The sequence below is a fragment of the Pseudomonas sp. VS40 genome, assembly GCF_018587885.1.
Taxonomy (GTDB): Bacteria; Pseudomonadota; Gammaproteobacteria; order Pseudomonadales; family Pseudomonadaceae; genus Aquipseudomonas; species Aquipseudomonas pergaminensis.
In genome coordinates, this window is the sequence record NZ_JAGYWD010000001.1 from 172094 (window position 1) to 285258 (window position 113165).

The 113165-nt window shown below is 59.8% G+C and carries 111 protein-coding genes, 2 tRNA genes and 1 pseudogene (1 of these 114 cut by a window edge); 55 read left to right on the top strand and 59 right to left on the bottom strand.

Features of this window, described 5'->3' with window-relative positions; genetic code table 11:
- Together KHP07_RS00745 and KHP07_RS00750 are read left to right on the top strand one after the other, a co-directional pair.
- Positions 1–311 carry the final stretch of a S9 family peptidase gene (locus tag KHP07_RS00745; RefSeq protein WP_214496426.1) on the top strand. 1732 nt of this gene lie to the left of the window's left edge, so only the last 311 of its 2043 coding nucleotides appear in the window; its start codon lies off the left edge, out of view; it ends in the stop codon at positions 309–311.
- A gap of 70 nt (positions 312–381) precedes the next feature.
- Positions 382–855: a cyclic nucleotide-binding domain-containing protein gene (locus KHP07_RS00750; protein WP_214496427.1), complete on the top strand. Its 474-nt coding sequence runs from the start codon at positions 382–384 to the stop codon at positions 853–855.
- On the opposite strand, the gene KHP07_RS00755 is transcribed toward KHP07_RS00750, so the two are convergent.
- Positions 852–1130, bottom strand: a complete 279-nt coding sequence (locus tag KHP07_RS00755; protein ID WP_034102519.1) for a hypothetical protein — start codon at positions 1128–1130, stop codon at positions 852–854. The two genes, KHP07_RS00750 and KHP07_RS00755, sit on opposite strands and share 4 nt — an antisense overlap.
- A 78-nt stretch (positions 1131–1208) precedes the next feature.
- On the opposite strand from KHP07_RS00755, the gene KHP07_RS00760 reads away from it, so the two are divergent.
- Complete coding sequence (locus KHP07_RS00760) at positions 1209–1889, top strand: spermidine synthase (RefSeq protein ID WP_078047403.1); 681 nt, start codon at positions 1209–1211, stop codon at positions 1887–1889.
- A 4-nt stretch (positions 1890–1893) separates the two neighbouring features.
- Here the strand turns inward: KHP07_RS00760 and KHP07_RS00765 are convergent, their stop codons facing one another.
- On the bottom strand, positions 1894–2814 hold the full coding sequence (locus tag KHP07_RS00765; protein WP_214496428.1) for a ParB/Srx family N-terminal domain-containing protein: 921 nt from the start codon (positions 2812–2814) through the stop codon (positions 1894–1896).
- A gap of 98 nt (positions 2815–2912) precedes the next feature.
- Between KHP07_RS00765 and KHP07_RS00770 the strand changes: the two genes are divergently transcribed.
- The 3 genes from KHP07_RS00770 to KHP07_RS00780 all read left to right on the top strand — a co-directional run bounded on the left by KHP07_RS00770 (position 2913) and on the right by KHP07_RS00780 (position 4340).
- A complete protein-coding gene (locus KHP07_RS00770) occupies positions 2913–3287 on the top strand; it encodes a YajD family HNH nuclease (RefSeq protein ID WP_025858458.1) in 375 nt (124 codons plus the stop codon).
- Positions 3288–3453: 166 nt separating this feature from the next.
- Positions 3454–3921 (top strand): RNA methyltransferase, encoded by a 468-nt coding sequence (locus KHP07_RS00775; RefSeq protein ID WP_003189607.1) that lies wholly within the window; start codon positions 3454–3456, stop codon positions 3919–3921.
- A 68-nt stretch (positions 3922–3989) separates the two neighbouring features.
- Entirely contained in the window at positions 3990–4340 is a 351-nt protein-coding gene (locus KHP07_RS00780; RefSeq protein WP_078047401.1) for a YgaP family membrane protein, read from the top strand.
- Between the two features lie 107 nt (positions 4341–4447).
- Here KHP07_RS00780 and KHP07_RS00785 read toward each other — a convergent pair whose 3' ends face one another.
- Both KHP07_RS00785 and KHP07_RS00790 read right to left on the bottom strand, forming a co-directional pair.
- The gene (locus KHP07_RS00785) at positions 4448–5668 is read right to left on the bottom strand and encodes a hypothetical protein (RefSeq protein WP_214496429.1); all 1221 of its coding nucleotides are present in this window, start codon (positions 5666–5668) and stop codon (positions 4448–4450) included.
- A 13-nt stretch (positions 5669–5681) separates the two neighbouring features.
- The gene (locus KHP07_RS00790; RefSeq protein WP_060753112.1) at positions 5682–6131 is read right to left on the bottom strand and encodes a YcgN family cysteine cluster protein; all 450 of its coding nucleotides are present in this window, start codon (positions 6129–6131) and stop codon (positions 5682–5684) included.
- 153 nt (positions 6132–6284) lie between these two features.
- Between KHP07_RS00790 and KHP07_RS00795 the strand changes: the two genes are divergently transcribed.
- The gene (locus KHP07_RS00795; RefSeq protein WP_078047400.1) at positions 6285–6869 is read left to right on the top strand and encodes a nitroreductase family protein; all 585 of its coding nucleotides are present in this window, start codon (positions 6285–6287) and stop codon (positions 6867–6869) included.
- Between the two features lie 40 nt (positions 6870–6909).
- Here KHP07_RS00795 and KHP07_RS00800 read toward each other — a convergent pair whose 3' ends face one another.
- The 6 genes from KHP07_RS00800 to KHP07_RS00825 all read right to left on the bottom strand — a co-directional run bounded on the left by KHP07_RS00800 (position 6910) and on the right by KHP07_RS00825 (position 14736).
- Positions 6910–9900: an OspG family effector kinase gene (locus KHP07_RS00800; RefSeq protein WP_214496430.1), complete on the bottom strand. Its 2991-nt coding sequence runs from the start codon at positions 9898–9900 to the stop codon at positions 6910–6912.
- 178 nt (positions 9901–10078) lie between these two features.
- Positions 10079–11011 carry a D-2-hydroxyacid dehydrogenase gene (locus KHP07_RS00805; protein ID WP_078047397.1) on the bottom strand — a complete coding sequence of 311 codons (933 nt, stop codon included), beginning with the start codon at positions 11009–11011 and terminating at the stop codon, positions 10079–10081.
- Positions 11012–11118: 107 nt separating this feature from the next.
- Positions 11119–11412, bottom strand: a complete 294-nt coding sequence (locus KHP07_RS00810) for a YcgL domain-containing protein (protein WP_003189597.1) — start codon at positions 11410–11412, stop codon at positions 11119–11121.
- On the bottom strand, positions 11409–12542 hold the full coding sequence (gene rnd, locus KHP07_RS00815; protein ID WP_078047396.1) for a ribonuclease D: 1134 nt from the start codon (positions 12540–12542) through the stop codon (positions 11409–11411). Before rnd ends, KHP07_RS00810 begins: the two co-directional genes overlap by 4 nt.
- Before the next feature lie 122 nt (positions 12543–12664).
- Positions 12665–13264, bottom strand: coding sequence for a class I SAM-dependent methyltransferase (locus KHP07_RS00820; protein WP_078047395.1), 600 nt, complete (start codon positions 13262–13264; stop codon positions 12665–12667).
- A 101-nt stretch (positions 13265–13365) separates the two neighbouring features.
- On the bottom strand, positions 13366–14736 hold the full coding sequence (locus KHP07_RS00825) for a glutamine synthetase family protein (RefSeq protein WP_078047394.1): 1371 nt from the start codon (positions 14734–14736) through the stop codon (positions 13366–13368).
- 343 nt (positions 14737–15079) lie between these two features.
- On the opposite strand from KHP07_RS00825, the gene KHP07_RS00830 reads away from it, so the two are divergent.
- On the top strand, positions 15080–15850 hold the full coding sequence (locus tag KHP07_RS00830; protein ID WP_099494380.1) for a transporter substrate-binding domain-containing protein: 771 nt from the start codon (positions 15080–15082) through the stop codon (positions 15848–15850).
- A gap of 50 nt (positions 15851–15900) precedes the next feature.
- Complete coding sequence (locus KHP07_RS00835) at positions 15901–16740, top strand: cache domain-containing protein (RefSeq protein WP_214496431.1); 840 nt, start codon at positions 15901–15903, stop codon at positions 16738–16740.
- Between the two features lie 998 nt (positions 16741–17738).
- Here KHP07_RS00835 and KHP07_RS00840 read toward each other — a convergent pair.
- Complete coding sequence (locus KHP07_RS00840; RefSeq protein WP_214496432.1) at positions 17739–19256, bottom strand: MDR family MFS transporter; 1518 nt, start codon at positions 19254–19256, stop codon at positions 17739–17741.
- A 66-nt stretch (positions 19257–19322) separates the two neighbouring features.
- On the bottom strand, positions 19323–20507 hold the full coding sequence (pobA, locus tag KHP07_RS00845; protein ID WP_177409522.1) for a 4-hydroxybenzoate 3-monooxygenase: 1185 nt from the start codon (positions 20505–20507) through the stop codon (positions 19323–19325).
- A 189-nt stretch (positions 20508–20696) separates the two neighbouring features.
- Here pobA and KHP07_RS00850 point away from each other — a divergent pair, with 189 nt between their 5' ends.
- A complete protein-coding gene (locus tag KHP07_RS00850) occupies positions 20697–21575 on the top strand; it encodes a helix-turn-helix domain-containing protein (protein WP_099494378.1) in 879 nt (292 codons plus the stop codon).
- Between the two features lie 44 nt (positions 21576–21619).
- Here the strand turns inward: KHP07_RS00850 and KHP07_RS00855 are convergent, their stop codons facing one another.
- Both KHP07_RS00855 and KHP07_RS00860 read right to left on the bottom strand, forming a co-directional pair.
- Positions 21620–21796 (bottom strand): hypothetical protein, encoded by a 177-nt coding sequence (locus KHP07_RS00855; protein ID WP_177409469.1) that lies wholly within the window; start codon positions 21794–21796, stop codon positions 21620–21622.
- Positions 21797–21896: 100 nt separating this feature from the next.
- On the bottom strand, positions 21897–22802 hold the full coding sequence (locus tag KHP07_RS00860) for a LysR family transcriptional regulator (protein WP_078047388.1): 906 nt from the start codon (positions 22800–22802) through the stop codon (positions 21897–21899).
- Between the two features lie 104 nt (positions 22803–22906).
- Here KHP07_RS00860 and KHP07_RS00865 point away from each other — a divergent pair, with 104 nt between their 5' ends.
- A complete protein-coding gene (locus KHP07_RS00865; RefSeq protein WP_078047387.1) occupies positions 22907–23773 on the top strand; it encodes an MBL fold metallo-hydrolase in 867 nt (288 codons plus the stop codon).
- Between the two features lie 33 nt (positions 23774–23806).
- Positions 23807–24421: an NAD(P)-dependent oxidoreductase gene (locus tag KHP07_RS00870; RefSeq protein WP_099494377.1), complete on the top strand. Its 615-nt coding sequence runs from the start codon at positions 23807–23809 to the stop codon at positions 24419–24421.
- Between the two features lie 75 nt (positions 24422–24496).
- Here KHP07_RS00870 and KHP07_RS00875 read toward each other — a convergent pair whose 3' ends face one another.
- Positions 24497–25372 (bottom strand): LysR substrate-binding domain-containing protein, encoded by an 876-nt coding sequence (locus KHP07_RS00875; protein WP_214496433.1) that lies wholly within the window; start codon positions 25370–25372, stop codon positions 24497–24499.
- A 111-nt stretch (positions 25373–25483) separates the two neighbouring features.
- Here KHP07_RS00875 and KHP07_RS00880 point away from each other — a divergent pair, with 111 nt between their 5' ends.
- The 4 genes from KHP07_RS00880 (at position 25484) to KHP07_RS00895 (ending at position 31892) form a co-directional block, all read left to right on the top strand.
- Positions 25484–27109 carry a 5-guanidino-2-oxopentanoate decarboxylase gene (locus KHP07_RS00880; RefSeq protein WP_214496434.1) on the top strand — a complete coding sequence of 542 codons (1626 nt, stop codon included), beginning with the start codon at positions 25484–25486 and terminating at the stop codon, positions 27107–27109.
- On the top strand, positions 27106–28548 hold the full coding sequence (locus tag KHP07_RS00885; protein ID WP_214496435.1) for an aldehyde dehydrogenase family protein: 1443 nt from the start codon (positions 27106–27108) through the stop codon (positions 28546–28548). The genes KHP07_RS00880 and KHP07_RS00885 overlap by 4 nt, the downstream gene beginning before the upstream one ends.
- 1082 nt (positions 28549–29630) lie before the next feature.
- On the top strand, positions 29631–30818 hold the full coding sequence (locus KHP07_RS00890) for a cyanate transporter (RefSeq protein WP_214496436.1): 1188 nt from the start codon (positions 29631–29633) through the stop codon (positions 30816–30818).
- Positions 30819–30956: 138 nt separating this feature from the next.
- On the top strand, positions 30957–31892 hold the full coding sequence (locus tag KHP07_RS00895) for a LysR family transcriptional regulator (RefSeq protein WP_214496437.1): 936 nt from the start codon (positions 30957–30959) through the stop codon (positions 31890–31892).
- 3 nt (positions 31893–31895) lie between these two features.
- Here the strand turns inward: KHP07_RS00895 and KHP07_RS00900 are convergent, their stop codons facing one another.
- Positions 31896–32258 carry a 5-carboxymethyl-2-hydroxymuconate Delta-isomerase gene (locus KHP07_RS00900; protein WP_078047380.1) on the bottom strand — a complete coding sequence of 121 codons (363 nt, stop codon included), beginning with the start codon at positions 32256–32258 and terminating at the stop codon, positions 31896–31898.
- A 79-nt stretch (positions 32259–32337) separates the two neighbouring features.
- Positions 32338–33261 carry a LysR substrate-binding domain-containing protein gene (locus KHP07_RS00905; protein WP_078047379.1) on the bottom strand — a complete coding sequence of 308 codons (924 nt, stop codon included), beginning with the start codon at positions 33259–33261 and terminating at the stop codon, positions 32338–32340.
- A 129-nt stretch (positions 33262–33390) separates the two neighbouring features.
- Between KHP07_RS00905 and KHP07_RS00910 the strand changes: the two genes are divergently transcribed.
- Positions 33391–33567, top strand: coding sequence for a hypothetical protein (locus tag KHP07_RS00910; RefSeq protein WP_177326536.1), 177 nt, complete (start codon positions 33391–33393; stop codon positions 33565–33567).
- Here the strand turns inward: KHP07_RS00910 and KHP07_RS00915 are convergent.
- From KHP07_RS00915 to KHP07_RS00945, 7 genes are all read right to left on the bottom strand, one after another.
- The gene (locus KHP07_RS00915) at positions 33522–34847 is read right to left on the bottom strand and encodes an MFS transporter (protein ID WP_214496438.1); all 1326 of its coding nucleotides are present in this window, start codon (positions 34845–34847) and stop codon (positions 33522–33524) included. The two genes, KHP07_RS00910 and KHP07_RS00915, sit on opposite strands and share 46 nt — an antisense overlap.
- 55 nt (positions 34848–34902) lie before the next feature.
- Complete coding sequence (locus KHP07_RS00920; protein WP_078047378.1) at positions 34903–36225, bottom strand: MFS transporter; 1323 nt, start codon at positions 36223–36225, stop codon at positions 34903–34905.
- Between the two features lie 73 nt (positions 36226–36298).
- Positions 36299–37177, bottom strand: a complete 879-nt coding sequence (locus KHP07_RS00925; RefSeq protein WP_078047377.1) for an SMP-30/gluconolactonase/LRE family protein — start codon at positions 37175–37177, stop codon at positions 36299–36301.
- Positions 37178–37242: 65 nt separating this feature from the next.
- Positions 37243–38175 (bottom strand): 3,5-dioxohexanoate:acetyl-CoA acetone transferase, encoded by a 933-nt coding sequence (kce, locus tag KHP07_RS00930; protein ID WP_099492551.1) that lies wholly within the window; start codon positions 38173–38175, stop codon positions 37243–37245.
- A gap of 67 nt (positions 38176–38242) precedes the next feature.
- Positions 38243–39031: an SDR family oxidoreductase gene (locus tag KHP07_RS00935; RefSeq protein WP_078047375.1), complete on the bottom strand. Its 789-nt coding sequence runs from the start codon at positions 39029–39031 to the stop codon at positions 38243–38245.
- Entirely contained in the window at positions 39028–39750 is a 723-nt protein-coding gene (locus KHP07_RS00940; protein ID WP_078047374.1) for a GntR family transcriptional regulator, read from the bottom strand. The genes KHP07_RS00935 and KHP07_RS00940 overlap by 4 nt, the downstream gene beginning before the upstream one ends.
- 210 nt (positions 39751–39960) lie before the next feature.
- Complete coding sequence (locus tag KHP07_RS00945) at positions 39961–40104, bottom strand: hypothetical protein (protein WP_164403684.1); 144 nt, start codon at positions 40102–40104, stop codon at positions 39961–39963.
- Between the two features lie 196 nt (positions 40105–40300).
- On the opposite strand from KHP07_RS00945, the gene KHP07_RS00950 reads away from it, so the two are divergent.
- Positions 40301–41608: an MFS transporter gene (locus KHP07_RS00950; RefSeq protein ID WP_078047372.1), complete on the top strand. Its 1308-nt coding sequence runs from the start codon at positions 40301–40303 to the stop codon at positions 41606–41608.
- Positions 41605–42363, top strand: coding sequence for a substrate-binding domain-containing protein (locus tag KHP07_RS00955; protein WP_099492550.1), 759 nt, complete (start codon positions 41605–41607; stop codon positions 42361–42363). Before KHP07_RS00950 ends, KHP07_RS00955 begins: the two co-directional genes overlap by 4 nt.
- Here the strand turns inward: KHP07_RS00955 and KHP07_RS00960 are convergent.
- Positions 42355–43257: a LysR family transcriptional regulator gene (locus KHP07_RS00960; protein WP_214496439.1), complete on the bottom strand. Its 903-nt coding sequence runs from the start codon at positions 43255–43257 to the stop codon at positions 42355–42357. The two genes, KHP07_RS00955 and KHP07_RS00960, sit on opposite strands and share 9 nt — an antisense overlap.
- Before the next feature lie 212 nt (positions 43258–43469).
- Here KHP07_RS00960 and KHP07_RS00965 point away from each other — a divergent pair, with 212 nt between their 5' ends.
- The 7 genes from KHP07_RS00965 (at position 43470) to KHP07_RS00995 (ending at position 49832) form a co-directional block, all read left to right on the top strand.
- Entirely contained in the window at positions 43470–44321 is an 852-nt protein-coding gene (locus KHP07_RS00965; protein WP_078047369.1) for an STAS domain-containing protein, read from the top strand.
- 2 nt (positions 44322–44323) lie between these two features.
- Positions 44324–44686, top strand: a complete 363-nt coding sequence (locus tag KHP07_RS00970; protein WP_017254285.1) for an STAS domain-containing protein — start codon at positions 44324–44326, stop codon at positions 44684–44686.
- Entirely contained in the window at positions 44683–45087 is a 405-nt protein-coding gene (locus KHP07_RS00975) for an ATP-binding protein (protein ID WP_078047368.1), read from the top strand. The genes KHP07_RS00970 and KHP07_RS00975 overlap by 4 nt, the downstream gene beginning before the upstream one ends.
- On the top strand, positions 45078–46085 hold the full coding sequence (locus tag KHP07_RS00980) for an ATP-binding protein (RefSeq protein WP_214496440.1): 1008 nt from the start codon (positions 45078–45080) through the stop codon (positions 46083–46085). Before KHP07_RS00975 ends, KHP07_RS00980 begins: the two co-directional genes overlap by 10 nt.
- Positions 46078–46941 carry a sensor histidine kinase gene (locus KHP07_RS00985; RefSeq protein WP_078047367.1) on the top strand — a complete coding sequence of 288 codons (864 nt, stop codon included), beginning with the start codon at positions 46078–46080 and terminating at the stop codon, positions 46939–46941. Before KHP07_RS00980 ends, KHP07_RS00985 begins: the two co-directional genes overlap by 8 nt.
- Positions 46931–48856 (top strand): PAS domain-containing hybrid sensor histidine kinase/response regulator, encoded by a 1926-nt coding sequence (locus KHP07_RS00990; protein WP_100491306.1) that lies wholly within the window; start codon positions 46931–46933, stop codon positions 48854–48856. The genes KHP07_RS00985 and KHP07_RS00990 overlap by 11 nt, the downstream gene beginning before the upstream one ends.
- Positions 48857–48953: 97 nt before the next feature.
- Positions 48954–49832, top strand: a complete 879-nt coding sequence (locus tag KHP07_RS00995; protein WP_250883410.1) for a hypothetical protein — start codon at positions 48954–48956, stop codon at positions 49830–49832.
- A gap of 69 nt (positions 49833–49901) precedes the next feature.
- Here the strand turns inward: KHP07_RS00995 and KHP07_RS01000 are convergent, their stop codons facing one another.
- From KHP07_RS01000 to KHP07_RS01010, 3 genes are read right to left on the bottom strand one after another with little or no spacing between them, the layout of a single operon-like run.
- Complete coding sequence (locus KHP07_RS01000) at positions 49902–50924, bottom strand: histone deacetylase family protein (RefSeq protein WP_100491308.1); 1023 nt, start codon at positions 50922–50924, stop codon at positions 49902–49904.
- A gap of 12 nt (positions 50925–50936) precedes the next feature.
- Positions 50937–52166: a Zn-dependent hydrolase gene (locus tag KHP07_RS01005; protein WP_214496441.1), complete on the bottom strand. Its 1230-nt coding sequence runs from the start codon at positions 52164–52166 to the stop codon at positions 50937–50939.
- A 13-nt stretch (positions 52167–52179) separates the two neighbouring features.
- On the bottom strand, positions 52180–53499 hold the full coding sequence (locus KHP07_RS01010) for an MFS transporter (RefSeq protein ID WP_214496442.1): 1320 nt from the start codon (positions 53497–53499) through the stop codon (positions 52180–52182).
- 158 nt (positions 53500–53657) lie between these two features.
- Here KHP07_RS01010 and KHP07_RS01015 point away from each other — a divergent pair, with 158 nt between their 5' ends.
- Positions 53658–54596 (top strand): LysR family transcriptional regulator, encoded by a 939-nt coding sequence (locus KHP07_RS01015; protein ID WP_078047361.1) that lies wholly within the window; start codon positions 53658–53660, stop codon positions 54594–54596.
- Positions 54597–54670: 74 nt separating this feature from the next.
- Here KHP07_RS01015 and KHP07_RS01020 read toward each other — a convergent pair whose 3' ends face one another.
- Positions 54671–54925, bottom strand: coding sequence for a hypothetical protein (locus KHP07_RS01020; RefSeq protein WP_214496443.1), 255 nt, complete (start codon positions 54923–54925; stop codon positions 54671–54673).
- A gap of 282 nt (positions 54926–55207) precedes the next feature.
- On the opposite strand from KHP07_RS01020, the gene KHP07_RS01025 reads away from it, so the two are divergent.
- Positions 55208–56434: an MFS transporter gene (locus tag KHP07_RS01025; RefSeq protein ID WP_078047359.1), complete on the top strand. Its 1227-nt coding sequence runs from the start codon at positions 55208–55210 to the stop codon at positions 56432–56434.
- Between the two features lie 265 nt (positions 56435–56699).
- On the opposite strand, the gene deoC is transcribed toward KHP07_RS01025, so the two are convergent.
- Positions 56700–57383, bottom strand: a complete 684-nt coding sequence (gene deoC / locus KHP07_RS01030) for a deoxyribose-phosphate aldolase (protein WP_078047357.1) — start codon at positions 57381–57383, stop codon at positions 56700–56702.
- 120 nt (positions 57384–57503) lie between these two features.
- Between deoC and deoR the strand changes: the two genes are divergently transcribed.
- Positions 57504–58268: a DNA-binding transcriptional repressor DeoR gene (gene deoR / locus KHP07_RS01035; RefSeq protein WP_214496444.1), complete on the top strand. Its 765-nt coding sequence runs from the start codon at positions 57504–57506 to the stop codon at positions 58266–58268.
- Positions 58269–58287: 19 nt separating this feature from the next.
- Here the strand turns inward: deoR and KHP07_RS01040 are convergent, their stop codons facing one another.
- From KHP07_RS01040 to rbsK, 3 genes are all read right to left on the bottom strand, one after another.
- Positions 58288–59361 carry an aldose 1-epimerase family protein gene (locus tag KHP07_RS01040; RefSeq protein ID WP_214496445.1) on the bottom strand — a complete coding sequence of 358 codons (1074 nt, stop codon included), beginning with the start codon at positions 59359–59361 and terminating at the stop codon, positions 58288–58290.
- Complete coding sequence (fucP, locus tag KHP07_RS01045) at positions 59358–60689, bottom strand: L-fucose:H+ symporter permease (RefSeq protein ID WP_099492541.1); 1332 nt, start codon at positions 60687–60689, stop codon at positions 59358–59360. The genes KHP07_RS01040 and fucP overlap by 4 nt, the downstream gene beginning before the upstream one ends.
- 67 nt (positions 60690–60756) lie before the next feature.
- Positions 60757–61677 carry a ribokinase gene (rbsK, locus tag KHP07_RS01050; RefSeq protein WP_214496446.1) on the bottom strand — a complete coding sequence of 307 codons (921 nt, stop codon included), beginning with the start codon at positions 61675–61677 and terminating at the stop codon, positions 60757–60759.
- Positions 61678–62170: 493 nt separating this feature from the next.
- Here rbsK and KHP07_RS01055 point away from each other — a divergent pair, with 493 nt between their 5' ends.
- Positions 62171–63670 carry a tyrosine-type recombinase/integrase gene (locus KHP07_RS01055; RefSeq protein WP_214496447.1) on the top strand — a complete coding sequence of 500 codons (1500 nt, stop codon included), beginning with the start codon at positions 62171–62173 and terminating at the stop codon, positions 63668–63670.
- Between the two features lie 1644 nt (positions 63671–65314).
- Here the strand turns inward: KHP07_RS01055 and KHP07_RS01060 are convergent.
- Both KHP07_RS01060 and KHP07_RS01065 read right to left on the bottom strand, forming a co-directional pair.
- A complete protein-coding gene (locus tag KHP07_RS01060) occupies positions 65315–66259 on the bottom strand; it encodes a GTP pyrophosphokinase (RefSeq protein ID WP_214496448.1) in 945 nt (314 codons plus the stop codon).
- A 41-nt stretch (positions 66260–66300) separates the two neighbouring features.
- Positions 66301–67386 carry a nucleoid-associated protein gene (locus KHP07_RS01065; protein WP_214496449.1) on the bottom strand — a complete coding sequence of 362 codons (1086 nt, stop codon included), beginning with the start codon at positions 67384–67386 and terminating at the stop codon, positions 66301–66303.
- A 228-nt stretch (positions 67387–67614) separates the two neighbouring features.
- Between KHP07_RS01065 and KHP07_RS01070 the strand changes: the two genes are divergently transcribed.
- The gene (locus KHP07_RS01070) at positions 67615–68184 is read left to right on the top strand and encodes a recombinase family protein (RefSeq protein ID WP_214496450.1); all 570 of its coding nucleotides are present in this window, start codon (positions 67615–67617) and stop codon (positions 68182–68184) included.
- A 56-nt stretch (positions 68185–68240) separates the two neighbouring features.
- On the opposite strand, the gene KHP07_RS29770 is transcribed toward KHP07_RS01070, so the two are convergent.
- From KHP07_RS29770 to KHP07_RS01100, 7 genes are all read right to left on the bottom strand, one after another.
- Positions 68241–68471 carry a cellulose biosynthesis cyclic di-GMP-binding regulatory protein BcsB gene (locus KHP07_RS29770; protein ID WP_502937526.1) on the bottom strand — a complete coding sequence of 77 codons (231 nt, stop codon included), beginning with the start codon at positions 68469–68471 and terminating at the stop codon, positions 68241–68243.
- A gap of 414 nt (positions 68472–68885) precedes the next feature.
- The gene (locus KHP07_RS01075) at positions 68886–70967 is read right to left on the bottom strand and encodes an AIPR family protein (RefSeq protein ID WP_214496451.1); all 2082 of its coding nucleotides are present in this window, start codon (positions 70965–70967) and stop codon (positions 68886–68888) included.
- Positions 70964–71938, bottom strand: a complete 975-nt coding sequence (locus KHP07_RS01080) for a PD-(D/E)XK motif protein (protein ID WP_214496452.1) — start codon at positions 71936–71938, stop codon at positions 70964–70966. The genes KHP07_RS01075 and KHP07_RS01080 overlap by 4 nt, the downstream gene beginning before the upstream one ends.
- The gene (locus tag KHP07_RS01085) at positions 71935–74712 is read right to left on the bottom strand and encodes a Z1 domain-containing protein (RefSeq protein ID WP_214496453.1); all 2778 of its coding nucleotides are present in this window, start codon (positions 74710–74712) and stop codon (positions 71935–71937) included. The genes KHP07_RS01080 and KHP07_RS01085 overlap by 4 nt, the downstream gene beginning before the upstream one ends.
- Positions 74705–76201 (bottom strand): ATP-binding protein, encoded by a 1497-nt coding sequence (locus KHP07_RS01090; protein WP_214496454.1) that lies wholly within the window; start codon positions 76199–76201, stop codon positions 74705–74707. The genes KHP07_RS01085 and KHP07_RS01090 overlap by 8 nt, the downstream gene beginning before the upstream one ends.
- A 1-nt stretch (position 76202) precedes the next feature.
- Entirely contained in the window at positions 76203–76529 is a 327-nt protein-coding gene (locus KHP07_RS01095) for an ATP-binding protein (protein ID WP_186605984.1), read from the bottom strand.
- Positions 76530–76664: 135 nt separating this feature from the next.
- A complete protein-coding gene (locus KHP07_RS01100; protein ID WP_214496455.1) occupies positions 76665–77618 on the bottom strand; it encodes a DNA cytosine methyltransferase in 954 nt (317 codons plus the stop codon).
- Positions 77619–77701: 83 nt separating this feature from the next.
- Between KHP07_RS01100 and KHP07_RS01105 the strand changes: the two genes are divergently transcribed.
- The 3 genes from KHP07_RS01105 to KHP07_RS01115 all read left to right on the top strand — a co-directional run bounded on the left by KHP07_RS01105 (position 77702) and on the right by KHP07_RS01115 (position 79591).
- Positions 77702–78895, top strand: coding sequence for a restriction endonuclease (locus KHP07_RS01105; RefSeq protein WP_214496456.1), 1194 nt, complete (start codon positions 77702–77704; stop codon positions 78893–78895).
- Positions 78896–79312, top strand: coding sequence for a very short patch repair endonuclease (locus tag KHP07_RS01110; protein WP_214496457.1), 417 nt, complete (start codon positions 78896–78898; stop codon positions 79310–79312). It begins immediately after the preceding gene.
- A gap of 87 nt (positions 79313–79399) precedes the next feature.
- Entirely contained in the window at positions 79400–79591 is a 192-nt protein-coding gene (locus tag KHP07_RS01115) for a hypothetical protein (RefSeq protein ID WP_186605977.1), read from the top strand.
- 746 nt (positions 79592–80337) lie between these two features.
- Here KHP07_RS01115 and KHP07_RS01120 read toward each other — a convergent pair.
- From KHP07_RS01120 to dapA, 5 genes are all read right to left on the bottom strand, one after another.
- A tRNA-Ser gene (locus tag KHP07_RS01120) sits at positions 80338–80427 on the bottom strand.
- An 83-nt stretch (positions 80428–80510) separates the two neighbouring features.
- Complete coding sequence (gene purC, locus KHP07_RS01125; protein WP_010212191.1) at positions 80511–81224, bottom strand: phosphoribosylaminoimidazolesuccinocarboxamide synthase; 714 nt, start codon at positions 81222–81224, stop codon at positions 80511–80513.
- A 27-nt stretch (positions 81225–81251) separates the two neighbouring features.
- The gene (locus tag KHP07_RS01130; RefSeq protein ID WP_078047352.1) at positions 81252–82010 is read right to left on the bottom strand and encodes an MBL fold metallo-hydrolase; all 759 of its coding nucleotides are present in this window, start codon (positions 82008–82010) and stop codon (positions 81252–81254) included.
- 4 nt (positions 82011–82014) lie between these two features.
- Entirely contained in the window at positions 82015–83130 is a 1116-nt protein-coding gene (gene bamC / locus KHP07_RS01135; RefSeq protein WP_214496458.1) for an NlpB/DapX family lipoprotein, read from the bottom strand.
- Between the two features lie 17 nt (positions 83131–83147).
- The gene (gene dapA / locus KHP07_RS01140; protein ID WP_078047350.1) at positions 83148–84026 is read right to left on the bottom strand and encodes a 4-hydroxy-tetrahydrodipicolinate synthase; all 879 of its coding nucleotides are present in this window, start codon (positions 84024–84026) and stop codon (positions 83148–83150) included.
- 273 nt (positions 84027–84299) lie between these two features.
- Between dapA and KHP07_RS01145 the strand changes: the two genes are divergently transcribed.
- Complete coding sequence (locus KHP07_RS01145) at positions 84300–84860, top strand: glycine cleavage system transcriptional repressor (protein WP_003172487.1); 561 nt, start codon at positions 84300–84302, stop codon at positions 84858–84860.
- 10 nt (positions 84861–84870) lie between these two features.
- Positions 84871–85344, top strand: coding sequence for a peroxiredoxin (locus KHP07_RS01150; protein WP_025855402.1), 474 nt, complete (start codon positions 84871–84873; stop codon positions 85342–85344).
- 115 nt (positions 85345–85459) lie between these two features.
- Here the strand turns inward: KHP07_RS01150 and KHP07_RS01155 are convergent, their stop codons facing one another.
- Entirely contained in the window at positions 85460–86530 is a 1071-nt protein-coding gene (locus KHP07_RS01155; RefSeq protein WP_012722771.1) for an AI-2E family transporter, read from the bottom strand.
- 30 nt (positions 86531–86560) lie between these two features.
- On the bottom strand, positions 86561–86800 hold the full coding sequence (locus tag KHP07_RS01160; protein ID WP_010212198.1) for a sulfurtransferase TusA family protein: 240 nt from the start codon (positions 86798–86800) through the stop codon (positions 86561–86563).
- A gap of 95 nt (positions 86801–86895) precedes the next feature.
- Here KHP07_RS01160 and KHP07_RS01165 point away from each other — a divergent pair, with 95 nt between their 5' ends.
- Complete coding sequence (locus KHP07_RS01165; RefSeq protein WP_078047349.1) at positions 86896–88329, top strand: M48 family metalloprotease; 1434 nt, start codon at positions 86896–86898, stop codon at positions 88327–88329.
- 65 nt (positions 88330–88394) lie between these two features.
- Here KHP07_RS01165 and KHP07_RS01170 read toward each other — a convergent pair whose 3' ends face one another.
- The 4 genes from KHP07_RS01170 to rpoE form a co-directional block, all read right to left on the bottom strand.
- Positions 88395–89834 (bottom strand): DegQ family serine endoprotease, encoded by a 1440-nt coding sequence (locus tag KHP07_RS01170; protein ID WP_214496459.1) that lies wholly within the window; start codon positions 89832–89834, stop codon positions 88395–88397.
- Positions 89835–90068: 234 nt separating this feature from the next.
- Positions 90069–91031, bottom strand: coding sequence for a MucB/RseB C-terminal domain-containing protein (locus KHP07_RS01175; RefSeq protein WP_214496460.1), 963 nt, complete (start codon positions 91029–91031; stop codon positions 90069–90071).
- Positions 91032–91046: 15 nt separating this feature from the next.
- Positions 91047–91634, bottom strand: a complete 588-nt coding sequence (locus KHP07_RS01180) for a sigma-E factor negative regulatory protein (protein ID WP_003172479.1) — start codon at positions 91632–91634, stop codon at positions 91047–91049.
- A 32-nt stretch (positions 91635–91666) separates the two neighbouring features.
- Positions 91667–92248 (bottom strand): RNA polymerase sigma factor RpoE/AlgU, encoded by a 582-nt coding sequence (gene rpoE / locus KHP07_RS01185; RefSeq protein ID WP_003172477.1) that lies wholly within the window; start codon positions 92246–92248, stop codon positions 91667–91669.
- Positions 92249–92711: 463 nt separating this feature from the next.
- Here rpoE and nadB point away from each other — a divergent pair, with 463 nt between their 5' ends.
- Entirely contained in the window at positions 92712–94328 is a 1617-nt protein-coding gene (gene nadB / locus KHP07_RS01190) for an L-aspartate oxidase (RefSeq protein ID WP_078047346.1), read from the top strand.
- Here nadB and KHP07_RS01195 read toward each other — a convergent pair.
- Together KHP07_RS01195 and KHP07_RS01200 are read right to left on the bottom strand one after the other, a co-directional pair.
- Positions 94297–94743 (bottom strand): protein YgfX, encoded by a 447-nt coding sequence (locus KHP07_RS01195; RefSeq protein ID WP_214496461.1) that lies wholly within the window; start codon positions 94741–94743, stop codon positions 94297–94299. The genes nadB and KHP07_RS01195 overlap by 32 nt on opposite strands.
- Complete coding sequence (locus KHP07_RS01200; protein WP_012722757.1) at positions 94727–94981, bottom strand: FAD assembly factor SdhE; 255 nt, start codon at positions 94979–94981, stop codon at positions 94727–94729. Before KHP07_RS01200 ends, KHP07_RS01195 begins: the two co-directional genes overlap by 17 nt.
- A gap of 140 nt (positions 94982–95121) precedes the next feature.
- Here KHP07_RS01200 and ygfZ point away from each other — a divergent pair, with 140 nt between their 5' ends.
- Positions 95122–96063: a CAF17-like 4Fe-4S cluster assembly/insertion protein YgfZ gene (gene ygfZ / locus KHP07_RS01205; protein WP_099492534.1), complete on the top strand. Its 942-nt coding sequence runs from the start codon at positions 95122–95124 to the stop codon at positions 96061–96063.
- Between the two features lie 36 nt (positions 96064–96099).
- Positions 96100–96921, top strand: coding sequence for an HDOD domain-containing protein (locus KHP07_RS01210; RefSeq protein ID WP_078047343.1), 822 nt, complete (start codon positions 96100–96102; stop codon positions 96919–96921).
- On the opposite strand, the gene tctE is transcribed toward KHP07_RS01210, so the two are convergent.
- Positions 96922–98307, bottom strand: coding sequence for a two-component system sensor histidine kinase TctE (tctE, locus tag KHP07_RS01215; RefSeq protein WP_099492533.1), 1386 nt, complete (start codon positions 98305–98307; stop codon positions 96922–96924).
- Entirely contained in the window at positions 98300–98971 is a 672-nt protein-coding gene (gene tctD, locus KHP07_RS01220; protein ID WP_017736361.1) for a two-component system response regulator TctD, read from the bottom strand. The genes tctE and tctD overlap by 8 nt, the downstream gene beginning before the upstream one ends.
- 235 nt (positions 98972–99206) lie before the next feature.
- Here tctD and KHP07_RS01225 point away from each other — a divergent pair, with 235 nt between their 5' ends.
- From KHP07_RS01225 to KHP07_RS01245, 5 genes are read left to right on the top strand one after another with little or no spacing between them, the layout of a single operon-like run.
- Positions 99207–100499 (top strand): OprD family porin, encoded by a 1293-nt coding sequence (locus tag KHP07_RS01225; protein ID WP_214496462.1) that lies wholly within the window; start codon positions 99207–99209, stop codon positions 100497–100499.
- Between the two features lie 27 nt (positions 100500–100526).
- A complete protein-coding gene (locus KHP07_RS01230; protein ID WP_170856104.1) occupies positions 100527–101516 on the top strand; it encodes a Bug family tripartite tricarboxylate transporter substrate binding protein in 990 nt (329 codons plus the stop codon).
- Positions 101517–101575: 59 nt separating this feature from the next.
- Positions 101576–102034 carry a tripartite tricarboxylate transporter TctB family protein gene (locus KHP07_RS01235; protein WP_099492531.1) on the top strand — a complete coding sequence of 153 codons (459 nt, stop codon included), beginning with the start codon at positions 101576–101578 and terminating at the stop codon, positions 102032–102034.
- Between the two features lies 1 nt (position 102035).
- Positions 102036–103550, top strand: a complete 1515-nt coding sequence (locus tag KHP07_RS01240; RefSeq protein ID WP_012722750.1) for a tripartite tricarboxylate transporter permease — start codon at positions 102036–102038, stop codon at positions 103548–103550.
- Positions 103543–104565, top strand: a complete 1023-nt coding sequence (locus tag KHP07_RS01245; protein WP_100491318.1) for an AbrB family transcriptional regulator — start codon at positions 103543–103545, stop codon at positions 104563–104565. Before KHP07_RS01240 ends, KHP07_RS01245 begins: the two co-directional genes overlap by 8 nt.
- An 18-nt stretch (positions 104566–104583) precedes the next feature.
- On the opposite strand, the gene ung is transcribed toward KHP07_RS01245, so the two are convergent.
- A complete protein-coding gene (gene ung, locus KHP07_RS01250; protein ID WP_099492529.1) occupies positions 104584–105276 on the bottom strand; it encodes a uracil-DNA glycosylase in 693 nt (230 codons plus the stop codon).
- A gap of 134 nt (positions 105277–105410) precedes the next feature.
- Between ung and dspII the strand changes: the two genes are divergently transcribed.
- Positions 105411–106523, top strand: coding sequence for an enoyl-CoA hydratase/isomerase DspII (gene dspII / locus KHP07_RS01255; RefSeq protein WP_214496463.1), 1113 nt, complete (start codon positions 105411–105413; stop codon positions 106521–106523).
- A gap of 53 nt (positions 106524–106576) precedes the next feature.
- Here the strand turns inward: dspII and KHP07_RS01260 are convergent, their stop codons facing one another.
- Positions 106577–106942 (bottom strand): hypothetical protein, encoded by a 366-nt coding sequence (locus KHP07_RS01260; RefSeq protein ID WP_078047330.1) that lies wholly within the window; start codon positions 106940–106942, stop codon positions 106577–106579.
- 262 nt (positions 106943–107204) lie between these two features.
- Here KHP07_RS01260 and KHP07_RS01265 point away from each other — a divergent pair, with 262 nt between their 5' ends.
- From KHP07_RS01265 to KHP07_RS01305, 9 genes and pseudogenes are all read left to right on the top strand, one after another.
- Positions 107205–108827 (top strand): methyl-accepting chemotaxis protein, encoded by a 1623-nt coding sequence (locus KHP07_RS01265; protein WP_100491320.1) that lies wholly within the window; start codon positions 107205–107207, stop codon positions 108825–108827.
- 85 nt (positions 108828–108912) lie between these two features.
- Positions 108913–109125 (top strand): cysteine-rich CWC family protein, encoded by a 213-nt coding sequence (locus KHP07_RS01270; protein WP_214496464.1) that lies wholly within the window; start codon positions 108913–108915, stop codon positions 109123–109125.
- Positions 109125–109817 (top strand): pseudouridine synthase, encoded by a 693-nt coding sequence (locus KHP07_RS01275; RefSeq protein WP_214496465.1) that lies wholly within the window; start codon positions 109125–109127, stop codon positions 109815–109817. Before KHP07_RS01270 ends, KHP07_RS01275 begins: the two co-directional genes overlap by 1 nt.
- Before the next feature lie 304 nt (positions 109818–110121).
- Positions 110122–111006 carry an alpha/beta fold hydrolase gene (locus tag KHP07_RS01280; protein ID WP_099492525.1) on the top strand — a complete coding sequence of 295 codons (885 nt, stop codon included), beginning with the start codon at positions 110122–110124 and terminating at the stop codon, positions 111004–111006.
- Positions 111007–111159: 153 nt separating this feature from the next.
- A tRNA-Gly gene (locus tag KHP07_RS01285) sits at positions 111160–111233 on the top strand.
- A gap of 188 nt (positions 111234–111421) precedes the next feature.
- Positions 111422–111946: a DUF3833 domain-containing protein gene (locus KHP07_RS01290; protein ID WP_078047325.1), complete on the top strand. Its 525-nt coding sequence runs from the start codon at positions 111422–111424 to the stop codon at positions 111944–111946.
- A 23-nt stretch (positions 111947–111969) separates the two neighbouring features.
- Complete coding sequence (locus tag KHP07_RS01295; RefSeq protein WP_078047324.1) at positions 111970–112275, top strand: DUF6482 family protein; 306 nt, start codon at positions 111970–111972, stop codon at positions 112273–112275.
- A 358-nt stretch (positions 112276–112633) separates the two neighbouring features.
- Positions 112634–112879: a type II toxin-antitoxin system ParD family antitoxin gene (locus KHP07_RS01300; RefSeq protein WP_099492524.1), complete on the top strand. Its 246-nt coding sequence runs from the start codon at positions 112634–112636 to the stop codon at positions 112877–112879.
- Between the two features lie 88 nt (positions 112880–112967).
- Positions 112968–113162 (top strand): annotated as a pseudogene (locus KHP07_RS01305) (type II toxin-antitoxin system RelE/ParE family toxin); the annotation flags it as partial.
- Between the last annotated feature and the right edge of the window lie 3 nt (positions 113163–113165).

Here is a 113165-nt window from a genome sequence, read left to right on the forward strand (position 1 = left end):
ACGACGAGTGGGGCAACCCGCAGGAGCCCGAGGTGTACGAGCGCATCAAGGCCTACGCACCGTACGAGAACGTCAGCGCCCAGGCCTACCCGCACATGCTGGTGATCGCCGGCTACAACGACAGCCGCGTGCAGTACTGGGAAGCCGCCAAGTGGGTGGCCAAGTTGCGTGACACCAAGACCGACGACAACCTGCTGCTGCTCAAGACCGAACTGGGCGCCGGCCACGGCGGCATGAGCGGTCGTTACCAGGGATTACGTGACGTAGCGCTCGAATATGCATTTGTGTTCAAGGCGCTGGGGTTGGTTTAAGGAACTTAGCCGGGCGCTCCTGTCTGAACACAGGACCGCCCAACCTGATTGATGGACCAAGATTGCAGCCATGTCACAACCGACGCTTCTCAATAACGAAATCCGCGACATGCTCATGGACTGCGGCCTGTTCGACCCGCTGTTGCCGGAAGATTTTCACGTGGCCGCCGGCTACTTCAATATCAGCAGCATTGCCCGTGACGAAGTGATTTTCCTGGAGGGCGATGCCGGCACCTTCATGTGCATCATCCACAGCGGCCAGGTGGCAGTGCAGAAAACCAACCATGAAGGCCAGCGCCTGACCATCGCCACCCTGCGCAGTGGCCGGGCTTTTGGCGAAATGGCCGTACTGGACGGCGAGCGGCGCTCGGCCAGCTGCGTGGCGGCCAGCGACTGCGTGCTGCTGAACCTGGGCAAGGATGCCCTGGAAAAGATGCTCAACGAGGCTCCCAGGGTGGCCGCCAAGATCATCCGCGCAATCGCGATTGCCCTGTCCAAGCGCCTGCGCATGGCCGACGGGCAACTGCTGTCCCAACAGTTCTAACCGCCCGGCGTCTTCGGCTTGCTGTCGTTTTGCAGCAGGCCAGGCACGGTTTGGTCCTTTGGCGGCGTGGGCAACACGATGGGCACCAGGGGTGGCGAGCCATTGGTCTTGGGCACCGCGGGCGGGGTGATTTGCGGGTACAAGGTCGGCGTCGGGGTGCCCGGCGCGCCTGGCGTTGGAGCGGGCGCGACCGGTACGGTTTGCAACTCCTGAGCCTGCGCCGCACCCAATGCGAGCGCGCTCAACACAATGACCGTTAGAATGCTGCACTTCATCGATGGCTCCATGGCCTGACCGGAATGTCACAAGGCTACTCCCAACCGCGCAAGAATGCCCTTCCCAATGAGATTTCCATGAAACGTTTCGTTCTGCTCGACACCACCCCGATCCCCGATAACGGCGGTGCCTTGTGCCTGTTCGAGTACGGTGAAGATTTTGTCATCAAGATCCAGGGCGGTGACGGCGGCCAGTTGATGAACACGCGCATGCACGGCTCCGAAGACGCACTGGCGGAGATCCCCTGCCGCAAAGTCGCCGGCCGCCCCGGTTCGCGGGTGTTGATTGGCGGCTTGGGCATGGGCTTTACCCTGGCCTCGGCGCTCAAGCATCTGGGCAAGACTGCCGAAGTGGTCGTCGCCGAGCTGGTGCCCGGCGTCGTGGAATGGAACCGTGGCCCGCTAGGCGAAAAATCCGGCCGCCCCTTACTGGACCCGCGTACCGTGATCCGCCAGGAAGACGTGGCCAAGGTGCTACAGGCCGAGCCTCAAGGCTTTGACGCAATCATGCTGGACGTGGACAACGGCCCCGAAGGCCTGACGCAACGGGCCAACAGCTGGCTCTACTCCGCCGGTGGCCTGGCCGCCTGCGCCAAGGCCCTGCGCCCTAAAGGCGTGCTGGCCGTGTGGTCGGCCAGCGCGGACAAGCTGTTCAGCGACAAACTACGCAAGGCCGGTTTCAAGGCCGAGGAAGTGCAGGTGTTTGCCCATGGCAACAAGGGCACCCGACACACCATCTGGATTGCGCAGAAGGTGTGATCGGTTAGCGCAGGGAATTGCGGTAATCGATCACATACGGGACTTTTTTGTCGAAGGTCTTTTCCAGCTCATTGCGGTCGAGCTCGGTCATGCCGCCCAGTTGATGGGCGGTAAAACCGCTATCGCCGACCTGTGAGCCCGGCGCCAGGCTGACCATGCGCTTGGCCACGGCCTCAATGGCGTCCTTGTAGCCACCTTTCTTGTTCAGGTTGTACTTGCCCAGATCAATTTGAGTGCGCAGCCAGTTGCCCCAGTAGAACTCCAGGAACTCTGGCGCGATCTCCCCGGCCTCAGGCTTGCCATACGCAGCCTTGCGGGTGAAATACACCAGGCTGCGGAAAGAGTCGTCCTGCAGGTTCTTGAAGCCCAGGTGCGCCGGCAGTTGCTCGGGCGGCAGGGTCTGGCCTTGATTGTCCTTGAGCCAGACCTTGCGCGCGGCCTCCATGCGCTGCCAGAAGTTGGCCATGGTCGGGCTGTTGCTGAAGTCATCGGTGACCTTGACCCACATGTTCAGGCGAGGCCCACCGCCGGGCACTTCCCACAAGGTGGTGAAGCTGTGGTGACCGTCGGTCAGGTACAACTGGCCGCCGGGGCCGACGACCACGGTTTTCATGTCGTCGGGATGGGTACCCACCGGGTCCTTGCAGGTGAAGCTCGCCGGCTTGTGCAGGTCCGCGCTCTTGGGCACTTTGTCGGCCTCGCCCTGGCCGTTGGTTTCGCAGTATTCATCGAAGACCTTGGCGGGTTTGTCAGCGAACAGGCCGAGGCTGTAGTAAATCTGGTCAAAACCCACCACCGCCTGGGTCGGGTGCAATTGCTCGAGGGCCACCTCGATCACCTGGCCGGGTTGTGGTGTAGAGAATGCCTGGGCTTGGGCCGTGAGCCCACACAACAACAGTGCAACAGTCCATGAATGCAGACGCATGCGTTTCAAATCCTTATCGATAAAGTGAAGCGGTTATTTACATCGCGAGCGGCTAGAATCAACCCTATCCGTGAACCACCAAACAGCCAGGAGCCATGATGAGCTCGACCAACCCGCCCTCCCACACCGCCAAGCTGGATCGCATCCTCGCCGATGCCCAGCGCGACCGGGAAATGGGCTACCGCGACAAAGCCTTGAAGATGTACCCCCACGTGTGCGGCCGCTGCGCCCGTGAGTTCTCTGGCAAACGCCTGAGTGAACTGACCGTACACCACCGAAACCACAATCATGATGACAATCCCCAGGACGGTTCCAACTGGGAGTTGCTCTGCCTGTACTGCCACGACAACGAACACTCGCGCTACACCGACCAGCAGTACTTCGGCGAAGGTTCCACCAGCAGCCCGACGATTGCCAAGGCCACGCATAACCCGTTTGCGGCGTTGGCAGGGTTGATGAAGAAGGACGACTGAAATCGTCGCTGACTGTGCCGGCCTCTTCGCAGGCAAGCCAGCTCCCACAATTGGAATGCATTCCCCTGTGGGAGCCGGGCTTGCCCGCGATAGCGATATCCCAGACAACACCGCACCCTGCCTAATCCCCGTATAATCGCCGCTTTTCTCCAAGGCACCCTTCCCCGTGGGCAATAAACGCTACAGCTGCATCGGCCTGTACAACCCCAAATCCCCCGAAAACGTTGGCTCGGTCATGCGCGCCGCCGGCTGCTACGGCGTGGCCTCGGTGTTCTACACCGGCGTGCGTTACGAGCGCGCCCGGGACTTCATCACCGACACCAAGAAGGTCCACCACGACATTCCGCTGATCGGCATTGATGACCTAAAAAAGATCCTGCCCCTGGGCTGCATCCCCGTCGCCGTGGAACTGGTAGAGGGTGCCCGCCCCCTGCCGGAATACACCCACCCCGACCGCGCGCTGTACATTTTCGGCCCGGAAGACGGCTCCCTCGACAAGGAGATACGCGACTGGTGTGAGGATGTGGTGTACATCCCGACCACCGGCTGCATGAACCTCGCCGCCACCGTCAACGTGGTGCTCTATGACCGCCTGGCCAAGGGCAACAACACCCGCTCGGGTCCCAAGTACTGAGATTTAGGGAACATCCGGCGCCTGCGGGCAGTCAGCTATTTATCACTAGCCCTCGTTGGAGACAGATCATGAGCGACAGCAAAACCTTGCGACCTATCATCGAACACACGCCGTTCCAGACCCAGCCCACGCAGAACGTGCACGGTTGGGAGCGCATCGGCTCGGTGGCCGGTGGCGTGATGATGGTCGGCAAAGGCCTGCGCCGAGGTGGGATTTTCGGCTTGATCCAAGTGGCGATCGGCGGCGTGGCACTGGCCCGTGGTTTTACCGGGCACAGCACGCTCAAGGACAAGCTCGAACAGGGCCGCCAGGAAATGAACACGGTGCGCGCAAAGATCGAGCGGGCCGGGGAAGAATTGAAGAACTTGAAGACCAAGGCCGAAGTGGCCGCTGAGAAAGCCGTAAAAACCACCGGCTGACATTACCCCGACCTGTAGGAGCCCGGCTTACCGGCGATGGCGTCCTTGATGGCCCTATCGCCGGCAAGCCGGGCTCCTACAAGGAATTGCGGAGGTTCAGCAAGGGTTCAACGCAGCAGCTTGCTATCCAGCACCACCGACGACTCGCCAATGATGCTCTCTGCCAACTGCACGAACTCCGCCGTCGTGATGCTGTTGGCGCGCATTACCGCTTGCGCGAGGTCATCCAGGGAGCGCTTGTTGTGAGTCTTCACGCGAATCTCGCGATCCAGTTCCTGCAGCATCACCACCGCCCGTGACACCGTCGCACCACTGACGTGCTCACCGCGCAGGCTGGTCACCTCCTTGCCTTCCTTCGTCAACCGCGCCTGTATCGCCTGATACCGCTCATCGGTGATGCCACCGGCGCGGCGCACCAGTTCGATGCCGTAGTACTCGGCCAGGCCTTCGCTGATCCAATCACTGGTGTCGTGGTCATTGAAGCGCCCGATTGCCTGCACCACTTCCCGCACCAACGGGCTGCTGCCGTTTTCGCTGACCAGTGGGGTGCGGCTGTTGAGGTAGATCGAGTCGCGCGCCGAGAACGCGCCACGGCGCATCGGATCACTGGCGCCCACCACCAGCAGTTTCGCCGGATGCCGCGGGAAAGCGGCCTCCACCTGCGGCCAGACAAAGGTCAGCAACGTCAGCACATCCATGCGCCGCATGGCCTGGCCTTTGGGCGAGGCCACCGTGACTTCTGTCTCGCCCAGGCGCACCCGGCGGCTGCCGAGGTTGCCGGCGAGCATCCAGCCGGTGGGGCGGTCGAACAGGCGGGAAACGTTATCGATGCGGAATGTGCGCTTGCCGATGCGCGGCCAGGCGGTTTCGACGCTTTTCCAGCCAGCCGGCAGCTCGAACACCAGGCGCGAGACCAACTCGATGCCGTCCTGCTGGTCGAGCCGCGCCGGCGGCACCAGGTCTTCGCCGCGAAACAGCGCCCAGCTCGGCGTCATCCGCGTTTCATAAGTACCGGGTTTGCGCGCATGGGTAAGGCGCACGCGGTAGGTGAGGCTGGCTTTGCTGACGCTGGGTTGCCACACGCCTCGGTGCTCATTGACGCTCCACTGGCCGTCGGCCTTGAAGTCGCTGTAGTCACCGTCGTGGCCGAGGTCGAAGTTGAGGCTGCGCACCACCGAGCCCTGGGACAGGCTCACACGCACCTCGGCCTGATCGCTCTGGGGCAGGAGCTTGACGTGGTAGTCCAGGTCGACTTTCTTCGCGCACCAGGCCGACGTGCTCAGCGCCAGCAGCACGACCGATGCCGCCAGCTTGAATCCCACCCTCATACCCACTCCTTGTTCAGCCCGCGCGGAAAATCAGGTAATCCTCCCAGTCATCCTCGGGCACGCTGCCTTCGCTGAGCATGCGCCCGGACTGGGAAATGCGTTCATGGTGCACGGCATCACGGTCGCCACAGACCAGGTGGTGCCACAGCGGCAGGTCCTTGCGCTCGCTGACCAGGCGGTAGGCACAAGTCGGTGGCAGCCATTTGAACTGGTCGGCCTGGCCTGGGGTGAGCTGGATGCAATCCGGCACCGACGCACGGCGGTTGGGGTAGTCAGTGCACTGGCAGGTTTTCAGGTCGAGCAGTTTGCAGGCGATACGCGTGTAATAGACGCTGTTGTCGTCTTCGTCCTCAAGCTTTTGCAGGCAGCACAGGCCACAGCCGTCGCACAACGACTCCCACTCCTCCTGATCGAGGTGTTCAAGGGTTTTGCGTATCCAGAAGGGTTCGACTTTGGCGGCCATGGCTCTACATCAGTATCGGTAGGTGAAAAGGCCGCCAGTCTAGTGCCCACGGCGCCTGGAACCAAGCGCTAGCGACTGGCGGTGTAACAACACTTGTCAGTCTAGTGGCCGCGCAGTAGTTTTGAGCGCCGAATTGACGATCAGGAACTGCTCATGACCCGTGTTGCCGATTATCCGATCCACACCCAGTTCACCGACCGCTGGTCACCTCGCGCCTTCACCGGCGAGAGCATCTCCAAGGACACCCTGCTGAGCTTCTTCGAAGCCGCACGCTGGGCACCCTCCGCCTACAACTCGCAGCCGTGGCGTTTTCTCTACGCGCGCCGCGACACGCCAGACTGGGAGCGTTTCCTGGGTTTGCTGAATGAATTCAACCGTAACTGGGCGCAGCATGCATCGGCCCTGGTGATCATCGCCTCGAAAACCGACTTCACCGCCCCCGGCGCCACCGAAGAAACCCCGGCCCTGTGGCACACCTTCGACACCGGTTCCGCCTGGGGCCACCTGGCGCTGCAGGCCAGTCTCAGCGGCTGGCACACCCACGGCATGGCCGGATTCGATCAGGAGCTGACCCGCAAAGAGCTGAAAATCCCGGAAGGTTATGCACTGCATGCCGCCGTCGCGATTGGCAAATTGGGGGACAAGTCGAGCTTGCCGGAATACCTGCAAGGTCGCGAAGCCCCCAGCCCGCGCAAGCCGCTGAGCGAGCTGGTGTCAGAAGGCGATTTCAGCCTGTAGCACCACGTTAAGGCTGCCCCCGAGGGGGCAGTTGCAACGTCTACGCGATCAACCCACGGAACTGCGCCCTGAGCTTGTCAGCGTCACGCAGGAAATCGTCCCGGTGTATCGCAAACGTTGCGTCATCAAAGTGCAGGATATCCTGGGGCGGGAAGTCGAAATCCACCGGATAGACCTTGTTCTCTTTAGCCGAGTACATAAAGTTGGACAGCTGAACATCGTTGGGAAACATCTCTTTCTTCAGCAGGTCTGCCAACATCTCATCGAGTGCCGCTTTAGCCTGCGGCGGCAGACTGCGCGGTGCAATGGCATCCAGCGAGACCCCGTCTATTTTTTTCATTTTCAGGTAGCCGCGGCCGTTTTCGAACAGGGCCACGGCAAACCCTTCGCCGTAATACTCATTCAGGCACTGCGCTTGCCGCTCGAAGTAGTCAGGCACTTTTTGATGGCCCGACGTTCGCGTCTCCTTGTACACATGGACGCCGTCGAGGCTTTCGTAAAGACGGCTCTCGGAGCCACCGCCGATCATCCGCCCAAGGTCCGAGCCAACGCTGGGCGGGTTCCCCCCCATCGCCCCCAAGCGTATCCACTGGTCACCCTGCACATGCTGAACCAGCAGCGGAGTCTGCCGATTGGCACTGTAGATGCGCGCCTGCACCACGCCCTCGGGGGTGCGCGTGACTTCCCGGACTTCATAGACTGCCGCCCGGCCACTGTCGTCGATATGCCGGATATGGGACGTGTGACCATCCGCCGCCACATACACGCCCTGGCTGTTGCGCGAGCGCCCGGCAAGAGTGGATTTGGGTACTTTGTACTCGCGAAACAGCTTATTGCTCAGCTCCCGACCCGGTGCCACTTCCACTGTCGCCAGCACACCGTCGACCGCGCGCGCCTTGGCGGTAAAATCTTCCAGCGGGCTGCCATAAGCCTGCATCCTGTCCACGTCAAAGCTATACCACTTACCGTCCTTGAGCACCGCGCCGCCTTCAACCGTCTGGCCGGCCAGCTTGAAGGTACCGGTGGCCGCCACGCCGTGCTGTGCGCTTGCAGCCTTCAGCACGTCATAGCTTGCGGTGCCTCCGCGGAGTTTATTGACAGCCCGCACTCCCAGGCGGCCGCCTTTGCTCAATAGCCAGGCGCTCCCCACCGCCAAGTCCCCAAGGCCCGCCAGCGGGTTGAAGGCTTCAATGGCTGCCAGGCCGATAAAGCGCAGTGCATTGGCCAACCCGCGAATGCTGGTAAACCCCTTGGAAAAGGCTTTGCCGGCCTGGGCGGCTTTGCCCGCACCGAAGCTCAACAAACCCACCACATCCAGCGCCAGGTCCACCGCCCCCTCGCCATAATTGCCCTTGATGAAGTTGACGATGGCGGACCTGAACGGGATCAGGTTCAAGAAGAACTCACCGATGGCGTGGACGACATCCCGCGCCTCATCGTAGGAGGTGATGCCCCTGGCGTACGTCAACAAGTCTTTATTTTTCAAGTCCAGGGAACGGGCGAACACATCGCCAATGGCGTCGAAGCGGTCGCCACCCGCCCCCTGCCCCTCGTTGATCGTGCCCAAGAGCACGGTCTTACTGACCAGGTTCGCGTTCCGGGTCTCCATGTTCTTGGCGGTGTATGGCTGCGCATAGTGATCCCTCAGGTAGTTCTGTTTCTCGATCTTGCCGCTGCGGGTATCCAGCTCATAGACGTTGACCTCCCCATCACGCGTGGTCTTGACCTGCAGGGTATGCCCACGCGTCTTGAGGGTAAGCGGGGTCAGGAAATCCGTGGCCATGGTGTATTGATTGGTGTGGAAGAACTCCAGCTTGCCGTGCTTGAAGTTGTTCCTGTCCTTCAGTGGCAATGTGGAAATAAGGTAGCTGGCCAGGCCTTTGTGCCCCTGCTCCAGCGATTGAGTGGCCTTGTCGTACTGACGCTTGAAGGCCTCGGCCACCTTGAAGGCGCCGCCTTCATACAGCTCACAGAAACGCGTGACGGGGATTCGGGCGTCGTTGGACAACCAATGTTCCTGCGACCCCAGTACGGCCCCCTCCATCACAATATCGAGCATTGAACGCATCCCCGGAAAAAGCCCGGGGCGTCCTGGCCTGAGCCAGGCTTTCTGGATAGCGCGGATCTCGAACACACTCGGATCCACGCTTGGAAAACACTCCTTGAGTCTGGCCAGGGCCATTTCCCGACGACTGGGAACCTCGACCTGCACGGCGGCGCTGGCGTTCATCAACGCGCTCAATTGACTGTTATAGGCCGTGCGTGCGCGCTCCAGGTCACTGTCAGTCAAGGGCGATGCGGCATCGAGCACATCGTTGGCCACGGCCCAGTCGGTCAAGGCCTTACGCTGCATGGGCTGGATATCCAGACCGTTAGCACTTATTTGCCCCGACTTCGCCAGCACTTCGGCGTAGCTCATTGAGCGCGCAGCCCCTGGCGAATCCGCTTCGACCTTGGCGACCGCCATTGCCAGTTGGGCCCAGGTAAGGCTTCCATACGTGACAGTGGCAGGAATGTCCTTGACCAGAAACTCGGGCGCCGTCGACGCCAGCAGCAGGTGCGCCGCCAGCGTAGCGGTTTGAGACGTCGCCCGCCCCTGCTCGACCAGATGGCGCTCCAAGCCCTTAACCACCACGGACGCCGGCATGCCCCAGTGCGCGCTCTGCCCAAGGTCAAAGCCGCCGATCGGGCTGGCTTGCCCAAACTGCGGAGCCAGCCCGAGCTGGAGGGCGGCCATCACGTAATCATGCAGGCTTGTGTCAGTCGGCAAACCACCGAGTTCGTCCTGGATGACCCGTCCCAGTGCCTGGGCCTTGGGGGAAGCCAGCAGCTTTTGCAAGGCGAGTGCCGGGTCTTGCAGGTCGGCGTTGGTCACCGCACTGCCGCTGAGCAAATACCCCAACACGCCCTTGCGACTGTCCGGCATCACCTCGAGGATGGCTTGCCGTTGCGGCGCCGTCAGCGGAATCGGCCAAGAGAGCGCGCCGCCGAAATTGCCCAGTGCCGGCGCGGCTGCGGGACTGGCCCGCACGCTTTCAGTGGGTCTGGAGACTGTTGGGGCAGGGCTTTGCGCCTTCCCCGTTTGAATGAATGGGACAGAAGCGCGGGAAGCATTGAGGACGATCATGGATTTCACCAGTCCGTGGCCAAGAGGTCACTCTTGGTGCTGGAACCTGGCAAAACGGTTCCAGCAGGACGGTGAAACGTGATCAGTAACCGCGTTCGAAATCCACTTCGCCGCGCAGCGCTTGCTTGGCCTGATACGCCCGCAGGTTTTGCACAAACAGCGCCACCATCAATTCAGGCGAAGTCGGCGCCGAACTGTGGCCGGTGAGCAGCAGCCCCCAGGCTGTCCAGAACGGATGACGCTGTGGCAGCGGTTCCTGGCGGCACACATCAATCACCGCGCCGGCCAGATGCCCTTCTTTCAAGGCCTCGACCAGGTCGGCGTCCACCACCGCCACTCCGCGCCCGACGTTGATGAACAACCCGGTCGGCTTGAATTGCTTGAACAGCGCCGCGTCGTACAGGTCATGGGTGTTCGGCGTGTTGGGCAGCAGGTTGATCACATAGTCCACCTCCCCCACCAGCCGGCCCAGTTGGTCGAGCCCGGCCACTTCGATAAACGGCGCCTGCTCGCGTGCAGCGCTGGCAATACCGTAGAGCTTCACGCCGAACGGCAGCAGGAACTCGGCGACGCTCTGGCCGATATCGCCAGTACCGACGATCAGCGCCTTGCGCCCCGCCAGGCTCTGGCCCATGCGGTTGTCCCATTTGCGCTCGACCTGGCTTACCAGGCGCGCCAACACTTCACGTTCGTGGCCGAGCATGTAGGTGAGCACGAATTCGGCCATGACCTGGCCAAAGATGCCAACAGCCCGGGTCAGGCGGTAATCGCGGGGTAGGCCTTCGGCCAGCAATGGCGTGATGCCAGCCCACGTCGATTGCAGCCATTGCGGCTGATGGCCTTGACGCAACAAAGTGGCCAACAGGTCCGGCTGACCCAGCCATACCGGGCAATCGGCGGCCAGGCGCGACAGTTCGGCCGAGTCGCCGCTGGTGAGCACTTCAAGGTCAGGTGCCGCTTCGCCCAGCAGTTGGGCGTAGAGCGGGTGATCCTGTTCAGCAATCAGAACACGCATGCTTAAAACCTTTCAAAAACAGTACGGGCGGCCGCCCGCATCCTTACGGCCACCGCCCACTTATACGATTCCATTGAAGCACGCGCCCCGGACGGGGCACGGATCGATCACATCGGGTCGTTGCGGCGCAGCAGCTCTTCGGGCAAGTGTTCGATGTACTCGTCCTCGGCCGGTGGCATTTGCAGGTGATAGCCCTGCTTGTCGAGGTTTTCCAGGACCACGGCGATGTCCTCGCGGGACAGCTTGCGCTCCGGCGTCAGCACCATGTCAAACGCGTGATGGGCCTTGCCGAAGGCTTCCATCAAGGGTTCCGGCACGCGCTCCAGGGCGTCGCTTTTCAGCACGTAGAGGTACATCCCGTCTTTTTTCTTGCTGCGATAGATGGAGCAGATACGTTTCAAGGCTGTTCTCCGGCAGTGGCCAGGCTGTCGAGCAGCGCCTGGCCCATCAACTCGCGGCGCCAGCCACGCAGCGAGTCTGGCAATTTATAAGGCCCATCGGGATAGCCGCTTTTGACCAGGGCTTCGAGGGTTTTCTTGCGCAGCATCAGTTCCGGCGCCATGTCCAGGCGTTCGGCCTCTGCTTGACCAAGGGCGCGCAGTTGCTTGATCAGTGCGGCGGCATCCACCGGCAACGGTTCGGCAACGGCAGGCGGCCATTGGTCCATGGGCACGCTGCCGGCACGCTTGATCAGGTCCAGCAGGAACTGGCCGTCCTGACGCACGGTACGCGGGTGCATGTCTTCGATCTTGCCCAGCGCGGCGAGGTTATCCGGCTGGGATTTGGCCAGGGGCCACAATGAGTGTTCGCGAATGATGCGGTTGCGCGGCAGGTCCCGGGCACGGGCTTGTTGCTCGCGCCAGGCGCACAGTTCACGCAGCACGGCGAGCTGGGCGCGGGACAGCTTCCACGCCAGCTTGGCGTCGCGATACACCTCGTAAGGGTCGACTTCGCGGCGCAGGTTGGCGACCAATTCGGCGCCGTCCTCCAGCACCCAGGCGTATTTGTCATCCGACAGCTGCGGGCGCAGGCGGATGTACACCTCGGCCAGGTGCACCGCGTCTTCGGCGGCGTAGCTGACCTGCGTCTCGGACAATGGCCGCTGCAGCCAGTCCGAACGGGTCTCGCCCTTGGGCAGTTCGATATCCAGCACGGCTTGCACCAGGCGCGAATAGCCCATGGAGAAACCGAGGTTCAGGTAAGCCGCCGCCAATTGGGTGTCGAACAACGGCACCGGCAGGCTGCCGGTCAGGCGCAGCAACACTTCGAGGTCTTCGCTGCAGGCGTGCACCACCTTGATCACCGCCGGGTTTTCCAGCAAGGCGGCCAGGGGTTGCCAGTTGTCGATGGTCAGGGGGTCGATCAGGTAAGCGCGAACGCCATCACCGATCTGGATCAGCCCGGCAATGGGATAAAAGGTGTCGACCCGCATGAATTCGGTGTCGAGGGCGACGAATGGCAACTGCTGCCATTCGGCGCAATGCTGGCCGAGGCTATCGTTGTCGCAGATCCAGTGAATATCGATGGCCACACGGCTCTCCCTTGAAGAATGGCGCGCAGTATATATCGCGAAAGGGGCTAGCGAGCATCCGCAGTGCACAGGCGACCATGAAAACTCAGACAGGAGAGGAAGAATAGTCCGACAGGCGGGAGTTATCCTCTCTTACGCAGCACGTAAACCCGCCACAGGCTTGAGCCTGGCATGAACTCCTGATGGTGCAGGACCTTGAAGCCGGCCTGGCGGAACTCGTCTTCTACGGCCGTGCGCGCATTGACGGACACAATCACCGTGTCGCGGCTGACCCGGTGGAACTCGCGCAACAAGGCCAATCGCCCTTCGCTGCTGGGGACATGGCGAAACAATTCCAGGCAGAAAATGCAGTCCACCGCATTCGCCGACAAGCCAATGGAAAACGCCGAACCCTGAAACGTCTTGACGCGCTTGAGCAACGACGCCGGGTGGTGGGTGCGGGCGTGGTCGAGCATGTCCTGGGAATTGTCCGAGGCCAGGATCACACGGTTGACGTGCTCGGCCAGCACCGGCCAGAAACGTCCCGAGCCGCACGCCAGGTCCAGTACCAGCCCAGGTTCGCCAGCCACTTTCAGGGCCTGGCGCACCAACCATTCGTCGCGCCACGACGCCAGGCGCCGGCGCAACCCCGGCGGGCGCGTATCACCGCACACCCTGGCGTGCTCGCGGTCACAGCGCTCGGCGTATTCGATCTCGATAGAAGAAGGTGGTTGTGGCGACATCGCGGGCTCAGGTGAGTTGAACGGTAGTGAACGACCTTGATTCGCAGCTTAACCACTGCAATGTCAAAAAAAGGTCGAAGCCGTCACTGCCGTAGCCCCGATCACGCCTGGTGCAGATACCAGCGCCAATCCTGCTCGCCCACTTCGCCCATGAACTGGCGGTATTCGGCGCGCTTGACGGCCAGGTACACGCCCAGGAATTCACTGCCGAACGCGTCCCGCGCCCAACTCGACCCTTCCAGGGCACGCAGGGTGGTCAACCAGTCGGTAGGCAGCAACTCCTTGGCCTGGGCATAGCCATTGCCTTCAACCGGAGCGCCGGGGTCGCGTTGTTCACGGATGCCGCGATGGATACCGGCCAGGATCGCGGCGGCGGCCAGGTAAGGATTGGCGTCGGCGCCGCAGATGCGATGTTCGATATGCCGGGAGTTGGCCGGACCGCCCGGCACGCGCAAGCTGACGGTGCGGTTGTCCACCCCCCAGGTGGCGGCCAGGGGTGCGTAGCTGTTGGTCTGGAACCGACGGTAGGAGTTGGCGTTGGGGCAGAACAGCAGCAGCGAGTCGAGCAAGGTGCTGAGCATGCCGCCCACCGCCTGGCGCAGCAGCGGCGTGCCGTCGGTGGCCTCGCTGGCGAACAGGTTATTGCCCTCGGCATCCGCCAGGCTTACGTGCATGTGCATGCCGGTGCCCGCCAAGTCGTCGAACGGCTTGGCCATGAAGCAGGCGGTCATCCCGTGTTTATGCGCCACGCCCTTGACCAGCCGCTTGTAGCGCACGGCTTCGTCCATGGCTTGCAGAGCGTCGGTGCGATGCTCCAGGGTGATTTCCACTTGGCCCGGCGCGTATTCGGAAATCGCCGTGCGCGCAGGAATGCCCTGCAGTTTGCAGGCGCTGTAGAGGTCGGCAAGGAAGGGTTCGATCTGCTCCAGCTCACGCAGACCGTAGACCTGGGTCGAGCGTGGGCGCCCGCCATCCACATCGCGCGCCGGTTGCGGGCGGCCATTGCCGTCGGGCTTCTGGTCGAGCAGGTAGAACTCCAGCTCTGCCGCCATCACCGGGTAATAACCGTCGGCCTTGAGGCCATCGATCACCTTGGCGAGCAAATGCCGGGGGTCGGCCACGGTGGCGGGCAAGCCTTCGGTGGGGTGCATGCTGACTTGCACCGCAGCGGTGGGGATCAACCGCCACGGCATGCGTTGCAAACTGCCGCTGATCGGGTATGCGCGGCAGTCGATGTCACCCACCTCCCAGACCAGACCCGAGTTTTCCACGTCGTCGCCGTTGATGGTCAGCCCCAGGATAGTACTGGGCAAGGGGCGGCCGCTTGCATACACCGCCAGCAGTTCATCGCGGTGCAGCAACTTGCCGCGTGGTACGCCGTTGTTGTCGAGGATAAACAGCTCGAACATCTCGATGTCCGGATGCTGTTCGAGAAAAGACTGGGCTTCGTGCAGGCAGGCAAAAACACTCATGGGCATTCTCATACGTATGTGTCGGGCAGGCGCACAGGTGCGCGCCATCCTGGGGATGGATCAACGTAGGAATGAGGTGTCTGGTGGGCGTGCGTGTCGGCAGTGGAACAGGGCCCAGAACGCGAGATCGGACGGCAGTGTCGCGGGGTGGGTGTCGGAGGAGCCGTCCATGCGGTAATCACAGTGCTAGAGATAAACGCCAGCGTCACACGCCTGCATAGGTGGTTAAATTCAGGGTTGACGGAGTTTGGTTGCAACCTGGCTAAACATTTACCGCGCCTTGCCACCTGGCCCAGTGCTGGAAATAATGAGCGCCCAGCCCATGCCCCAAGGACTCGACCGCATGAAAGTTCCTTTCGCCCTGTGTGTACTCGGCCTGGCAACCAGCGCCCTAGCCGACACCGCCCCTTCGCGCCTGGACGAGGTGCTCAAGCGCGGCACGCTCACGGTCTGCACCACCGGCGACTACAAGCCCTACACCGCCTTGCGCGCCGACGGCCGCTATGAAGGCATCGACATTGCCATGGCCGAGTCCCTGGCCAAGAGCCTCAACGCCACCATCCAATGGGTGCCCACCACCTGGAAAACCCTGATGCCGGACTTCCTGGCCCAGCGCTGCGACATCGCCGTGGGCGGGATTTCGGTGTCCCTGGAACGCCAGAAGAAGGCGTTCTTCAGCCAGTCCCTGGGCGTCGACGGCAAGATCCCACTGGTGCGGTGCGACGATGTGAAGCGTTACCAGACCGTCGAGCAGATCAACCAGCCCCAGGTGCGGGTGATCGAACCGGCAGGCGGCACCAACGAAGTATTCGCCCGCGCCCACCTGGGCCAGGCGCAAATCCGTTTGCACGACAACGTAACCATCTTCGACGAACTGCTGTCGGGCAAGGCCGACGTGATGATCACCGACGCCAGCGAAGCGCGTTACCAGCAGAAGCTCAAGCCCGGGCTGTGTGCGGTCAACCCGGAGCGGCAGATGCAGTACAGCGAAAAAGCCTTTTTGCTGCCGCGTGATGACGTGGCCTGGAAGAGCTATGTCGATCAATGGTTGCACCTGAGCGTCGCCACCGGGGTGTATGACGGCATCGTCAACCAATGGCTGGCGGCGCCTTGAGCCAAGGCCGTCTACGCTGTGGTCACACCAACAATAACGAGGGATGGGCCATGAAGGGACTGCTCCGACTCAGCTGGCTGCTGCTGTTGTGTTTCAGCCAGGTGCACGCCGCGACGACTCAGGATGAGGACGCGCAGGCGGCCAAGGCGCTGCTGGAAAAAGCCTTGGCTTACTACCAGAGCAACGGCGACAAGGCCTTTGCCGCTTTTAGCCGGCAGGGCGAATTCGTCGACCACGACCGCTATGTGTTTGTGGTCGACACCAGAGGCGTGCTGCTGGCCAGTGGCGGGCCCTCCTCCGCCTTGATCGGCCGCGATGTGTCTGAAGTGCTGGGCCCGGATTTGCGCCAGTCGTTCAAGGACGCACTCAAGCGCCCGGAAGGCCAGGGCATCCAGCAGGCCGATTACCGCTGGCAGAACTGGAACGACGGCAAGGTTGAGCATAAACATGTGTTTTATCAGCGCGTGGGCGAACGCATCCTGGCGGTGGGTTATTACTTGCCACGGGCTACGCCGGAACAGGCCAGGGCCTTGCGCAACAAGGCGGTGAACGCGTTGCTCAAGGATGAAACCGGTACGCTCAAGGCCATCAACTCATTGCAGGGGGGATTCTTGCAGGATGATCTCTATGTGTTTGTGGTCGACCTGGATACCCAGCGCTATGTGGCCCACGGCACTAATCTGCGGCTGGTCAACACTGACTTCAGCAAGATCAAGGACCCGGACGGGAGGCCGGTTGGGGAGCCGATTCTCAAGCTGATGGCGGAGCAGGATCAGGGGGAATACAAGTACCGTTGGAAGAACCCGGTGACCGATAAGGTTGAGAATAAGCATGCGTATGTGCGCAAGGCGGGGCATTTCATGGTTGCGGTGGGGTATTACAGCCCTTGATGGGGTCTTGAAATGCGATGGTCTGTGGGGGGTTGCTCCCCCAATTTCGCTGTAACCCCCCGATCCAAAACTGTAGGAGTTGGCTTGCCAGCGATGGCGGCCTGACAGCCAACCACACTCTAACTGTCACCCCCGCGATTCAAATGTGGGAGCTGGCTTGCCTGCGAAGACGGCCTGACAGCCAACCACAATCTAACTGTCACCCCCGCGATTCAAAAATGTGGGAGCTGGCTTGCCAGCGAAGACTGCCTGATAGCCAACCACAATCTAACTGTCACCCCCGCGATTCAAAAATGTGGGAGCAGGCTTGCCTGCAAAGACGGCCTGACAGCCAACCACAATCTAACTGTCACCCCGCAATCCAAATGTGGGAGCTGGCTTGCCTGCAAAGACGGCCTGACAGCCAACCACAATCTAACTGTCACCCCCGCGATTCAAAAATGTGGGAGCTGGCTTTCCTGCAAAGGCGGCCTGACAGCCAACCACAATCTAACTGTCACCCCGCAATCCAAATGTGGGAGCTGGCTTGCCTGCGAAAACGGCCTGACAGCCAACCACAATCTAACTGTCCCCCCGCGATCCAAATGTGGGAGCTGGCTTGCCTGCGAAGGCGGCCTGACAGCCGACCTGGATGTTGGATCAGACCAAGTACATATCCGTTATTTAGGTAACGGCTGCTATGGGTTCCGCCCTTACGGCGGCTCACTTTGGAAAAGCCCCAAAGTAAGCAAAGGGCTCTTGCCCCAACACTCGGCACCTCGCTCACGCTCGGTGTGCCCGTAATCCGACAGGTATTTGGGGGGCCGCCGCCACGCGCCATCCATGGCGCGGGGCGGCTAAACCGGCATCCCTGCCGGTTTACCCCCCAAATCCCTGTCGAATTCCGGCCAGCGTGTTTGACGGGGCGCCTGAGATCAAAAGCGAGATCAAGATCAAGATCAAGATCAAGGGCGGCTCGCTTCGCATCGTGGTTGCGGTTGCGGTTGCTGTTCCTGCAGTTATTTAGCCTTGTCCTCACGGCCGCGCAGCACTCGGTTCGGCATTGCGATTGCCGCTGCGAGGCCCAGCAGGGACACTGCTGCGCTCACCATCAGCAAATGCCTGAACGTCACTGCCAGTTCTGCGCGCAGGCCGTCTTGCGCCGGGCCGGGGGCGGCGTTGAGGCCGTCGAGCAGTACGTTGCCGGAGGTGCCTTCCGCCAAAGGTGCACCGCTGGCCAGGTGGACGAAGCTGGAGTCCTGCAGCAGCGCCAGTAGCAGCGCCGACATGCACGCTACCCCTACTGCTCCACCAAGGGAGCGGAACAGGTTGGTGGTGCTGGTGGCGACGCCGATGTCGCGCTGGTCCACCGAGTTTTGTGTGCCCACCAACGAAGTGGGGAATTGCATGCCGGCGGCGATCCCGCACAGCAGCATGAACATCGCCGTCAGCCCCACTGCCTGGGGCGCGCTCAGGGCCATGCCGAGGATCGCGAAGGGGCTCAGCAGCGCACCGCTGAGGATCATCGGTTTATAGCGCCCGGTCACCGACGTCATGCGCCCGGCAAAATAGGCGCCCATCGGCAAGCCCATGGCCAGCGGCAGCAGGTGCAGGGCCGCGCTGTCGGCCCCGGAGCCGGTCACGGTCTGATAACGCAAGGGCATCAGTACCGTCAGGGAAATCGCCTGGAAACTGGTGAAAAAGATCGTGCACCAACACAACACCGCACTGCGGTTGGCGAACAGGTGCATCGGCAGCAGCGGCTCGCGTGCGCGGCGCTCGTGCCACACGAATAACGTCAACGCCACCAGAGCAGCCAGCAACAGCCCCAGCACTTCGTAGTCACGCCAAGGGTGGCCCTGGCCGATTTCGGTGATGCCCAACAGCAAGGCGGTCAGGCCGATGATCATGAGCACGGTGCCGAGGTAATCGATGATCGGCTTGCGCTGCGGTACCGGCAGCCCGACCAGGGTGCGATGGGCCACATACCAGGCGCCGGCGCCCAAGGGCAGGTTGATCAGGAACACCCAGCGCCACGACAGGTACTCGGTCATGTAGCCGCCGAGCACCGGCCCGGCGACGCTGGCCACCGCGTACATGCTGCTGAAATAGCCCTGGTAGCGCCCGCGTTCGCGGGGCGGGATGATGTCGCCGATGATCGCCTGGCTCACCGAGATCATGCCGCCGGCGCCGATGCCCTGGAGGATCCGCGCCAGCACCAGTTGCTCCATGCTTTGCGCCATGCCGCAGAACAGCGAGGCCAGGGTGAACAGGCCCATGCCGATCAGCATCATCGGCCGCCGCCCGTAGAGGTCGCCGAGCTTGCCGTAGATCGGCACCGCCACGGTCATCGCCACCATGTAGCCGGAGATGACCCAGGCCAGCAGGTTGACGTCATGGAACTGGGCGGAGATAGCGGGCATGGACACGGCGACAATGGTCTGGTCCAGGGCCCCCAGGAAGATCGCCATCATCAGTGAGGCGAGGATGCTGCGCACAGCAGGCAGCGGCGGAACGGGCGGGTTAAGGTGCGTCACGGCAGAACCTTCGAGCAGGGCCCGCGGGAAAAGGCGGCCCACGGGAATGCTCGATACGATAGCAGGCTATTCGATAGCTTCGTAAGGAAGTCCGACGTAATTTTCCGCGATGGTCGTGCGCCCTGCCTCGGAGTGGATGAAGTACTCAAGTTCACTTTCGGCGATGCGCTGGCTGAAGCCGTCTGCCTCGGGAAACTGATGCAGCATCGAGGTCATCCACCAGGAAAACCGCTCGGCTTTCCACACCCGCCGCAGGCAGATGGCGGAGTAGCGTTCCAGCAAGTCCACGCGCCCTTCGCCGTAGACCTTGAGCAAGATCCGATACAGCGTGCTCACATCACTGGCCGCCAGGTTCAAGCCCTTGGCGCCGGTGGGCGGCACGATGTGAGCCGCATCCCCCAGCAGGAACAGGCGCCCATACTGCATCGGCTCCACCACGAAACTGCGCAGCGGCGCGATGCTTTTTTCGATCGAGGGGCCGGTGACCAAGCCCTCGGCGAGGTGGCTGGGCAGACGCGTTTTCAGTTCGTCCCAGAAGCGCGCATCGGGCCATTCATCAATCGGTTCGTCCACCGGCACCTGCAGGTAATAACGGCTGCGGGTCGGTGAACGCATGCTGCACAAGGCAAAGCCACGCGGGTGTTTGGCATACACCAACTCCGCGTGCACCGGCGGTGTGTCGGCGAGGATGCCCAACCAACCAAAAGGATAGACCCGTTCGAAGACGCTGAGCGATTCGGCTGGGATCGATTGACGCGCGACACCGTGGAAACCATCGCACCCCGCGATGTAGTCGCACTCCAAGCGATAGGCTTCGCCCTGATGTTCAAAGGTCAGCCAGGGCTGATCACTTTTGAGCCCGTGGGGCTGCACATGGCTGGCTTCATACAGGGTAGTGGCGCCTGCGGCGGCGCGGGCGGCCATGAGGTCGCGGGTGACTTCGGTCTGGCCGTAGATCATCACCGACTGGCCACCGGTCAGCGCCTTGAGGTCGATGTGGGTAAGCTGTCCGTTCAGTGCCAATTCGAACCCGTCATGCACCAGGCCTTCGCTATCCATACGGTGATTGACGCCCGCCTGCCTCAGCAGGTCGACCATGCCTTGCTCCAGCACCCCGGCACGGATACGGCCTTGCACGTAATCGGCGCTCTGGCGCTCTAGGATAAGGGTCTCGATACCGGCGTTGTGCAGCAGTTGGCCGAGCAACAGTCCCGAGGGACCGGCGCCGATAATGGCGACTTGGGTTTTCAGCATTTTCATTATTTTTATCGCCCGCAAGCTCCACCCGAACGGATAGGGTGAAAGAATTGTCATTGGTCTTGTAGCTGACATTTTTCACTTGAGTGGTCGGTATAAGAAGGTGAAAACTGAGCCAAAGCCTGCGCTTTTTGCCAATCGGGGCGATTACCGCACCACTCTCCTGGGTATCGGACTGAAACCATGACCAAAACCGCGATTCCGGTCTTCAAGCTTTACGGGGAAAACCAGCAATGGCCGACCCCCGATTTGTTGCACTGTGAAACCATTTCCCGGCGCAGTCGGGAATACCAGTGGGAAATCCAGCCCCACCGGCACGCGGACCTGTGCCAATTGCTGTATGTGCACAAAGGCCAGGCAGAGTTGGAAATCGAAGGCCAGCGCTCCACCCTGAACGAAGCGACATTGCAGGTATTGCCGCCGCTGTGTGTGCACGGGTTTCGTTTTTCCGAGGACGTCGAAGGCTACGTGGTGACGCTCGCCGCGCCGCTGGTCAGCCACTTGCAAACCCAGCTGGGCACCACGGTGGACGGCTTGCAGGCGCTGGGCAACTACCCGGCGGGCAAGGACAGTGACTACCTGAACAGCCAGTTCGCGCGCCTGCAGGATGAATACGCCGACGAACAGCCGGCACGGGACATGATGATGCATGCACTGGTCAGCGTGCTGCTGGTGTGGATCAGCCGCCAGGCCATCCAGCGTCGCCACCCACGGGCACCGAGGGGGCGCGAATACTTTCGACGCTTTACCCAGTTGGTCGAGCAGCATTACCGCGAACACCCGAAGATCGAAGACCTGGCCCACAAACTGGGCATCTCGGTCTCTCACCTGAACGGCACGTGTCGGGAATTGGGTGGGCAGCCTGCGCTGCAGATCATGCACGATCGCCAACTGCTGGAGGCCAAGCGCTTGCTGACCTACACCAGCATGACCATCAATGAAATGTCGGAGGTGTTGGGTTTTTCCGATCCGACCAACTTCTCTCGACTGTTCCGTCGCCGGGTCGGGTTCTCACCGAAGGCATTTCGCGAGCAACTGAAAACCGAAGCACCACCCAATTGAGTGTGGAAGCCCGCTCCCACTTTCAGATGCCCGGCTGTCCGCTTTTAACGCAAAGCGCTGAAGCTGCCGGTATGGGGAACGCATTGATCCTGATGGCAGCTGATCGCAAAGGTTGGCTGCATACGGGTCTGCTCCACGCGGTAGGCGGCGGTCCCGTAAAGCGCGCTGGCGATGGCGCACAGGCTGACAATCATCAGGTACTTTCTGGTTTTAATGCTCATGGCACAGACCTCTGAGCGGATCTACACGGTGCTATTCAAAGCATAGGTCAACAGCGCCAAGTTGCCATTATCGGGCGACATTCAACCTCTTTATATCAGCCTAGAGACCGACGTCCCACGCGGGCTCTTCCGGGAACCTCAGCACCAGGAAATCCAACAGGCTGCGCAGCGCCGAAGGCATGTGCTTGCGCGAGGCGTACACGGCGTAGATGTTCATCTGCCGGGGCTCGGCCTCGGGCAGCAGGCGGACCAGTTCGCCGCGTCGGATGTAATCGCCGGCCTGGTAGCTGGGCAGCATCGACACCCCGGCCCCGGCCAGCGTCACGCGCAGCAAGGTGCTGGCTTCGTTGGAGGTGATGTTGCCGTTGATGGGCACCGAGACGTGCTCGCCGCCTTCTTCGAAATGCCACAGGCTTTTGCCGAAGTAGGAATGGGTGAGGCAGTTATGCCCTGCGAGGTCTTCGACTTTCTGCGGCGCCGGATGGGCCTGTAAATAGGCCTGCGAGGCGCACACCACGGAGCGACAAACGGTGAGGCGTCGGGCAATGAGGTTGGGGTCCAGGTCGTTGCTGGTACGGATGGCCAGGTCGATGCGCTCATCTACCAGGTTCACGGTGCGGTCGAGCATTTGCAGGTCAACGGTCACCAGCGGGTAGCGCCTGACGTATTCAGCGATGGCCTCGGCCAATTGCGCCTGGCCGAACGAGGTGCTGACACTCAGGCGCAGCAGACCCCGTGGCGCGTCATCGGGCTCGCTGACGGCGGCCTGCATATCGCAGCTCAGTTCCAGCATTTGCCGACAGCGTGGCAGGGTTTCAATCCCCGCCGCCGTGAGGCTCAGCTTGCGCGTGGTGCGGTGCAGCAGGCGCGCGCCGACCCAGTCTTCCAGCTCGGCCAGGTAGCGTGACACCACTGGGCGCGAGAGGTCCAGATGATCGGCCGCGGCGGACTGGCTGCCCAGGTCCACCACCGTGACAAACACGCGCATTGCTTGAAGACGATCCATGATTTGCCCGATTTTAGAAACAAACTATGTCCCAGCATCGCATTTTTAGTCTGGTTTTGTGCAACTAAGCTCTGTGCATCCCTTACCGATGCTGGAGCTGCCCGATGTTCTCAACCTTCAAGCGCTTGACCCTGGCGACCGCCGCCCTGGCCTTTGCCGCCCATGCGACCGCCGCCGACCTGAGCCTGGAGGTGTACAACCCCGGCGAAGCGGCAATCTTCCCGGTCAGCTCAGTGCTGGTCAGCGGGGCCAAGGACGCGATCCTGGTAGACGCCCAATTCGGCAAAGGCCAGGCCGAGCAACTGGTGCAGAAGATCCGCGCCAGCGGCAAACACCTCACCACCATCTACATCAGCCACGGCGACCCGGACTACTACTTCGGCCTCGACACCCTCACGGCGGCCTTCCCCGACGCAAACGTGCTGGCCCCGCAACCCGTGGTCGACCACATCAAGGCGACCGTGGCCGGCAAACTTGAGTTCTGGGGCCCGAAAATGGGGGCCGACAAACCCGCCAAGACCATCGTGCCGCAGGTACTCCAAGGCCACAGCCTGAGCCTCGAAGGCCAGCAGTTGGACGTGATCGGCCTGGACGGCCCGCAGCCGGATCGCACCTTTGTGTGGATCCCGTCGATCAAGGCCGTGGTCGGCGGCGTGGTTGTCGCCGAAAACATTCACGTGTGGATGGCTGACACCCAGAGCGAGCAATCCCATAAAGATTGGCTGGCTACCCTGCAGCGCATCGAAGAGCTGAAACCGCGCACCGTGATCCCGGGCCACTACCTGGGCACACCGTCACTGAAATCCGTGGCCTTTACCGCCGACTACATCAAGGCCTTCGACGCCGAGACCGCCAGGGCCAAGGACTCCGCCGCCCTGATCACGGCCATGAAAAAGCGTTATCCCACCCTTGCCGACGAAAGCTCGCTGGAACTCGGCGCCAAAGTCGCCAAGGGCGAGATGAAGTGGTGATGGGTTTTAACCCCTGACGAACTGGAGAACGACATGAGCAAGATCGCAATCATTGGGGCCACCGGCCGTGCGGGTAGCCAACTGTTGGAAGAAGCCTTGCGCCGTGGGCATAGCGTTGTGGCCATTGCGCGTAATACCGACACGCTGGCGGCGCGCCCTGGCGTCACCGTCAAGCAAGTGGATGCACTGGATGCCGCCGCCCTGCAACAGGCCGTGAGCGGCAGCGACGTGGTGATCAGCGCGGCGCATTTCGCCACCCTGCCCGCCCCAGCCGTGATCGGGCCGGTGAAGAAAGCCGGGGTGAAACGCTTGCTGGTGGTGGGCGGTGCCGGTTCACTGCTGCTGCCGGGTGGCGGTCGGGTGATCGACAGCGAAGGTTTCCCGGCGGAGTACAAAGCCGAAGCCAGCGCAGGGGCAGCGTTTCTCGACACGCTGCGTCAGGAAAAAGAGCTGGATTGGACCTTCCTGTCGCCCTCGGCGGAATTCGTCGAAACCGAGCGCACCGGCACATTCCGTGTGGGCCAGGACGATCTGCTGGTGAGCAGTGAAGGCCGCAGCTGGATCAGCTTTGCCGACTACGCCATCGCCCTGATCGACGAAGTGGAAACACCCAAGCACTCGCGCCAACGCTTCACCGTCGGCTACTGACACCCCCTCCCTTGTAGGAGCCCGGCTTGCCGGCGATGGCGATTTCAAGGTCGCCATCGCCGGCAAGCCGGGCTCCTACAACGGGGATTTGGCGTTCATGACCAGCCAGTTCATCAGGGCCTCCAGCCCTGCCGAAGGCTCGGTACCCGGTGGATACACCAGGTAATACCCCATCCCCGTCGGCACCCTCAGTTCAAACGGCGTCGCCAACCGCCCTGCCTTCAAATCCTCGCCAATCAACGCACTGTCGCCAATTGCCACGCCGGAACCTTGGGACGCCACCGTCATCGCCAAGTCCAGCGTTTCAAAATGATGCCCCTGGCTCAAATTGCTCAGTCGCGTATTCGCCGCCTTCAGCCACAGCGCCCAATCCCGCTCATCCCGCGTGGGGTGCAGCAGCACTTGTTGCTGCAGGTCTGCCGGTGCGTGCAAGGCACCGAGCAAAGCCGGCGCGCACACCGGGGTGAGTTGTTCATCGAACAAATGCCGCGCCTGCGCCAACTGCTCGGCGATGGGTGCGTAGATCACCGCCGCGTCGAATTGCTCGCGGCGAAAGTCCACGGTGTAGGCCACGGTGGTGGTGAGTTCCACGGGGACGTCCGGGCGCTCCTTCTGCCATTGCATCAGGCGTGGCAGCAGCCAGCGCATCACACAGGTGGAGGCCTTGAGTTGCAGGGTCTGGCGGCGACTGCCGATTTGCTCGACCGCCTCGCCGATCAGGCCAAACACCTGGTGTGCGCGCAGGGACCATTCGCGGCCTTCTTCGGTCAGGCTCAAGCCCCGCGCCTGGCGTTGGAACAGCGCGTAGCCCAAATGGCTTTCCAGCCCGGCAATCTGCCGGCTCACCGCGCCCTGGGTGATGTGCAGTTGCTCGGCGGCGCGGGTGAAGTTGCAGCACTGGGCCGTGACCCAGAAGGTGTGCAACGCGGGCAGCGGCGGAAGGCGTTTCATAAGGGCTGAGCCATGACGTGAGGACATGGCTAGTATGACTTTTTATCGATTGTTGTCGCTACGGGCCAGCCGGTCCAATAACGCCTTACCTCAACAATAAGAGCGACATGTATGGCGACCTGCGGCGAAGTATTGGTCAACCTCCTGGAAGGCTATGGCGTGGACCAGGTGTTTGGCATCCCCGGCGTGCACACCGTGGAGCTGTACCGCGGCCTGGCCCGCTCCAGCATCCGTCACGTCACCCCGCGCCACGAACAGGGCGCCGGCTTCATGGCCGACGGTTATGCGCGTACCAGTGGCAAGCCCGGCGTGTGCTTCATCATTACCGGCCCCGGCATGACCAATATCACCACCGCCATGGGCCAGGCCTATGCCGACTCGATCCCGATGCTGGTGATCTCCAGCGTGCAGTCACGTAGCCAATTGGGCGGCGGGCGCGGCAAGTTGCATGAGCTGCCGAACCAGGGCGCGATGATGGCCGGCGTGGCGGCGTTCTCCCATACCTTGATGTCGGCGGCGGAATTGCCCGGTGTGCTGGCGCGGGCGTTTGCGTTGTTCCAGGCCGGACGACCCCGCCCGGTGCACATCGAAATCCCGCTGGATGTACTGGTGGAAAATGCCGATGCACTGCTGGGCAGTGAGCCGGTCAGCGTGGCCCGTGCCGGTGCGGCGCCGTCGGCGGTCAAGCAGATGAGCCAGTTGCTCGCCGCCGCCAAGCGGCCCTTGATTCTCGCCGGTGGCGGCGCCATCGACGCCGCCCCCGCACTGACGCAATTGGCCGAGGCGCTCGGCGCGCCCGTGGCCCTGACCATCAACGCCAAAGGCCTGCTGCCGGCCCGTCACCCGCTGTTGATCGGCTCGACCCAGACCCTGATCGCCACCCGCGCGCTGGTGGCCGAAGCCGACGTGGTGCTGGCCATCGGCACCGAGCTGGCGGAAACCGACTACGACGTCACCTTCGCCGGCGGCTTCGAGATTCCCGGGGCCTTGCTGCGTATCGACATCGACCCGGACCAGACCGTGCGCAACTACCCACCGCACGTCGCCTTGGTAGCCGATGCGCACATTGCCGCCGAAGCCTTGCTGGCCGAGCTGAGCAGCCAGCCATTGCCGCCACGCAACAGTGCCTGGGGCGCTGACCGTGTGGCACGCCTGTGGGCCGAGCTGAACCCTGCCTGGGACGCCGCCACCCGTGCGCAAACGCTGTTCCTCACTACCATCCTGGAGACATTGCCCAACGCCGTGCTGGTCGGCGACTCGACCCAACCGGTGTACAGCGGCAACCTCACCCTGAACCTCGACCACCCACGCCGCTGGTTCAATTCGTCCACCGGCTACGGCACCCTCGGCTATGCCCTGCCCGCTGCCATTGGCGCCTGGCTGGGGCGCGGCGATGGGCAACCGGTGGTGTGCCTGATCGGCGACGGCGGCCTGCAATTCACCTTGCCGGAACTGGCCAGCGCCGTGGAAGCGCGCACGCCCCTCATCGTGTTGCTGTGGAATAACCACGGCTATGAAGAGATCAAGAAATACATGCTCAACCGCGCCATCGAGCCGGTCGGCGTGGACATCTACACCCCGGACTTTATCGGCGTGGCCAAGGCGCTGGGCTGTACGGCCGAAAGCATCCAGGGCATCGAGCAACTGCGCACAGCATTGCGCAGCGCCGCCGATCGCCAGGGGCCGACGCTGATCGAAATCGACCAAGGGCTGTGGATGAAGGAGGTGGCGGTATGAGCGCGGTATTGGACGGGATCTACATCGACGGCGCGTGGCATGCCGGTCATGACGTCATTGAGGTGATCAACCCGGCCACCGAGGCGCTGCTGGCCCAGGTCAGCGTGGGCGATGCGCTGGCAGTGAAGCGGGCGGTCGGCGCCGCCAGCGCAGCCTTTGGCGACTGGTCGAAAAGCACCGGCCGCGATCGTGCCGCCCTGCTGCGCAAGATCGCCCAGGGCGTCAGCGAGCAGCGTGAACAACTGATGCATCTGCAGTCGAGCAATAACGGCAAGCCGCTGTTTGAAGCCGCGATCGATGTGGACGACGTGATCGCCACCTTCGAGTATTACGCCACGGTAGCCGACGACATGGACGCCGGCCAGGACCGTGCGGTGACGCTGCCCAGTGACGACTTCCGCGCACGCCTGCGCCGTGAACCGTGCGGCGTGGTGGGGCTGATCGTGCCGTGGAATTTCCCGATGGTGACCACCGCCTGGAAACTCGCTCCGGCCCTGGCAGCCGGTTGCTGCGTGGTGCTCAAACCGTCGGAAGTCACGCCCTTGGCCGAGTTGCAATTGGCGCGGATTATCGCCGAGGCCGGCGTGCCGGCTGGGGTATTCAACCTGGTCTGCGGCACAGGCCTGGACGTCGGCGCGCCGTTGGCGGCAGACCCTCGCGTCGCGAAGATCTCCTTCACCGGCAGTAACGCCGTCGGCGTGCAGGTGATGCAACGCGCGGCCGAAACCATCAAGGGCGTGAGCCTGGAATTGGGCGGCAAATCTTCATTGTTGGTGCTGGCGGATGCCGACCTGGACCTGGCGGTGGAACTGGCCTGTGGCGGCGGATTTTTCAACGCCGGCCAGATGTGCTCCGCCACCAGCCGCGTATTGGTGGCTGACAGCCTGGCGGATGAATTCCTGCGGCGTGTGCAGGCACGCGCTGAAAGCATTCGCGTGGCCGACCCCTTTGCCGATGGAGTAGAAATGGGCGCGCTGATCAACCGCGTGCAGTATCAGCGGGTGCTGGGGCATATCCAGCGCGGCATCGAAGACGGCGCCCGTTTGCTCTGCGGCGGTAAACGCCCGGCAGATTTGCCCAAGGGCTTCTTCATTCGCCCCACCGTGTTCACCGATGTGCCACTGGACAGCGCACTGTGGAACGAAGAAATCTTCGGCCCAGTCCTGTGTGTCCGCCGTTTTGCCTCTGAGGAAGACGCCATCGCCCTGGCCAATGCCAGTGAGTTCGGCCTCGTCGCCAGCGTCGTCAGCACCCATACCGAGACCGCAGAACGCGTCGCCAATGCCTTGCAAGCCGGCCTGGTGTGGATCAACGCACCGCAAGTCATCTTCCCGCAGACCGCGTGGGGCGGTTACAAACAAAGCAGCATCGGCCGCGAACTAGGCCCGTGGGGACTCGCCACGTTTCAAGAGATCAAACACGTAATCAGCTCCAACTAACCTAACCACAATGCGAAGCGAGCCGCTGTTGCTCGTGATCTTGATCTTGATCTTGATCTTGATCCTGCTTTTGATCTTGATCCTGCTTTTGATCTTGATCTTGATCCTGCTTTTGATCTCAGGCGCCCCGTCAAACACGCTGGCCGGAATTCGACAGGGATTTGGGGGGTAAACCGGCAGGGATGCCGGTTTAGCCGCCCCGCGCCATGGATGGCGCGTGGCGGCGGCCCCCCAAATACCTGTCGGATTACGGGCACACCGAGCCTAAGCGAGGTGCCGAGTGTTGGGGCAAGAGCGTTTTGCTTACTTTTGCGCTTTTCAAAAGTGAGCCGCCGTAAGGGCGGAACCAATACCAGCCGTTACCCAAATAACGGATATGTACCCGGTCAGATCCAACATCCTGGTCGGCTGGCAGGCCGCCTTCGCAGGCAAGCCAGCTCCCACATTTGTATCGTGGGGTGACAGTTAGAGTGTGGTCGGCTGTCAGGCCGCCTTCGCAGGCAAGCCAGCTCCCACATTTTTGGATCGCGGGGTGACAGTTAGATTGTGGTCGGCTGTTAGGCCGCTTTCGCAGGCAAGCCAGCTCCCACATTTTTGGATCGCGGGGGGGACAGTTAGATTTTGGTCGGCTGTTAGGCCGTCTTCGCAGGCAAGCCAGCTCCCACATTTTTGGATCGCGGGGGGACAGTTAGATTGTGGTCGGCTGTCAGGCCGCTTTCGCAGGCAAGCCAGCTCCCACATTTTTGGATCGCGGGGGGACAGTTAGATTGTGGTCGGCTGTCAGGCCGCTTTCGCAGGCAAGCCAGCTCCCACATTTTTGGATCGCGGGGGGACAGTTAGATTGTGGTCGGCTGTCAGGCCGTCTTCGCAGGCAAGCCAGCTCCCACATTTTTGAATCGCGGGGGGACAGTCAGAGCGTGGTCGGCTGTCGGGCCGCCATCGCTGGCAAGCCAGCTCTCACATTGGATCGACGTCGTATCAGACCGCCCGCCTGCAATTTTTAGATAGCCCCTGCGACTTTCTCATTTGCCCCACTCCCCCACCCATGGCCTGATGCCCCCTTGTTCACTCAAGGCCGTCCCATGGAAACCGTCCACACCAAACCCACCACCGCCCTCTGGCTGATGATCAGCGTCGTACTGGTCGCCCTCAACCTACGCCCGTCAATGGCGGCGATAGGCCCACTGCTGTCATCGATCCGCGCCGACGTGGCATTGAGTTTCAGCAGCGCAGCCTTGCTCACCCTGTTGCCGGTAATGGCCATGGGCGTGGCGATGTTCTTTGGCATGGGCCTGGCCAAGCGCTTTGGCGAGCACCGCAGCATTGTGGTGTCGTTGCTGGTGATTGGCGTCGCCACGCTGTCACGGTTGTTCCTCGATTCGGCGCTGGAATTGATCGTCAGCGCCATCGCCGCCGGGGTGGGGATTGCGATGATCCAGGCGTTGATGCCGGCGCTGATCAAGTCGCGGTTCAGCGACAACGTCTCGCTGTTCATGGGCCTCTATGTCACCGCGATCATGGGCGGCGCGGCACTGGCGGCGTCGTTCGCGCCATTTGTGCAAACGCAGACCGGCAGTTGGCGCATCGGCCTGGCGATCTGGGCCGTGCTCGCCTTGCTGGCCCTGGCGTTCTGGTATGCGCAGCGCTCGGCGCTGCCGCCCCTGCCCCAAGCCGGCGCCGGCCCTCAAGAATCGTTTTTCGGCAATGGCCGCGCCTGGTTGCTGGCGATCTTCTTCGGCCTGGGTACCGCGTCCTACACCTGCGTACTCGCCTGGCTGGCGCCGTACTACGTGGAGCAAGGCTGGAGCGAACAGAATGCCGGGTTGCTGCTGGGTTTCTTGACAGCCATGGAAGTGGTGTCCGGATTGATCACGCCGGCCATCGCCAACCGTCGCCAGGATAAACGCGGTGTGGTGGCCGTGTTGCTGGTGCTGATCATCCTCGGTTTTTGCGGCCTGATTCTCAGCCCGCACCACCTGAGCCTGTTGTGGCCGTGCCTGCTGGGCCTGGGCATCGGCGGCCTGTTCCCGATGAGCCTGATCCTGTCCCTCGACCACCTGGACAGCCCCCGCCGCGCCGGAGGCCTCACCGCATTTGTGCAAGGTATCGGCTATCTGATTGCCGGGCTGTCGCCGCTGATCGCCGGGATGATCCGCGACCAACTGGGGAGCTTCGAATGGGCCTGGTGGTTGCTGACGGCGGTGATCGTGGTGATGCTGCTGATCGTCACGCGCTTCGACCCTCGGCATTACGCGAGGCATATCCGCTGACGTCGTGTTGCAAAAAGTATTTGTCTCACGCCAAACATAGAAACGCCCTACAGAGCTTTCTAATGGCACGCTCGTTCCGTTAAGCTTTTGCGTTGTCTTGTACTGAAGTTCGGTACAACAGGTTTACGGACGAAACCGATGTTAAACAGTAACTTGCTCAGAAAGCTCGATATGCAGGACTTGATGGTGTTTATCGCCGTCTACGACCAGAGCAGCGTTACCGAGGTGTCCGAAACGTTGTTTGTCAGCCAGTCCACCGTGAGCTACAGCCTGAAGAAGCTGCGCATCAGCTTTGAAGACGAGCTGTTTATCAATACCCGGGCGGGCATGCGGCCGACCTACAAGGCCACCACCATGTATGGCCATGTGCAGAAAATCCTCGAAAGCATCAACCTGTGCCACGCCGGTGGCCAGGCCTTCGACCCGACCCAGAAAGCCGTGACCTTCAATGTCTGCGCGCCGGAATACTTCGAACAGTTGATCCTGCCGCGGCTGTTGAAGAACTTCGACCGCGCCGACCTGCCGGTGATCGTCAATGTGCAGAAACTGGAAACCGACATCCCCGCCGATGACCTGCGTGACGGTCGCCTCGACCTGGTGATCTGCTTTGGCCCCAACTTCCACCGCGCCCACAAGGACTTCCGCACCCAGATGCTGCTGGAGGACGACCTGGTGTGCGTCTTCGACAAGCGCTCGGCCCCACGGGAGCCGGCTTTCAGCCTGCAATCCTTCGTCGAGCGGCGCCATGTGTTCCCCACGCCGTGGACCTCCGACACCAACATGATCGACGGCTGGCTGGCGCGTCAGGCCCACAAGCGCCAAGTGGTCGCCCGCGCCAATAGCTACAGCGCGGCGCTGAAAATGATCACCGGCACCGACTTCATCGTCACCCTGCCACGCCGCGTGCAAAAGCTGCTGGCGCCGGCGACGGTGTTCGGCCATTGCGAAGCACCCAACGGCTTGCCGGGGTTCACCCTGGAGATGCAGTGGAATGAAACCAGTGAACAGGACAGTGCCAATACCTGGTTTCGTGAGCAGGTGGTCAAGGTGTGTGCGGATCAGGGGCTGTTGTAAGCCTCAGCCAATGGCGATTTTGGTGTAGGACTCGCGGTCCATGTCTACCAACTGGACACTCAGCTGAACCTGTATATCCGCCGGCCAATCCCCAAGGTCCTGCAACGCCGCCAGCAGGCTTTCCGACAGCTGCTGCTTGACCTGCACCGACCGCCCGCTGAGCAGTGACAGCCTCAACGCAATAAAACCACGCGGGGCGAGGGAGGTTCCCACCTGGAAGCTCTCGACCTTGACGGCACGGCTTTTAATATCGGATTCGAATGCGAACTGCCCGGACACCATCAGCACGTTATTGAGCCGCAACAGGGTCTTCTCGACAGCAAGGCCTGTGAGGTTGGCGGTGTATTCCAGGTGCAGGTGCGGCATGGCAGTTTCCATGTTTGATGTAGGAAGATTCGTAGGTATATCACAGCGCCCCGTGCCCCAGGCATGAAAGCGCTGTCAGTCAGGGCTTGGCCGCCAGCCCTCGGTCGCTCATGAATGCTTCCAGGCGCGAACGCACCCAGCGCTCGGCCGGGTCGGTGTCGACATGGCTGAGCCAGACCATGGACAAATCCAGGGTCGGTGTCTCGAACGGAAACGGCTCGCAGAACAGTTGGCCCGACACCGCCATGGCCTCGGCGGTGTAGTCCGGCAGGCTGGCGATCAGGTCAGTGCCGGCCAACAACGCCGGCAGCGCGCTGTATTGCGGCACCGACAGCACCACGTGACGCTTGCGGCCGATTTCCGCCAGCCACTCATCGGCGAACCCGGACACGTTGGCGGTGTGGGACACCAGCACATGGGGCCGCGCGCAATATTCATCGAGGGTCAGCGGTGTGTCCGAGGCATCGGCGCGCAGCAAGCGCGGGCGGATATGGCGCAGCAGCTTGCGCTTGGCATTGGCCGGCAGGCCACGGGTCTGGGTGATACCGACGGTGATATCGCCGGAGGCCAGCAGGTCGGGAATGCGCCAGTAGTCCACATGCTGCACCACGAACACCACTTGCGGCGCTTCCTGGCGCAAGGCGCGCAGCAACGGCGGCAACAGGCCGAACTCGACATCGTCGGACAGGCCGATGCGAAAGGTCATGGTGCTGATGGACGGGTCGAAATCGTGGGTCAGGCTCAAGGCCGACGACAACGAATCCAGGGCCGGCGACAGGTGCTGGATGATTTCCTCGGCCCGCGCCGTCGGCTCCATGCGGTGGCCGACGCGAATGAACAGCGGGTCGTTGAATAGCGTGCGCAAGCGGTTGAGGGCCGAACTGATGGTCGGCTGGCCGAGAAACAGCTTCTCCGCCACCCGCGTCACGTTGCGCTCGAGCATCAACGCTTCGAACACCACCATCAGGTTGATGTCGGCCTTGCGTAATTCATTGCGATTCATCGGCGCCTGCCCCTTTCCCCAAGACAAGCCGCAGTTTAGAAAGCGCGGGGGCCTGCGTCTATGTGCGCACTGTTCATCCAGCGGCTTTGCGACTATAAATCAGCTCTCTAAGGTCGCAGGAACACCAACGTGCTGGTCATTCTTGCCCTGAGCCTCCTGCTCGGCGGGTGTTTGCTCTGGGCCATCAAGTTCATCGCCCATCCCACCGCCAGGACATTACTGCGCGTATTCGTCGGCTTATGCCTGGCGGCGGTCGTGGCCTACCTGGTGCTGGCTTCCGGGTTTCCCACCTCATTACTGGTCTGAGCCTCCTCCTGGCCCTGGCGCAGACGCAAGGCCGCCAGCGCCGCTACCACCAACACCAGCGCAATGGCTTTCAAGCCGTTCATCGCATTGCCGGTGCTCATCTCGATCGCGCCCATCACCGACGGCCCGACAAACCCGCCCAACAACCCGCAGGCGTTGACGAAGCCCAAGCCGCCCGCCAGTGCCACGCCCTTGAGGCGTGAAGCCGGGTACAGAAAGATGATCGACTGCACCACAAAGAACATCACCGCCGACAGGCAAAAGCCCAGCAGGCTGAACACCGGCCCCGACATCGATGCGATGGCCAACCCCAGCGCCATGGTCAGCAGCCCGCTGACCAACAACCGCCGACAGCGACCCGGCGTCGTGGCAAAACGCGGGATCAGTACTGCGCCGAGGGCCGCCGCGATCCAAGGCAAGGAGGTCAGCAGGCCAACACTCATGGTGCTCAATTCGCCGTACTTGCTGATGATGCTCGGCAGGAAAAAGATCACGGTGTAGATGGTGATCTGATGGCAAAAGTACACAAAGATCGCCAGCAGGATTTGCGGGGTCAGCCAGTTTTTCAACGAGTGGCCCCCCTCGCCTGCGCCCTCTTCGGTTTCCAGCGCAATGCGCTGTTCGATCCCGCGCGCTTCCTCGGCCGACAACCACGGCGCCTTGCTCGGACGGTCCGGCAATTTGCGCCAGACCACCCAGGCAAACGCCACGGCTGGCAGGCCTTCGAGCAGGAACATCCACTGCCAGCCATGCCAGCCGAGCATGCCGTCCATGCGCATCAAGGCCGCACCCACCGGGCCGCCGATGATGTTGGCAAAGCACACGCCGAGCAGGAAATAGCCGGTGGCGCGCGCCCGTTGTTCACGGTTGAACCAGTAGGTCAGGTACAGCATCACGCCCGGAAACAGACCGGCCTCGGCAATGCCCAGCAACAGGCGCAGCACGTAGAACGACGTCTCGCCTTGCACAAAGGCCATGGCCGCGGAGATCAGGCCCCAGGTCACCATGATCCGCGCGATCCAGAAGCGGGCGCCGACCTTGTGCATGATTAGGTTGCTGGGGATTTCCGACAGCGCATACGTGAGGAAAAACAGCCCCGCGCCCAGCCCGTACGCCGCGGCGGAAATGCCCAGGTCGACGTCCAGGTGATGCTTGGCCAGGGCGATGTTGGTGCGGTCCAGGAAGCTCAGGATGTAGGCGATGATCAGCAAGGGCATCAGCTTGACGAACATCAGTTTGTTCAACGCCTGCGGCTCGCGGGCGTGGGGGACGGTAGTCATCGGCAATTCCTCTTGGCGCCCCGCCAGCCAGGCTGGGGGGCGCATCGGTGTTGTTCTAGGAGTCGAGTTGCACAACCAGCGCCTGGGGGCGATGGGAAAACAGTTGCAGCAGTGCGCCGCCCAGGGCGCAGCCAGCCATCACGAAGAAGCACAGGGTGTAGCCGTGCAGCGTGGTCCAGCCGCCGCCCATGGCGATGATGCTGCCCATCAGCACCGGCGCCAGGCCGCCGCCGATGAACATTGCCGTCGTGATGATGCCGTTGGCGGTGGAGGTCGCCGACGACTCTGCCGAGTCGCAGGCCACCGCGTAGTAGATCGGCCACACTGCATTCGCCACCAGGCCGAACAGCAGTTGCACGACAATTATCAACGTCAGGGTGTTGGCGAAGTAGAACGCGCCAACACTCGCCGCCATCCACAGCCCGCAGATGATCAGGGTGGTGCGCCGGCCGATGATGTCCGACAGCGACGGCCACACCAGTTGCCCGAGGATGCCGGTGAGGGTGAACACCACGCTCATCCCCGCCGACTCGGCCAGCGACAACCCGGCGATGTTGTAGAGGTAGGCCGGCAGCACGATGTTCACGCCCATGTACACCACTTGGGTGAGCATCGTATTGCCCGCTGTCAGGGCGATATTGCGGTTGCGCAACGTGGCGACAAAGGTGCGCCAGGCTTCGCCTTTCACCGAACTGGCCGGTGCGTTGTCCGGCGGGGTCATGCCTTTGGCGGCGATGTCGACGTACAGCGCGGTGATGCGCTCGGCGGTGGAGTAACGCGCCCAGAAGATCATCAGCGGCAACGCCACCACGAAGGCGAAGAAGAACACGTAGCGCCAGTTCTCCTCACCAAACACGGTGATGACGAAACTCGCGACGATACCGCTGAGCATCGCCCCAATCGGGTAGCCGGTGTGGTGCGCGCCCAAGGCAAAGCCGCGACGCTCCACCGGCCACCATTCGGCGGTGTTGCTCACGCCCACCGGTTCACCCCAGCCGGCGCCGAGGTTGACGCCGACGCGCAGGGCAATAAAAGTGGCGAGGTTGCCGCTCAACGCCTTGAAGCCGGACAGGAACGAAATCGCGGTGTAGCCCAGCACCAGCGGCACCTGGAAGCGCGCACGTTTCCAGCCGCCACCGTAGCGGTCGCTCCACATCGACCCGGGAATATCCAGCAGCGCCAGGGCCAGCATGACCACCGTGGCCACGGTGCCCCATTGGTCGGCGGATAAATCGAAATGCTTGGAGATGGTCGGCCCCAGGCGCAGCACGATCTCACGGTCGTAGGCGTTGAGGATCCAGATCATCCAGCAGACCAGCAGCGACACCCAGGAATGCCGGTGAATGCTGCGCAGCGACGCTTTTTTTATAGTTGCCATGGGCCTCTCCAGGCGCGCGAGGGCGCGCACTGACACAAGGTTGCGAAGGAATATGCCTTGTCACACACACGCGCTAGCTGGCGAACCGTCGCTCGGCTATTCCTTGCACGCCCAACCCGGTAATGGCGAACAGCGCTCCGCGCTGCTGACCGTCTGCCGGAAAACGCGGCAGCGGCGGCTTGGCCATGGAGGTCACAAACAGGGTGTCGAGATTCGGCCCGCCAAAGGTCAGGCTGGTGACCTTTTTCACCGGCATCTGGATGATGCGGTCGACGTGCCCGTCGGGGGTGTAGCGCACCAGTTTTCCGGCGTAGACCAGCGCCTGCCACAGGCAGCCTTCGGCATCCACGGTGCAACCATCGGCGGCGCCCCCGCCGGAGGTGTCGACCTTGGCAAAGGTGCGACGATTGCTGACACTGCCGGTGGCCAGGTCGTAGTCGTAGGCCCAGATCTCGCCGGACCAGGTGTCGCAGAAGTAGAAGGTTTCACCCGATGGGCTCCAGCACGGGCCGTTGGACACGATGATGCCTTCGTCCAGGGTGTGCAGGCTCAGGTCGGCATCAAGCCGGTAGAGTTTGGCACTGGCGTTGTCTTCCTGGGTGTCCATGGAGCCGAAGATAAAGCGGCCTTGGCGGTCGACCTTGCCGTCGTTGAGGCGGTTGTCGGGCAGGTGCGGTTCCGGGTCGATGACCAGGTTGAGCTCACCGCTGTTGAGGTCGAGGGTGTGCACGCCGTTCTGCAGGGCGACGATAGCCGACTCACCGTGGCGGCGCAGGGCCATGGAGCCGATCTTCTGGCCCACGTCCCAGGCTCGCAGCTCGCGACCGTCGTCGGTGCAGCGCAGGATGCGGCCGTCGGCGCTGTCGATCCAATACAAGCGTTGTTGCTCGACGTCCCACACCGGGCCTTCGCCCAGGGTGGTCTTGACGTCGACGAGCACTTCGATACGCATGGTGTGATCCCCTTATTGTTGTTGTGCGGGATGCAGGCCGCGCCTTGACGCGGCGGTTTGTCGGGTTAGAAGTTGACCTGGTCGCGCCCCTTGAGCCCGAGGATTTCCCGCGCTTCATCCGGCGTGGCGACCCGGTGGCCGAGGGCTTCGATCACTGTACGAATGCGCCGTACCTGGTCGGCATTCGAAGCCGCCAGCTTGCCCGGGCCGTCCCACAGCGAATCTTCCAGGCCGACACGGGCGTTGCTGCCCATGGACAGGCCCATGGTCGCCAGCGGAATTTGCCCACGCCCGGCGCCGAGGATCGACCACACATAGTCGTCGCCAAACAGGCGGTCGGCGGTGCGGCGCATGTGCGCAAGGTCTTCCGGGTGGCCGCCGATACCGCCGCGCAGGCCGAACACCGACTGGATAAACAAGGGCGGCTTGAGCAGGCCGCGCTCCAGGAAATGCGCGGCGGTGTACAGGTGGCCGATGTCGTAACACTCGATCTCAAAACGGGTGCGGTTTTCGGCGCAGGAATTGAGGATGTGAGTGATGTCGCGGAAGGTGTTACGGAATATCCGGTCGTCACTGTCCTCCAAATACGGCCGCTCCCAGTCGTGCTTGAACTCGGTAAAGCGGTTGAGCATTTCGTACAGGCCGAAGTTCATCGAGCCCATGTTCAGCGACGCCAGTTCCGGCTTGAACTGCATCACCGGCTGCAGGCGTTCTTCCACACCCATGGTCGGCGCGCCGCCGGTGGTGATGTTGATCACCACGTCGCTGGCGGCCTTGATGTGCGGCAGGAATTCGGCGAACAGCGCCGGGTCCTGGCTGGGACGGCCATCAATCGGATCGCGGGCATGCAGGTGGACAATCGCGGCGCCAGCCTCGGCGGCACCGATGGCGGCGTCGGCAATTTCCTGTGCAGTGATAGGCAGATGCGGCGACATCGACGGCGTATGAATCGCACCGGTGACGGCGCAGGTGATGATGACAGGACGATTTTTGGACATGACGAATCTCCGACTTTTATTCTTATGAAAAAAATCCTGGGTGCAGCGCGATGTGTTCTTCCGTGGCTTACAGGTACTCGACGTTACCGTCGACGCTGATCGCCTGGCCGGTCACGTTGCGTGCGGCGGGCGAACAGAGGAACAGCGCCATGGCTGCCACGTCTTCGGCGGTGACCATGCGTTTGAGGGAAATCTTGTTGAGGTATTCCTGGCGCATCTCGGCTTCGGGCACGCCGACCTGCTCCGCACGCGCGCGGATCACGCCGTCCATGCGCGGGCCTTCGACGATGCCGGGCAGCAAGGCGTTGACGCGGATGTCGCTCTCGCCCAGCTCCGAGGCCAGGGATTTCATCAAGCCGACGATCGCCCATTTGGTCGCCGCGTAGGGCGTGCGCCACGCGTAGCCCAAGCGCCCCGCCACCGAGGCGATATGCAGCAGATGGCCGTGGGACGATTCCTTGAGCATCGGCACCGCGTGGTGGGCAAACCGGTACTGCGCGGTGAGATTGATGTTGATGGTGGCTTGCCACTCGGCGTCGCTGATCGCATCGATGCCACCAGTGGGCCCGGCGATCCCGGCGTTGTTGACCAACACATCGAGGCCGCCGAAATGCGCGCGCTGCACCTGGAACACCGCTTCGATCTGTGCGGCATCGCTGACATCGGCACGGGTGGCGACGGTGCCTGGGTATTTGTCGCGAAACGCGGCCAGGGCCGGCTCGCTTACATCACACACATGCACCTGGGCACCGGCCTCCAGATACGCCGCCGCCAACACTTCACCGATGCCGGCAGCCCCGCCGGAAATCAACACACGTAACCCAGGATAGGGCTGCAGCCGTTGTAGGACACTCATGCACGTTTACCTCCTGAAGCAGACGACCGCGCACGGTCGTTCTTGACGAGCAGGCGCGCCAGGGAATCGGCGGCCTGCATGATGTCATCGGTCACCGCCGCGCGTGCGCCAGCGCCATCACGGGCAGCCAGGGCTTCGACAATGCGCGTGTGCGCCTCCATCGAGCGTTGCAGGTGAGCTTTATCCGGGGCGACCAGCGCGAAGCACGGGCCCATGTGCAGCCAGAAGTTTTCCACGGCGGCCATGGTCAACTCGGCCTGGGCCACGGCGTAAATGCGCCGGTGAAAGGCAAAGTTGGTCCACAAGTAGCGGGACACGTCGACTTCGTCGGCGGCGTGCTGCATTTGCTGGCACAGGTCGGTGATTTCATCGAGGTCGGCCTTCTGCAGGAGCAACACGGCTTTTTCCGCCAGGAGCCCTTCGAGGGCGACCCGTGCATCGCGAATTTCCCGCAGGCGTTCGACCGTCATCAAGCGGACGCGCAGACGCGAGGTTTCGGTGACTTCAAAGGCGTTTTCGGCGCTGAGGCGCTGCAGGGCTTCACGCACCGGCATGGGGCTGGAACCGAGGGCTTCGGCGAGGCCGCGGATGGTGAGTTTCTGGCCGGGCTGGAAACGGCCACTCATCAACGCTTCGCGGATCTGGCGATAGACCTGGTCTTGCAAGGTATCGCGGGACACCTGGCGCAGGGTGGGCAGGAGGAGCGGACCATCTGTCATGAGGCAAAACCTGTGTTGTCGTTCTTATGGCCTCAATATGTGATCACAAATCAAATATGTCAAATAGTTTCCCAGACTCATGCGCGCGCACAACAATTGTGGGAGCGGGCTTGCCCGCGAAAGCGGTGGATCAGCCGACACATTAGTTGACTGACACACCGCATTCGCGGACAAGCCCGCTCCCACAGTTGGGTGGTGTTGAGCTTGAGGTCAGGGCTTGAGCGGACGTTCCTGGTCGCGCTCGGACAGCTCCGTCCCGTCATCGGGATGCTTCCAGGTCTGCGGTTTTTCTTCCTCCTGCCGCCGGGGTCGCTCGCGCTCCGGTGCGTCCTGCGGTGTGTGTTGGTCAGCCATTGCCACCTCCCATCCGTAAGAATTGGTCACGTCTTCAGCATAGAACAGCCGATGCGGTTTTGGCTTATAGCCGATTGATAGCCAATGAACATCAATCCATCCAAATTTGTCACTTATCATTTCTAAATGTGTCAGCCACTATTCCAAGTCTTAAGCGAAACAAGCACTTTAAAAAGAACGCTGGAGACACAAAACCATGACTAGCCCTACCCGGCCCGACTCTGCCCGTTCGAAAGTTGGTGCGGTATTCCGCGTGACTTCGGGCAACTTCCTCGAACAGTTCGACTTCTTCCTGTTCGGTTTTTATGCCACCTACATCGCTGCCGCGTTCTTCCCTGCCGCTAATGAGTTTGCGTCATTAATGATGACCTTCGCCGTGTTCGGCGCGGGCTTCCTGATGCGTCCATTGGGCGCGATCATCCTGGGTGCCTATATCGATGACGTCGGTCGCCGCAAAGGGCTGATCGTGACCCTGTCGATCATGGCCAGCGGCACGCTGCTGATCGTGCTGGTGCCCGGTTATCACACCATTGGCCTCTGGGCACCTTTGCTGGTGCTGCTGGGCCGCCTGTTGCAGGGCTTCTCGGCCGGCGCGGAACTGGGCGGTGTGTCGGTGTACCTGTCCGAAATGGCCACCCCCGGCCGCAAAGGCTTCTACACCAGCTGGCAATCGGGCAGCCAACAGATCTCCATCGTGGTCGCCGCCGCGCTGGGTTATGGCCTGAACGTGTGGATGGAACCGGCCGTGGTAGCCGATTGGGGCTGGCGCATTCCGTTTGCCATCGGCTGCGTGATCATCCCGTTCATCTTTATCCTGCGGCGCAACCTGCAGGAAACCGAAGAGTTCGCCAACCGCAAGCATCGCCCGACCATGCGCGAAGTGATGGCGACCCTGGTGAAGAACTGGACCGTGGTCATTGGCGGCATGCTGATGGTGGCCATGACCACCACCGCGTTCTACCTGATCACCGTGTACGCGCCGACCTTTGGCAAGACCGTGCTGCAACTGAGCACCTCGGATGCCCTGCTGGTGACCTTGCTGGTGGCGGTGTCGAACTTTGTCTGGCTGCCGATCGGCGGTACGTTGAGTGACCGTTTCGGTCGCAAGCCGGTACTGATCGCCATGACCGTGCTGACCGTTCTCACAGCTTACCCAGCGCTGTCCTACGTGGTGAACGCGCCAAGCTTCGCCCATATGCTGGAAACCCTGCTGTGGTTCTCCTTCCTCTACGGCCTGTATAACGGCGCGATGATCCCGGCCCTGACCGAAATCATGCCGGTGGAAGTACGCGTGGCGGGCTTCTCCCTGGCCTACAGCCTGGCGACCGCGATCTTCGGCGGCTTCACCCCGGCGATCTCGACCTGGTTTATTCACATCACCGAAGACAAGGCGTCGCCGGCCTACTGGATGATGTTCGCCGCACTGTGCGCGCTGTGCTCGACCCTCGCCTTGTATCGCCGCGCCAACGCTCGCGGGCAGGTGATGCAGGGAGCAGCGCAATGAAGGCACTGTTCAAGACCCTGACGGCCCTGTTCCTCGGCGCCCTGGCGCTGACGGCCCAGGCCGAACAGCTCAAGGTGATGACCTCTGGCGGCTTCACTGCCGCGTATAAATTGCTCGGCCCGCAGTACGCCAAGCAAAGCGGTGACAGCCTCGACACCATCCTCGGCCCGTCCATGGGCAAGGCGCCGGAAGCGATTCCCAACCGCCTGGCCCGTGGCGAACACGCCGATGTGGTGATCATGGTCGGCTACGCCCTGGATGAGCTGATCAAGCAGGGCAAGGTCGACCCAGCCTCCCGCGTGGAATTGGCAGACTCGCGCATCGGCCTGGTGGTGAAGGCCGGCGCGGCCAAGCCGGCTATCGGCACCGATGCCGAATTGAAGACCGTCCTGAGCAATGCCAAGTCGGTGGCCTATTCGGACAGCGCCAGCGGTGTGTATGTCGAGAAAGAGCTGTTCAAGAAGCTCGGCATGCCCGCCAAGGGCACCATGATCGAACGCCTTCCGGTGGCCGAGCAGGTCGCCAAGGGTGACTACGAAGTGGGCTTGCAACAGGTGGCGGAATTGTTGCCGGTGCCGGGTGTGACCTACGTCGGCAAGATCCCGGAAGATGTGCAATCGGTAACGCGCTTTGCCGCCGGCATCCCGGTCAACGCCGAGCACCCGGCGCAGGCCAAGGCGCTGCTGCGCTACCTGGCCTCGCCCGAGGCACAACCGGTGGTGCAATCCACCGGCCTGGACTCGGTGTCACGCTGAGCGGAACGGCATCTCCCGCACTAACCGCTCCAACTCCAGCGCCGCCGGCGGCAATGTCCGCCCGCGGCGTTTGATCAAGCCCACATTGCGCATCACCTGCGGCTCCACCAGGGGCACGCTCACCAGGATCGGGTGCTCCGTGGACGGCATCGCAATCGACGGCACCATCGCCACGCCCAACCCCGCCTCCACCAGCCCGATCATCGTGGTCACGTGGTGCGTCTCACAGATACTCGGCTTTTTCACCCGCACGCCGCGCAACGCCTGGTCCAACAGGAAGCGGTTGCCGGAGGTTTTGTCCACGCTGATGTAGTCGTGCTCATAGGCCTCGACCCAGGTCACGCTGTCGCGCTGGGCCAGCGGGTGGTCGCGGCGACAGGCCAGCACATAGCGCTCTTGCAGCAGCAGTTCGAACTCCACTTCATCGGCCAGGCTGCCGCTGAAACTTACGCCAAAATCCGCCTCGCCACTCTCCACCGCATTGCACACCTCGCCGGCACTGGCATCCAGCACCCGCAGGCGAATCTTCGGGTACAGCTTGTGGAATTCGGAGATCACATGGGGCATGAAGTAATACGCGGTCGACGGCACGCAGGCGATGGTGACATTGCCCATGCGCGTGGACGCCACATTGCTGATGCCCATCAGCGCCACGTCGAGGTCATCGAGCATGCGCTCGACCTGGGGCAGGAACGCGCGGCCGACCATGGTCAGGCTGACGCGCCGGGTGGTGCGTTCGAACAGCTTCACGTCGAGGGCGGTCTCGAGCTTTTCGATCCGCCGGCTCAGGGCCGGTTGTGAGATACGGATGGCCTCGGCGGCGCCGCGAAAGCTGCCCTTGTCTACCACGGCGCGGAAAGCCTGGAGGTCGTTGAGGTCGAAGTTGATGATCACGGGAAAGAAGCCAGAGTCGTCGGGATGGTGGGCATTATGGTATGGGTGTCGAGGAGAGTCACTGGCCGATCAGGGGTATCAATCTATAGTTCCAGAGCGCAATCGTCGTTTCCCTGCGCCGGCTGCGAACGAGTACGTCTGAAACAATTCTAAACAGATCAAATTAGTATAAATTGCGCGATTCGCATCGATGGCATTCATGGAGGTTACCCGTGGCAACTCTGCAAACGAACACTATTCAGGCACTGCAAGACAATCAAAGCGCCCTCCTTGCCGAATGGAATGCCAGCCTCGAGACTTCGGGGGCGACGCGCAACATCAAGGGCGACGACGTCAAACAGCAAACCCAGGAGTTCCTGAACCTGCTGGCGACTGCCCTGCAACAAGGCGGCTCGCAGAACACCGACCATGAAAACTGGGCAGAAACCCGAGTATTCCTGGAAAAACTGTCCCACAGTCGCGCCCTCGCCGGCCAGGACTCGCAGCAGACCGCCAGCTTCATCTTTGCCCTCAAAGGCCCGCTGTTCGCCCTGCTGCAGCGCGTGTACACCGAGCAACCGGCGCAGCTTGCCGAACAACTGCTGAAGATTTCCGAACTGCTCGACGCGCTGGGCATGCACACCATCCGCACCTTCCAGAAGTCCCGCGAGTCGGTGATCAAGCGCCAGCAGGAAGAACTGCTGGAGCTGTCCACGCCGGTGGTCAAGCTGTGGGATGGCGTACTGGCCCTGCCGATGATCGGCACCCTGGACTCGCAACGCACCCAAGTGGTGATGGAATCGCTGCTGCAGCGCATCGTCGACACCGGTGCTGAAATCGCGATTATCGACATCACCGGCGTGCCGACCGTCGACACTCTGGTCGCCCAGCACCTGCTCAAAACCGTCACGGCCATCCGCCTGATGGGTGCCGACTGCATTATCAGCGGCGTGCGCCCGCAGATCGCCCAGACCATCGTGCACCTGGGCCTCGACCTGCAAGGCGTGGTCACCAAGGCCAACCTTGCCGATGCCCTGGCCCTCTCCCTCAAACGCCTAGGCGTCACTGTCACCAAGGCCGTCTGAGTATGGAACGCATCCCTATTTTGCAGATGGGCGAATTCCTGCTCGTGACCATCCAGGTGGACATGCACGACCAACTCGCGCTGACCTTGCAGGACGACCTGTCCGAGCGGATCAGCCGTACCTCGGCGCGGGGCGTACTCATCGATATTTCGGCGCTGGACATGGTCGACTCGTTCATCGGGCGCATGATCGGCACCATTTCGGGCCTGTCCCGCATCATGGACGCCCAGACCGTCCTGGTGGGCATGCAGCCAGCCGTGGCAATTACCCTGGTGGAACTGGGCATGACCCTGCCCGGCGTCGCCACCGCACTGAATGTAGAGCGCGGCATGAAACTGCTGCGTGACCGGGTAGAACACTCATGACCCAAGCCAGCAGTGGCACCCACCCGGTGCTGATCGAACAGGACGTCGTGCTGGCTCGACAATTGGTCCGCAAACTGGCCCAGGACTGCGGCATGCGCCTGATCGACCTGACCAAACTGGTCACGGCGGTCAGTGAGTTGGCGCGAAACACCGTGGTGTATGGCGGTGGTGGCTACATGGACTGGGCAGTGATCGAAAAAGACCACCGCCCCGGTGTACGCCTGACATTTCGCGATGAAGGGCCGGGCATTCCCGACCTGAAGCTGGCGATGACCGACGGCTGGACATCCGGCAGCGGGCTCGGCCTGGGGCTTACCGGGGCGAAGCGCCTGGTGGATGAATTTGAACTGGACACCGAGCCAGGCAAGGGTACCTGCGTGACGATCACCCGATGGGCCTGAACATTCCCAGCGCCCTCACTCACGTGTTGTTGATCGAGGATTCCAGCCAGATCGGCCATGCCCGGCGCGTGGCGCAGCGGTTCTCCGAGCAATTGGGTTTCGACGAGACCGATGCCGGCCGCGTGGCCTTGGTGGCGACTGAACTGGCCAGCAATGTCCTCAAGCACGCCGACCATGGCGCATTGCACCTGCGCGCCACGGGGAACGGAGGCGTCGAACTGATTGCCATGGACCGTGGGCAAGGCTTTGATCTGGACAGTTGCCTGGTGGACGGGTTTTCCACCGGCGGCACCCAGGGTATCGGCCTGGGCGCTATCTCACGCCTGGCCCAGGTGTTCGAAGCGCATGCCGATCAGCGTGGCACGGCGATCATGGCCAGGCTGTACCCACGCGGCTCGACGACGAAAGACATTCGCTACGGGGTCAGCCAGCACTCGCTGCACGATGATCCACACTGCGGCGATGCCTGGCACTTGGCAATCGAACCCGGCCGCTTCAGCGTGATGATGGCCGACGGCCTTGGCCATGGCGAGCATGCAGAGCGCGCGGCCAGGGCCGGGGAAGACGTGTTCGCACGGTATGCCTTTGCGGATTCGACGGTGTTGATGAACGACATGCACATCGGCATGAACGGCACCCGAGGTGGCGCCATGGCCGTGGCCCAATACGATGCCCATGCCGACAACCTGCGGTTCACCGGCGTCGGCAATATCGGCGCCAGCCTGATCGGGCCGGGCAAGTCGCGCGGCCTGGCGTCCCATCCGGGGATCGTCGGGGTGCAGTTTCGCAAGGCACAACCCTTCGACTACGCTCAAGTGGCCGGCCAGTTGTTGATCATGTACAGCGATGGCCTGCAATCACGCTGGAACCTGTCGGACTATCCGGGGCTTGTTCATCGCCATCCGGCCCTCATTGCCGCCATCCTGCACCGCGATTTTTGTCGCGGCCGGGATGACGTCACCGTCTTCGTGATTGCCCTGGAGGCCATTGATGGCTGACACCACCGCCTCGCTCACCGCTGAAATCCAACACCTTCGCCAGGAAGCGGATAACCTGCGCGCCGAATTGGACGAAACCAACCAGGGCGTGTTGGCGCTGTACGCCGAGTTGGATATGCAGGCCGATCAGCTGCGCCAGGCGTCGGACCTGAAAAGCCGCTTCCTGTCCTATATGAGCCATGAGTTCCGCACGCCGCTGGGCTCGATCCTGAGCATCACCAGCCTGCTGGCCGATGAGCTGGATGGCCCGCTGAGCCCGGAACAGCACACCCAGGTCGGTTTCATCCGCAGCTCGGCCCGCGAACTGCGCGAGATGGTCGACGACCTGCTGGACTTGGCGAAGATCGAAGCCGGGCGTATCACTATCTCCCCGGCCTGGTTCGATATGTTCGACCTGTTCTCGGCACTGCGCGGGATGTTCCGGCCGATTGTGGATGCGTCGTCCGTCGACCTGATCTTCGAAGAGCCTTCCGGCCTGCCCAAACTCTATACCGATGACAAGAAGCTGGCGCAGATCCTGCGCAACTTTATCTCCAATGCCTTGAAGTTCACGGTGCAGGGCGAAGTGCGCGTGTCGGCGCGCATGGAGAGTGACCACGAAATCCGCTTTGCCGTACAGGACACCGGCCTGGGCATACCGGGCGAGCTGCATAACAACCTGTTCGAAGACTTTTCCCAGATCGATTCCCCGTTGCAAAAACGCCTGCGCGGCACCGGCCTAGGCCTGTCCCTGTGCAAGCGTTTCGCCGAGCTGCTGGGCGGTCGCGTGGGCGTAGAAAGCACACCTGGCGTGGGCTCGCTGTTCTTTGTGATCATTCCTCTGTCCATCGCCAGCGAGAACGTCGATGAAACGTGACATTCAACTCTTGATCGTGGACGACAACGCCGCCACGCGCTACGCCCTGCGTCGGCGCCTGGAGCGCCATGATTACGCGGTGCTCGAAGCCGGCACGGGCCAGGACGGACTGGACCTGATCGCGAAGGAAAAGATTGATGCACTGATCCTCGACGTCAACCTGCCGGACATGAGCGGCTTCGATATCGTGCGGCGTTTGCGCAGCGATCCGGCCACGGCGTTGCTGCCGGTGGTGCACGTGTCGGCCGCGTCGATCGAGACCGGTGACATCATCACCGGCCTCAACGCCGGTGCCGACGCTTACCTGATCCATCCGGTCGACCCTGACGTCTTGCTGGCGACCCTGCGCACCTTGCTGCGTGTGCGCGACACCGAATACGCCCTGCGTGAAAGCGAGGCGCGCTTTCGAGAGATCTTCTTCAATATCAGTGCGCCGATCGCGGTGATGGATGCACAGCTCAAAGTGCACGAATGCAACCACGCGTTCGCCCAACTGATCCACGACAACCTCAACCCGGATGCCCTGCTCGAATGCTTCGCAGACGGCCAGCACGCGGTCATCCACGAACTGTGCCTGCGCCTGACAGCCGGTGAACGCTGGAAGGGCACGCTGCAGATGAAAGTCGACGGCGAACTGCGTGAGACCGAGTGGCAGATTTCACCCTATCGCCGTGCCGAACTGAGCCTGGTGTTTGTCGAAGATGTCACCGAACATCGCCACCGCGAGCGCCACCAGCAGGCCGAGCTGGCCAATGCCGCCAGCCAGTTGGCACGTACCGAAGCGCAACTGCTCCAGGCCCAGAAAATGGATGCCCTGGGCAAACTGACCGGCGGTATCGCCCATGACTTCAACAACCTGCTGACCGGGATCATCACCAGCCTGGAACTGATCAAGAAGCGCATCGTAAGCAACCGTACCGACAAGGTCCTGGGTTACGCCGATGCAGCACTCAGTTCAGCCCTGAGTGCCGCCGGCCTCACCAACCGTTTGCTCGCTTTCGCCCGCCAGCAGCCGCTGGACACCCGGCCGATCGATATCAATGCGCATATTCGCTCCCTGGAAGAGTTGCTGGTGCGCACCATCGGCGAACACATCGCCTTGAAACTGGAGCTGACCAACAACCCCGCCGTGGCGATGGTGGACCCGATCCAACTGGAAAGCGCGGTGCTGAACCTGGTGATCAACGCGCGGGACGCCCTGCCCCAGGGTGGCATTGTGTGGGTCACGACCTACCAGGCGTTTTCCAATGGCAACCTCAAGCTGGAAAACGGCCCCTACATCGCCCTGTCGGTCAGGGATAACGGCGTGGGCATCGAGCACAGCGTGATCGACAAGGTGTTCGACCCGTTCTTCACCACCAAGCCGGTGGGCCAGGGCACCGGCCTGGGCCTGTCGACCATCTACGGGTTTGCCCGCCAGTCCGGTGGTGATGCGCAGATCCGCAGCGTCACCCGCCAGGGCACCGAGGTGACCATCATGCTCCCCGCCGCCGATGGCCCCGCCGCCTCGACCACCAAGACATTGGCAGTGCCGGGTAACAGCAAGGGTGAACACATTCTGATCGTCGAAGACATGCCCTCCGTGCGCAGCTTCGTGGCCGAGGTGCTGGTCGACGCAGGTTACCGCTGCAGCCTGGCAGCGGACGGTGACGAAGCACAGGCCGTGCTGCAGGCCGACCCGAGCATCAACCTGCTGCTCACCGATGTCGGCCTGCCATACATGACCGGCCGCGAGCTGGCCGACCATGCACGCGCCCTGCGCCCCAACCTGCCCATTTTGTTCATGACCGGCTACGCCGAGAACGCAGCGAACCGACAGAACTTCCTGGGTGAGAGCATGGACTTGATCACCAAGCCGTTTCACATCGATGAGCTGCTGGAAAAACTCAGGCAAGGTCTGGAGCCCCAGGACTAGGCACTGATAAAGGGGACAGCGGGTTTCCCACACGTGAAGTTCTTCGACAAGCTTGGTAGGGTGGTCGGCGTTTTTCCCCGGCTACTGGCAATCATCGATGACCCTCTCTTCCAAAAAATACCCGGCACTGCGATTTGGCCTGCGCGCAGCAGGCCTGCTATGCGTCGCGACCCTGGGCTTTTTTACCTGGCAAAGTTACTACCCCGTCAGTGCCGCCGACGGTTGGACGGTGCAGGTGGTGCACCGCGACGTCCAGAAAGCCGCCGCGCTGCTGCCCATGGCGGACGGCTCGCTGGTGGTCAGCCAGGAACTCGACAAGGCCAAGGGCAGCATCGTGCGCATCCACCCGGACGGCACCCGCGACGTGGTGGTGGCCAACCTGTCCAAGCCCGACGGTCTGTTTGCCACCCGTGGCGGCTGGGTCTTCAGCCAGGAGTCCGCCGCCCTGCCCGTGAGCTTCGTCAAGGACGGCGTCGTCACCGAACTCTTCCAAGGTGAGAGTGTGCAGGGCCTGTGGGATGACGGCGACTACTTGTATGCCATAGAAGACCGCAAGCCCTTCGGGCGATTGCTGCGCTATCGCTGGAGTGACCAGACCTTGAGCGTGCTGCGCGACCAGGTGGAGGAAGGCGAATCCATCGTTCGCTGTACTGACGGGCGGATGCTCTACAACGAGAAGAAGAAAGGTGTCGTGCGTGAACTCAGCGCAGACGGCAGCGACCCGGTGGTGCTGAGCCACCTCAACCAGCCGAGCTTTTTGATGTGCGATGAGCGCGGGCTGTGGGTCAATGAAGACGCCACCCATCGGGCGCGGTTGTTGCTGATTGATAAGCAAGGGCGCCAGCGGACGATTCTGTCATTCCTGAAAGCACCACAGTCGATCGTGCCGACGGGCCAGGGGACTTACTTGCTGGCCGAAGGCGGGAGAAACCGAGTGTTGGAACTGGTACCCGATAAGCACACGGCATCACCGTGAAGCACACGCCAACTTGAATCGCGCCAGTGCCTGCAGAACGCTGAGTTCGGCAGGCTTTTGCGTTTCTGGCTACACCCAGGCCTGCGGCCCACTGAAAAACGCCCGCGCATTACTGTCCAGCGTTTCCAGGTGATACCCGCCCTCCTGCACGACCACACAGGGCAGTCCCAGCCCGCGAATGCTTTCGCCCAACCGCGCAAACCCTTCGCGGGTGACCGCAACTTTGCTCTGTGGGTCCAGTTCGTAGATATCAAAACCCAGCGACAGCACCAGTACGTCCGCCGAGAAGTCCTTCACCGCCGCCAGGGCCAGTTGCAGTTTTTCGAAGAACACCGCCTCGCTGGCACCGTGGGGCATGGGCAGGTTGAGGTTGAAGCCTTCACCCGTCGCGCTGCCGCGTTCTTCGGCAAAGCCGGCGACACCCGGGTAGAAGTTGGTGGGGTCACCGTGGATCGACACATACAGCACATCATCGCGGTCATAGAAAATTTCCTGGATGCCCTGGCCGTGGTGCATGTCGGTGTCGAGCACGGCGACGCGCTGAAAGCCTTCGCGCAAGGCCTGGGCAGCCACCGCTGCGTTGTTGATGTAGCAGAAACCTCCCGCTGCATCGAAGCGGGCGTGATGGCCGGGTGGACGACACAGCGCATAAGCGGCCGGGGCACCCTCGAGGACGTCTTTGGCAGCCGCAACGGCGCTCTGGGCTGACCAGTAGGCCGAGCGCCAGGTGAGTTCTCCAATGGGGCAACTGCCGTCCGCCAGGTACCGCGCGGCCTGGGCGAGGATGCCGCGCAGGGCGTTGGGCTCGCGCACGAAGATGTTGGACATGACTTCGTCGCCCCAGTCTTCGGGGACTTCCTTCCAGCGTTGGTGGGCCTCCTGGAGGAAAGCCAGGTAAGGCGCGCCATGCACGGCCAGCAGTGGATCGAGACCATGGTCCTGGGGTTGCTGGATATCGAAGCCCAGGGTTTGCGCGGCCAGCAGCAGGTTGCGGGCGCGCTCGGGGACTTCCTGTGGCGTGCGCATCTGGCCACGGGAGTAGTAGCTGCGCGGATGGTGCAGGAGTTGTTCGGGGTGGAAAAACGTTCGCATCAAAAAGTCTCCTTACTGAGCCTGGCCGGCGCGTTTCAATACGGCGTTGAGCAATACGTCGGTGCCCTGGCGCACATCCTCGGGCAGTACATCTTCGGCTTCATTGTGACTAAGGCCGCCGACGCACGGGATGAAGATCATCGCGGTCGGGCAGTAACGCGCCAGGTGGATGGCATCATGGCCGGCGCCACTGACGATGCGCTGCTGGCTATAACCCAGGGTGTCCACCGAGGTTTGCACGCAGGCGACGCACTCGGCGTCGAAGGGCGTCGCCGGGCTGATCCAGTGCGGGGTCACCGTCACGGTCAGGCCGCGTTGCTCGGCGATGGCCTGCACCTGTTGGCGCACCTGGCGCTCCATGGCGTCGATCTCACTGTCGCGATGATGACGCAGGTCGACGGTAAAACTCAGCAATCCTGGAATGGTGTTGCGCGACGATTTGGCGATGCTCAATTCGCCGACGGTGGTCAGGCCTTCCGGGGCAAAGTCCGCTGCCAGCGTTTCCAGCGCCTGGATCATTTGCGCGGCGCCATACAACGCATCTTTACGCAGCGGCATCGGCGTCGTGCCGGCGTGGGCCGCCATGCCTTCGACGCGTACATCCAGCCAGCGAATCGCCTGGCCGCCGGTGACCACGCCGATGCTCTTGGCATTGTCTTCAAGGATCGGTCCTTGCTCGATGTGCGCTTCGAAATACGCATCCACGGCACTCCCCAATGGGCGTGAACCGTTGTAGCCCGTCACGCGCAATGCCTCGCCCACACTGACGCCAGCGGCATCGACAGTGGCCAGGGCCTTGTCCAGCGCCAGGGTGCCGGTGAACACCGCGGAGCCCAGCATGGCCGGGGTGAAACGGGCGCCCTCTTCGTTGGTCCACACGGCAATTTCCAGGGGTTTGCGGGTCTGGATCCCTTGGTCGTCGAGGCTGCGGATCACCTCCAGGCCAGCCAGCACACCGTAGACACCATCGAAGCGCCCACCCTCGGGCTGCGTGTCGAGGTGGCTGCCGATCAGCACCGGCGCCGCGTCTTTATCCGTTCCGGCACGCCGGGCAAACAGATTGCCGATGGCGTCGACGCTCAGGGTCAACCCGGCGGTTGTGCACCAGTGGCTGAACAGTTCACGACCGGCTTTGTCTTCGGCACTCAAGGCCAGGCGGCAACTGCCACCGCGTGCCGTAGCGCCGATCTCGGCCATGGCCATCAGGCTGGCCCACAGGCGCTCGCCGTTGATCTTCAACATTGCAGACTCTCCATCAAACGCTATGGGCCATCTCAAGACGGTGAGCGGTGGCGTGACGGCGCGACAACGCCAGTACGCACACCAGCGAGACCGCCGCGATCAAGCTGTAAAACACTGCCATCGGCCACCATTGGCCTTGGTATTCATGGGCCAGCCAGGTGCCGATCAACGGCGTGAGGCCACCGGCCAACGCGCCGCATACCTGGTACGCCAGGGAGATCGCGGTATAACGCACACGGGTTTCAAACAGGCCGCTGACAAAGCCGGCAATCACCGCGTAAAACGACGCCATGCACACCACCGCGAGGGCAATGCCGAGGATGATCAAGGGCGCCTGGCCACTGCTGACCAACACGAACATCGGGTAAGGCGACGCCATGGCCAATAGCGTCATCGCGCACAGGAAGCGCGTGGCACCGACCTTCTCCGCCACCCAAGCGGCCAGGGGCTGGACGCAGAACTGAATGATGGCAACGAAGAACAGACACTCCAGAATCAACGAGCGCGGCAAGCCCAATTGCTGAGTGCTGTAGGCAATCATGAAGGTATTGGTGAAATACACACCGGCAATGCCCAGGGTGTTGGCACCGATGCACAGCAGCAACGGACGCCAGGCGGTTTTCAGCACTTCGATCACTGGGGCCTGGTCTTGCTTGATCGCTCGCGCTTTTTCCGCCAGGGCTTTGTCTTCGAGAAACTCAGGCGACTCATTCACGCCCAGGCGAATCGCCAGCCCCACTACAAGCAGCAAGGCGCTGGCAAGGAACGGCAAGCGCCAGCCCCAACTCAGCAACGCGTCTTCCGGCAAGCGGGTGACTGCGCTGAATGCCAACAGCGACAGGATCAACCCCGCCGGGCTGCCCAACTGCGCGAAGGAGGCAAAGAAGTTACGCCGACCTTTCGGTGCATGCTCACCGGCCATCAACACCGCGCCACCCCACTCGCCGCCAACGGCAATGCCCTGCACCACGCGCAGCAGGATCAGCAGCACCGGTGCGGCGGCACCGATCTGTGCGTAGGTCGGTAGCAGACCAATGCAGACAGTGACCACCCCCATCATCACCAGGGTAATCACCAAGGACTTCTTGCGCCCGATCCGGTCACCGATGTGCCCGAACACAATGCCGCCCAACGGCCGTGCGAAGAAGCCCACGGCAAAGGTGCCGAACGCGGCCATGGTGCTGAACAGTTTGTCTTCGGAGGGGAAAAACAGTTGGCCAAACACCAGCGCGGCGGCAGTGGCGTAGATGTAAAAGTCGTACCACTCGATCATGGTGCCGATAAAAGCGGCGGCCGCAGCACGGCGAGGCTGGGGCGAAGCGGAAGGCTTCATGGGGCTGGCTCCTTTGTTTATTTTTTTGGCAGGAGAAAGGTCGAATGCATGCGCTCTGATGGCGCTTGTTGAGGGTGATTTTTCGTCCCGGGGCTATGATTAGTCAATTTTCTATTTATTATTCGAATTATAAATCCTGCTTATTATTGAATTGCGCCATGTCCGAAACCCGTCGCGATATTCACCCGTTGCTCAACGACCGCCTGGACTGGAACCTGCTGCGCACCTTTCGTGTGATCGGCCAGGAACTGAGCATCAGCCGCGCGGCCGCCCGCCTGCATCTGACCCAGCCAGCGATCAGCCAAGCCCTCAAGCGCCTGGAAGAACAACTTGACTGCCAGCTCATCGTCCGCCGTGGTCCACGCTTTGTACTCACTGAAGCCGGCGAGCAAATCTTTGCGATTGCCGGCGAGATGTACGGCCAGGTGTCGCAGATGAGCAATGCCCTGCAAAAACCGGGTGATGAAGTGATCGGCAAGGTGCGTTTGCTGATGATCAGCCGGATCAACTCGGACACCTTCGATGACTTCCTGGCAGGCTTTCACCGCGAGCATCCACGGGTAGACCTGGAGGTTGAGGTGATGCGCAGCTCGGACATCGTCGCCGCCCTCCTGGAAAAAACCGCGACCCTGGGTTTAAGCCTCAACCGCCGACCACAGCCACGCCTGGAGCAGCACCTGTTTTTGCGGCAGCGCTACGCGTTTTTTTGCGGGCGGCACCATCCATTGTTCGGACGCACCGGCTTGGCGGAGGGGGATTTGCAATCGGAGAACTTCGTGAGTTTCACCAGCGACCAGATTGGCGGGATGCTGTCGCCCTTGACGATTTTCCGCGATCAACAAGGGTTCAGTGGGCGGATCGTTGCATCATCTTCAAGCCTGGAGGAAGTGCGGCGCCTGGTGATTGCCGGATTTGGCCTGGGCTGTTTGCCGATCCATGTGGTGGCCGAAGACGTGAAGAACGGCCTGCTGTGGCGCCTGCCGCCAGATGAGGGGATTGCGGACGTGGATATTCATCTGCTGTGGAATCGGGAACAGAAGATGAGTCGGGCGGAAAGCATGTTTATCGACAGCCTCAGAGGACGGTTAGCCGAGTAAGGTTTTCTCTACCCTGAAAAGCCCTGTAGCTTGATTCGCCACAAGGCTTTTCTATTGATTGGCAGCGCTTTAACTCAGTGTCCTCGCTCTTTATTGGCTTGGGAAAGGACCGACGCGGCCAGCGCTTTGGTGTCTTCGCTGTATTTATCACTGCCCAGCACCTTGCCCGCTTTTTCCTCCATCTCGGCGCTTGTCTGCTTGTCAGTGCCTTTCTGCGCCAACGCTGAAGCAGCGAGGCTTTTAGCGATGGCAGAAGACGCTGAGCTGTTGAGGGTTTCCGCCGCCAACGTCGCGACCTTGCTGGAGGTTTTCTTCGTATTCTTGCTCATGACGCAATTCCTTTGCGGTGGGAGGCGCCCGATCTTGAGCGCTACCACACAGTAATAAGTTGCCGGCGGACCAGCAATGCACGGCCTGTAGGCAATGTTTGCGCAGTTCGTGTGAAAGATCACGGGGTCACGTAGTGCGGTCTAGAGCGTTGCATCGATTGCACTGATGATTACTATCGAACCGAGCGCCTGCCCGATTTTCAGTACCGGTTCCTATAATCGGCTCCAAATTCCCTTCCCTTCGCCTGGCTTCAGGCGACGTTCATCCTGGAACCCGACACCATGCCAAGTGCCAGCCAGGCCCCTAGCGGCCTTCCCGAACATAATCAACAGAGTGTCAAACAGCAGTGGTTGGCGATCCTCTCGGTTGCCGTGGGTGCTTTCGCCCTGGTGACCAGTGAGTTTCTCCCTGTGGGCGTACTCAATGACGTCGCCAGCGACCTGGGTATCAGCGCTGGCCACGCCGGCCTGATGGTGACCCTGCCTGGCATCATGGCCGCCCTCGCCGCCCCCCTGCTGTCCGTCAGCATTGGCGCCATGGACCGTCGCTACCTGCTGATCGGCCTGACGCTGATCATGATCATCGCCAACTCGGTCGTGGCCTTCGCCAGCGACTTCAGCCTGCTGCTGTTTGGCCGCGTACTGCTGGGCATCAGCATCGGTGGTTTCTGGGCGACGGCCATCGCCCTCAGCGGCCGCCTGGCCCCCAAGGGCGTCGACGTAGCCAAGGCCACCTCGATCATCATGATGGGAGTGACCCTGGCCACCGTACTGGGCGTGCCAGTCGGCACCTGGCTCAGTGGCCTGATGGGCTGGCGCATGACGTTCCTGGTCACCGCGCTGGTGGGCGTACCGGTGCTGCTGGCGCAGATCTTCCTGCTCCCCCGCCTCGATCCGGAAAAGGCGATCCGCGTCAGCGACCTGCCCGCTTTGTTTATTAATCCGCAAGCGCGGGTCGGGTTGATTGCCGTGCTGCTGATCGGCCTGGCGCACTTTGCCGCGTACACCTATGTCGCGCCGTTCTTCAAATACAGCTCCGGCTTTGATGGCCCGACGATTGGCTCACTGTTGCTGCTCTTTGGCGTGGCCGGGGTGTTCGGTAATATCTTTGCCGGTTTCGCCGCCAACCGCAGCGTACGCCACACCCTGTTGCTGGTCGCGCTGATGATCGGCACCAGCACCGCGCTGTTCCCCTACTTCGCCACCGGCATGACCGGCGCAGCGATGCTGATCGGCCTATGGGGCTTCGCCTTCGGCGCCTTCCCGGCCTGCGCCAGTATCTGGATGTTCGTGGTAGCGCCCAAGGATGTGGAGCGCGGCATGCCGCTGTTCGTTGCCCTGTTCCAGGTGATCATTGCCTTGGGTTCGTTCTTCGGCGGACGCATCGTCGATCAGATGGGTAGCGCGGTGCTGCTGAGCTTGGCCACGGCGTTGGTGGGCGCCGGGTTTGTGACAGTGCTGGTGCTGGGGCGTAAGGTGAGTAACAGCTTGGTGGCTCAGCCTGCCTGATCCAATTGCACTTACTAAAAAGCCTGCTGAGCATTGCGCCCAGCAGGCTTTTTCAGTTTCAGGGCAGCGCATCATTTGCCTGGGTTATCAACCGGGAAATTGCACCCGAGCACAGAATCAGGTTTAACCCCAACTTGGCCGTGCGGGACTGGACCTGGCCCACGCACTGGACTACAGCACCGAAATCGGCGTGAACTATGCCGCCGAAAAAGGAGCCGAAGCCCCTTTTTTCAAACATTGCCAGACGTCGTGTGCGCTGGCGAAATCAGTAACCCGCCGCTTCCGCAGGCTTGCCACTGACAATGCTCACCCCCGAGCTGGTGCCCAGGCGGGTGGCACCGGCTTCGATCATCGCCACTGCGGTCGCGTAATCGCGCACCCCGCCCGACGCCTTGACCCCCATCTGCGGGCCGACGATACGGCGCATCAGGGCGATATCTCCAGCAGTGGCGCCATGATGGCTAAAGCCGGTCGAGGTCTTGACGAAGGCCACCCCCAGTTCACGGCAGATTTCGCAGGCGCGGATCTTTTGTTCCTCGTCCAACAGGCAGGTTTCGAGGATCACTTTCAGCGGCACCGAACCGCAGGCTTGATGCACCCTGGCGATGTCGTCACGCACCGTGTCCAACAGGCCCTCGCGCAACGCGCCAATATTGAGCACCATGTCGATCTCGCCCGCACCCACGGCAATTGCCTGTTGGGCTTCGAAGGCTTTACTCTCGCTCAGCCCGGCGCCCAGCGGGAACCCGACCACCGCGCAGACCTTGACCTTTTGCCCACTGAGCAATTGGGCGGCATAAGGCACCTGGCCCGAGTTCACACAGACGGAATAGAACCCGTATTCCTGCGCTTCTTTGCATAACGCTGCGATCTGTTGCCGCGTTGCGTCGGGCGCCAGCAACGTGTGGTCGATAAACTGTGCAAGTGCTGCGGGTGTGATTGAGGTCATGAAATCCGTTCCTGGTGAAGGAGCACGATGGGCGCAACTGTGAGAAAGCACGCCCAAAAGATGTGACTATAATACCAACAAATGATGTAATTACAACATAACCAGCCGACCGGAACGCCTGTGGAAAGCAAACAATTAGAACGCATCAAACTGATCCAACAAGCCCTGCAGGACCAAAAGGCGATCCACCTGCGGGAAATGGCCGCATTGCTGGAAGTCTCGGAAATGACCCTGCGCCGGGACTTGAACCGTCACCCGGACAAGTTCCACCTGCTCGGCGGGCATATCACCCTTGCCTTCGACCCGTCCGAGGCGCCTGACTACAAGGTTACGGAGCAAGGCACTCGGCATGTGGAAGAGAAACGCCGTATAGGCAAGCTCGCGGCCGCGTTTGTCAAAAGTGGCGACACGGTGTTCTTCGACTGCGGCACCACGGTGCCTTTTGTGATTGATTTCATTCCCGATGAGCTGGAGTTCACGGCGGTCTGCAATTCGCTGAACGTGCTGCTCAAGCTGCAACAGAAGCCCAACTGCACTATCGTTCTGTGTGGCGGCACCTTTCATCGCAAGAACCAAGTGTTCGACCATGCCGACGAGAGCAGCATCCTCGACAGCGTGCGTTTGACCTGGGCCTTCATTTCGGCCGCAGGTATCAGCGAGACCTTCGGTGTCACCTGCTTCAACTTCAATGAAGTGGCGGTCAAACAGAAGGTTTTGCGCCAGGCCCAGCACAGCCTGTTGCTGGCCGATCACAGCAAGTTCGACGTTGTGCGCACCGCGCATTTCGCCAGCCTCGAACAGTTCAATGTGGTGGTCTCCGACAAGAAGCTGCCCAAAGCGTACCGTGAACTGATCACCCAATATGGCGCGCAATGGGTGGTGTGACCACCCTTGCCGCACCTCATCAGCCGCCTAGCTCATCCCGCAGGCGGCGCCTTTCTTCAGCCGACAGATAGCCGGTGCTCACGCTGAACAATGCCTGTTGTCCGCCGGCCAATGAACGCACATTGCCTTTGGTTTTTTCTGCCAGGTAGCCCTCGGGTTCGCAGGTAGAAGGCAAGACAAAGGCGGCGACGCCCTGGTCAGCGTTATGCAGGACCCAGCGGGTGGCATGGGAGAACTGATCGGGCCGGTAGTGGGTGTAGAACGCCGCCCCTTCGGGATGGTCCAGCAGAAAATGCGCATTGCCTGCGGTATCGGCTGGAACCTCTTCGAAGAAGCAGACGATTTCCGGATCATGCAGCGCGGGGCTGTCCAGGCTGCTCAGCCGTGAAGGGTCGCGGCTCAGCTCAGCCATGTAGGCCGACCACTCGGGGGTTGGCTTGACGTGGGCCGGCACGCTGCTGCGTACGCGCACCCGGGCGCCGGCCAGGGGCTCGACAAAGCGCGCGCCAGGCATGTAGGCGTAGTTCATGTGGGCCATGTACATCAATTCCATGGCCTTACCCGCGAGATTAGTGACCGCCATGCCGATATCAAATACCCCCGAGCCGGCCCGCAGGGTCAGCGTGGGTGTGGCCCGATAGTGGTCACCGAACCCCTGCACATACTCGTAATCCCCACCCAGGCGCAGGTACAGGCCCGCAGCGTCTTCGCCCACTTCCAGCCAGGCTGCGTCCATTGGCGCGCAGGGCATTTCGCCGTGCAGCGGGTGGTCGTCGCTTGGGGTCGGGCAGCCATTGCGCAACAGCCCGGCGTGAAACATAAAGCATCCGTAGGTGCCAATTATGGTTGCGCTGGGCTTTGGCTGGCGGAACATATTGCGCATGGTCAACTCGCAGCCGTCGAAGGTCGCGGACCAAATCATCTGCCCCTGATAAGGCAAGGCCACCACGCGACCACGGGCATTTTCCAACGCCAGGGCCTTGACCCCACTGGGGTAGGTCCAGGCCAGCACGCGAAAATCAGCCGATTGCAGCAGGGTTTTTTCTGCCCCGCTGAATTGCTCGGGAGACAACGCCAGGGTGAAGGTTTTCATGAGGCCACCACCGCGCCAGCCCTAGGCTGTGCGGCGCGACTGTGGCGCATGCAGGAATAGGCGTAGGCCACAATCACCACGAAACACAGCAGGGGCACGCTGTAGGCCAGTTGCATATTGCCGTGGGTGGCATCTGACAGCAGGCCTTGGAACACCGGGATCACCCCGCCGCCGACGATGCTCATCACCAGCAGCGAACCACCGACGCTGGTGTCTTCACCCAGCCCTTCAATCGTCAGGCCATAAATGGTCGGCCAGCACGGCCCGAGGAAAATGCTCACCGCGACCGCCGCGTACACTGCGCTGATATTCGGCACCAGGATGGTATAGGCAAGCAAGGCAATGGTCAGCACGCCGTAGATCGCCAGGACCTTGGCCGGGTGCAGCTTGCGCATCAATAGGTTGGCGATCATCTTGCCGACGAAATAGGCGGCAAAGGTCGTCAGCAGGAACCATGACGCGCTGCGCTCGTTCATCCCGCCCATCTGCATCGCCAGGCGAATGGTGAAGCTCCATACCCCGACCTGAGCCCCCACATACAGAAACTGCGCCAGCACACCGAAGGTAAAGCGCGGGTTGCGCGACAAGCGCGCCAGGCTCTGGCCGAGGCTGGGCTTTTTCACGTCGGCCTTGGCGTTGCCCCGGCATGCGGGGAAGCGGGTAATGGCGATCAGGATAAACATCAGCACCAGCACCGCGATCATCCATTTGTAGGGCAGCAGGGTCGACTGGATCATTTCCAACTGCTGGATGGCCGCCTCGGAGGCACTCATTTGGGTCAACTGTTCGTGGGTGGCGTCGGTGTCCTTGAACATCACAAAGCTACCGACATACACCCCCGCCATGGCGCCGAACGGGTGGAAGGTCTGCGAGATGTTCAGACGGCGGGTGCCGGTTTCCCGTGGTCCCATCAACGTCGAATAGGTGTTGCAGGCGGTTTCGAGAAACGACAGCCCGCACGCGATCACAAACAGCGCCATCAGGAACATGCCGTAGGTGGCAGTGGAGGCCGCAGGAAAGAACAGCGCGCAGCCCGCCATGTAAAGCATCAAGCCCACCAGGATCGTGCTTTTGTAGCCAAAGCGACGCACCACCATGGCCGCCGGAATCGCCACGAAAAAGTAGCCCAGGTAAAACGCCGACTGCACAAAGGCGGTCTGAAAATCGCTGAGCAAAAAGGCTTTCTTGAAGTGCGCGATCAGCACGTCATTCATGCTGGCCGCCGCCGCCCACAGGGCAAAAATACTGCACAGCAGCAAAAACGCGAACCAAGGCGTGCGGTTGAGGTAGAAACCATCGGCGGTCTGTTGGAGCGGGACTTTTGTCATTGTTATTCTCCGTGGGATATAGGGCGCACCAGCCATGCTGGGATCGCCAACATCGGTGATAGACGAATCAGCGCGGGTCGAAAAACTCCGCGAACCGGGCAGCATCCGGGTAGGAACTCTGGGTACCGAGGCCGGTGACCGAACAGGCGGAATACGCCACAGCCCGAGTCATGGCCGCACGCATATCGCCCTGCTGGGTCCAGTAGTGGGCAAAGCAACCGATAAAGGCGTCACCCGCGCCGGTGGTATCCCGGGCCTCGACCTTGCGGCCTGGCACATGAAACTCACCCTCCTCGCCCACATACAGCGCGCCCTGTTCACCAAGGGTGACGATGACATGGCGAATGCCCTGGACGACCAATTCCCGCGCGGCCAGCAACGCACTCTCAGGGCCCTCGACCGGCTTGCCGGTGATCAGCGAGAGCTCGCTTTCGTTGGGGATGAAAAAGTCCAGCTGCGCCAGATGCTCGCGGCTCAAACCTGCGACCGCAGGGGCCGGGTTGAGCAACACAGGAATAACGTGGCGCTTGGCAAATTCAATGGCGTAGTAGACGGTCGCCAAGTCGATTTCCAGCTGCAAGACGATGAGTGCGCATTCGCGCAAAGCCGCTTCTGCGGCGTCGATATCGGCCGGTTTCAAATGCGCGTTGGCGCCTTTGACGATCAGAATGCTGTTGTGGGAATCGCTCTGCACAAAGATCGGCGCCACGCCGCTGGACACCCCTGGCACCCGCGTGACGTAACGCGAGTCGATGGCATGGCGCTGAAAATTGGCCAACGTGTTATCGGCAAACATGTCATCGCCCAACTTGGTCAGCATCAACACCTCGCTGCCAAGCTTGGCCGCCGCCACCGCCTGGTTCGCCCCCTTACCGCCACACCCCATGGCAAAGCCCGGGGCTTCAAGGGTCTCGCCCTGGCGGGGCATTCGGTCGATATAGGTAACCAAATCCACCATATTGCTACCGATGACCGCGATCTTATTCATGGATATTTTTACCTTGTGCACGGGGTGGCAGGCACCACAGCGTAATTATTTTTGTTATTTAAATAACATTTTATGTGACTATTCAACCTATTTTTTTGAATGCGCGCACATTGAACGGATGCGCGGGCGAGGGAAAGCGCGAGTACCGCACGCGGCGATACCGTGGGAAGGTCACTCGGTTGGTTAGCAGGGTTGGCAGGACGTGTAAAAAACCCAGCGCGTTCGTCTGGTTTAAAGATGAAAAACCAGCAACCAAGCGAAAGGCGCTTAGGGGACTAGATCACGGGGGAATTCAGGAGGGGATCAATGAAGGAACAGAAACCGCAGAATGCAAAAAGGCCCCGTAAAAACGGGGCCTTTTTGTACTGATATGGCGGAGAGATAGGGACCCTAAACTTTCTGCCAGCAACACCCATAAAACACTGATTTTCTTGGCTGAAAGCCATTTATTACGTATAAATACTACGTACAAACCATCATCCAAGAGAACATCGTGGCAAACAATCTAGAACTGCAAGGCGGCGTGTATCACGTTCGCCTTGCCATCCCCAAGGACGTGCAGAATGCGTTCGGCGGCAAGAAAATCCTATCTCAGTCACTGAAGACAGGTCTTCGCTCTGAAGCCATGGATCGCCGTTTACCTATTCTTTCCGAGTGGAAACAGCGAATTCAGGCCGCACGCAAAGGCAACATGCCACCTGAAGACTGGCAAGAACAGTTCGTATCCGCAATTGAGAAGGTCGACACCTTCAGAACGAACAAACGCCGCGCATTGATTGGTGAGGATGTACCACCTTTTCCGCCGTCTAAAGCAATCAAAGCAATGCAGTTAATGGTTGATAACCCTGAGTTTCTGAAAAGTATGATCTCGCTCGTAGAGAAATCTAGGGCGATGGAGAAAAATGATGGCCTGGCAGGTGCGCTAAAATTTCAAGATCTGTTCGCCCATGCACTCAAGACGAGTCTGCCAACGCTGCATAAAACGCTGTACACGATGACGGAAGATCACCAGGCAGAGATGACTGCATTTCTAGCCGATCCTGCAAGCATCAAACCTAAGTCAGTGATCACAAAAAAAGCGTTGGCGGCATTTCGGACGTACCGACAGAGCCGTGGTGCTGATGCCAAGAACATCGCCATGCAGGAAATGCGGTTGACCAGCCTGTCCGACTTTTTGGCCAAGCATCAGCGTCCCTTGGACTTCGACTCTGTTTCGGCATGGCTTGACTCATTGGGTTTGAGCACCAAAACACTCAACCAGTATCGGCTGGCTGGCAGTGTTTTCTGGAAATGGGCTATGAAACACGACAGTCACTGGCGTGAGCATTATCGGGACAAAGCCAGTCCATTTGATGATCATGATTTACCTCAAACCCGGGGCAATGCTCGGAATGATGGAGAACGCAAAGACTTCACACTGGCAGAACTGTCGAAGCTACATGCAGCCGCTTTAAACGACGGGCATACAGCTTTGGCGGATCTAATCCTGCTGGGTACCTATACCGGTGCAAGAATTGAAGAACTCTGCCGTTTGCAAATTGAGAACGTAATCACCGTAGAAGGCGTCCAGAGCTTCGATATCGTTGAAAGCAAGACCAAAGCAGGCATTCGCGTAGTCCCGATTCACCCAGCTCTTAAAGGCGTCGTGGCACGACTTATAGATGATTCGACGGACGGCTATCTGGTACCCACCAAAGGCCGTAACAAATACCAGATACGTTCAGATGCCTTGGGAAAGGCTTTCGGTAGATTGAAGACTGCGCAGGGTTTTGGGCCACAGCATGTATTCCACAGCATCCGTAAGACCGTCATCACTCAGCTCGTCAGAGCTGACGTTACTGGAACGTTGATTGCGGAATTAGTAGGCCATGAAACTGGCACGGTTACGTTTGACATATACAGTCAGGGTGCTTCAGCTAAGCAAAAATTTGAAGCAATCTCAAAGCTTCCAAAAATTGCAAACTCGCCGACACAACCGGCACAAAACAATTGACAACTCTCCCGAATCCTGTTTAGAAGCAACAGTATTTGTGGTATAATTGAGCGTTGCACAAAATATTTTTCTAAACAGATCTTATGGGGTTTCTAGTAACTCCATGAGACGTCTAACACCTAGGCCATAGCAAGATTCTATAACAAATTAGATGCACATAGAAAAGCATAATGCGTTATACATATTTTGGTAGTGTCTTGGTCCTGTCAGTAAAAAGTTATAAATATTTTTACAAAAAAATCACTTATTTTGTGATTTTTCAATCTGAAAGATATAAATACTAGTGTAGGAAACTTCTACATCGATCAGCGCGGGACGGGGCAACCCCCTAACACCCCGACCGCTCCGTTCAAAAGTCGGCCACCATTTCCGACGTACAATCCGAGTGACAGATTCTAAACGGCGATTATTATGCGCTAGAGGTAGATGGTCACGCGATCATGCAGCTATACAACATTAATCCGGTAAGTGAGAATCGGATAAGTGATGCTGCCTCTGCGCCAATCTAGGAACCTAATAAAATGGACTCTCTCAGGATGGTGGCTCTGGATAAAATATACAACCACCGAAAAAGCTGGAACTCGTCATACTGGGTCCAATTCTTTTCCGTAGCTAATCGAAAACAGAGCTAATCGCCAATAGAGTTACCCTGGCGAGCTACCTGCCAAAAACAGGGATGCCATCTAGTATGAATCCGTTACTGGGACGTTCTTCAAGTCTTAGGCTGGGTTTCTTCCGTGACAGGAAAAATCCGTCTAAACCTTCTTCAAAAATTCTAGTGTCCAATTAGAGAATCGCTTTGGGCGATAGCCATTCTGGCCACAGTCAAAAAATCGTGATAGCAATCCATAGAACCATCGCCGAAGGCGATGCACCGAAGGTGCCAACAAACATATGAATTTCGTTCACAATAAAAACAGGAACGCCTTGAAACCATGAGCACGGCATATACCTTAATGATCATTTACTCGTTAACGGGCGGAATGATCATCTTCAACGTTTTTCGTTATCTTTCGATCATATAAGAAAAGCTAGAAATACGTTTGAACAGACAGACAGACAGACAGACAGACAGACAGACAAATCAGTTTGACTGAACATGAGTATAGCCATTTGCAAATTCATCAAGCAGCCACAACTACTAACAGACCAATCCTGACATTACAGACGGAAAACTTATGAACCACATATACGTTGAACCTCAACCTTCAGCTCGCCTTGAATCCGCTCCAATAACTTGCTACGTGTTGCTGCATGGCAATGACCAACCAGTCAGCCGGTTGCGGTACAAATCCCAGAAGGACGCTATTGATGTGGCTAGGGGTCTTGGCTTCAATCCATTGGTGGCTCTTGTCCGCATTCCGAACAAACGCAACCCCACTCACTGGCGATCTGCTGGCCGAGTCAATATCAACAACTCTGGCCGAAGCTTGGCTGAAGTCGATCAAATTGTATAATACAGGTATTCTTGTCCGCGACCTTGCGCCAGGTGACGTGAATCCAAGAAGAGCTAGCGCGAAATCTATCAGCCAGCAATAATGTTTACACTCTGTCAACCAAACTGAAATATGTACCAAGTGAACCAGTCGTAAACACCTAATAACTGGCCGACGCGCCAAACCTAAATCGAATCACAAACTGAACTTAGTAATTGTCAAAGTTTAGACCTAAATCACCGTACACCAAATTTAGCTCATCTGGTAGCAATGGCCATTTATCCTTTGTATTATTAGGTCTAGCTGACGCTTCCATATAAACCAGAAGGGCCGAAGCTTGTCTAAAAAAATGGTGACGTTCCGCATGTTCGGCCAAAGCTCGACCAACATATTGCTTTCGGCCGATAAACTCTCTAATCCTGCCCTCTAAATCGCCTTCTAGATGATTCGAGTATGCCTCAAGAATCAAGGTATTTGATCTTTCAAGTTCAGCCTTCCTACCCGTGATCTCGCTGTATAGGCGTTCCAGGATACCCAGCGACTCTTTGAATGGGCGTTCTAATTCCTTTAGTTTTTCAACCACATTATCGAAGCATTCGTCAGTTGCCTCAATCAAAGCCATACTGCGAGCCACAACACGCAGGACGGCAGAATCTGCTTTGACCGCAGAAGTAGGTTTATAAATATTGTCGTGAGTTAACTCACTGTGTGCATGTTGCAGAAGTGTTCTCAACTGGATTTCACAAGGAGTTCCTTCTGGTATTATCACACCAGCGAATTCGATTTCCTTGGAAGCCCTTACAACATAGTGAACAGACTGATATGTAAACTCTAACGGATTATCAAGGCGTTCTTGTTCATAATCTCTATCTTTCGAACAGTTGACATCAGCAAACGCGGCAAGGACACCTTCGATATAACGAATATCGTTGACCAGCAAGACAACAAACCGAAGCCCTACTTTATCTGTGATATCCCCGTAAGGATCAGTGTACGGTTTACCACGATGGAATGCCTTATCCAGCAGAGACTCAATTGTTTTCAACCTTGGCACTGGTGGGATCTTTAGGAACGTACCGTGATTATCACCAAAGGCTTGATCCAACTGCCCCAAAATGTAATCCGTTATATAACGTCCCCATGCGTCATACATCGACGACTCTTCGTCCCACCTAGCTGAAAACTCTTGTTCGTTCATTCTTGAAGTTGAATCGTTGACTTGATGATGACCTTCGTCCAGCTTTGGGCAACCCCATCTGCTCCATCATTGCCAGGAATCTGTTCAATGCTAATTTTTTCGGCAAACTGATCAGCAGGCCCAGTCAGTTTGATCCCCTGCGAAAACACTACGCGCCTGAATTTCAGATTTTTCTCAACATATGCCAGATCTTTGTTTATTGCAGTAAGAGGGAAGTTTTTTTGGGTCATGAAACCCTCATAACCGTCACGAATCTCTGGCTCTGCGAAATATGTCTGAGAGAACTCTGTTACCTGAATGCTTGGTGACTGGTCGACTTTCAAATATGTAACCAACGCGTTCAGCAAATCGTTTTTTCGTTCCGGGGTGACATCCAGTGCTTTGATAAATTCCTTGGTGTGATCGTGAAATTCTTTGGTTCTTGTTGCCCCATTCTGGGGAAATTTTAAGCCTAGAAATCCATCATAGAAATAATGGGCCGCTGAAAGCTTATTGGATGTAGACATTGTTTCATCATAGATGAAGGCTTTCCAACTGAGGGAAAGCGGTGTGTTGGCAACTGCATCGCGATCCATTTCAACAAAACATCCGATTTTGTATAAACGAGTCTGAGGAGTCAGGATCAAATCCTTCAAAAACTGAAGGGAAATAACACCTGCCGCTGCCACACGAGTGAACCCGTTATGAGGTTCCGCTTTGAGTTTGCAGACAAAACGCTTTCCTGGCACTCCAGCAGTTCCAGTCAACACAACTACAATGCCTCCTGGCAAATCTTGTCTGGTTTGTGCCCCAGCAAGCTTGACAGCGACAGCCTGTGAAGCCAAGGCAAAGCCTTCTCCGGCATCGATCAACTGCTTTGCTAAGTAGATTGCGCTTCCTTCCCCTTCGTTTTGAAGATCCATCTCCATGCATCGAGAGGATTGACCGAGAGCCTTGATAAGCCTGTCCCTCAAAGCGGTCATCGCTTCGGCGTCTAGCTCGATCTGCTGCTCTCCGAAAACTGGGTCGACGAGTTCGCGATTCGGCCCACGCTTGAAAACCTCATGAATCACAACTCGCTCGATATTGATATTTTCGAACACTTGCATCGTCCCTGAATGAATACATAGGAGGACATTATTGTGCCAGCAGTCTGGAAACGTCTACCTATTCGTATTGACGCCGACATACCGCCCTCTGGATCATCAAACGACCGTTAAACGATACCTTCCCGACAGTCGGTATTGGGTGTCATAAAAATAGGCTTTGTAATTTTGTGATACCATTACACACTGATACCACCTTAAGCGATACCAGTGGAGTCACCCGCCATGTCCCGCAATTTCCTTTATTGCCGCGTTAGCACCGCCACCCAGTTCACCGAGAACCAGGTGCAAGAAGTGAAAGCCGCTGGCTTCGATGTACAGGCCAGTCGGGTAGTCGAGGAAACAATCTCAGGCAGCATCGCTGCAAAGGAACGTCCCGGCTTTCAGAAACTGCTTGATAGGATGGAGTCTGGCGACGTGTTAATCGTGACCAAGCTCGACCGCCTAGGTCGTAACGCTATGGATGTCCGTCAGACAGTCGAGCATCTGGCAACTTCAGGTATCCGTGTCCACTGTCTCGCCCTTGGTGGTGTGGACCTCACCAGTGCAGCGGGTCGGATGACAATGCAAGTGCTGAGTGCCGTGGCAGAGTTCGAACGTGACCTTCTGATCGAACGCACACAGGCAGGGTTGCAGCGTGCCAAGAGCGAAGGCAAGAAGTTGGGCCGTCCAGAGGCAACTGATACTACTGCGGCAGTGCGGCGACTCAAGGCAAGGGATATGACTCAAGCCCAAGTAGCCGGTGAACTGAAGATCGGTATCGCCACCGTCAAGCGGCACTGGAACAAGGCCTAACCCACTTTTTTGCTAACTACGGGCGGCTTTTTCGTGCCAGTGATATTTCTGGAAAGCTAGTGTTGATACCTAGGTGGCACGGGAATGGCGTTAAGACTCGACCCAGCCTGTTCAACCGCGGCGAGGATCTCGCGAGCCAGCTCATTGAGCATTACCTGCAGGTTGCTGGGCGAGTACTGCTCGATCAGATTAGGGCTGACTTCGATCTTCAGGTGGAGGCATGATAATTCGGCCTTGACGTTGTAGTTCTTGATCAGCAGGACTAGGCCGAGTTCTGCGTTCTGCAGCTTGAAACGGTAGCCGGAGTCCTCGCCCTACCCGTCCTGGATGCCATTGTCGTCCAGCGAAGTCGACCAGCTCCGAGGCCTCGAACAGGGCAAGGACCTCGGGACGAAGCACGCCGGTGTACAGTTGGCGGTCCGTGTCGACGTGGCAGCCGAGGATCCGCACTGCGGAAAGGTCGACCGAGGATCCGTTGCCTGGGTCCAGGAAGAACCGACCGGAGGCAGATTCTTCAAAGTTGCCCGAATCGTCGAAGTGAATGCGGATCAGGTCCTTGGGTGCCTTCATCGTTCATACCTTTATGTGCTGGTGGCCGACGATCTGGGCGACCCAGTGGCAATGCACCTGACGGGCCACCACTACACGGAGTACCGAACGCAGTGATTGCCTCAGCGTTCTTCCGAGGCGCAGGCTCAGACCTAATTAACATCGACCTGCTGTGCCAGCAGTCCTGCATTAACCAGCTCAGCCCTTTCGACAGCAATGACCGCTTCGAGGGCCGGTTTTGCCTGTCTGGCAGTCGGCTTTCGCTGCCAACCGCCTGCGGCGTAGGTCGCCATGGTGCGGCATATACCTGCTACTTTCCAATGGATGGTGTTTGTTTGCTCTCCACGCTCGGCTACTTCAAGCCAGATAGTTGCTGGTATTTCCATACAGCGAGCGATGCGCTCATAGTCTGCGGCGGTATGAGTGCCGGTGGGGATCATTGGCTTGATACCGTCCGTTGCTTCTCCGGCTGAGTAAGAGAGCTCGGATGGCAGGGGATCGGAAAACTCAGGAAGCTTATCCTGGATGTCTTTCCAGCAATCTGCTTTCTTGAACCATTCGCTAGGGTTTCGCTGACCAGCTGATTTGCGCATAACTTCGTCGAGTTTTATGGCCCAGCCGGCGATAAGTTGTTCGAGTTCGGGACTGACTACTTGTTTCGACCAAAGAAGATCGAAATCGATACGCCCTCCTGTGCGATGTGAGATGCCAGCGATGACATAGGCGATGATCTGAGCACTATATGCAGGGAACCTCATGCTCTTTATCTTCTTTTCTGCGGAGCGATAAAGGATCGCGATCGCTATCAGGCGTTTGAACCAATTCTGGTCTGGCGTGCGGGTCGGCTCGTCCTTGAGTCGCTGCATGAAGATCTGGAAGTTCTTCTGGCCACCGAGGCAAACCTTGTCGGGGAGGCTGGACCAGGCGCTGAGGTAGCGGGCAACGTCGAGCTTGCTGAGGCGGCGCTGCTTTGGGGTTTGCTGACGGAATATTTTCGTGTCTGATATGCGATAGGCTGCCTTCTGTTCAGCCGCCAGATAGGAGCCGCGGGCGCGTTCATAGAACCAGCGCCCTTTACCGTCATCGAGCCAAGTCGTGTTGGCCAGTGTTTCAATCTGCTGATGGAAGGGGTCGTTTGCGGAGAAGTCTGCGAGCTGGACCGTATTCTGCCGGTTGGCTGCGCGTGAGATGCAGGAGACCATTTCACTCAGGTCGGCGCCACCCACTTTGATGATCTTTACCGGGACGGCTACATGCTCAAGGCTAATAGAGTCCTTACGCCGGGCTCGGTGCAGTGAGGCGGTAGTCTGACCACCGTTCACGATCTGCAGGCCCTTGAGAGAGCGTATTTCGATGCCGCCCGTGGCATTGGGGGCGACATCCAGATCATCGACAGTGGCGACGATGCCATTATTGAATGCGAGGAACATGGACGGCTGATCGGCGATCGTACGTCTAAGCTCAGCGTTAACGCTCTTGCGCCCCTGAAGTCCCAAAAACGCACGAACGTTCAGCTCAAGGAGGCGGACGCCGTAGCGCTCATATACCTGAGACAGGACTTCACCGGGAAGGACCGCAAGATAGGCATCGTAATCGTCATTCTGTGCAGGCACATGCAGGCAGGGCAATCCTTTTCCTGACAAGGCTATCAAGTCAACGGCGATATCTGTGCGGGTTTCGCCTTCGCCTAGTACACGGAAGAGGCGGACAATGTCATAGGCCTCGAACTCCACGGGTTTTTCGCGCCACTCCGCTGGAGGCGTGATGTTGCCAACGATACCGTCGGTGAGCAGCACGATTCTGATTGCTGAGAGGTTTTTTGCTTCGCCTTCTATCAAGCGAGCGAGGTCACTGGCATCGGTGTTCGAAGGCTCAAGGAGAGATGCGAGACCGTCGACGCAGGCACTGGCAAATCGCAGGGCTCTTTCCAGAGCACGGGTAATGTCGGCGGCAGGAATTTTGCTGGCTGTAAGATCGCCGGAGTAGATCGTGGTGAACAGGTCCAGGCGAGCGCGATCCTCATCGTACATGTAGCCATCAATGCGATACCGTGTATTGCGGATCGGACCTTCCTGGTAGAGGGGGAAGGTGCTGTCAAAATGGCCGGCCTCCTCCAGGCGTTCAAGGATCAAGCGGGTAAAGATGTTTGCTGAGAAAGGCTCTTCGGTCGATAGGCCTTCTTCTACTTCGGCAACCAGCTCTTGATGGAACTCTGTAAGTGCGTCGTCACTCATGAACGATCTCCTTGAATGAACGCTTCAAGGGCCGCCGTTATATCTATAGAGAAAGTGGACAGCGCGCGAACATCAAGCGTGTAGGTGGCTTCAGTAATTGCTACGGGGAGTGAGGCTCGGAGCAGGCGCGGGAACCCGCCCGTAACAGAATAGCAGTCCATCCCACGCACCTGTACTCTTGGTGCACTGCGCGCAATATCATCCCCTGGTAGAAGGCCACGGCGCAGAATAGCGTTCTCGAAAGTAAGACGAGCGGCCTGGCTAGGCAGTCGGTCAGCGATCGCAACGATCAGGTCACGTAAAGTATGGCCATCTTGTGCTTCGACCATTCGCACATGAAGTAGCTCGAGCCGACGGAGATCAGTTGTGTCCAGTTGATCAAGTTTTGAGACCGTGATTGAGGCTGCGGGACCGATGGAGCTCTTGACTTCCAAGGCATGTCCAACTCGAGCGAAGTCATGTAACCCGTCTCGTGGAGATGTCCATGTATCGAGACAGCCTGGATCAATAATCAAGAGTTTCTCTAGCACGACTAACTCACCGATCAGTCCGACTGTCTCCCGGCGGGAGAGTCCATCATGCCGATCCCGAAGAAATTGGCGCCAAGCGTCAAGGCGAGCCAGAAACTGCTCTAATGCATCTGCACTGTTCGCCTGGACCGAAGCGGCAACAACATCTGCACAGATAGTCGTGAAAAGGTCGCGTCTTGTGCTGTCCTCGAGGGAAAGCACAAGAAAGATTCCTGACGCGTCTGGCACGGTATTCAGACGCATGCCACCAAGCTCGAAAAGAGCATCTGGTGCAGGGGCTGTCTGAAGCATCAGGCATGGCGCGCCATCCATCGCGCGCATCCCTGCAAGGATATCGAGGGGTACCTCCGTGGAGATAAGCTTCGACCGAAACTGATGAGCTACGGGCGCGGTCTGCGCGAGCTCATCCCAGGCATCGTTCAGTGCGGAAAGCCAAGTCATAGTTCCTCGCGCAGCAAGACACTGTTGAAAAGGAAAATACGTTTGTCAGCGGCATTACTATCGGGGAAGCTGACTACCACGCTGATAACCGGCCTATCAGCCGATTCGACCTTCGCTACTTCAGGATCGATGGGATAGATGATCAGGAGGCCATTCTGCGGGCGTCGACCTCGAACCTTTCTGATGCACTCACCCGAGGGAACGTCAGTGTCGCCCAATCTGCGCGATCTGCGCTCCATATTCGTATGAGATAGAGCTTCTTCAAACTCCGCGTCGGTCAAATCGATAGCTTGATCAAGGGGACTGAGGGCCGTACCGATAATGAAGCGATCGGTAGGTAGAGGCCGTGCATTCCTTGGCTTTCGGGGTTCGCGCAGAACGCATTTACGCGACTGCTCCGCTATCGTGACCTCTTTCTTATTCCCTGTAGCGAGAAAGATTGTCCAGTCGGTAAGTTCGGGATGTTCCATCACCAACTGTGCATTGATATACGAAGCTAGAGCGCTGCCATTCAGCTGGAGGCTTTCCGGGGGGAAAGTGAGATCCTTGAGATATGCGGAGACTCTCTGTCCGGGAACGCCAGACCATAGTACACCGTCCGCCGTTTTTCCTGGCGGTCCGGGGCGAGCGGGATTTTCCGTGCCTTTTCCGAGACTGCGAATGAAGTCGTCAGTCACGTCGGCATTGAGATCCAGCGTCCTTTTGTCATTGAACATGACTGTCTGGATCTTGCCTTCACCGGCGTAGCTGCTCTGACGTTCCTCAGCGTGGCGCTGCTTGTTCTTCGCGGTGACTTTCAGGACATCATGAACGGCAACCTTCAAACCGAATTCTTTCGGTGTGCCCCCCCTCTGCTCCATCTCGAAGAACTGAGCTCGCAGCTCCTTCTGAGCTGTAGCCACGTACCTGAACCAGTCCTCCATATCGGGAGTGGTATAGAGGCGGCAAAGGTCGGCAAAGCCCCGACGATAGCCGAACCACCGTCCCATCTGCAAAAGACTGTCATATTGATGAGATGTACGGAGGAAGTAGCTTGAGGACAGTCCCTCGAGCGTCAAGCCTCGTGAGAGCTTATCACCGCCCACAGCGATGACCGAAAGGCCAATACCTTTGTAGAGGTCATAATCGATGTCCGCCTTCGTCTTGCCATTCGCGGTGATCACCTTGATCTTGTCCGAACTGTCAGCAATTCGTACGCGGACCTGGTCCCAGGTAAGATCAATTGTGTTGCGGCCGTGCACGGTGGGCTTCACTGCGCGCGTTGTGGAGAAAAAGTCGGTGTCCCACACCCCCTTTAAGCGTCGCAGGGTCTCTTGGTCGCCATTCGAGATCATTGCGCGCACCGTATGCAGGTATCGCTCGACTTGGCGATGAACCTCTTCGTGCACGTCGACGAACCGCGAGACGTGTACAAGCATGGAGTTGTGCTCGGTGCATTGTCCGCGTGCCGAACGCGCGGCGCACGTAAGGAGGAAGCTGTCTATTGCTTCTTCCAGGCTGGGAGGGATGACGTCCTGTCCGTTGAATCGTGGCTTGAGCGTCTTGTCATGCTTTTCCGGTATCCAGTTCTCACCCAACTGATCGAACGGACGGACGAGAGGCAGACCGATGCTATCGGCATCGTCGGTTGTCCCGAAAACAGCTGCCGGACCAAAGTAATCATCCGGTGGGGTAAGAGCCGATATGAAGGTCGACGGGAAGAGATCAGGACCATAATCCTTCGCCGACCTTTCGTCGTGAATAAAGATATTTGCAAACGGTGTCGCTGTGTATCCCAAGTAGACGCGCCGCTCGAACTTCATCAGCAGCTTGCGTATTTCACCGTTGACGCGTTTGGGGTCGTATTCCTCCTTGAACGTGCCATCCTCAAGCAGGGGCTGGTCACCTGTATCAACCGAAGCCTGATCAGCCTCATCATCAATGACGAGGACAGGGGCTGTTTTTGCTAGAGCAGGCAGGCGGGCGATCCAATTGTTCAGATTTTCAAGCACCTTTGCGTTCTTCTTGACGATGAAAAGACAAGGTTTGCTGTCTGGTGAGAAGTTGGCTTGGTCCGCGAGCTTCTGACTGAAGTCCCCATTCATGTCCGCCATTGTGAGGCTATCGACGAGCAGAGGAGTGAAGGTGCCAACACCGATTGGCCGCAAGGGCTGGTTTGTCTGGCGGTTCTTTGGATTGGTGTCATAGCCTAAAACGTCAAGATCGAAGCGCTTCTGCGTCTGGAGACGCAGAATTTTGTGCATACCGGCGAGTACGATGATGATGCGGTATCCCGCATCCGCAGCGCGATTGACAACGCCTGCATAACTGGCGGTCTTGCCTGACTGCACATCACCAACAACCAACCCCCGCCAATCCCAGGTCCCAGCACGGCATGGGTCGTCCATGGCTTCGAGAATGCGAGCAGTGCTCTCCTTGAGCTCATTTCTGGAGTGTTCAGGCCACTTATCCTCCTCGAGCTTGCTGAGGTAGCGTTGCATGAAATGGCCTGCCTGCCTGCGCTCACCGACATACCAGGGCGCCGGACGGTCGCCTTCTTTACCCTTCAGGAAAAGAGCCGGTCCCTGTTCGGTGATAAAGATGGTCCAGAGTAATCGCGTTGCGGCTTCAATCTGCTCTGGGCTGACGGTCTGCTTTGTAGTTAAGGTGAAAATGGGGGCATCAAGTTCAAGCAGTTTTGTGATTGAGGTACGGTCGATCTTCTCACCGGCCTCTTTCTGAATTTGCAGAATTTTCCTCGCTCTCAGTGCGAGCGCCTCAACGACTTCAAACATTATTGCCCCCTAGTTTTCGTGTCAGTTCCACCTTGAGTCTTGCCAAGTCCCCGGGTAGGTTGAAAAGAAGAATGTCAACGCGTTGATCAAGCGTCATGCTCTCGGGCAGTAGGCGGCTCAATTCGGCCAACTGATCAGCCAGTGATGCTATTTCATCAGCATGCAGCGTCGGAGTTTCTCTACCCTCTGATTCAGAAACATCCAGCCAGATGCGTTCAACCGGGACACTTCTCTCGATAATGGACAGCACTGCATTCAGAGCGCGAAGTCCGCGAGCCGCCTCGCGGTAAGCGGCGATAACCGGATGATCCCGATTGATACGGTACAGCGTGCCGTTTGGCCCTTCAGTTGCCAGCCATACGGCGAGTGCTTCGCGTGCCCCCCCACGGACGCGTGGTCCCTGTCCACGAAACGCGAATACTTCGCGTGCTTCCTGTCTGCAACGTCCAGCTATCGCTGTCAGGCGGGCTCTGAGTGCTCCTGGCGGGCGGGCCTGTGATTTCCTGACGTCAATACGCCAATCCCGGTCCATGTCGGTTGGAAGGTCGATCTGAATACGAGCAAGACGACTGGTTTCGTCTCTTGTCCATGCTCGAGAGCCACCAAGTCCGAGCCAGCTGCCAGGTACGAGCAAGCGCTTACCCCGGTAGACGTAGAAGCCTTGGCGTGCAGCCCATCCACCAGGACCGCCCGCTGCCTCATACTCGCTGTCATTGGAGAACCGGTCACGATGGGGCAACACGCAGGGCTTCACGCTGAATGAAGAGCCCGTGAGCCTGATTCTTTCGACTGGCATGCTAATGGTGGCCGGATGTTGAGACTGGAAGGGGTCCCAGGCTTTGACCGGTCGTCCGTTGAGGATGATGACAAGTCGTTCGGCATCACCGTTGATGAAACGATGAAATACCATGCCGAGATGGCCGCGGATTTCTTCCAGCCGAAGGTAAAAGGCCTCTTTGGAAAGACCAGAGAGGCCGCTCAGTTCATCGATTTTTTCCCACAACACGACCGTCCCAGATTGGAGGGAAAGCAGCTTTGCCACAAGCGAGTGATTCGGCAGCGGGTCTGGAACAGTGGCCACCCAGCCGCGTGCTGTAATGACCCCGACATCCATGGTGATTGCGGTGGTGCTCTCTGCCGTTCTGGAGACCACAGTCATGCGGCTGCTCTGAGAGAGCGACGCTGTTTTTAGTCCCATGCCGAAACGGCCGAGGTCGTTGTCACTTCTGGCTGCCCCTGGGCTATCACCACCGAGCTGCATGGCCTCGGTGAGTCGTTTCTCGTCCATGCCGCTCCCGTTATCGAGCATGGCAGCAGTCGGATTTCCGTCGTTCCATTGAACGTCGACCTCGAGGACGGAGGCGCCTGCGGTGATGCTGTTATCGACCAGATCGGCGATTGCAGTTTCAGGGGAATAGCCCAACCCCCTGAGGGAATTGATCAGTGCGGAAGCCCTTGGTGAGATATCGACAGTACGTTCCGAGGCCATGTCAGGCGACCTGCCGATGAGTAGCATCTTTTTTGCCGGAGGTCCCTGCCAGCTGAGCCTTTCTATGATCATTGCCAGGCACAAGCCAAACATCCTGGATCGTTTGGAGTGATACTCCATCGTCATCGTCTTTGACGGAAATTCCTGGGCTTTCCCTATCCGTAAGATTCAGAACAACGGAAACTTCATTAGGACCAGCATCATAAGCATTCTTCACAAGCTCAAACACAACCAGCTTACGGCTGCCAATCAGTTCATCTCCAAGCAACTGAAGTACGTTAGCTCGCGGGCGAAATCGCTGTTTGAAATCTTCTTGATTGATGCTCACCCGAATTACCTAGTGCTAGAAACAGAAAAAGCCTCACAGGGAGGTTTTAAGCAATATTGAATGGTGGTGATTTTCATCGCTACAGTCCCTGTAGAGATCAAGGCGTTGGGCGGCCTCTTCAGTCTGGCCAGTATCCTATCCAGCCTTCAGCGACGCAACAATCGCTTCCATCACAGGGGAACATACCGCATTCCCCATGAGCTTGACCCTATCCCTACGGCTTACTTGCGGGAACTGATACTTGTCAGGGAAGCCCATTGCTCGGCGAAGCTCATCAGGCTGGAGCATGCGCATCATGTGGCCTTCCGGAGTCGGCTTCACGTAGGCAAATCGATCTACGGTGGTGATGGTACGTAGCGGCTCGCTCATCCGTTGCCAGCCACCGGCACCATCGGTGCCGTAGTAGACGATGAGGAAAGCCTTGTCCGGGCCAAGTTCAGCAATGGCGCGCTCTGCACGTGCCAGCGTGTCCTTGGCGCGGCGCTCGGTTCGCAGTGGGTTCATCTTGTAGGTGCCTTCCGGCGCCAGGATGTCCCAAACAGTCCGGTAGCTCGGGCGTAGCGGCAGGATCTCCTGCGACTGTTCCTGTAGGTCGGCGATCATGAATAGGCGGCGGCGACGCTGGGCGACACCAAATAGAGAGGCATCGATGATCTGCTCGTGCACTTTGTATTTGAGACGAGCCAGTTCGGCCTTGAGTTCGTCGTAGCGGGCCCAAGGTTTCATGTGGACGACGTTTTCCAGGGTGATCCAGCGCGGCTTCATGACTTCGGCGTAGCGGATGACCTGGAAGGCAGTGTCCTTGCTTTCTTCCGAGCGCGGCTTTGCACCACGGGCGCAGGTATGGTGGGTGCATTCAGGAGAGGAGATAAGCAGGTCGATCGGGCCGGTTTTGGCCAGAACCTCTTCGGGCGTGAGGCTGCGCAGATCCTGCTCGAAGACATGTGCGTCCTTGAAGTTGAGCTTGAAGGATTCTACGGCCGGGCCCCAGAGGTCGACACCACCAACAATTGTGGCCCCAGCTTCACGAGCCCCCAGGCTGGCACCGCCAGCACCGCAGAACATGTCAAAAGCGCGTATCTGTTCCATTGGAAACTCTTCCATTCTTTCAGTCTGGCCAGGCTACCAGGTTCCCGGCATCATTCAACCAATTTTATGAACAAGGACAGTCAATGAGCGACAACCTGGTGTTTTCTCTGGAGCAGTTGGAAACCGCCGATCTGTTGATCGACGCAAGGTACGCCGGCGGGCGCAAAGGTAACGCAAGCGATGACCCTTTGACTAAGCTGTTGAGCCTAAGCAATGGCGGTGGCTTCCGGATTCGAGGGACGTACGAGGATCCTCGGTTGATCGTCCTGACCTCCAGCATGGAGGACTTGGACTGGCCGGATAATTTGGATCTGACGACGGGCGTATTCACTTACTACGGGGACAACAAGAAGCCGGGACGAAAGCTGAATGAAACGCCTCGCCGCGGCAATTTTCTACTGGAGCTGGTGTTCAGCCGGTTGAATGCCGGTGAACGGGACAAAATTCCACCCATTCTGATCTTCACCAAGGCCGGCATTTACCGTGATGTGGTGTTCCGTGGCTTGGCTATACCGGGGGCCATTGGAAGCACGCACAACGATGACTTGGTTGCGGTATGGCACACCACCGCCGGGCAACGCTTCCAGAATTACAGAGCGACCTTCACTGTATTGAATCTGCAGAACACCCCCCGCGCTTGGCTGAACGACATTATCCATGAAGGGGTTGTAGGAGTCGACAGTAAGCATGCTCCTACAGAGTGGTTGAAGTGGATCAAGTCCGGTCAGTACACGCCACTGATTGCCAAGCGCTCACAGCCGGTACGCTCGAAGCTGGAACAGCTGCCCTCCTCCACATCGGACAAGGCGATGCTGGCCAAACTGCATCAGCACTTCCAGAGCAATTCCTATGCCTTCGAGCATTGCGCAGCTAATCTGGTCAGGCTGTGCCTGCCGAATACGGTGGAGCTGGATCTGACCAGGCCATTCCGCGATGGTGGTCGCGATGGTATCGGCAAGCTGCGTATCGGGCGCCCGGAAACGTCCGTGCTGGTGGATTTCGCGATTGAGGCCAAGTGCTACGGCCTGGGGAACTCCGTGGGTGTACGCGAGGTGTCGCGATTGATTTCCCGCCTTCGTCATCGTCAGTTCGGTGTTTTGGTAACGACGTCCTGGGTTAATCATCAGGCGTATTCAGAGATCGTGGAGGATGGTCACCCGGTGATGATTCTCTCAGGCAAGGATGTGATCGAGCTGCTGAAGGAGTCTGGTTTGAATACGCTGGACTCGCTCAGAAAATGGCTTGAAGCGACTTACCCGATCACTAAGGCCACCTGAATGTGCGCCGATATCCTCACGCCCGAAGAACGCGCCCGGATGATGGGGAAGATCAAGGGGCGAAACACGAAGCCGGAAATGGCGGTGCGCTCGCTCTGCCATGCGATGGGCCTGCGCTTTCGCCTGCACCGTAAGGACCTACCCGGCTCACCCGACCTAGTCTTCCCGAAGTACCGGCTGTGCCTTTTCGTGCACGGCTGCTTCTGGCACCGCCACCCGGGATGCAAGTACGCCTATACACCTAAGACGCGATTGGATTTCTGGCTGCCGAAGCTGCAGCGGAATGCGGAGAGGGACCGGGAGAAGGAGGAAGCGTTGAGGGCATTGGGGTGGCGAGTTGCGGTGGTTTGGGAGTGCGAGATACGCCAACCTGAAAAACTGCGACTGCACTTATTGAAGCTATTCGGCCAGCACTAACGATTTTGATTTCCAGCGAGTTGCCAGCTACACCCTCAGTAGGCAGGGAGCAGTACACCTAAAACTTCGATTTCTGAGGGTACTGCAATGACCAAGCGCGAGCAGATTCCTTTCTTCACCGACATTATCGGGATCGTTTTTCTTCTCGCTGTAACGCTGTTGATACCCTGCCTCCATCCCAAGCAAGGCCTTACGCTATCCATCGCGCTTGGACTGATGACAGCGCTCGTTGCAACTCAGATTCCTGGTGCTCTGAATATCGATCTAACCTCCAGTTGAAGCTCGAATTGCACCAATTTACCGGGCAAACGCTGAGCCCTTGGTAGTGCAACAAAGAGGACTGGATCGAATTAACTGGGAGGTCGCTGGACGTACAGAATCGTTCGTGTAGCATCCCGCTTAAGTGCACCACACAGGTGTACCAAGGCGGTGTCACACTCGAGATTTTCAGGAGAGAAAGTCCTTTAGAGTTAAGGACTTACGAAATTGAGGCGCCCACCTGCCATACCCCAGCAGGCAATTCAACCGCTGCGGCTGTCCCTTTCTAGACCTGACACGGTTCATCACATAGCTGGTATGAACCCGATTAGAAAGTTGCTTTGCTATTCCTTGGCCTTGCCATTCTTCACTGATGATCGCTCGGCTTTGCAATGCTATTGCGCCTAGTCACGCATCCATGCAGACATCATCAGACTGACACCCATAAACCTAGACATTAGCTGATACCCGCAAAGGGTTGTCGATATCGTCTGAGCAGCGTGACGCCAACACTGCAACTACTCGTATGCACCGCAGCTGAAGTTATCACGGTGGATTGTCAAGATACCGGGACCCGACTACATCCTGTCAGAACGGCCTAAAGGGGCTTATGGATCCCCTTTCATATGTATGGTCCGATTTAAAAAAAGGAGCCCAAAATTTCCGGATTCTAGAATTTTTCTGGTGCATTTTTTACGTACAACCTCTACGTACAATGCAAAAACGAAAAACCCCCGCAGACCTTAATCTACGGGGGTTTTTATGTATGGCGGAGAGATAGGGATTCGAACCCTAGGTACCGGTGAAGGTACAACGGATTTCGAATCCGTCCCATTCGGCCACTCTGGCATCTCTCCAACGGCGCGCATCATAACAGCATGATTCGTGGATGCAAAGCGCCGAAGCGATTTTTTTCCGTGCTATCAGATGCTTGCGTCGATTAAAGCGGTACGCCGAGACGGTTGGCGACTTCTTCGTAGGCTTCGATGACGTCACCGAGGCCCTGGCGGAAGCGGTCCTTGTCCATCTTCTTCTTGGTGTCCTTGTCCCACAGGCGGCAGCCGTCCGGGCTGAATTCGTCGCCCAGGACGATGGAACCGTCGTGGAACACACCGAATTCGAGTTTGAAGTCCACCAGCAGCAGGCCTGCGTCGTCGAACAGTTTGCTGAGCACGTCGTTGACCTTGAGGGACAACTCCTTCATGCGCGCCAGTTGCTCAGCGGTGCCCCAACCGAATGCCACGACGTGGGATTCGTTGATGAACGGGTCGCCCTTGGCGTCGTCCTTCAGGAACAGTTCGAAGGTGTAGGGATTGAGCTTGAGGCCCTCTTCCACGCCCAGGCGCTTGACCAGGCTGCCGGCGGCGTAGTTACGCACGACGCATTCAACCGGGATCATGTCGAGCTTCTTGACCAGGCACTCGTTGTCGCCCAGCAGCTTGTCGAATTGGGTCGGAATGCCGGCCGCTTCGAGCTTTTGCATGATGAAGGCGTTGAACTTGTTGTTCACCATGCCTTTGCGATCAAGCTGTTCGATGCGCTTGCCGTCGAACGCCGAGGTGTCGTTGCGAAACAGCAGGATCAGGCGGTTGGCGTCATCGGTCTTGTACACCGACTTGGCTTTGCCGCGGTAGAGTTCTTCACGTTTTTCCATGATGGGCTCCGCTTGCTAAATGGTGGGCTAGGCGATGTGTCGCCAGTCGAGCCCTGAATCTTGATCGGCCAGTTGCAGCCAGTCCGGGTCGCACCCGAGGGTGTCGACAAAACATTGCCGGGCCAGCTGCGGCAGGTTGTTCTTGCTGCTCAGGTGGGCCAGGACCAGGTGTTGCAAGTCTTGCCAGCCCAACTCATACACCAGGTACGCCGCCTGGTGGTTGTTCAAATGTCCCAGTTCGCCGCCCACCCGCTGCTTGAGGAAGTAGGGGTAGTGACCGCGAGCCAGCAGGTCTCGGCAGTGGTTGGACTCGATCATCAAGGCATCGAGGTTCCGGTAGCCGTCCAGCACCCTGGCGCAGTAGGAGCCCAGGTCGGTCAGCACGCCGAAACGCCGCTCACCGTCACTGAATACATACTGCGTCGGTTCCTGGGCGTCGTGCGCCACGGCAACCACATCGATGCTCAAGGCGCCGATTTGAAGCTGCTCGCCACCGGCCAGGAAACCTGCGGGTTCAATGGGTTTGCGCATCCCGCGCAAGGTACCGCGACTGAGGTACACCGGAAGATTGTAGCGCCGAGACAGCAAACCCACGCCATGCACGTGGTCGGCATGTTCGTGGGTCACCAGAATCGCGCTCAGCTGCGCGGGATGAACCCCCAGGCGCAGCAGGCGCCGCTCGGTTTCCCTTAGCGAGAAACCACAATCCACCAGCACGTACGTGTCGTCGTGGGCGACCAGCGTACCGTTCCCTTGGCTACCGCTGCCGAGAACGGCAAAACGCACCGGATCAGCCCAGGTTGTCTTGAATCACGCCCAACACTTTGCGCGCTGTTTCAGCGGGCGCAACGGTATTGATGTTCTTCTCGACGGTGACTTGCACGCTTTCGCCCACCTTGCTCAAACGAACCTGGTAACGCTCGGCGCGGGTCTCGATCTCTTCCTTGGTCGGCTTGCTGCCGAACAGTTTGCCGAAGAAGCCAGGCTCGTCATCTTTACGCTCGGCTTTTTCAGCCACGTTGATGTAGTACAAGCCCAGGCTGCGGTTGATGTCTTCAACACGCCAAGGGCCCTGCTCCAATGCGCGGCCGACACTGGCCCAGGCACGGTCGAGGTCTTCACCCAGGTTCAGCACCACGTTGCCGCTGCCGTCTTCGGTGAGGCTGACGCGGCTCGGGGTGTCGTAATCACGTGCGGCGAGCAGGGAAACGGAACCGCCCTTCTCGGAGATACGGCTCATGCTGGCCAGCATCTCGTCGACCAGCGCCGAGTCGACACCGGTGTTGACCGAGCGATTGGTGAACTCAACGTTGGCGGTGCTGCCGGCCGGACGCTCGGCGCTGACCACGTAGACTTCACTGGTATTACGCTGCACGCCTGGCTCGATGCGTACACGCACACGGGCTTCGCTGTCGGCGGCGACACCACCGGCCTGCAGGCGCTTGGCCATGGTGGCGGACAGCTCGCTGCCCTGCTGCCACGCCGTGGTGAATTCACCGGTCTGAGGACGCTGTTCGTCGATGCGGAAACCGTTGTCCTGGAAGAACTGCACAGCCACTGGCCAAACTTCGGCAGGTGGGCGCTGAGCCACGATCCAGCGGGAGTCGCCGCTCTTCTGCAGGCTGTAGTCGCTGGCATCCGCCACGGCCGAGATCGGCTGCGGACGTGGCACCACGTACTCACCCTTGGTGGTGTCGTCGGCAACGTTGCGCGGGATCGGCAGCAACGGGTCAAGACGCTTGGCGACGTTGACGCCTGGCGGCAATTCCATCGGTTTGGTGGGTTGTGCTTCCAGGTAATCGCTGCCGCGGTCACGGAAGTAGCCTTCCGGGCCCCAGATCCAACCGCAGCCACTGGTGCTGGAGATAATCAAGGCAGTTGCGGAAAGTCCGGCCAATCGCTTCATGCGTAGTGCTTCCTCAATTAAACCAGGACGCCGGACTGGCGCAGGGCCTGTCGCAGCGGTTCGTGACAGGCGTCGCTGAGACGGGTGAGCGGCAGACGGATACCGTCCGGCATCATGCCCATTTCAGTCAGCGCCCATTTCACGGGAATAGGGTTGGATTCGATAAACAGTGTCTTGTTGAGCGGCATCAGCTTTTCGTGGATCGCGCGGGCGGTCACGGCGTCGCCGGCAATGGCGGCGGCGCACATTTCGCTCATGGCACGCGGGGCCACGTTGGCGGTCACGGAGATATTGCCTTTACCACCCAGCAGGATCAGCTCGACAGCCGTGGCGTCGTCACCGGAATACACCAGGAAATCGCTGCTCACGCCGGCCAGGATGTCCTTGGCGCGCTGCAGGTCGCCAGTGGCTTCCTTGATACCGATGATATTCGGCACGGTGGACAGGCGAATCACCGTCTCGGCCTTCATGTCGCACGCGGTACGACCCGGCACGTTATAGAGGATCTGCGGAATGTCGACGGCTTCGGCAATGGCGCGGAAGTGCTGGTACAGGCCTTCCTGGGTCGGCTTGTTGTAGTACGGGGTCACCAGCAGGCAGGCATCGGCGCCGGCCTTCTTGGCATTCTTGGTCAGCTCGATCGCTTCACGCGTCGAGTTGGCGCCCGTACCGGCGATCACGGCGATACGGCCCGCGACACGCTTGACCACGAATTCGATCACCTGGATGTGCTCTTCCACATCGAGGGTGGCCGATTCACCGGTGGTGCCGACCGCCACGATGGCATTGGTGCCTTCTTGCAGGTGGAAGTCCACCAGTTTGCCCAGGCTGTCCCAGTCGAGATGACCTTGTGCATCCATGGGTGTGACCAGTGCCACCATACTGCCCGCAATCATGCAACCGCTCCTGCCGGAAAAAGAGAGCCGTAATGGTACTGGCGCCAAGATGCTTGCACAAGCGAAGTACCGCCTGAGGATGCGTTCTGGCGCAACTAAACGACGGGCAATGCCATCATTGGGCAAAAGCACGCCTAGAAGCACGCTGAAATCAGACCGTTCACGTAATGAAAACGCCACCTCCTATCCCTTGGCGACGGTTTTCGCTACCCTTCATCCTTTGATCGATACGGCCCTCACGGTATCGACCGCTCATCGTTTTAGGAAGGCTGCATGTCCACCCCCACAGTTCGCGAACAATTCCTTGTTATCAGTGCCCTCGGCGCCAACCCCATGGAGCTGACCAACGTCCTGTGCCGCGCCAGCCATGAAAACCGCTGCGCCGTCGTGACCTCGCGCCTGACCCGCCATGGCGAGTGCAGTGCGCTGGTCCTGCAGATCTCCGGCACCTGGGATGCCCTGGCGCGCCTGGAGACCGGCCTGCCAGGCCTGGCCAAGAAGCACGACTTCACGGTCAATGTAGTGCGCAGTGCTGCCCTGGAGAATCGTCCCCAGGCCCTGCCTTATGTCGCGTATGTCAGCTCCGCCTACCGCTCGGACATCGTCAACGAACTGTGCCAGTTCTTCATCGACCACAACGTCGAGCTGGAGAACCTGACCTGCGACACCTACCAGGCCCCGCAGACCGGCGGCACCATGCTCAACGCTACGTTTACCGTAACCTTGCCGGCTGGCGTGCAGATCAGTTGGTTGCGCGACCAGTTCCTGGATTTCGCCGATGCCCTGAACCTCGACGCCTTGATCGAGCCATGGCGCCCACAGAACCCAATGTAAGGAAGTTTTCATGGCGGTAGTCATCGACAAACCCGTAGCCGATTTCGAAGCCCAGGCCACCAGCGGCCAGACCTTCAGCCTTGCAGCCCTCAAAGGCAAGCAAGTGGTGATCTACTTCTACCCGAAGGACAGCACGCCGGGCTGCACCACCGAAGGCCAGGGCTTTCGTGACCAATACGCGGCGTTCAAGGCCGCCAACACCGAGGTGTTTGGCGTGTCGCGCGACAGCGTGAAGTCCCACGAGAACTTCAAGGGCAAGCAGGAATTCCCCTTCGAGCTGATCAGTGACAAGGATGAAGCAGTTTGCCAGTTGTTTGATGTGATCAAGCTGAAGAAGCTGTACGGCAAGGAATACCTGGGCGTGGATCGCAGCACCTTCCTGATCGACAGCGAAGGTGTGCTGCGCCAGGAATGGCGTGGTGTGAAAGTGCCGGGCCACGTGGATGCCGTTTTGGCGGCGGCGCAGGCGCTGAACAAGGCCTGATCGCTACGGCGTCCTTTGGATTGTCATCGCCGGCCAGCCGGCTCCTACATTTGTTACACAACCCCTTGTAGGAGCCGGCTTGCCGGCGATAGCGTCTTTGATCGCCCCGCAACCTTCAAAGCAACGGCGCCACCACCGGCTCCTGCCGCGGCCACGCATCCAGCACCGCCTTGAACAGCGTCGCCAGCGGGATCGCAAAGAACACGCCCCAGAATCCCCACAGCCCACCAAACAACAGCACCGCACAGATGATCGCCACCGGGTGCAGGTTGACCGCCTCCGAGAACAGCAGCGGCACCAGCACGTTGCCATCCAGGGTCTGGATGATCCCGTATACCGCCATCAGGTAGATGAACTGGTCGCTCCAACCCCACTGGAACAAGGCGATCAAGGTCACGGGTACGGTCACCACCACGGCGCCGACATAGGGCACTACCACTGAAATACCGACAAGCAAAGCCAGCAAGGCCGCGTAGTTCAGGTCCAGTGCAATAAAGGCGATGTAGGTCACGCCTCCGCAGATAATGATCTCGATGACCTTGCCACGGATGTAGTTGGCGATCTGCCGGTTCATTTCCTCGGCCACCCGAGTGATGAGCGCACGCTCACGCGGCAGATAGCCACGCACCCAGCGGCCGATCATGGCGCGATCCTTGAGGAAGAAAAACACCAGGATCGGCACCAGCACCAGGTAGATCATGATGTTGACCAGCAGCGGCAGGCTGGACAGCGAAAAGGTCAGCGCCCATTGGCCAAACTTGCCGATCTCGCCGCGCGCCACTTCGATGGCTTGCAACACCTGCTCGTCTGACACTAGGTGCGGGTAGCGTTCCGGCAACAGCAGCAACAGCGACTGCCACTTGGCGAGCATGCCTGGCAACTCGTTGAACAGCGTAATCAGTTGGTGCCACAGCAGCGGCAACACCACCACGATAAACAACACCAACAGGCCCATGAACAAGGCGAAAACCAGCCCTACTGCGGCTCCGCCTGGCAAGCGCAAGCGTTCCAGCGTGGTGACCAGGCCTTGCATCAAGTAAGCCAGCACCATCCCCGCCAATACAGGCGCCAGCATGCCGCCCAAGGTGAGCACGGCCGTAAAGGCCAGAAACAGCAGGACCGCCAGCACTACCGCTTCCTCATCGGAGAAGTAGCGCTGAATCCAGTCTCGTAACACTTTGAACATCAATCAACCTCGGGTGATGGGGCAAACGGTTCAGGCCTTGCGCAACCAGTAACGGTACACACCAGCAGCGTCTTCTTCATGCAACAGGGTGTGGCCGGCCAGCTTGGCAAAGGTACGAAAATCACGCTGGGAGCCCGCATCCGTGGCGATCACCTTGAGCACTGCGCCGCTGGCCAAACGGTTGAGTTCCAGCTTGGCCTTGAGCAAGGGCAACGGGCAGTTGAGGCCGCTGGCGTCGAGTTCGGCATCAAAGGCTACAGCGTCGGTCATGGTTTTACTCCGGACACGCGTTTGGGTTGCTTAGAATATCTGGTCCGAAGCTCAGTGTCCGGCTACAGTAAGCTCTTTGTCGAAAGGCTTTGTGCATGACTTTTTTGCGCCCTACCCTGCTGACGCTGGCTTGCCTGCTGGCCTCCCCGGGCTTCGCTGACGACCTGCCGTCACTTGGCGACGCCAGTTCTGCCATTGTCTCGCCACAACAGGAATACCAACTGGGCCGCGCCTGGCTGGCCTACCTGCGGGGCCAGGTCTCGCAACTCAACGACCCGCAGCTCAAGGACTACGTCGAAACCAGCGTGTACAAACTGGTGGAGACCAGCCAGGTCAACGACCGGCGCCTGGAGTTCATCCTGATCAACAGCCCGCAATTGAACGCCTTTGCCGCACCTGGCGGGATTGTCGGCGTCAACGGTGGCCTGTTCCTCAACGCCCAGACCGAAGGGGAATATGCCTCGGTACTGGCTCACGAATTGGCGCATTTGTCCCAACGTCACTTCGCCCGTGGCGTTGAAGCGCAACAGCGCATGCAACTCCCGATGATGGCTGCCCTGCTCGGCGGCATTATTGCGGCAGCCGCCGGCGCCGGTGATGCCGGTATTGCCGCCATCGCCGGTACCCAGGCCGCCGCCATCCAGGAGCAACGCCGGTTCTCACGCCAGAACGAACAGGAAGCAGACCGAATCGGCATTCTCAACCTGGAAAAAGCCGGCTACGACCCGCGCTCCATGCCGACCATGTTCGAGCGCCTGATGCGCCAATACCGCTTCGACGCCAAGCCACCGGAATTCCTGCTGACGCACCCGGTTACCGAATCGCGGATCGCCGACACGCGCAACCGCGCCGAGCAGGCCAAGCCTGGCGGCAAGGAAGACAGCCTGCGCTATCAACTGATTCGGGCGCGGGTGCAGCTGCAATACGAAGACACCTCAGGCCTCGCCGCCAAGCGCTTCCAGGCGCAGTTGGATGAGAACCCAAAGAACGATGTGGCGCGCTACGGCCTGGCTATCGCACAGATCAAAGGCTCCCAGTTCAAACAGGCACGGGACAATCTGGCGCCGCTGCTGGCCAAGTCCCCCAACGACATCACCTACAACCTGGCGCAGATCCAGTTGGACATCGACAACAGCCGCCTGCCGGATGCCCAGCAACGTACAGATCGGATGCTGACCCAGTATCCCGGCAATTACCCATTGAATCAGGTGCGCGTGGACCTACTGCTGAAGCAGAACCGCACGGCGGATGCGGAGAAGGCGCTGGACAGCCTGCTCAAGTCGCGCCCGGATGACCCGGACGTCTGGTACCAGGTCGCCGAGACACGCGGGTTATCGGGCAATATCATCGGCCTGCATCAAGCCCGCGCCGAGTACTTTGCATTGGTGGGTGATTTCCAGCAGGCCATTCAACAGTTGGATTTCGCCAAGCGCCGCGCGGGTAACAATTTCCCGCTGTCTTCACGTATCGACGCACGCCAGCGTGAGCTGATCGAACAGGAACGCCTGGTCAAAGGGATGATGAGCTAAACCCATCAGGCACAAAAAAGCCCCGCCCTCGTTAAACGAAGGCGGGGCTTTTTGCTTTTACCGACTTACTCAGCCAGTTTGAAGGTGATGAAGCTCGCACGTCCCTGACGCAGCACACGCATCGACACCGAACGGTTCTTCGGCAACGCCTTGGCGATGTCGGTGAATTGCTTGGTGGTATCGATTGCCTGGTTGTTCAGATGGGTGATGACATCACCTGGCTGCAGGCCGATCAGGGAGGCGGGGCCGTCCTGCACTTCCTTGATCACGACGCCGCTCTTGAGGTCGAAGCTCTTCTTCTGCTCATCGGTCAGTTCGGCTACAGCAATGCCCAGGCGATTGCTGCTGCGCTCGGCACCCGGCTTGGTGTTGCCCAGGGCATCCAGTGTTGCGCCTTCTTCTGGGATAGCGCCCACGGTCAGCTCTACGGTCTGGCGCTTGCCTTCACGGATCACTTCCAGCTTGGCCTTGCTGCCAGCCTTGAGAGCACCGACCAAGTGCGGCAGGTCAGCCGACATGACAATCGGTTGGCCGTTCATGCTCAGGATCACGTCGCCGACTTGCAGGCCACCCTTGGCAGCCGGGCCATCGTCCTGGATCTGTGCGACCAGGGCACCGGCCGGCTTGTCGAGGCCGAAGGATTCAGCCAGGTCTTTGTTCACTTCTTGGATGACCACGCCCAACCAGCCACGGCTGACCTTGCCGCCGCTTTTCAGTTGGTTGGAAACATCCATGGCCACGTCGATCGGGATGGCGAACGACACGCCCATGAAGCCACCGGAACGGGTGTAGATCTGCGAGTTGATGCCAACCACTTCGCCCGCCAGGTTGAACAGCGGACCACCGGAGTTACCCGGGTTGATCGGCACGTCGGTCTGGATGAACGGCACGTAGTTTTCGTTCGGCAGGCTGCGGCCAATGGCGCTGACGATACCTTGGGTGACGGTATGGTCAAAGCCAAACGGCGAGCCGATGGCGACGACCCATTGCCCGGCTTTCAGGTCCTGGGATTTACCCAGCTTAAGCACAGGCAAGTCCTTGCCTTCGATCTTCAGCAACGCCACATCGGAACGAGGGTCGGTGCCGACCAGCTTGGCTTTCAGCTCACTGCGATCAGCCAGGCGCACGAGGATCTCATCGGCGTCGGCAATCACGTGGTTGTTGGTGAGGATATAGCCGTCCGGAGAAATGATGAAGCCCGAGCCCAGGGACTGGGCCTCACGCTGGCCGCCACCGCCGCCGCGGGGTGCGCGCTGTTGCGGCATGCCACGCTCAAAGAATTCACGCAGCATTGGCGGCAGGCCTTCCAGGTCTGGCATCTGCTGGTTGGAGACTTTGCGGTCCGGCAGTTTTTGCGTGGTACTGATGTTCACCACCGCAGGCGAGGCTTGCTCAACCAATTGGGTGAAGTCAGGCAACTCGGCTGCTTCCGCAGGCAAGGCCTGACCCAGCACCAATACCGTGGCGACTATGGTTAGGTAAGACTTTAAACGTGGTATCGACATACAGCTCCCGTTACGACGAGCAGGGTTGAGCGACAGGGTTCAAGAAACGCCGAAAACTGCGACCGACATCTTTGTTCCGCGAACAAAACAAGGCCAGAGCCGACAAGCCCTGACCTATAAAAAACATGAGAGATTTTTGCAAGTGAAAATGCTGATCCAGACATTTCATGCTCTCGGCAGCCAACCTGGCATGGAAATACATTGAAAGGTCAGGATGAACATAGGATTAACGACTCACGGCTGGGCGACTGGCTTTTTTTCACCGCGCACCGATAACGCGATCCGTTCAGCGGTGCCGATCGGAATTTCACCCACTACCGTCACCATCATCTCGCCATCGACTGTATTGAGACGACGGGATACAGCGACCGTAGGGCCCAGTTGCGTGCGGGTTTCGGTGACACTCGCTTCACTGATCGGCTCAAGGAACACCGAGAAACGCGCCAGCCCGTCTTCGTACATCAGGCTGTCGACTGTGGCTTTGGTCTGGGTGTCTTTGCGGGCGCTGATATTGGTCAACTGAAAGCCCGGCGGCAGCCATTCCAGGTGCCAAATCTGCGTAGGCTGCACTTCTGGCGCCTTGCTAGTGGCCACGGCAATAGGTGTGCACTCGCTGCTGGGCTGCAGATCGCGGTCGTCAGGTATTACCGACGTATTCAGTCGCGTGAACTGGAAGCGCTCAAGCAATTGCCCCTGGTCATTCAACAACAGCGATTTGAGCGGCAGTGCGGTTTCTCGATCCAGGTGCAATTCAAAACCGTAACGGTACTGGTCACGCGGCGTGATCGATACGATGACCGCATTTCTACCGGCCACGCGGGATTTGCCAATGACAGCCAGTTCATAGAATTGATTAAGTTTTTGTGGATCAAGCGCACGTGAAGGGGCATCACGTGAATTGCCCAGGCCTGCGACGAGGGTGCCGCTGACACATTGCGTCCGGCCATCCAACCGCACGACTTCCTGAGCAGAACCATCGAGCTGTAAGAGCCGCTCACGGACCTGACCATCCTGGACACGATGCCAGATGTCATGGGTAGAGAAACTGCCGTTACGTTCGTAGACGAACGTACCTTGAAAGCTTTGCTGCTGCTCTGCACGCCCAAGTCGAGTCAGCCAGTCTTGGGCTTCATCGGCATGGGCGGGGAGTGCAAACCAACCACTGAGCAAAAGCGTAAGGAGCGGTATGGCTCGCATAGAGCTCCTTACGGATTAGCGGTTTTCCAGGCTTGCTGCACGAGCATAGGGCAGAGCGCTTTCAGTGCCTTTCAGGGCCGATTCCTGAGCGTGTTGGCGCAGGTACCCCGGAAGACGCTGGTCTTGCCAGCCAGATTGCCCTTGCAACACACCGTTGGCCATTGGGCCGGTGGTGTCAGAGCTTTCCTTGTAACCGGCCAGGACTGCTGGGCCTTTGACTTGCGGACCGGCCATGACCGGTTGCTGAGTCTGTTGGGCCAGTTCGGCACCGGCGATTTCGTCCTGGTTGTACAGGCGAACACCAGCAAGCACGGCAACAGTTACCGAGGCAGCAACTGCCAGGCGACCCAGGCTACGCCATGGACCACGAGCAGCTTTTGCCGGAACGGCTTCATCAGCCAGCGCAGCAGAAACGGCCGCAGCAATATCCAGACGAGGGATTAGAAGATCCTTGTGCATCACCGCCCGAGCGACTTGGTAACGAGACCAGGTATCACGGGTTTCGGCATCATCAAATGCATTGAGCACTCGACGAAGTTCCAGTTCATCCGCTTCGTTATCCATCACTGCGGACAGCGATTCCTGCAGGGCATCACGACTCATGGCGGTTCCTCTCTTGGCTGTCGCCGCTGTCTTTAGTTCTCTTGCAACAACGGTTGCAAGGCTTTATCGATGGCTTCCCGGGCCCGGAAAATCCGTGACCTTACAGTCCCCACCGGACACTGCATGACGCTCGCAATGTCTTCGTAACTCAGACCATCGAATTCACGTAAAGTTAACGCCGTACGTAAATCTTCTGGCAGTTGCTGAATTGTGCGATGAACGGTGCCCTCGATCTCGTCGCGCAGCAATGCACGCTCCGGCGACTCGAGATCTTTGAGGCCGTGGTCACCATCATAAAATTCTGCATCTTCTGAACTTACATCACTATCCGGTGGGCGGCGCCCGCGAGACACCAGATAGTTCTTCGCCGTGTTGATGGCGATGCGGTACAGCCACGTGTAAAACGCACTGTCACCGCGAAAGTTACCAAGTGCACGGTAAGCCTTGATAAAGGCTTCCTGTGCAACGTCCTGCGCTTCATGGGTGTCGTGCACAAACCGCACGATCAACCCGAGAATTTTGTGCTGGTATTTCAGCACTAGCAGATCAAAAGCTCGCTTGTCGCCGCGTTGAACGCGCTCGACCAGCTGCTGATCCTCTTCCTGGGTTAGCATGAACACTCCTCGTTGTACTTGAAGGAGGCTTGCATAACTAAACGATCAGGCTTGCAAACATAGACTCGGTCTTTTCGCAAAAGTTCTCCCCCTTCAAGCAAGTTTCCGGCACGCACTGATTTGGCACACACGAAAAACGCAGTGCGGGCAACGCCGACTGCGCGAATAATCTTGTCGCCGGTTTTCTGACGCGTCCAATGCTCCCGACGGGCCAATAAACTCAACGTTTTCCCAGCTTTCGGGCAACCTGCTATTGAGTCGGGGCTTATGCAAAAAGTTCCCGCTCCAATAACCAGCCGATTTTACCCTAGCCGTGCACCGTAATCTCACATTGCCACGAATGCCCGGCTATTGTGCCGCTCCACCCCTCTATATACTAGTAGCCCGTGTGACCCTTTGATTCGCCGATCCAGGCGTCCTGTTTGCGCCACCTCTTCGGATCGCTTTTTGCGGAATCCCTCTAATGAGCCAACAGTTTCAACACGATGTCCTGGTGATCGGCAGCGGCGCGGCCGGTTTGAGCCTTGCACTCACCCTCCCCAGCCACCTGCGCATCGCGGTACTGAGCAAAGGCGACCTGGCCAATGGCTCGACGTTCTGGGCCCAAGGTGGTGTTGCAGCCGTGCTGGATGACACCGACACGGTGCAATCCCACGTCGAAGACACCCTTAATGCCGGTGGCGGCCTGTGCAATGAAGAAGCGGTGCGTTTCACCGTCGAGCACAGCCGCGAGGCGATCCAGTGGCTGATCGATCAAGGTGTTCCGTTTACCCGTGATGAACATGCGGGCAGCGACGACGGCGGTTTCGAGTTCCACCTGACCCGTGAAGGCGGCCACAGCCATCGCCGCATTATCCATGCCGCCGACGCCACTGGCGCTGCGATCTTCAAGACGCTGCTCGAACAAGCCCGGCAACGCCCCAACATCGAACTGCTCGAACAACGGGTCGCCGTTGACCTGATCACCGAAAAACGCCTGGGCCTCGATGGCGAACGCTGCCTTGGCGCCTACGTGCTCAACCGTGGCAGCGGCGAAGTCGACACCTACGGTGCGCGCTTCACCATCCTCGCCTCCGGTGGCGCAGCCAAGGTCTACCTTTACACCAGCAACCCCGACGGTGCCTGTGGGGATGGCATCGCCATGGCCTGGCGTTCGGGCTGCAGGGTGGCGAACCTGGAATTCAACCAGTTCCACCCCACCTGCCTGTATCACCCGCAGGCCAAGAGTTTCCTGATCACTGAAGCCCTGCGTGGCGAAGGCGCGCACCTGAAGCTGCCCAACGGCGAACGCTTCATGCAGCGCTTCGACCCACGCGCCGAACTGGCCCCGCGTGATATCGTCGCCCGCGCCATCGACCATGAAATGAAGCGCCTGGGCGTCGACTGCGTCTACCTGGACATCAGCCATAAGCCCGAAGCCTTCATCAAGTCCCACTTCCCCACCGTCTACGAGCGCTGCCTGACGTTCAACATCGACATCACCAAAGGCCCTATCCCGGTGGTGCCGGCCGCGCACTACACCTGCGGCGGCGTGATGGTTGACCAGCACGGCCGTACCGACGTGCCCGGCCTGTACGCGATTGGCGAAACCAGCTTCACCGGCTTGCACGGCGCCAACCGCATGGCCAGCAACTCGTTGCTCGAGTGCTTCGTCTACGCGCGCTCCGCGGCGGCGGACATTCTCGATCAACTGCCACGCATTCCTGTGCCTGCCGCCCTGCCCCGCTGGGACGCCAGCCAGGTCACCGACTCGGACGAAGACGTGATCATCGCGCACAACTGGGACGAACTGCGCCGCTTCATGTGGGACTACGTAGGAATCGTGCGCACCAACAAGCGCCTGCAACGCGCGCAACATCGCGTACGGCTGCTGCTGGATGAAATCGACGAGTTCTACAGCAACTATAAAGTCAGCCGCGACCTGATCGAGCTGCGCAACCTGGCGCAGGTGGCCGAACTGATGATCCGCTCAGCGATGGAGCGCAAGGAAAGCCGCGGCCTGCATTACACCCTCGACTACCCGCAGATGCTACCCGAGGCCCGCGACACTATCCTGGTGCCAACCACCTACGGCGGCTGAACTTGAGCCGCACGCGCAGGCGCCGATGCACATCGGCGACCAGCGCATCCCTGGGCACGCAGACCGTGCGCACCCACCATTCACCGGGTACTCGGTAACGCAGCACGACAATCAATGGCAGGGCGAGGCTGTCGGGACGCAACTGCACGCTGCGCCAGCCGTGCTCGGCGCTCAATAGCTGCCAGCCATCCGCGTCGCGGCGCAGGCCACGAATCGACGAACGGTGTGTCAGCAGGACGGCGCGCGGCAAAACCCAAGCGGCGTGCGCCAGGCACAACAGCAGGCCAAGGCTTGAGTAAGATAGATCGAGAAACAAAAGCGCACCCAGCGCAAACAGCTGGGCAAGGAGATACGCCGCCAGCAACAGCCGTGAGGCCTGCCAGCGGCATTCAAAGCGATTACTTGGGCTGGACACGGTCCAGGATCATCCGGACCATGCGCTGCAGCTCCGGATCTTCAGATTCGGCACGCTCCATGAACCAGCCAAACATATCCTGATCCTCGCAAGTCAGCAGCCTGACGTAGAGGTCGCGATCCACCTGGTTGAGCGTTGCGTACACTTCTTTGGTGAAAGGCACCAACAACACATCCAACTCCAGCATGCCACGACGGCTGTGCCAGTAGAGGCGATTGATTTCTACTTCTTCGACCATGGAGCGCTCCTCAAATAGGCGGCAAGTATACAGGCCAGACGGCACCGGAACAGTCGGCTTTGGTCGCCCCATTCGGAAACTATCCATTTGCCGGGCGCCCCTCTATGATGCACCCATGACTTTTTGACCTGCGATGACCCATGGCTGACTCTGCTTTCTTCTGCCCCCTGTCCCACGAAGGCGTTCTCGCCGTCCGCGGCGCCGACGCGGCCAAATTCCTTCAGGGCCAACTGACCTGCAACCTCAATTACCTGAGCGACACCCAGGCGAGCCTCGGCGCGCGCTGCACGCAAAAAGGGCGCATGCAGTCGAGCTTTCGCATCCTGCTGCAAGGTGACGGCGTGTTGCTGGCCATGGCCACCGAGCTGCTGGAACCGCAACTGGCAGACTTGAAGAAGTACGCCGTATTCTCCAAATCCAAACTCACCGACGAAAGCACCGCCTGGGTGCGTTTCGGCCTGGCGAATGCTGACCAGGCCTTGTCCGGCCTTGGCCTGGCGCTGCCCGCCGAGACCGACAGCGTCGCCCGCGTCGATACCTTGATCGCCGTGCGCGTGTCCCCTGGCCGTGCCGAACTCTGGGTGCCCGCCGAGCAGGCCGACACTGTGCGCAGCCACCTGGCTGAACAGCTGCAACAAGCCGACTTGAATAAATGGCTGCTGGGCCAGGTCCGCGCCGGCATTGGCCAGGTCATGCCACAGACCCGCGAGCTGTTCATTCCGCAGATGCTCAACCTGCAGGCCATTGGCGGCGTGAGCTTCAAGAAAGGCTGCTACACCGGCCAGGAAATCGTCGCGCGCATGCAGTACCTGGGTAAACTCAAACGTCGCCTGTACCGCTTGAGCCTTAATGCGGCTGAAATGCCCGAGCCAGGCACTCCACTGTTTTCCCCCAGTCATAACAGCGCGATCGGCGAAGTGGTCATTGCCGCAAAAGCTGACCAGAGCGTTGAACTTCTGGCCGTGTTGCAAGCCGAAGCTGCCGATAGTGGCGATGTGCACTTAGGCACCCTCGAAGGCCCCGGCCTGCAACTGCTCGACTTGCCTTACACACTCGACCGTGATCGAGAGATCCAGCGTTAATCGCCGTACTTTTTTGCAACACCCTAGAGATCATGAATGAACAAGCTGGCGGAAAAAGTCCAACAGGCTTTGGTGACGGCCATCGATAACGATGACCTGGTTCTGCCGACATTGCCGGAAGTGGCCCTGAAGATACGTCAGGCTGCCGAAGACCCGGAAATCAGCATCAGCCACTTGAGCAAAGTGATCGGTCGTGACACCGCGCTGTCGGCACGCCTGATCAAAGTGGTCAACAGCCCGTTGTTGCGCGCCACCCAGGAAGTCACCGACCTGCATACCGCCATCACCCGGCTGGGCACCAACTACAGCAGCAACCTGGCGATCGGCCTGGTGATGGAGCAGATCTTCCACGCCCGCTCCGACGTGGTCGAACAAAAGATGCGTGATGTGTGGCGCCGCAGCCTGGAGGTCGCGGGTGTGAGTTACGCCCTGTGCCGCAGCCACAGTCAACTCAAGCCGGACCAGGCCGCCCTCGGCGGCCTGGTGCACCAGATCGGCGTGCTGCCGATCCTGACGTACGCCGAAGACCACTACGAGCTGCTGTCCGACCCGGTCAGCCTCAACCATGTCATCGAGAGCATTCACCCATTGCTGGGCGACAAACTGCTGGGGGGCTGGGACTTCCCGGAAATGCTGGCTAAGCTGCCGGGCCAATACCTGGACTTGGAGCGCGACTCGCCCAGCCTCGACTACATCGACCTGGTGCAAGTGGCCGTGATGTATTGCCATCGCGGCACCGATCATCCGTTGGCAAACATCCCGGTTTCCACGCTGCCTGCGATCAAGAAACTGCGCGTCGACCCCTACAGCGACGCCTTGCGCGCCGAGCTGGATGAAGCCCGCTCGATGTTCTACTGATCAACCGGCGATAAAGCTCACCCGCACCTTCAGGCCGGCCTGCTCGCCATCGTGCAGGCTGATCTGCGCCAGGTGCGCCCGACAGATTTCGCCGACGATCGCCAAGCCCAGCCCCGACCCCATGCCCTGCTGACTGCGCCGGTAAAAGCGCTCGAACACCCGGTCGCGCTCGTCCAGCGGGATGCCTGGGCCATCATCTTCCACTTCCAGTACCGCCGGCGCCGTCACCCGCAGGATCACGTTGCCGCCCGGCGGCGTATGGGCCAGGGCGTTATCCACCAGGTTGCTCAACAGCTCGTTCAACAGGGTGGGCTCGCCGCGCAGCCACACCGGCTCGTCGGCTTCCAGCGCCAGCGCCACACCGCGTGCGTGAGCCAACGGCGCCATGGCCATGCCCAGCTCACGGGCCAACTGGCTAAGGTCAAGTAACTGCGCGCCGCCCTCGGCAATCGCGCGGGCACCATTTTCGATGCGTGCCAGAGACAACAATTGATTGGCCAGGTGAGTCAGGCGGTCAGTGCCCTGGGCTGCGGTCTCCAGAGTGCTGCGCCACGTGGCGGGGTCTTCGGCGCGCAAGCCCAGTTCCAGTCGCGCCTTGAGCGCGGCCAGTGGCGTACGCAATTCATGGGCTGCATCAGCAATAAACTGCGCCTGGCGCTCGAACTGGCCACGCAAGCGTTCGGTGAAGTGGTTGAGGGAACGCACCAATGGGCCAAACTCATGCTGCACTTCCACCAAAGGCAACGGCCGCAGGTCGTCAGGCTGGCGCTCTTCCACCGCCGTGCGCAGGCGCTCCAGTGGCCGCAATGCGGCACTCACGGCAAACCACACCAACAGCAACGCGCCGACGCCAAGCATGCCCAGGCGCAGCAAAGTATCAGCCATAAGGCTTCGGGCCATGCTCACGCGGGCCTCGTCGGTTTCGGCTACGCGGATTTCCGCCATGCCGTTCATGTTCGGTTCGGAGACGGCTTTGAGCAGGCTCACCACACGCACCGGCTGGCCCTGGTAGATGGCGTCATAGAAGCGCGCCAGCGCCGGATAGTCATCGGTGCGCGGCGTGCCGGGTGGTGGGCCAGGGAGGTTTTCGTAGCCGGAGATCAGCTTCTGGTCGATGTCGTTGACCTGGTAATAAATACGCCCGGCACTGTCGTAGGCAAAGGTGTCCAGCGCCACGTAGGGCACATTGGCGCTCAGGGTGCCGTCCACTTGAGTCAAGCCAGCGGCAATGGTGCGCGCCGAGGCCAGCAGCGTGCGGTCGTAGGCGGTGTCCGCAGCTTCGCGGCCATTCCAGTAGGCGCTCATGCCGCTGGCAAACATCAGCAGCACCAGCAACAGCGCCAGGTTCCACAACAGGCGCCAGCGCAGGCTGCTGGGCTTATGCATCGCGGGCTTCCAACAGGTAGCCGAGGCCACGGAAGGTCACGATGGCGATGGGCTGGCCGTCGAGTTTCTTGCGCAGGCGGTGCACGTAGATTTCGATGGCATCGGGGCTGGCTTCTTCGTCCAGGCCAAATACCTGTGAGGCCAATTGCTCCTTGCTCATCACTCGGCCAGGGCGGGCGATCAGTGCTTCAAGCACCGCTTGCTCGCGGGAAGTGAGCGTCATCAATTCGCCGCCTACGGTAAAGCGCCGGGTGTCGAGGTCGTAGACCAACACGCCGCAGGTCTGCTGGCGCTCGCCGCCCAACACACTGCGGCGCAGCAATGCTTTGACGCGCGCCTCCAACTCCGTCAACTCGAACGGTTTGGCGAGGTAGTCGTCCGCGCCCAGGTTCAGGCCATGCACGCGGTCTTTCACATCACTGCGCGCCGTCAGCATCAGCACGGGCAAATTCTTCCCACGGGCGCGCAAACGGGCGAGCACCTCGAAACCATCCATGCGTGGCAGCCCCACATCGAGGATCGCCGCGGCGTATTCCTCACTGCTCAGGGCCAGGTCCGCGGCCACGCCGTCGTGCAGCACGTCAACGGTCAAACCCGTGCTCTTGAGCGCTTGCGCGACACTTTCAGCGAGTTGCAAATGGTCTTCAACCAGCAAGACACGCATGGATTTCTACCTCAGTCAGGGGTGGTTGGCACCACGCTTTGCCGGGCAGTTTACAGGCGCCGCCTGCCCTGTGAAGCCCGAAAACATTGAAAGGCAACTGAAAGGTTAGTGAAAGCTTCGCCCTTTAGCATCCAGCCAAGGTGGTCTGTGCCCACCGAGCTGCCTGAAGCGCAGCGCCCGAAAAACGCCTCGAAGCGTTTTCGCCAAAATAAGAACAATAACGGAGTACACAACGATGCTGTCGACACAGCCCCAGGCCCCCTCGCCTGTTCGTTTTTCTCGCCTGACCCAGACCGCCCTTGCCAGTGCTGCTACCCTTGCCGGCTTTTCGCCGCTTAGCCAGGCTGCCTTCTTCGAAGACAGTAGCGCGACCCTGGAAACCCGCAACATGTACTTCAACCGCGACTTTCGCGATGGCACCAGCGCACAGCAATCCAAGCGCGACGAATGGGCCCAGGGCTTCATGCTCAACCTGCAGTCGGGCTACACCGACGGCACCGTCGGCTTCGGTGTGGATGCGCTGGGCATGCTTGGGGTCAAGCTCGATTCCAGCCCCGACCGCACCGGCACCGGCCTGCTGCCCACCCATGACGATGGCCGCGCCGCCGACGAGTACTCCAAGCTGGGCCTGACCGGCAAAGTGAAGATCTCGGCCACCGAGCTGAAGATCGGCGCGCTGATCCCCGAACTGCCGATCCTCAAGCCCAACGACGGCCGCATCCTGCCGCAGACTTTCAATGGCGGCCTGATCACGTCCAAGGAATTCAAGAACCTGGTGTTCACCGGTGGTCGCCTCGATAAGGCCAAAGACCGCGACGACACAAACTACGAAGACATCGCCCTCAACAACAAGAACAGCCGCTTCGTCAGCGGCGCCACCGGCAAGCACTTCAACTTTGGCGGCGCCGACTACAAATTCGCCGACAAGATCACCGGCAGCTACCACTTCGCCCAACTCGACGACGTGTACCGCCAGCACTTCCTCGGCCTGGTGGCTGCGCGCCCGATGGGCCCTGGCACCTTCGGCACCGACCTGCGCCTGGCCATCAGCGATGACACCGGCAGCGCCCGCGGCGGCAAGATCGACAATAAATCCCTCAACGGCCTGTTCAGCTATGCCCTCAATGGCCACAAGCTCAGCGCCGGCTACCAGCACATGTCCGGCGACAGCGCCTTCCCGTATGTGGATGGCAGCGACCCGTACCTGGTCAACTTCGTGCAGATCAACGACTTTGCCGGCGCCGAAGAGCGTTCCTGGCAGGCGCGCTACGACTTCGACTTCGCCAAGCTGGGGATTCCCGGCCTGAGTTTCATGAGCCGTTACCTGTCAGGTGACAACATCAAGCTCAAGAACGGCGAGACCGGCAAGGAGTGGGAACGCAACAGCGAGATCAAGTACGTAGTGCAGACCGGCACGTTCAAGGACGTGGCCGTGCGCTTGCGCAACGCCACGTACCGCTCCAACTACTCAGCCCGTGATGCGGATGAAATGCGCGCGCTGGTGAGCTATAGCGTTGCGCTCTGGTAGTAACAACTCATAACAACAAAGACGGAGATAACCATGACCCTTTCACTGCGTAAATTGGCCCTCGCCGCCGGCTGCATGCTGTTCGCCGGCCAACTGCTGGCTGCCGACGAGCCCAAGCGTCCGGAATGCATCGCCCCAGCCTCGCCGGGCGGTGGTTTTGACCTGACCTGCAAACTGGCGCAAAGCGCGCTGGTCAACGAGAAGTTGCTGAGCAAGCCGATGCGCGTGACCTACATGCCTGGCGGCGTCGGCGCGGTGGCCTACAACGCTGTGGTCGCGCAGCGTCCAGCCGATGCCGGCACCCTGGTAGCCTGGTCCAGCGGTTCGCTGTTGAACCTGGCCCAAGGCAAGTTTGGTCGCTTCGATGAAAGCGCCGTGCGTTGGTTGGCAGCGGTCGGCACCAGCTACGGGGCCATCGCAGTGAAAGCCGACTCGCCCTACAAGACCTTGGACGATTTGGTAAAAGCGCTGAAAAAAGATCCGGGCAGCGTGGTGATCGGTTCCGGCGGCACCGTTGGCAGCCAGGACTGGATGCAAACCGCGCTGATCGCCAAGGCGGCCGGGATCAACCCGCGTGAACTGCGTTATGTAGCCCTCGAAGGCGGCGGCGAAATTGCCACCGCCCTGCTCGGTGGCCATATCCAGGTGGGCAGTACCGACATCTCCGACTCCATGCCGCACATCCTGAGCGGTGACATGCGCCTGCTGGCCGTGTTCTCCGAACAGCGCCTGGACGAGCCGGAAATGAAGAATATTCCAACCGCCAAAGAGCAAGGCTACGACATCGTCTGGCCGGTAGTGCGTGGTTTCTACCTCGGGCCAAAAGTCAGCGATGCCGACTACGCCTGGTGGAAAGAAGCGTTCGACAAACTGCTGGCCTCGGAAGAGTTCGCCAAGCTGCGTGACCAGCGCGAGCTGTTCCCGTTCGCCATGACCGGCCCGGAGCTGGACACCTACGTGAAGAAACAGGTGGCTGACTACAAAGTGCTGGCCAAAGAGTTCGGCCTGATCCAGTAATCGCCCCTCTTTTGTGCGGCCACGCCCCTTGATCCAGTGGCGTGGCCCAGGAGTTTCACATGCTCTTACAACGCATTTTCGCCGCCGTGCTGCTGCTGGCCTGCGCCGGCCTGGCGCTGATGGCCTGGCCGTATCAGGCGTCGTTTTCCTACGAGCCGGTAGGACCTCGCGCCTACCCGCTGCTGATGCTCGGGCTGATGAGCCTGGCACTGATCTACATGCTGTTTCGCCCACAGCCGACCAAGCACACGGAAGAAGAACCCGCGCTGGACCGCGAGACCCTGGTCAAGATCGGCGTATGCGTCGCGCTGTTGATCGTGTTTGCCGGCACTTTCGAACCCCTGGGTTTCATCCTCAGCAGCATGCTGATCGGCATCCCGATGGCGCGCCTGTATGGCGGCCGCTGGATGCCCAGCGTGGTGATCGTCAGCCTGATGGCGATTGGTCTTTATCTGCTGTTCGATAAAGCCATGGATGTGCCGCTGCCCCTCGGCCTGCTCGACGTTCTGGAGAACTGATATGGATACTTTCGGCTACTTGGGCCAGGGCTTCGGCGTTGCACTGTCCCCCTACAACCTGGTGACCGCACTGTGCGGCACCCTGATCGGCACCGTGGTCGGCCTGTTGCCGGGCCTGGGCCCGATCAACGGCGTGGCGCTGTTGATCCCCATCGCGTTCGCCCTGGGCCTGCCGCCGGAATCGGCGCTGATCCTGCTGGCAGCCGTGTACCTGGGCTGCGAATACGGCGGGCGGATCAGCTCGATCCTGCTGAACATCCCGGGCGAAGCCTCCACCGTGATGACCACCCTCGACGGCTACCCGATGGCCCGCAAAGGCCTGGCCGGTGTGGCGCTGTCGTTGTCGGCGTGGAGTTCGTTCATCGGCGCGTTTATCGCCACCTGCGGCATGGTGCTGTTTGCGCCGCTGCTGGCCAAATGGGCGATTGCCTTCGGGCCGGCGGAATATTTCGTACTGATGGTGTTTGCGATTGTCTGTCTCGGCGGCATGGCCGGTGACAAACCCTTGAAGACCTTTGTTGCAGCGCTGATAGGCCTGTTCCTGTCGGCTGTCGGCATCGACGCGAACAGCGGCGTGTACCGCTTTACCGGCGACAACATCCACCTCACCGACGGCATCCAGTTTGTGGTGTTGGTGCTGGGCCTGTTCTCCATCAGTGAGATCCTGTTGCTGCTGGAAAAAACCCACCGTGGCCAGGAAGCCGTGAAGGCCACGGGCCGCATGATGTTCAACCTCAAGGAAGCAGGCGCGGTCTTTGTCGTCAACATCCGCTGCGGTTTACTGGGTTTCATCATGGGTGTGTTGCCAGGTGCCGGTGCGACCTTGGCCTCGGCCGTTGCCTACATGACCGAAAAACGCCTGGCCGGTGCCAGCGGCAAGTTCGGCCAGGGCGACATGCGCGGCCTGGCGGCTCCGGAAACCGCCATCGGCGCGTCCGCCTGCGGCGCCCTGGTGCCCATGCTGACTCTCGGCGTACCCGGTTCGGGCACCACGGCGGTGATGATCGGCGCGCTGTCGCTGTACAACATCACCCCGGGTCCGCTGCTGTTCCAACAGCAACCCGACATCGTCTGGGGCCTGATCGCCTCGTTGTTTATCGCCAACATCATGCTGGTGATCCTCAACATCCCGATGATCCGCATCTTCACGCGCATCCTCGCCGTGCCGAACTGGGCGCTGGTGCCGGTGATTGCGATCATCACGGCAATTGGGGTGTACGCGGTGCACGCCACCACCTTCGACCTGTTCCTGATGGTCGGTATCGGTATCTTCGGCTACATCCTGCGCAAGCTCGACTTCCCGCTGTCGCCGGTACTGCTCGGCTTTATCCTCGGCGGTTTGATGGAGCAGAACCTGCGCCGTGCGCTGTCGATCTCCAACGGTGACCTGCAGATTCTCTGGTCGAGCCCGATCACCTTTGGTGTGTGGGTACTGACGGCGCTGATGCTGGCCTTCCCGCTGATCCGCATCTACCGCAAACGTGCCCTGCAGCGTCGTGCCGTGGCCGATGTCTGAGGTCACCTTTAAACATTGGTGGGGAACACCGCTGGTCGGCCTGGCCGGCGGTTACCTGGCCAGCCTCGTCGGCTGGCCTTTGCCGTACATGGTCGGCTCGTTGCTGGCGATTATCCTGGTGCGCTGCCTCACGCCGTGGCAGTTGGCGGAGATTCCCGGCGGGCGCAAATGCGGCCAATGGGTAGTGGGGATCGGGATTGGCCTGCACTTCACGCCGGTGGTGATTGAGCAGGTAATGAGCCACTTCGGCCTGATCTTCGTCGGCGCGCTGGTCACCAGCCTGTCGAGCGTGGTCGGCGTGTGGTTGATGCGCCGCAGCGGTGAAGACCGCGCCACGGCGTTTTTCTCCAGCATGCCGGGTGGCTCCGGTGAGATGGTCAACCTCGGCGCCCGCAATGGCGCGGTGCTCAGCCGGGTCGCGGCGGGGCAGAGTCTGCGGGTATTGGTGGTGGTGCTGTGTGTGCCGGCGATCTTCAAGTACTTGCTGGGTGGCGGCGCGCCGCAGTTTCATCCGGCGCCGGTGAGTTGGCCTTGGCTGTTGGCGCTGTTTCCGATAGGCGCGCTGGTGGCCTGGGGTTGGCAGCGGTTGCGTCAGCCAAACCCGTGGTTGTTCGGGCCGCTGCTGGTGAGTGCGACGGCCAGCGTCGTGTGGGATTTGCATATTGGCCTGCCAGACGGCGGCAGCCAGATTGGCCAATGGTTGATCGGTAGCGGCCTGGGTTGCCACTTCAATCGTCAATTCTTTCGTCGCGCGCCCTCGTTCATGGGCCGCACCCTGATTGGTACGGCCTTGACCATGGCGCTGGCAACCTTGGCGGCGGTAGGGCTGAGTGTGTTGACCCATCTGGACCTGCGCTCGCTGACCCTGGGCATGATGCCCGGCGGGATTGCCGAGATGAGTCTGACGGCTGAGACACTGCAACTATCGGTGCCGCTGGTGACCGCGATGCAGGTGATGCGGCTGCTGTTTGTGCTGTTCTTGGCAGAGCCTCTGTTCAGGCATTGGAACCGTTAGCCCGAACCGTGAAGCGAATCAGAGTGGCGGCAACCGCCACTCGATCGGCGTCTCACCATTCTGCTCAAGAAACTTGTTGGTCCGGCTGAAATGCCCGCAACCCAAAAACCCGCGATACGCCGACAACGGCGACGGGTGCACCGACGTCAGCACCAGGTGCTTGGTCGCGTCGATCAGCTTCTGCTTGCCCTGCGCATGCGCGCCCCATAGCAAAAACACCAGATGCGGCTGGTGCTCGCTGACCACCTCGATAATGCGGTCGGTAAAGAACTGCCAGCCCTTGCCCGCATGGGCGTTGGCATTGGCGCGCTCGACGGTCATGGTGGTGTTGAGCATCAGCACGCCCTGGTCGGCCCAGCTTTGCAGGTAGCCGTGGTTGGGGATGTCGATGTTCAGGTCGCGCTTGAGCTCTTTGTAGATGTTGACCAGCGACGGCGGCGCCGGCACGCCCGGTTGCACCGAGAAGCACAACCCATGGGCCTGGCCGGGGCCGTGGTACGGGTCTTGGCCGAGGATCACCACCTTGACCTTGTCCAGCGGTGTGGAGTTGAGTGCGTTGAAAATCAGCGGGCCGGGCGGGTAGATCTCTTTGCCCGCGGCGTGTTCCTGGCGCAGGAATTCGCGCAGCTGAGCCATGTAGGGCTTCTCGAACTCGTCACGCAGCGCGTGTTTCCAGCTGGGTTCGAGTTTGATACGGTCATCGTCGGTCATGATTGAAGGGTCTTGTAAATAGAATGGGCGAACCCTAGGAAAGCCGACCCCGCTTGTCAATTGATCTGACACACCACCGACACTTTCCTACGAAGCGATCATACTCATCCTTCAACGTATCGAATGAGGTCACGATGAACCTGCACTTCGAAGAGCTGACCGGCAGCGACGGTGCCCGCATCGGCATCGCCAGCCTCGACGCTGAAAAATCCCTCAATGCCCTTTCCCTGCCGATGATCCTCGCCCTGGGCGACCGCCTTGACGCCTGGGCCAAGGATCCGAACATCCACTGCGTACTGCTGCGCGGCAACGGCCCCAAGGCGTTTTGCGCCGGGGGTGAAGTGCGCAGCCTGGCGCAGGCCTGTCGGGAACAGCCTGGCGTGGTGCCAACCCTGGCGGCGCAATTTTTTGCGGCGGAATACCGCTTGGATTATCGCCTGCACACCTACCCTAAACCGCTGATCTGCTGGGGTCACGGCTACGTGCTGGGCGGCGGCATGGGCCTGTTGCAAAGTGCCGCCGTGCGCATCGTTACACCGAGCAGCCGGTTGGCCATGCCAGAGATCAGCATCGGCCTGTACCCGGACGTCGGTGCCAGTTGGTTCCTGTCACGCCTGCCGGGCAAGCTCGGGTTGTTCCTGGGCCTCACAGGCGCCCATATCAATGGCCGCGACGCTTTGGACCTGGGCCTGGCCGACCGCTTCCTGCGCGACGACCAGCAAGACGAACTGCTCGACGGCCTGCTGCAACTGAACTGGCAGGAGCAGACCTCGATGCAGCTCAACAGTCTTCTCAAGGCGTTGGCCCAGGAAGCCGTCGAGCAACAACCGGAGGCACAATGGCTGCCACGCCGGGCTCAGATCGACGAATGGCTGGACGTGGGCGATGTGCGGTGTGCCTGGCGGGCCTTGAGCCAACTGCGCGAACACACTGACCCGCTGTTCAGCCGAGCTGGCAAGACGCTCAGCGAAGGCTGCCCATTGACAGCACACCTGGTGTGGGAACAGATCCAGCGTGGCCGGCATCTGTCACTGGCGCAGGTGTTCCAGATGGAATACACCCTGAGCCTCAATTGCTGCCGTCACCCCGAATTCAGCGAAGGCGTACGTGCGCGGCTGATCGACAAGGACCAGACGCCGCATTGGCATTGGCCGGATATCAACGCGATTCCGGAGGCGGTGGTGCAGGCGCATTTCAATAAGGCGTGGGAGGGTCGACACCCTTTGGCCGACCTGTCCGATTACTAAACACTTGCCCATGAAAAAGCGGCGCTTCATGCGCCGCTTGCAATGCAGACCTGTCAACGGTGACCGCCGCGGCCACCCCCATGGTCGGAACCGCGACCGTGCCCACCATTTCCCCAACGGTCGCCGCCGCCCCAACCCTGGTTCGGGTAAGGCCGGTAACCTGCGCGCGGTCCGTAGTAACGCGGTGCCGGCTGGTAATAACGCGGCGCCGAGTAGTAGCGCGGTTGTGGCGCGTAGTAGCGCGGTGCGGGGTAGTAGTCACGTCGATAGGGATACGCCGTGCCACCGCCGTAGTAGTACACCGGCGCCGGTGAGGTGTAGACCTCGGATCGATAGTAGCTCTGGCCTCCATCGTAATAAGGCACACAAGCAGAAAGGGTCAGACCGAGTAAAGCGCTGAGCAGCAGTCGTCGATACATGGCGGCCTCCTGGACCGCGGAAGAGCACCTCCAGCGACGCGGGAGGGCGGCATTCAGCTTTCACTGAATGACGAAACATCTGACATCAAAAACGGAATCTGGTGCGTTTTCGCAACAGCTTGATACATCTGCACCCGCTTTATCGATTCAGTAAATTTGTCTGGCTCGCAACTTTATCAATTGCGATGATGTCACTATGACATCGCACCGTGCCAGGGAGGCTCTAGTGTGCGCCCTTCGCTACCCTGTCCGGACCTGACCCATGAAGATTTCAACCAAACTGCTGCTCTCGTTTCTACTGTGTGCGCTGGTCACCCTGGCGGTGGGCCTGCTGGGAATCAAAGGGGTGGTTCGCCTCTCCACGGCATTGGAACTGACGTTTTCCAACAACCTGGTTTCGGTGAGCAACACGGCCGCCACGCTCAACGGCCTGGTGGCCCACAACCGCGGCCTGTACCGCTTGATGGATGCCAGCAGAGGCGACGTTTCCCCACAGGACCGCGACCGCGTGCGCCAGGACATCGCCCAGGAACTCAAGCGTAGCCAAGCGTCCTACGCCTCTTACCGCGCAACGCCGCTGGAAGATGACGAACGGGCAGCGGGAGACAAACTTGACCAGATCTGGCCCAGCTACATCAGCAACTCTGAACGCATCATGGCACTACTCGACGGCGGCCAAGTCGACCAGGCCCGGGCCCAGCTCAATACCAGCAACAATGAACTGTTCCGCCAGGCGCGTGAGCTGATCCGCGTAATGATCGAGTCCAATAACCGCCAGATCAAGGAAGGCGCGGTCGCAGCCGATGAGCTGCGCAACAGTGCATTGACGTGGATGATTGGCGGCATTGTGCTTGCCTTCCTCATTGCGATCATCATCGGTATGTTGATCACCCGCCTGATCACCCGCCCTATCGCTCAAGCCGTGCAGAGCGCACAGCGCATTGCCCAGGGCGACCTGACCCAGGCCATCATCACCGAGCGCACCGACGAAGCCGGGCAACTGCTGATGGCGCTGTCGGACATGCAAGGCGGCCTGAAAAGTACCCTCGTGGAAATCGCCAACGCGTCCGACCAGCTTGCATCGGCGGCCGAGGAACTGAGTGCGGTCACCGATGAAAGCAGCCGCAGCCTGACCCGCCAGAATGATGAGATCCAACAAGCAGCCACCGCCGTCAACCAGATGACCGCCGCCGTGGACGAAGTGGCCAGCAACGCTGTCTCGACCTCTGAAGCCTCGCGCCAGGCCACCACCGAGGCCGAAGATGGCCGCCAGCAAGTGGAACAGGCGGTGTCCGGCATGAGTTCGATGGTGGTCGAGATTAACGACTCCACACAATCGGTTGCAGACCTTGCCGGCCAGGTGCGAGAGATCGGCAAGGTGATCGATGTGATCCGAGGCATTGCCGACCAGACCAACTTACTGGCCCTCAACGCCGCCATTGAAGCCGCCCGCGCGGGTGAGCAAGGGCGTGGGTTTGCGGTGGTCGCCGATGAAGTGCGGGCGTTGGCTCATCGCACCCAGACGTCCACGGTGGATATTGAAAAGATGATTGGTGAAGTACAGACCGGCGCCGACGATGCGGTCGCGGCAATGAACAAGAGCCTGACCTGGGCCAACAATACCCAGACCCTGGCGCAGAACGCCGGCGAAGCGTTGCAACGCATCACCGCCAGTGTGGCGAAGATCAATGAGCGCAACCTGGTGATTGCCTCTGCCTCGGAGGAACAGGCCCAGGTGGCCCGCGAGGTGGACCGCAACCTGTTGAACATTCAGGACCTGTCTACCCAGACGGCCGCCGGAGCCCATCAGACCAACGCCTCCAGCCAGGACCTGTCGCGCCTGGCCACCTCGTTCAACGTACTGGTCAGCAAGTTCCAGCTCTAAGTAGCCTGGGCAGGGTCGGCCCTGTATCGTACGAGGCATACCGGGATTCTCCGGACTATTTGCCAGACCCAGCCCGAACCTGCCCATGACCACGCCAACCCTTTGCCCCGCCTGCGGCGCCCGCAACGACTGCTCCCTGGCAGACCCGCGCACGGTCGACCAGGCGTGCTGGTGCTACAGCGTCACCATCGACCCGGCCGTGCTCCAAGCCTTGCCCGAGGAATTGCGCAACAAGGCCTGCCTATGCCCGCGCTGTGCCCAGATCGATGCGCAGTTGCGTGGGGCTGAGCCAACGTAATGCGGGTTGATCGGTTCCTCAGTAACCTGCCCCGGTTCAATCGCAAGCAAGTGCGGCTGTTGCTTGTTGAGCGGCGGGTGTCGGTCGATGGCGTGGCGGTCAATGATCCCCATCACGAAGTGCGGGAATTCAGCCACGTGTGTGTTGACGATGAAGTACTGCAGGCGGGCAAACCGGCGCGCTACTTCATGCTGCACAAGCCCCAGGGTTGCGTGAGCGCCACGGCGGACCCGCAGCACCCGACCGTGCTGGATCTACTCGATGAGCCGGGCAAAGACGAATTGCACATTGCCGGTCGCCTGGACTTCAACACCACCGGCCTGATGCTGATCACCAACGACGGCCAATGGTCGCGTCGCCTGACACAACCGCAGACCAAACTGCCCAAGGTTTACCGGGTAGAGACCGAGCAGGACATTGGCGCGGAGTACGCCGCCACGTTTGCACAGGGCCTGTATTTCGCGTTCGAAGACCTGACCACTCAACCCGCCGAACTGGTGTTGCTGGGGCCGAGAACCGCGCGGCTGAGCATCATCGAAGGACGCTATCACCAGGTGAAGCGCATGTTCGGGCACTTCGATAACAAGGTCATCGGCCTGCATCGCGAGCGCATGGGGCCCTTGGTGCTGGATGCCGCCCTCGCGCCCGGCCAATACCGGGCGCTGACTGACGAAGAAATCCGCCAGGTCTGATGACCGTTCAGCCGGTGATGGCAAAAAACCGCTTCACCGCCTTGCGAGCTGCCCGCTCTGCTGCTTGAATCAGGATCACCAGTTCAAATATGACTGGCGAGTCGCCTATAACCTCCAAGAACCACCTTGCCCCGCCCGCGCTTGATCCACGGGCCTTCCCGGCAAACAGCCCGCCATAACAACAGCCGTCGGCCAGCCGTCATTGGATCGACATGGGCCTCCTTTTCCAGGCGTATGCCTACCTGTCATAAAGCTCGTGCAGAGTGATCTGCGCGCCCTACCCGCTTGCCAGGAGTCTTACGACATGAGGCCAGAAATCGCTGTGTTGGATATACAGGGTCAGTATCGGGTTTACACGGAGTTCTATCGCGCGGACGCTGCTGCAAAGACCATCATCCTGGTCAACGGCTCCATGGCCACCACGGCATCCTTCGCCCAAACCGTGAAAAGCCTGTACCCGCAATTCAATGTGGTTTTGTACGATCAGCCCTACGCCGGCCGCTCCAAAATCCACAACCGCCACGAGCAAATGCTGACGAAGGAAGTCGAAGGCCAGCTCCTGCTGGAACTCATCGATCACTTCGCCGCCGAACACGTACTGTCCTTTTCCTGGGGCGGCGCCGCCACCCTGGTTGCCCTCGCCCATCGCCCGCGCCGCGTGGAGAAGGCCGTGATCAGCTCGTTCTCCCCGGTGATCAACGCCCCGATGCGCGACTACCTGGAACGCGGCGTCGACTACCTCGGCAACCTCGACCGCGACCGCGTCGGCCACCTGGTCAACAGCACCATCGGCAAACACTTGCCGTCGCTGTTCAAGCGCTTCAACTATAAACACGTGAGCAGCCTGGCCGAGCACGAGTATGGGCAGATGCACTTTCACATCAGCCATGTGCTCAACAGTGATCGCCTGTGCTACCTCAAGGCCGCCAAGCAGATCGACATTCCGGTGTTGTTTCTCAACGGTGAATGGGACGAATACACCAGCGCCCAGGACGCCAAGCTGTTTGGCCAGCATGTGGCCAACAGCAGCTTCAGTACGATTCAGGCGACGGGGCATTTCCTAGACATGGAGCACAAGGCCGCGTGCCGGGACAGTCGTGACGCGGTGGTGGGTTTCTTGAAACCGGAGCGCCAGGTCAGCCGATTGCGTTATCACCATGGCCAGACGCAGCATGCGTTTGCAATCTGAGGGGTGGGCGCTGGCTTGCCTGCGATAGCATCACTGAAGTGTGACGGGCACACCGAGGTGTCGATATCGCAGGCAAGCCAGCGTCAACACCCACATTTTTGAAGAAAAACTTCAAATCCCGACGAACATCTGGTACAAAGTCAGCCGCTCTGAGCGGGTATAGTTTAATGGTAGAACAGTAGCTTCCCAAGCTTCCGACGAGGGTTCGATTCCCTCTACCCGCTCCACTCAAATTCGCGTTCTGTGTCAGGTTGTTTTTGACGGGGGATGCATAAAAAAACCGGTCCTTTGAGGCCGGTTTTTTTATGGCTGCGATTTAAGACGCCGATCATTCGCGTCGCCCACACCTATACAAATCAATATTTTTGTACAAGTATTACTCCAACGCGCTGAGGCACGATCAAGGAGCCGAGCAATGACACGTCTACTGGTTTCATTGTTGCTGGTATTGAGCTTGAGCAATTGCGCCAACGTAGGCGTCGAGCACTACGCCGACCAGCAGCCGCAGTTGGACCTGGAGCGGTTCTTCAGCAAGCCCGTCAAGGCCTGGGGGATTTTCCAGAAGCGCTCGGGCGAAGTGGCCAAGCGCTTTGAAGTGAACATCGCCAGCCGACGCGAGGGTAATGCCTTGATTCTCGACGAACGCTTCCTGTACAGCGACGGCACGCGACAACAGCGGGTGTGGACACTGACACCGGATGGCCCGGGGCGCTGGCGCGGTCGGGCGGGTGATGTGGTTGGCGAGGCCATTGGCGAAGTGGCGGGTAACGCACTGCGTTGGCGCTACCGGCTCAACCTACCCGTGGACGGTTCCGTCTATGAGGTGAGCTTTGATGACTGGATGTACCTGATGGACGAAGACACCCTGATCAACCGCTCCAGCATGACCAAGTTCGGCGTCGAATGGGGCCAGGTCACGTTGTTCTTTCGTCGCCAGTGAATGACCCACAGCAGGAGTGAATCATGAATTTGCACAGGCTGACTGAACTAGCAGTAAATGGAGAAATTCGCGAGCTGCAGCTGCTGTCGCTGGAGGGTGGATTCTATATCGCGCGTATCAGGCTGGATCATGTCGAGATGACGTTGCTGGACGATGACAACCAGCCATTGCGCATCCGTTCCACCACGCATTTACGCAACCTGTTGCAACGGGTTCCGCCGTTTCCCTGTGTGCTGGTGCAGCACTGTGTGCACGATGAAATGTGCGGTGTTCGGGAAGGCCCGGTTGGCGCATTGCGGATTCCGTTTACGCTGGAGTCATGCGTTTAAGGCTGTGCATGTCTCGGCTCCCCCTATGGTATGGGCAGCCTGGGAAGACACGCCTTAAACAGGCCACCCATAGCGAACAGCTCAGACTAGTCTGATCCTCGTGTAGGCAATGCCGCAAGACCTGCACCCGCCCTTTGCACAGCCAGAAACCACCTGCAATTCCAAGTAATACACCCCTTTAAAGACCATTTGAAATCATCCCACCGTTCGCATCATCCTGCTGAACCTCATCGAAGCAAGAACCCAAGAAAATACCTTCGGCATCGGCCCACAGTGACACGCCGATCATCCAGGTACGCGATTTCGCACCAATAGTATGATAGCGCTCGCTGTCACTCTTTGGACTGGAGGCGCTCCCATGGGAACCGTACGAAAAACCATCACTGTGACCGACCAGCAAGACGGCTGGATCAAAGCGCAGATAGAAGCGGGTCATTACACCAATGACAGTGAATACATCCGCGATTTGATAAGGCGTGAACAAGAACGCAGCGCTGAAATTGAATCAATCCGCGCAGCGTTGAAGGAGGGTGAGTCCAGCGGCGAACCTCGTTTATTCAACCCCGATGAGTTCAAGAGAAGAATGTTAAAGACATATGACTGAATACCGTCTTACACCTGCGGCAGAGTGTGGTCTTGAAAACATTTGGATTTACAGCGCTCAGACGTAAAGCGTAGAACAGGCTAACCGCTATATAGACATTCTGACGAAAGCGTTCGAGCAGTTGGCGCAGCAGCCAAGGATTGCGCCAGCCTGCAACGAGATACGCACGGGATACCGCCACTATTGCCTTGAAAGACATACGCTCTATTTTCGGATCGTCCCGTATGGGATTGAGATCGTTCGTATCCTGCATGATCGAATGGATAGATTACTCATTTTGTAATTG

Excerpts from the sequence above, each read along its gene's own strand:
- KHP07_RS00750 (WP_214496427.1), top strand. The coding sequence starts at position 382 with ATGTCACAACCGACGCTTCTCAATAACGAAATCCGCGACATGCTCATG.
- KHP07_RS00755 (WP_034102519.1), bottom strand. The coding sequence starts at position 1,130 with ATGAAGTGCAGCATTCTAACGGTCATTGTGTTGAGCGCGCTCGCATTG.
- KHP07_RS00760 (WP_078047403.1), top strand. The coding sequence starts at position 1,209 with ATGAAACGTTTCGTTCTGCTCGACACCACCCCGATCCCCGATAACGGC.
- KHP07_RS00765 (WP_214496428.1), bottom strand. The coding sequence starts at position 2,814 with ATGCGTCTGCATTCATGGACTGTTGCACTGTTGTTGTGTGGGCTCACG.
- KHP07_RS00770 (WP_025858458.1), top strand. The coding sequence starts at position 2,913 with ATGAGCTCGACCAACCCGCCCTCCCACACCGCCAAGCTGGATCGCATC.
- KHP07_RS00780 (WP_078047401.1), top strand. The coding sequence starts at position 3,990 with ATGAGCGACAGCAAAACCTTGCGACCTATCATCGAACACACGCCGTTC.
- KHP07_RS00785 (WP_214496429.1), bottom strand. The coding sequence starts at position 5,668 with ATGAGGGTGGGATTCAAGCTGGCGGCATCGGTCGTGCTGCTGGCGCTG.
- KHP07_RS00790 (WP_060753112.1), bottom strand. The coding sequence starts at position 6,131 with ATGGCCGCCAAAGTCGAACCCTTCTGGATACGCAAAACCCTTGAACAC.
- KHP07_RS00795 (WP_078047400.1), top strand. The coding sequence starts at position 6,285 with ATGACCCGTGTTGCCGATTATCCGATCCACACCCAGTTCACCGACCGC.
- KHP07_RS00805 (WP_078047397.1), bottom strand. The coding sequence starts at position 11,011 with ATGCGTGTTCTGATTGCTGAACAGGATCACCCGCTCTACGCCCAACTG.
- KHP07_RS00820 (WP_078047395.1), bottom strand. The coding sequence starts at position 13,264 with ATGTCGCCACAACCACCTTCTTCTATCGAGATCGAATACGCCGAGCGC.
- KHP07_RS00825 (WP_078047394.1), bottom strand. The coding sequence starts at position 14,736 with ATGAGTGTTTTTGCCTGCCTGCACGAAGCCCAGTCTTTTCTCGAACAG.
- KHP07_RS00830 (WP_099494380.1), top strand. The coding sequence starts at position 15,080 with ATGAAAGTTCCTTTCGCCCTGTGTGTACTCGGCCTGGCAACCAGCGCC.
- KHP07_RS00835 (WP_214496431.1), top strand. The coding sequence starts at position 15,901 with ATGAAGGGACTGCTCCGACTCAGCTGGCTGCTGCTGTTGTGTTTCAGC.
- KHP07_RS00850 (WP_099494378.1), top strand. The coding sequence starts at position 20,697 with ATGACCAAAACCGCGATTCCGGTCTTCAAGCTTTACGGGGAAAACCAG.
- KHP07_RS00855 (WP_177409469.1), bottom strand. The coding sequence starts at position 21,796 with ATGAGCATTAAAACCAGAAAGTACCTGATGATTGTCAGCCTGTGCGCC.
- KHP07_RS00860 (WP_078047388.1), bottom strand. The coding sequence starts at position 22,802 with ATGGATCGTCTTCAAGCAATGCGCGTGTTTGTCACGGTGGTGGACCTG.
- KHP07_RS00865 (WP_078047387.1), top strand. The coding sequence starts at position 22,907 with ATGTTCTCAACCTTCAAGCGCTTGACCCTGGCGACCGCCGCCCTGGCC.
- KHP07_RS00870 (WP_099494377.1), top strand. The coding sequence starts at position 23,807 with ATGAGCAAGATCGCAATCATTGGGGCCACCGGCCGTGCGGGTAGCCAA.
- KHP07_RS00875 (WP_214496433.1), bottom strand. The coding sequence starts at position 25,372 with ATGAAACGCCTTCCGCCGCTGCCCGCGTTGCACACCTTCTGGGTCACG.
- KHP07_RS00880 (WP_214496434.1), top strand. The coding sequence starts at position 25,484 with ATGGCGACCTGCGGCGAAGTATTGGTCAACCTCCTGGAAGGCTATGGC.
- KHP07_RS00885 (WP_214496435.1), top strand. The coding sequence starts at position 27,106 with ATGAGCGCGGTATTGGACGGGATCTACATCGACGGCGCGTGGCATGCC.
- KHP07_RS00890 (WP_214496436.1), top strand. The coding sequence starts at position 29,631 with ATGGAAACCGTCCACACCAAACCCACCACCGCCCTCTGGCTGATGATC.
- KHP07_RS00895 (WP_214496437.1), top strand. The coding sequence starts at position 30,957 with ATGTTAAACAGTAACTTGCTCAGAAAGCTCGATATGCAGGACTTGATG.
- KHP07_RS00900 (WP_078047380.1), bottom strand. The coding sequence starts at position 32,258 with ATGCCGCACCTGCACCTGGAATACACCGCCAACCTCACAGGCCTTGCT.
- KHP07_RS00905 (WP_078047379.1), bottom strand. The coding sequence starts at position 33,261 with ATGAATCGCAATGAATTACGCAAGGCCGACATCAACCTGATGGTGGTG.
- KHP07_RS00915 (WP_214496438.1), bottom strand. The coding sequence starts at position 34,847 with ATGACTACCGTCCCCCACGCCCGCGAGCCGCAGGCGTTGAACAAACTG.
- KHP07_RS00920 (WP_078047378.1), bottom strand. The coding sequence starts at position 36,225 with ATGGCAACTATAAAAAAAGCGTCGCTGCGCAGCATTCACCGGCATTCC.
- KHP07_RS00925 (WP_078047377.1), bottom strand. The coding sequence starts at position 37,177 with ATGCGTATCGAAGTGCTCGTCGACGTCAAGACCACCCTGGGCGAAGGC.
- kce (WP_099492551.1), bottom strand. The coding sequence starts at position 38,175 with ATGTCCAAAAATCGTCCTGTCATCATCACCTGCGCCGTCACCGGTGCG.
- KHP07_RS00935 (WP_078047375.1), bottom strand. The coding sequence starts at position 39,031 with ATGAGTGTCCTACAACGGCTGCAGCCCTATCCTGGGTTACGTGTGTTG.
- KHP07_RS00940 (WP_078047374.1), bottom strand. The coding sequence starts at position 39,750 with ATGACAGATGGTCCGCTCCTCCTGCCCACCCTGCGCCAGGTGTCCCGC.
- KHP07_RS00945 (WP_164403684.1), bottom strand. The coding sequence starts at position 40,104 with ATGGCTGACCAACACACACCGCAGGACGCACCGGAGCGCGAGCGACCC.
- KHP07_RS00950 (WP_078047372.1), top strand. The coding sequence starts at position 40,301 with ATGACTAGCCCTACCCGGCCCGACTCTGCCCGTTCGAAAGTTGGTGCG.
- KHP07_RS00955 (WP_099492550.1), top strand. The coding sequence starts at position 41,605 with ATGAAGGCACTGTTCAAGACCCTGACGGCCCTGTTCCTCGGCGCCCTG.
- KHP07_RS00970 (WP_017254285.1), top strand. The coding sequence starts at position 44,324 with ATGGAACGCATCCCTATTTTGCAGATGGGCGAATTCCTGCTCGTGACC.
- KHP07_RS00975 (WP_078047368.1), top strand. The coding sequence starts at position 44,683 with ATGACCCAAGCCAGCAGTGGCACCCACCCGGTGCTGATCGAACAGGAC.
- KHP07_RS00980 (WP_214496440.1), top strand. The coding sequence starts at position 45,078 with ATGGGCCTGAACATTCCCAGCGCCCTCACTCACGTGTTGTTGATCGAG.
- KHP07_RS00985 (WP_078047367.1), top strand. The coding sequence starts at position 46,078 with ATGGCTGACACCACCGCCTCGCTCACCGCTGAAATCCAACACCTTCGC.
- KHP07_RS00990 (WP_100491306.1), top strand. The coding sequence starts at position 46,931 with ATGAAACGTGACATTCAACTCTTGATCGTGGACGACAACGCCGCCACG.
- KHP07_RS00995 (WP_250883410.1), top strand. The coding sequence starts at position 48,954 with ATGACCCTCTCTTCCAAAAAATACCCGGCACTGCGATTTGGCCTGCGC.
- KHP07_RS01000 (WP_100491308.1), bottom strand. The coding sequence starts at position 50,924 with ATGCGAACGTTTTTCCACCCCGAACAACTCCTGCACCATCCGCGCAGC.
- KHP07_RS01005 (WP_214496441.1), bottom strand. The coding sequence starts at position 52,166 with ATGTTGAAGATCAACGGCGAGCGCCTGTGGGCCAGCCTGATGGCCATG.
- KHP07_RS01010 (WP_214496442.1), bottom strand. The coding sequence starts at position 53,499 with ATGAAGCCTTCCGCTTCGCCCCAGCCTCGCCGTGCTGCGGCCGCCGCT.
- KHP07_RS01015 (WP_078047361.1), top strand. The coding sequence starts at position 53,658 with ATGTCCGAAACCCGTCGCGATATTCACCCGTTGCTCAACGACCGCCTG.
- KHP07_RS01020 (WP_214496443.1), bottom strand. The coding sequence starts at position 54,925 with ATGAGCAAGAATACGAAGAAAACCTCCAGCAAGGTCGCGACGTTGGCG.
- KHP07_RS01025 (WP_078047359.1), top strand. The coding sequence starts at position 55,208 with ATGCCAAGTGCCAGCCAGGCCCCTAGCGGCCTTCCCGAACATAATCAA.
- deoC (WP_078047357.1), bottom strand. The coding sequence starts at position 57,383 with ATGACCTCAATCACACCCGCAGCACTTGCACAGTTTATCGACCACACG.
- KHP07_RS01040 (WP_214496445.1), bottom strand. The coding sequence starts at position 59,361 with ATGAAAACCTTCACCCTGGCGTTGTCTCCCGAGCAATTCAGCGGGGCA.
- fucP (WP_099492541.1), bottom strand. The coding sequence starts at position 60,689 with ATGACAAAAGTCCCGCTCCAACAGACCGCCGATGGTTTCTACCTCAAC.
- rbsK (WP_214496446.1), bottom strand. The coding sequence starts at position 61,677 with ATGAATAAGATCGCGGTCATCGGTAGCAATATGGTGGATTTGGTTACC.
- KHP07_RS01060 (WP_214496448.1), bottom strand. The coding sequence starts at position 66,259 with ATGTATGACGCATGGGGACGTTATATAACGGATTACATTTTGGGGCAG.
- KHP07_RS01070 (WP_214496450.1), top strand. The coding sequence starts at position 67,615 with ATGTCCCGCAATTTCCTTTATTGCCGCGTTAGCACCGCCACCCAGTTC.
- KHP07_RS01075 (WP_214496451.1), bottom strand. The coding sequence starts at position 70,967 with ATGAGTGACGACGCACTTACAGAGTTCCATCAAGAGCTGGTTGCCGAA.
- KHP07_RS01080 (WP_214496452.1), bottom strand. The coding sequence starts at position 71,938 with ATGACTTGGCTTTCCGCACTGAACGATGCCTGGGATGAGCTCGCGCAG.
- KHP07_RS01085 (WP_214496453.1), bottom strand. The coding sequence starts at position 74,712 with ATGTTTGAAGTCGTTGAGGCGCTCGCACTGAGAGCGAGGAAAATTCTG.
- KHP07_RS01090 (WP_214496454.1), bottom strand. The coding sequence starts at position 76,201 with ATGGCCTCGGAACGTACTGTCGATATCTCACCAAGGGCTTCCGCACTG.
- KHP07_RS01100 (WP_214496455.1), bottom strand. The coding sequence starts at position 77,618 with ATGGAACAGATACGCGCTTTTGACATGTTCTGCGGTGCTGGCGGTGCC.
- KHP07_RS01105 (WP_214496456.1), top strand. The coding sequence starts at position 77,702 with ATGAGCGACAACCTGGTGTTTTCTCTGGAGCAGTTGGAAACCGCCGAT.
- KHP07_RS01110 (WP_214496457.1), top strand. The coding sequence starts at position 78,896 with ATGTGCGCCGATATCCTCACGCCCGAAGAACGCGCCCGGATGATGGGG.
- KHP07_RS01115 (WP_186605977.1), top strand. The coding sequence starts at position 79,400 with ATGACCAAGCGCGAGCAGATTCCTTTCTTCACCGACATTATCGGGATC.
- purC (WP_010212191.1), bottom strand. The coding sequence starts at position 81,224 with ATGGAAAAACGTGAAGAACTCTACCGCGGCAAAGCCAAGTCGGTGTAC.
- bamC (WP_214496458.1), bottom strand. The coding sequence starts at position 83,130 with ATGAAGCGATTGGCCGGACTTTCCGCAACTGCCTTGATTATCTCCAGC.
- dapA (WP_078047350.1), bottom strand. The coding sequence starts at position 84,026 with ATGATTGCGGGCAGTATGGTGGCACTGGTCACACCCATGGATGCACAA.
- KHP07_RS01145 (WP_003172487.1), top strand. The coding sequence starts at position 84,300 with ATGTCCACCCCCACAGTTCGCGAACAATTCCTTGTTATCAGTGCCCTC.
- KHP07_RS01150 (WP_025855402.1), top strand. The coding sequence starts at position 84,871 with ATGGCGGTAGTCATCGACAAACCCGTAGCCGATTTCGAAGCCCAGGCC.
- KHP07_RS01155 (WP_012722771.1), bottom strand. The coding sequence starts at position 86,530 with ATGTTCAAAGTGTTACGAGACTGGATTCAGCGCTACTTCTCCGATGAG.
- KHP07_RS01160 (WP_010212198.1), bottom strand. The coding sequence starts at position 86,800 with ATGACCGACGCTGTAGCCTTTGATGCCGAACTCGACGCCAGCGGCCTC.
- KHP07_RS01165 (WP_078047349.1), top strand. The coding sequence starts at position 86,896 with ATGACTTTTTTGCGCCCTACCCTGCTGACGCTGGCTTGCCTGCTGGCC.
- KHP07_RS01170 (WP_214496459.1), bottom strand. The coding sequence starts at position 89,834 with ATGTCGATACCACGTTTAAAGTCTTACCTAACCATAGTCGCCACGGTA.
- KHP07_RS01175 (WP_214496460.1), bottom strand. The coding sequence starts at position 91,031 with ATGCGAGCCATACCGCTCCTTACGCTTTTGCTCAGTGGTTGGTTTGCA.
- KHP07_RS01180 (WP_003172479.1), bottom strand. The coding sequence starts at position 91,634 with ATGAGTCGTGATGCCCTGCAGGAATCGCTGTCCGCAGTGATGGATAAC.
- rpoE (WP_003172477.1), bottom strand. The coding sequence starts at position 92,248 with ATGCTAACCCAGGAAGAGGATCAGCAGCTGGTCGAGCGCGTTCAACGC.
- nadB (WP_078047346.1), top strand. The coding sequence starts at position 92,712 with ATGAGCCAACAGTTTCAACACGATGTCCTGGTGATCGGCAGCGGCGCG.
- KHP07_RS01200 (WP_012722757.1), bottom strand. The coding sequence starts at position 94,981 with ATGGTCGAAGAAGTAGAAATCAATCGCCTCTACTGGCACAGCCGTCGT.
- ygfZ (WP_099492534.1), top strand. The coding sequence starts at position 95,122 with ATGGCTGACTCTGCTTTCTTCTGCCCCCTGTCCCACGAAGGCGTTCTC.
- KHP07_RS01210 (WP_078047343.1), top strand. The coding sequence starts at position 96,100 with ATGAACAAGCTGGCGGAAAAAGTCCAACAGGCTTTGGTGACGGCCATC.
- tctE (WP_099492533.1), bottom strand. The coding sequence starts at position 98,307 with ATGCATAAGCCCAGCAGCCTGCGCTGGCGCCTGTTGTGGAACCTGGCG.
- tctD (WP_017736361.1), bottom strand. The coding sequence starts at position 98,971 with ATGCGTGTCTTGCTGGTTGAAGACCATTTGCAACTCGCTGAAAGTGTC.
- KHP07_RS01225 (WP_214496462.1), top strand. The coding sequence starts at position 99,207 with ATGCTGTCGACACAGCCCCAGGCCCCCTCGCCTGTTCGTTTTTCTCGC.
- KHP07_RS01235 (WP_099492531.1), top strand. The coding sequence starts at position 101,576 with ATGCTCTTACAACGCATTTTCGCCGCCGTGCTGCTGCTGGCCTGCGCC.
- KHP07_RS01240 (WP_012722750.1), top strand. The coding sequence starts at position 102,036 with ATGGATACTTTCGGCTACTTGGGCCAGGGCTTCGGCGTTGCACTGTCC.
- KHP07_RS01245 (WP_100491318.1), top strand. The coding sequence starts at position 103,543 with ATGTCTGAGGTCACCTTTAAACATTGGTGGGGAACACCGCTGGTCGGC.
- ung (WP_099492529.1), bottom strand. The coding sequence starts at position 105,276 with ATGACCGACGATGACCGTATCAAACTCGAACCCAGCTGGAAACACGCG.
- dspII (WP_214496463.1), top strand. The coding sequence starts at position 105,411 with ATGAACCTGCACTTCGAAGAGCTGACCGGCAGCGACGGTGCCCGCATC.
- KHP07_RS01260 (WP_078047330.1), bottom strand. The coding sequence starts at position 106,942 with ATGTATCGACGACTGCTGCTCAGCGCTTTACTCGGTCTGACCCTTTCT.
- KHP07_RS01265 (WP_100491320.1), top strand. The coding sequence starts at position 107,205 with ATGAAGATTTCAACCAAACTGCTGCTCTCGTTTCTACTGTGTGCGCTG.
- KHP07_RS01270 (WP_214496464.1), top strand. The coding sequence starts at position 108,913 with ATGACCACGCCAACCCTTTGCCCCGCCTGCGGCGCCCGCAACGACTGC.
- KHP07_RS01275 (WP_214496465.1), top strand. The coding sequence starts at position 109,125 with ATGCGGGTTGATCGGTTCCTCAGTAACCTGCCCCGGTTCAATCGCAAG.
- KHP07_RS01280 (WP_099492525.1), top strand. The coding sequence starts at position 110,122 with ATGAGGCCAGAAATCGCTGTGTTGGATATACAGGGTCAGTATCGGGTT.
- KHP07_RS01290 (WP_078047325.1), top strand. The coding sequence starts at position 111,422 with ATGACACGTCTACTGGTTTCATTGTTGCTGGTATTGAGCTTGAGCAAT.
- KHP07_RS01295 (WP_078047324.1), top strand. The coding sequence starts at position 111,970 with ATGAATTTGCACAGGCTGACTGAACTAGCAGTAAATGGAGAAATTCGC.
- KHP07_RS01300 (WP_099492524.1), top strand. The coding sequence starts at position 112,634 with ATGGGAACCGTACGAAAAACCATCACTGTGACCGACCAGCAAGACGGC.